Origin of the sequence: Streptomyces klenkii, from assembly GCF_003626645.1 — a bacterium.
In the GTDB taxonomy this organism is placed as follows: Bacteria; Actinomycetota; Actinomycetes; order Streptomycetales; family Streptomycetaceae; genus Streptomyces; species Streptomyces klenkii.
In genome coordinates, this window is sequence record NZ_RBAM01000001.1 from 399,719 (window position 1) to 510,538 (window position 110,820).

Sequence of the window (110,820 nt, forward strand, 5' to 3'; positions counted from 1 at the left end):
CCGACGCGCATCCGTCTGCCCCGGGCCCGGACCTGTACCTGGCCCCGCGCCGTTGGTCGACCTGCCCGGCCGGATGCCCGCGTCAGCGGGCCAGACGACCGAGCAGGGCTGCCGCCGCGGTGATGCCCGCCAGCGCCGCCAGTACCAGCACGCCGAAGTCGGTGGCCAGGTGCGCGGGGGTGCCGATGAGCAGCCCGCGCAGGGCATCCACCTCGTAGCTGAGCGGGTTCCCCTTGCTGATCACCTGGAGCCAGCCCGGCATGACGGCGACCGGGTAGAGGGCGTTGGAGGCGAAGAACAGCGGCATGGTGATGGCCTGGCCGATGCCCATCAGCCGGTCACGGGTCAGTACGATCCCGGCGATCGTCATCGACAGGCACGAGAAGAACGCCGAGCCGAGCACCACGATCACCGCCGCGGCCAGCAGGCGCAGCGGATTCCAGGTCAGGGCGACGCCCAAGAGGGCCGCGATCACCACGACGACCGCACCCTGGATCACGGCCTTGACGCCGGCGGCGAACGCCTTTCCGGTCACCAGGGCGGCCCTGGGCGTGGGGGTGACCAGCAGTTTGGTGAGGACCCCGGAGTCCCGCTCCCAAATGATCATGATGCCGTAGAAGATGGCGATGAACATCGCGGACTGAGCGATGATCCCCGGGGCCAGGAAGTCCACGTACGGGACGTTCCCCGTGGGAATGGCCTTGATCCGGCTGAACGTCTGCCCGAAGATCAGCAGCCACAGCGCGGGCTGGACGGCACGGGTGTACAGCTCGGCCCGGTCGTGGCGCAGCTTGCGCAGTTCGACCACGCACATGGCCACGACGCGTGCCGGGACGACCCGCAAGGCGTTGTGGGCGCGTGGTGGGTGGAGCAGCAGTCCGTACCGCTGCTCGGTGAGGCTGTCGCTGTCGCGTTCAGCCGACGCGGGACGCGGTGCGGCGGGTACGGCGGACATCGCCGAACTCCCCTCGCTCGTCTTCGGATCCGGCCAGTTCGCCGCCCGCGACGTGCCGGAACACGTCCTCCAGGGACGGCAGCGCGGTCTCGCCGTCGCCGGTCTCCCGGCGGTGGGCCATGAGCCCGCTCTTCAGTTCACCGGGGGTGCCCAGCGCCCGGACCTTCCCCCGGTGCAGCAGCGCCAGGCGGTCGCAGCGCTGGTCGGCTTCCTCCATGGAATGCGTCGTGACCAGCACCGTCATGCCCGTGGCGGACCGGATCTCCGTGATGCGGTCCCATACGTTGCCGCGCGCGATGGGGTCCAGGCCGATGGTCGGCTCGTCCAGCACCAGCAGCCTCGGCGCGCTGACGAGGGCCTGGGCCAGTTCGAGCAGGCGCACCATGCCGCCCGAGTACGTGGCCGCCAGCCGGTCGGCCGCACCGGCGAGCCCCACCGCCTCCAGCGCCTGCCCCACCCGTTCGCGTCGTTCGCGGTGCGAGACGTCGAAGACCCGGGCGAAGAGGTCGACGTTCTCCCGGCCCGTCAGGCCGCCGTCGGCGGACAGTTGCTGCGGTACGTAACCCAGCAGCCGTCGCACCATCATCTTCCGCCGGGCCGCGTCGCGTCCGAAGATCTCGATCACGCCCGGGGGCACGGGCAGCAGGGTGGTGATCGATCGCAGCGTCGTCGTCTTGCCCGCGCCGTTCGGCCCGAGCAGGCCGAAGACTTCGCCCGGCTCGACGCGCAGGTCGACGCCGTCGACCGCTTTTGTTCTGCCGAAGGAGTACGTAAGGCCGGTGCAGCGGACGGCCGCCACGCCGTCGGCCCTGGCGGCCGTTACGCCATCGGCCCCGGTGGTCGCCACGCCGTCGGCGGCAGTCGCCATGTCGCCGGCCTTGGGGGCCGCCGTGCCGCCGGCCCCGATGGTTCCGTCCTCCGTGCTCATGGCACCTCCTCGGTCTCGCGCAGCGTGTCCGCGAGCCTGCGCAGCGCGGGAAGCGCCGCGGCCACGGCCGCCCGGTCCTGCGCAGGGAGCGCTCCCACCCCGTCGCGGAACAGCGCCGCGCGCCGCGCTTCCCAGTCGCGCAGCCGGTCCCGGCACGCGTCCGTGGGGAACAGGGCCGCCGCGCGGCCGTCCCGGGGGTCGCTCTCCCTGCGCAGCAATCCGCCCGCAACCAGTCCGTTGACGAGGGTGCTCACCGAATTCGCGGCGAGGCACAGTTCCTTGGCGGCACCGGACACCCCGATCCCGGGCCGCGCCGAGACCACGCGCAGCAGCTCGGCCTCGGCGCCTCGCAGCCGCGGGGTCGTCATGGTTCGCCACAGTCTGCGCCGGGCGAGCCGGTGGATTCCCGCCAGGAGGCCGGCGAGCTCGTCGGCCGTATCATCCGCAACGTCGAGAACATCCGGGGCACCGGAAACATCCGGGACACTAGAAACATCCGCACCATCTGCGGTCATACCATCATTTTAACTCTGTGTCCGAGCTATCGGTAAGGCTTGGTAAGGCTTCGGGAACGGCGTCCAAGGGGCGCGCGGGAGCGCCTTCCGGCGCGGGGGCTTTGCGGCCCCGACGATCGCAGACCGGAACCAGAACCGGAACCGGATGCGGATCGTGCGTGAGGTTCACTGGGTGTGGATCGTGCGCCCGGTGACCTGGCCGGGGCGGACGCGGATCCACAGGTCGCGCTTCCCGCCGGCCCAGGGTTCCGCTCCGGGGCGGTCGGCGAGGCTCTCGACAGTGCCGGGATCCGTGATGTGTTCGGCCGTGCCGTTGATGAGGACGCTCCAGCCGCGGCTGAGGTGTTCGTCGATGTGGTCGGCTTCGAAGGCGAGCGGCTCCCCGTCGGCCGCTGCCAAGGTGTCGTCCGCCTCGGACCGGTAGACGATGCTGCGGCCGTCCACGAGGAAGTTGACCAGCAGGATCACGGGCGCGGGCCCGGAGGTCAGACCGATCCTGCCGATGCCGTGCGTGCCGAGCCGCTGCCAGCATTCGTCCTCGGCGAGGTGCGCGAGCAGAGGACTGGTTCCGGCGGGCTGCTGACCGGGCGCCGCTTCGCGCGGGCCTGCCACGAGCTCGTCGTAGGGCATGTCGAGGGCGGCGGCGACGCGCATGACGGCGGCGGGGTCGAAGTCGCCGCCGAACGTCTCCAGCTGGCTCAGATAGGGGACGGACATGCCGGCGCGGCGCGCCACTTCCTCACGGGTCAGTCCCAGCTGCTCGCGGCGTACGGCACAGCGGGTCGCCACCGTGTCCTCGCGCGGACCGGAGTCCGTGTCGGGGCCGCCGGGTCGCGGCCCGTCGTCGTGCATCGTCTCCGCCTCCGCCATTCTGCCGGCCGCCCGGTGCGGCGTGCCGCCGCCGTCGGGTCCGTAGTTCGTGAGCCGCCCTCTTGCCCAGGGGATCAGAGCGCCGGGCCGCGTGCCAGCGGTGCGCCGCCGAACGGGAACCCGGGACAGCGGCGCAACGGCGCAGCGGGCCCGCCCTCGCCCGCGTCGTACGCCCGGCGGGGCCGAGGGGTGGGCGTCAGTGAAACGCGATCTCCTCGCCGACCGACCGCTCGCGGGCCGCGGCGACGACCAGAGCCGCGGCCGCGGCGTCCTGCACCGCCACACCGACCGACTTGTACAGCGTGATCTGGTCCGGCGAGGTGCGCCCCGGCTTGCTGCCGGTGACGAGCTCGCCGAGCTCGGCGTACACGTGCCCGGCCGTGATGACGCCGTCGCGCATCGGCATCAGCAAGTCGTTGCTGCCGGCGGGGAAGGGCGCGAGCGCGGCCTGCCGCGACTCGACGCACACCAGGGCCTCGGCGACCGTGGCGTCGTCGACCTCGCGGCCGTCCGGGTTGTACCCCACCGAGATCGCGTGCACGCCGGGCGTGAGCCAGGGGCGCCGGATCACGGGTTCGAGGGCGTGGGTCGTCGCGGCGGCGATGTCGGCGCCGTCGAGCGCCTCGGCGTAGGTGGGAACCGCCTGGACGCGGGCATCCAGTACGGACGACAGCTCGTCGGCCAGCGCGGCTGCCTTCGCCGGATCCCGGCCGGCTACCCGTACCTGCCGGATCGGGCGGACCCGGCAGATGGCGCGAGCGTGCGAACGGGCCTGAACTCCGGTCCCCAGCAGCGCCAGCACCGTCGAATCGGCGCGCGCCAGCAGACGCGCCGAGAGCGCGGAGCAGGCGGCGGTACGTGCCGCGGTGATGGCCGTACCGTCCAAGAAGGCCACCGGCTCGCCGGTGTCCGGGTCGAAGACGACGATGACCGCCTGGTGGGTGGGCAGCGGCGTCCCGGCGTTGCGCGGGAACAAGGAGACCAGCTTGCTCGCGAGCGCACCCACCGACGGCACGTAGCCCGGCATGGCCGCCAGGAGGCCCTGCTGTTCGGGCACCGCGGCGGCGACGCGGTCGGGCGCCGAGGCACTGCCGGCGGAGAGATCCGCCATCGCCGGGGCCAAGGCGTCGATCAGTGCGTCCATGTCGAGCAGGGCCTCTACGTGCGAGCGTCCGAGAGCCAGCATGCGTTGCAACCTCCTGCCTAAGCGCCCGACGTGGCGCGCTGATGTGGTGTGCATGCATGTCCATCGCACGCATCTCTCAACGGATTTTGTTCGTCAGGCGATTGATGGCCCGAACTCGTAGGTGGTCAATGCCGAGACCGTGATCACGGAGGAGGATGAACATACAGACGGTTGGTAGTGCCAGCGGTTTTTCCTACGCAAGACTCGTTCTTGCCAGAGCTTTTGCTTCGCTTACTGGCTTACTTCCCCCTTCCATCTTTTGGAGAGAACCATGAGCATCCGCAACGCCGCCGCCGTGACCGCTCTCGCCGCCGCTGCCATCGGCGCCGGCGCCACCGCCGCCAGCGCCCACCAGGCCGCCGGCCACGCGGAGAACTCCCCGGGCGTGGCCGCCGGTAACGTCGTGCAGGTCACCCCTCACGTTTCCCCGAACATCGGAGGCAACGTGGTCTCCGTGGTCGGTGTCGGTAACCTCAGCCACGGCAACACCCTGATCAACAAGTAAGCCCCGGTTCCAGCCGCCGAGGGCCACAGGAGAAGCAGCACCTGTGGTAGGCCGCGCGCCCTCCGACTCCCGTCGGGCGCGCGGCCTTTTCGGTGCCGGAGCTCGAAGTCCTTTAAGCTCCCGCCGTGAACGACAGCACGCACAGCATACGAATCAGAGCGGGCGGCCTTGCCGACGCACCGGCCATTCTCGACATGCTCGACTCCGCGGTGGTCTGGATGAACGCTCGCGGTAACACCGAGCAGTGGGGCACGACCCCGTATTCGCAGCAGCCCGGCGGGGCGGCGCGGGTCGAGCGGTACCTGACCGAGAACGCCCCGTACATCGCGGAGTCGGATGGAATTCCTGTCGGCGCCTTGGTGCTGGACTCCGGCCCCAGCCCGCAGCTGCCGATCGCACCGGCCGGGGAACCCGAGCGGTACGTCCGGCTGCTGGTCTCCGACCGACGGTACGCCGGCCGGGGCATCGGAGCGGCGCTGCTGAGCCATGCCGCCGAGGAGACCCGACGGGCCGGAGCGAAGCTGATGCGGGTCGATTGCTGGGCGGGCGGCGAGGGCGAACTGGTCGCGTTCTACGAGCGCAACGGCTTCACCCCCACCGACCAATTCCTGTCCGGAACCTGGCCCGGACAGGTCCTGGCCCGGCGGGTCGCCTGACGACACGGGCAGGTAGAAGCCCCGTTCACGCCATTTCGCCGGCCACGTAGGGTGCGTATTTAGTTGTGATCAAAGGGTGGTCCGCGTGAGGTTTTTGATCCAGATCATTGAGGCGCGAAGGTGGTGGCCGGCGAGGTAGCTCGCGGGTGTCTCGTCGTACCGCCTGGCGATGCCTCGCCGGTCCTTCAGCCGGAGTTCTTCCCGCTTGGGATCACCTTCGGCCTCCTGTCCGGTCTATCCGTCGTGGCCGCCCCCTTTGACCTGGTCTTCTCCGCCTCAGCGGCGACCTTCTCCAAAGCGGTGAGGACGTCCTCGTTCAGGTGCATCCCGGTGGCGTCGTGATGGGCCCGCGCCGTGGTGGAGTCGATGCCGGCCAGGGACAGGTCCACCTCGTCCCGCTTTGCAGCTTCCGCGATCAGGCCCTCAAGCAGGGCTTCGAAGACGCCGGCGTCGTGTCACTGCCGGAAGCGGTTGTGGACGGTCGGCCAGGCGCCGAACTCCGTTGGCATCTCCCGCCACTGCCCGCCGGTCCTGAACTGCCGGATCACGCCCTTGACTTGCTGCCGCAGCCGATCGGGGTGCGGACCGCGTCGGCCGACCGGCAGATACGGACCTGTGAATTCCCCCTCCGCATCCGTCAGTTGCGCTCGCGTCACGCAGTCTGGCGTACCGGATCGAGCTCCAGCGGGAGAGGGGGTCCCGCAGGTTGATCACCGTTCGATACGTGCATGCCTAGCCGGCTTGCAGAGCGGCGAGGAGCCTGGTTCGCAGGAGCTGCGCGGCTGGGTAGTGCTGACCTCGGCGGGTGATAAGTCCGAGCCGGGCGTGTGTGGCGGCGTCGGTGAGCGGGACGGTCTGCAGACCGGTGCCTTGTGTGGAGGACGTGCTGAGGACAGCGATGCCCGCACCGCGCTCAGCGAGGCGGAGCAGGGTGACTGGAGAACTGGCGTCGATGTCCACGCGTGGGCCGAGACCGATCCTGTGGCAGGAGTCCTCGTAGGCGGCGCGGATGCCGGTGCCTGGGGAGAGGCAGAGAATCTTCTCGCCCCGTAGGTCGCCGAGGCGCAGGTCCGGCCGGTCGAGGGGGTGTCCGGCAGGGACGGCTGCGGTGATCGGCTCGTCGATGACGATGCCCGCCTCCAGGCCTGGGGCGACGCTGCCCGCGTAGCCGATCAAGGCGAGGTCGAGAGAGCCGGCAAGGACCTGGGCCTGGAGGTCGTCGGAGTAACCCTCGTGAAGGCTGACCTCGATACCGGGGTGGGTGCGGCCGAGGTCGGCGATGGTGTCGAGGAAGGCCGGGATCGAGCAGCCCATGATCATGCCGAGACGGACCCGGCCGCGGACGGCATCGGCGAACTCGGCGGCGGTGTGCTTGATGGCTTCAAGAGTGGCAAGGGCGTTCTTCGCAAGGGGGAGAACGGCTTTGCCGGCCGGGGTGAGGCGGATTTGACGGCCGGAGCGGTCAAGCAGTTGTTGGCCCAGTTCCGACTCCAGCTTGGCCACTTGGGTGCTGATGCCGGACTGGCTGACGTGCAGACGACGGGCGGCAGCGGTGAAGGTCCCCTCGTCCATGATCGCAGCGAAGTAGCGCAGCTGGTGCATCTCCATATCCAGTAATGATAGGTGCCATCTGATCCATCTGTTAGACGAATGGATCAGACGGCTGGAGGATGGAGACATGACGACGACGAGGACTGCGCGAGAGACTGCCGAGACCTACTTCACCGCCTGGGAGGCGGGCGACTTCGATACCTTGCGCGGGTTGCTGGCCGAGAATGTCGACTTCGTCGGAGCGCTGGGAACGGCGTCGGGGGCGGAGGCGGCGCTCGCCGGGCTGAAGGGGCTCGGTCAGGTGCTGAAGAAGATCGACGTGAAAGCGCGGGTAGCGGAAGGTGATGAAGTGATCACCTGGTTCGACCTGTGCACCAACGTTGCGCCACCTACCCCGACGGCGAACTGGATGCACGTGGACGACGGGAAGGTCACCCGAATCCGGGTGACCTTCGACCCCCGCGCACTGCTGGCGGGACTCGAGGCGCAGAACTGAGCGGGGAAAACCCGAGCACCACGCTGATCAAGACTCGATACGCGCCCTAGGGTTGGCGCCACACCAGTGTGTAGCGCCAGAAGAGTCGGCGGCGGAACCGAGCGCCGGGCAATGCGCGGCGGGTGTCGCGCACGACGTCCTGGAAAGTCATGGTCGCCGGCCGCGTGGGGGCGGTCATCGAGACCGGCCGTGGCGCCTCGCGGCCCTTGTTCTTGTACCAGGCTACGGCGACATTCGACGGGATCGCAGCAGCACCGAGCAGGTGGTCACCGAGAGTTCGGGCACGGGTGACACCCACGACGACCAAGGTCCCGCCGGGCGCCAGGTGGCGACGGAAACCGATGAGAGCATCGCTGAACGGCAGGTGGTGGATGGTGGCCACACAGGTGATGACGTCATACGGGCCGGGAGGCGTCTCGCTCAGCGCGTCTCCGACGGTGAAGCTGACCGCGGCATCCGGAGCAGTCAGCTCCCGCGCCCGGGCGACGATTGCGGGATCGGCGTCGATCCCCTGCACTTTTCCGGCCCGCGAGGCCAGGAGCCTGGCCAGGTCACCGCTGCCGGAGCCGACGTCCAGGGCGCTGCCGAACCGCCGGGGGAGCTGCCTCATGATCCACCGGTGGTAGTGGGCGTTGTGGTCCCAGGGGTGGGCAGCGTGGAACCGGTCGAGCGCTCGACGGATGCGAGCCCACAGCAGATCAGTCACGCCGCCATGCTGCACGGGTCTTCGCCCTGACGCAGCCCGGTTTGCATGTACTTATCGATCGCATTCCTGCTTACGCCGAGGAGTTGGTGAACGCCCACAGTGCGAGCCCGAGGCAGCTGAATGCGGCGCCCAGTGCGCATACCGCGCCCCAGCCGGCCACTGCGTAGAGGGAGGTCGCGGCGATGGCGCCGGTGGCGCTGCCGATTGAGTAGAAGACCATGTATCCGCCGATCAGCCGGCTGCCCGCGTCCGGGCGCAGCGCGTAGATCAGGGTCTGGTTGGTGACGTGGACCGCCTGCACGGCGAGGTCGAGAAGGATCACCCCGGCGAACAGGGCCCAGAGCGAGCTGCGGGTGAAGGCCAAGGGCAACCACGACGCGGCGAGCAGGGCCAGGGCGATGCCGGTGGTCCGCCGGGAGAGTCCGCGGTCGTTCAGGCGGCCCGCCACGGTCGCGGCCAGGGCGCCGGCGACACCGATCAGCCCCAGTGCCCCGATCGCGCTGTGGGACAGGAAGTACGGGGCCTCGCTGAGCGGCAGCGCGACGCTGCTCCACAGGGTGCTGAAGGCGGCGAAGATCAGCAGTCCGAACAGGGCCCGGAGCCGCAGCAGCCGTTCCCGCGCGAACAGGGTGATCGTGGAGCGCAGGAGCTGTCCGTAGCGCAGGGTTGCCGGCGGAGCGTCAGCGTCACTGCGGCGCGGCGGGAGTACTCGGTACAGGACCAGGGCGAGCAGAGCGGTGAGCGACGCCGAGGCGAGGTAGACGGAGCGCCAGCCCGCGAGGTCGGCCATGAGGCCGGATGCGGTGCGGGCGAGCAGGATTCCGATGACGACGCCACTGGTGACCAGGCCGACGACCCGTCCGCGCTCGGCCGGACGGGCCAGTGATGCCGCGAAAGCCACCAGCGTCTGTGTGACGACGGCGAGAAGCCCCGTCGCGGCCATGCCTGCGAGCAGGAGCGCCGCCGTGCGGGCGGCGGCCACCACGGCCAGCGCTACGACCAGGAGCAGCAACTGGGCCACGATGAGCCGTCTGCGGTCGACCACGTCGCCCAATGGCACGAGGAAGAAGAGCCCCAGCCCGTATCCGACATGGGTGAGGGTGACCACGCTGCCGACGAGCGCCGGGCTCATGGCGAGGTCGTGGCCCATGGTCACCAGGAGTGGCTGAGAGAAGTAGACGTTGGCCACTGCGGCCCCGCAGGCGACGGCGAACAGTAAGACGAGGCCTCGGGGCAGGAAGAACGCGGAACCTTTCTCGCATCCGTCTTCGGTCTGTCGTGTCAGAGCTTCACCTTTGCCGGGCATCAGCACTCCTCCGCGTATCTGGTTTCATCTTGCTACCAGTGGCGACGGTAACTTTCTTGGTAGCATGTTGCAACCGTTGTGAGAGTGAGGGACGCCATGGTGACCAGGACGCGCTTCGACGACAGCGAATGCCCCGTCGCCCGCTCGGTGGACGCGATCGGCGACTGGTGGTCCCTGCTGATCGTGCGGGACGCCTTCGACGGAAGCCGGCGCTTCGGGGAGTTCCAGCGCAGCCTCGGCGTGGCGAAGAACATCCTCACCGCGCGTCTGCGCACCCTGGTTGCCGGCGGCGTCCTCGAATCCGTCCCCGCCTCGGACGGCAGCGCCTACCGCGAATACGTACTGACCCCGAAAGGCGAGGCGCTCTTCCCCGTCATCGTGGCACTGCGGCAGTGGGGCGAACAGAACTTCTTCGCCCCCGGCGAGCCGCACTCAGAGCTGGTCGACCGTCGGCAGGGAAACCGCCTCCGCACGCTGGAAGTACTGTCCGCGGACGGGCGACCGCTGAACCCCGACGACACCACCGTCCACAAGGTCTCCGCCCAGTAGTCCGAGCCGGAGAGCCGGCACCCCAGTTCGAAAGTGCCCCTTGAGGCCAACGGCTCCGGCCGGGTGAAGGACGTGGCCGGTCCTCGGCCGATATGGTCCGCCCATGACCTACACGACCGACCGGATCGGCAGTGCGCTGAGAGGCGAGAACCCCACGGTCTTACGCCGTCTCACCACCTCATTCGCGGTCATCGGCGACGTCCAGTTCCTCCCCGGATACTGCGTTCTGCTCCTCGACGACCCCGATGTCGAGCACTTCACCGACCTGTCCAAGCCCCGCCGTCTCGCCTTCCTGGCCGACATGGACGTTCTCGGTGAAGCCGTCCAGCTGGCGTGCAGAAAGCTGGACTCCGGATTCCGCAAGGTCAACCTGGAAATCCTCGGCAACACCGACCGCTTCGTCCACGCCCACATCTGGCCGCGCTACGACTGGGAGCCCGCCCACCTGATTCCCCGCCCGGTGGGGGCGTATCCGCGCGGCCACTGGCATGAACCGCGGTACGCGCTCGGCAGTGAGCACAAGCAGCTTCGGGAGGCGATCACTGCCGAGCTGGACTCCCTCGTCAACTCCGATCGAACGCAGCCTCCGCCCCGCGCCGGTGGTTAGCGTCGCCGGCGGCTAGCGGCCTTCGCCGGGCGGTGTGCCGCAGCTCTGGCCGCCCGGGCCGTCGAACCGCACCGAGCTGAAGAAATCCCGGTAGGTGGGGAAGAAGTTGCCCTTGCCGGTCGGTCCGGAGGAGGTGACGGTGGTGCAGCCGCTGTAGTTCGCGTCGGACCAGAGGTGAATGGTCGAAGCGGTACGGTTCCAGTCCGACTTGGCCCTGTCGTTCATGCCGAGCGTCGTGAGGTCCGGCGTGCTCCTCGTCAGCTTGATCATGTCGCCGGTGCCGTCGAGCCCCGAGAACATGCAGTAGTAGCCGGCAGGACAGCGGTCGTACCCGCCGGCCGCCTGCGCCGTTGAGACCGGCAGCACGGCGGCGGCTGCAACGGCCACCGGCACGAGCAGTGCACGCAACTGGTTCCTCATCTATTGACGCTCCTCGATGGCTGGGGAGGGTAGGGGAGGGGAAGCGATCAAGCACGTAGGCTCTGGACTACCTCGTTCCGCCGCATGGAGCAATCCCATGGTCATCTGTCCATCCGAACGAGTTACCTATGGCCTATGCAGCCGAACCGGCAGTGTCTCCGTGCTGTTGCCCACGAAGCTCGGGTGCCGGGGCAGCTCGTGGTCGGGTACGGCGAGGGTGAGGTCCGGGTAGCGGTCGAAGAGGGCAGCCAGCGCGGTCGTCGCCTCCAGCCTGGCCAGCGCGGCGCCCAGGCAGTAGTGCGGGCCGTGCCCGAAGGAGAGATGCCGGACCGCGGGCCGGCGGGTGACGTCGAAGCGCGACGCGTCGGGGCCGTACGCGCGCTCGTCACGGCCGGCGGAGGTGTACGAGGCGAGCACCGGGGCGCCCCGGGGGATGACCGTGTCCCCGACCGCCAGGTCACGGACGGGGTAGCGGAACGGGAAGAAGCTCACCGGGCTGTCGTAGCGCAGGGTCTCCTCGACGACATCCCCCCAGTCGGCCTTGCCCGCGCGTACCAGCGCGAGCTGTTCCCGGTCCGTGCACAGTGCCCGTACGGCGTTCGTGATGAGGTTGAGCGTGGTTTCGTGCCCGGCGACGACCATGAGCAGCAGGGTGCCGACCAGTTCGCCGTCGGTGAGCCGGTCGCCGTCCTCGGCCTGCGCGGCCAGGAGGGCGCTGGTGAGGTCGTCGCCCGGGGCGGCGCGGCGGCGGGCGACGACGGTGCCGAGCACGCCGGCCATGTCGTGGTTGACGGCCAGGACGTGTTCCGGAGTGGTCGTGGTGCTGACGATCGCATGCGACAGCTCGTGCAGCCTTCCCTGAAGGTCCGGGTCGACGCCGAGCAGTTCGCTGATGACGGCCATGGGCAGGGGAAGGGCGAAGTGCTCGCGCAGGTCGACCACCCCCGCGCCGCCTGTCTCCCCGCCGAGCGCCGCCTCACCGAGCGCGTCCAGCAGCTCTGCCGTCAGCTCCTCGACGCGTGGCCGTAACCCCTCGATGCGGCGCGGAGTGAAGACCTGGGTGACCAGCCCGCGCAGCCGCCGGTGGTCGTCTCCGTCCGCGGTGGTCATGCTCTCGACGGTGGCCAACGTGGTGAGCGGCCACCCCTCGGGTACGGCACCCTCGCGCAGTGCCGTGAAGTGGCGGGCGTTCTTGGCGACGTCGGGGTGGGCGAGGAACTCCTTCAGCTCCTCGTACCGGGTGACCGCGACAGCGGCGACCTCGCCGGGCAGGACGATGGGAACGACGGCGCCCTGCGCACGCAACCGCTCGTTGGCCGCGTGCTGGCCGGCTCCTGTCGGGTCGAGCGTGTACGGGGATGGTGCTGGCGACGGCGACGGCGACGGCGATGCGTCGGATCGGTCGGGCATCTGAGGCTCCTCAGGGCACTGATGGTGGTTGATGACGATGGTCAAGGCGTTCTCAGCCCCCGCAGCCGCACCCGCCGCATCCCCCTCCGCCTCCGCATCCACCGCAACTGTGGCCTCCGTCGTGCCCACCGCTGCTCCCACATCCCCCCTGGCCAGAGGGTGTGACCCCACTGGCGTAGCCGGCGGAGGCCGCAGCCGCGGCTGCCGTGGCCGCAGTGGCCGCCGACCGCCGACTGCTGGTGGAAGCGGCGGCCCTGAATTCATTGAGGAGGGTCTGGACCTCGTCGTCCGCCATGCCGGGAACATGGCCGGTACTGCCCAGAGCAAAGGCCTTGAGCGAGGCGGTGGTTTGCGTGGCCAGTCCTACGTCGGCGGGCTGCCAGGCGGCGTCGGCGTGGTCCTGCACGGATGCGAGCCGGTCCCGGGCGCCCTTGTTGCTCCTGTGAGTGTCCGGTGCGCGGTAGCGCATTGCCGGTACGGATCCGAGCGCGAGAAGGAGGAGGAAGGCGAGCAGGGACAGCAGGCCCCCATTTCCGGTCGCCGTGGCGAGCGGTACGGTCACGACCCCGACGACGAGCGCCGCCACGAGCATCCAGCCGTGAAATGCCCGCGACTTGGCCAGCTTACGGAGCTGGTCCATCCCGACGGGCTGCGGAACAAATCCCTCACGCACCAATCGCAGCCCGATCGCACGGACCGCCTCGCTGGTGCGCACCTCGCGGGCCAGATCGCGCACAGCCATCCGGCGGGCCGGCCCGGCCGTGTCGACGATCGCGGCTTCGACGGAATTGCGCGGGGTCGGGTCCGTCACCGTGGCCGTACCGGAGCGCGAAAGGATCAACCGGCCCTCAAGGCGCATGGCGAGGAAGGCTGTCACTGCCGCGTGTGCCGCGCCGCCGTGGAGGTGGGCCGCGTCGTAGAGGGAGAGCTCGTCCCGTGCCGGGAGATCACCCGGAGCGGAAGCGCGCTTCAGGGACAGGAACGTTCCCCGCAGGTGCCATGTGCTCGCCACTACGAGTGCGGCGCAGACGAGGAAGGGTATGAGCCACATGAATTCCCCCGGATTCTCGGTCAATTAATGCCAGGTCAGTCAATGCCTCGCGTCTGTGTTCGTCAGGAACCTGCTGCGTTCTCCTTGCCACACCTCGCGGATTATTTCCAGCTCGCCTGCCAGCTCGCGGGGCGGAGGATAGTTGCCGTCCCGCTCCAGCAGTACTCCGGGAGGCGTCATCCGCCCGCACAGCTCCGCCAGCAGCTCAAGTACGGGCTGGGCGAGGGGGTGCTCATGCGTGTCGTACCACACGCCGTCGATCAGCCGGCCGCCCGCCACATGGACATAGGAGATCGCTTCCATCGGCAGCGCGGCGATCTCGGCTGCGGCGTCCGCCCCCAGATTGACCTGCCTGGTGTAAAGGTTGGCGACATCGATGAGCAGCCCTGCACCCGTCCGATCAGCCAATTCCGTAAGGAACTGCGCTTCGGACAACTCGTCCTCGGGCCACGCGAAATGAGGAGCTATGTTCTCCAGTGCAAGCGGTACGGGGAGTTCCTGCTGAGCGATCCGGACATTCTCCGTGATCACGTCGAGCGCCTCGCGGGTACGGGGTACTGGAAGCAGGTGCCCTGCCTCCAGTCCTTCGCTCCTCACAAACGCCAGGTGTTCCGTCACGAGAGGAGCGTCCAAGGCCACCGCGACCCGGGCCAGTCGCTCCAGCCGCGCCTTGTCAGGAACGTCGGCGCCGCCCAGGCCGAGCGCAACGCCATGCGGAATGACGGGGACCGCGCGCTCGCGCAGGAGCCGGATGGACGTCGGCAGATGATCCGGGCAGATGTTTTCGGCCACGACCTCGACCCATTCGACGCCCGGGAGTTGCTCCACGACGAAGTCGATCTCGTCCCGCCAGCCGATGCCCACGCCGAGTGCGGGCCAGGTCCCGGATGATTCGCCCACCATCATCCCCTTTCGCGCCCGTCCGACTGCCCCCGGATACCGCCGGCTGCCCTCGGATGCCGCCGAATGTGTCCCTGTTCTGACGGTACGCCAATGACGGCGCGGCCACCCCGGGCAGCTTCGGCCGCTGATGGGTGCCTCCGGGCCGGACCGGTCGGCTCGGAGGACACGCACACTCCCGACCCGTGATGCCGTCCTTCGGCCGGCCGAGTGGTCTCTTCGCTCGGCCGGGTTGCGCCCGTGCCCGGCCGGCTCCTCCCCGGCTGCGGCCCCGCTTTCATGGGTAGCGGTTGCCCTGCCGAGGCAGGCGCCGGTCCCGGGGCCGGGGGTCCGAGGAGGTTCGAAGGGCATGACGAATCCCGCACGCATCGATGTCCACCAGCACCTGATCCCGCCGGAGCAGCGCCGGGCGATGTCCGGCCGCGCCGCGGCCGTCGGCTGGCCCGCGCCGGTCTGGGACGTACGGAGTGCCATCGCGATGATGGACCGCCGGTCGATCGCCACCGGCCTGCTGTCGTTCGCGGCTCCGGTCGGGGCGCCCGACGACCCCGCGGGCGCCCGGGCCACGGCCCGGAGGGTCAACGAGTACACCGCGGAGCTGGTCAAGGACCGGCCCGAGCGGTTCGGGCACTTCGCCGTCCTTCCCTTGCCCGACGTGGACGGTGCGCTCGCCGAGGCCGCGTACGCCCTGGACGAGCTCAAGGCCGACGGCGTGATGGTGCTCTCCAACGCCCACGGCCGCTATCCCGGCGATCCCGCCTTCGAGCCGCTCTGGGCCGAGCTCGACGCGCGCGCCGCGGTCGTCCTTGTCCACCCCACCGGGCCACCGGGCACGGTGCTCCCGGACCTGCCCGGCCCGCTGGTGGACTTCCCGTACGACACGACCCGAGCGGCCCTGCACCTGGTCGTCAACGGGGTGCCGCGCCGCCACCCGCGCATCAGGATGATCCTGCCGCACGGGGGCGGCTTCGTGCCGTACGCCGCCCAGCGGCTCGCCTGTGCCGGGTGGCTACGGCCCGGCGTCACCCCCGAGGACGTCCTCGCCGACCTGCGGCGCTTCTACTTCGACACCGCGATCACGACCGGCCCGGCCGCCCTGCCCTCGCTCATGGCCTTCGCGGCGCCCGGGCGCGTGCTGTACGGCAGCGACTTTCCCATGGTCCCGGAGGAGTGGGGCACCGACTTCGACGCCGGGCTGGACGGCTATCCGCATTGGACGGCCGGGCAACTGCACGCCATCAACCGCGGCAACGCGGAAGGCCTCTTTCCGCGGCTTGCCTGCGGCTGATTCCGGGGCGGCGTCTCACACCGAGCGCCCATGAGGTGCTCGTTGCGAACCGCCTACCCCGCCGGAGGCTTGGCGAAGTCCGCGTAGCCCTGCCAGTCGATCACGACGCACGGCTCGTCACCGACGACCCACCCGTCATGGCCGGGCGGGCAGAGCATGCAGTCGCCGGGGCCGAACTCCTCCTCCTGCCCGTCGTCCATGACGACCTTGAGCCGGCCCGAGATGATGTAGCTCAGGTGGGCGGCCTGGCAGCTGTCGGTCCCGGCGATGGGCTTGACGTGCTGGGACCACCGCCAGCCGGGTTCGAACGTCGCCCGGCCCACCGGCCCGGCGCCCAGGTCCACCAGCTCCAGCCGCCCCTTGCCGCCCTCGAAGGGGCGTACTTCCTCCGGCGAAGCGAAGCTTTTGCGTACGAGACCGGCCATGGGACCCACTCCTCCAGCAAGTCGGCTGTCCTGAACATCTAGCCACGGGGACAGGCGTACGGCGAGCGCTGCGGGGCCGGGCGGGTGGCTCGGTGACGGGGGAGCCGGCCGACCGGCAGCCCCTCGCGAGGACGCCGCGGCGTCGCGCCGTCGCGTGGCGAGCCCCCCATCCCAAGCAGACAATGGCGGCGAGAGCGGCGACAGCGGGCAGAACAGCGCGAGCACATGGAGGCGGCGGCCATGCGGATGACCAATCTCGGCGAGGAACCGGCCGAATACGCCCGCGCCCGCGAAGAGCTGCGGCAGGCCGAGATCGAGCTCATGCGCCACCGCGAGCGCGTCGCCGACCAGCGCCGCCGGCTGCCGCAGGGCCCCGTCGTCGACGACTACGTCTTCGAGGAAGGCCCTGCCGACCTACAGGCCGGTGACACGCCCGCGACGACCGTACGGCTCAGTGAACTCTTCACCGGGCCCGGCCGCGACCTGGTCGTCTACCACTTCATGTACGGCAAGCGGCAGACCGAGGCGTGCCCCATGTGCACCATGTGGATCGACGGGTTCAACGGAGTCGCCCGCCACGTCACGCAGAACGCCGACTTCGTGATCGTCGCCGCGGCCGGACTGCCGACGCTGCGCGAGTACGGCCGAAGCCGGCAATGGACGAACCTGCGCCTCCTCAGCGCCGGCGCCGGGACGTTCAAGTACGACCTCGGCAGCGAGGACGCCGAGGGCAACCAGGACTCGACCGTATCGGTCTTCACCCGTGACGACGCCGGGTCGGTGCGCCACTTCTACTCGGCGCATCCCCGGATGTCCGACGACATCGACCAGCGGGGCATCGATCTGCTCAGCCCCGTGTGGAACATCCTCGACCTCACCACCCGCGGCCGGGGCGAGTGGTTCGCCGCGCTCGACTACTGAGGTCCATCGCCGTCATCCCCGCCCTCCTCCCGCGAAAGGAAGCCCTCCTGTGCCTGTGCCCTCCACGATCGACCACAAGGCCCGTACGTACAGCCTGACGCACGCCTACTGGCTGGCGCGGGCGTCCGACCTCGCCTACAAGGACGAGGCCACCATCGAGAAGCAGGCGCGGGACTGGGGCTTCGACCGGGTGCGGCATCACCGGACGCGGTTCACGCCGCCGTTCCCGCTGGAGGACACCCAGGCGTACACGATGGCCAGCGACGACATGGTCATCACGGCCTTCCGGGGTACGGAGCCCGCGCAGATCAAGGACTGGCTCTCCGACGCCACTACCCCGCCCTGGCCGGGACCGGCGAAGACCGGCTACGTCCACTACGGCTTCGGCGAGGCCCTGGAGTCGGTCTTCCCGGAGGTGAAGGCCACGCTCCGGGAGTTCCGCACGAACGGGCAGACCGTGTGGTTCACCGGGCACAGCCTGGGCGGCGCGCTGGCCATGCTCGCCGGCGCGCGCCTGTACCTGGAGGCCCCGAAGCTGCTGGCCGACGGCGTCTACACGTACGGCCAGCCCCGCACCTGCGACCGGCTGCTCGCCGCCGCGTGCAACAAGGGCTTCAAACAGCGCCTGTTCCGCTTCGTCAACAACAACGACATCGTGCCGCAGATGCCCCCGGAGCCCGCGTACACCCACGTCGAGACGCTGCGCTACATCGACTCCGGAGGCAAGGTCCACGAGACCATGTCGTTCCTCGGCGGCCTCACCGACAAGGCCAAGGGCCTGACCGCGGACCCGTTCGCCCCGGCCAGTGACGGCGTACGGGACCACTCGATCCGCAAGTACGTGGCGGCACTGGAGAAGAACCTCGCCTGAAATGTCAGAACATGCGCGGCTGACCGCTGGAAGCCCTGAGCCCGCCGTCCACGGGGATGTGGGCGCCGTTGACGAAACGGGCTTCGGGGCCGGCCAGGAAGGCGATGACATCGGCGACTTCGGACGGCTCGGCGGCACGCTGCATGGGGATGCGCTGACGGAACGCGGCCATCGTGTCCTCGTCCTCGAAGACGGGCGCCGCAACCGGGGTGCGCGTGAGGCTCGGGTGCACGGCGTTGACGCGTACGCCTTCGTGGCCGTGGTCGAGCGCCATGGCGTTGGTGAGGTTGACCAGTGCGCCCTTGGCGGTGTTGTACGCGGCCAGGCCCCAGTCCGCGCCGAGTCCGGACACCGAGCCGACGTTGACGATGCAGCCACCGACGCGGCGCAGGTGGGGCAGCGCGGCCCTTGAAGCGAAGAAGACACTGTCGACGTCGACTGCCAGGATGTGGCGCCACGTGGCGGTGTCGGTCTGCTCGACGGTTCCCATCGCGCCGGTGCCCGCGTTGTTGACGAGGACGTCCAGCCGGCCGTATTCCTCGGCCACCCCCGTGATCAGTGCGTTGACCGCGGACTCGTCGGAGACGTCCGCGACCCGCGTGACGATGGTCGAACCCGTGGGCGCGGCGTCGGCAGCCTGCTTGAGCCTGCCCTCGGTCCGCCCGACGATGATCACCGTGGCGCCGTCGCGCCCGAAGCGGTACGCGGTGGCGGCGCCGATACCGGACCCGCCGCCGGTGACGATGACGACCTTGCCGGCGAAGCGGTTCTCGTCCACAGCAACTCCCTTTGGGTGGGTGGTGGCGTGCCACGACATGCTCGCTCAAGGTAATCCGGCAGGGGAAGGAGGTGTTCAGATCCGTTCAGATCCGTTCAGCGCGCCGAGACGGTCAGGCGCAGGAATCGCGGCCGGTAGATGTCCGCGCGGTGGATGACGTCGGCCGGGGCGAGGCTGTTGACGTTGTACGAGAGCACGATGTCATGGCGGCCGTGTTCGAGCTCGGGATGCTCGTGGGGGTTGTAGGCGATGACGTTCCGGTTGCGGTACGTGCCTGCCGGTCCGGCTTCCGGCGCCGTATACACCGTCCGAGGCTGCGTAAAAGGGCCGCCGGGGGAGCGGGACCAGGCGATCTGCGTCTCGGCACTGAACGGCACATCCGCGCGCTGGGTCACCAGCGCGTACCAGGAGCCGTGCCGCACCACGCTGACCTCGTCCGAGGTGAACAGCGCGCCTCCGGGACCGGCCAGCCGGGCGGCGTCCGCCTCACGGCCGGACCAGACGCCGCGCGCCGTCCAGTACTGCCAGGGACGCCGCAGATCACGGCCGGTGACCCGGGCGAGCCGCAGACGGCTGCGGCCGTCGGGGGTGCGCTCGGTTCCGTAGACGTACGTATATCCGCCCTGCCGCTCCAGCCACGCGCCCCAGGCGGTGCGGGCGGAGGACGGCAGCGGCGTGACGGACGCCGGCCGGCCGTAGGTGCCGGCGCGGAACCGGGCCAGTACGTTGCCTCGCCAGACGATGTCCAGCGGGCCGCTTCCGGTTTGGGCGTAGCGAGCGTAGACGACGCTCACGCCGTGGCCGTCGGGGACGCCCGCGCGTGCCCAGTACCAGGACGCGCGGTCCGGGCCGGGCATCGGTGGTGCGGGCTGTCCGTCCTGATCCCGGCCGGTCACGGTGCGCGGGCCGTGCGCGGTCCACAGTACGAAGCTGTTGTGCAGGAAGGGGGTCGTCCCACCGTCGCCGACGGTGGGGGAGCGGGAGCCGTCGGGCCGTACCGTGCCGAGAAAGGTGTCGGAGAACAGCCACAGTTCGCCGTCCGGGGCCGGCATGGAGTACGTGCTGTCCCCGCCGGTCCAGTGCCGCGGTGAACGGTCACGGTCGGCGTACGCCCCGAAGGCCGCGGTGAGGGCGGCGGCGGGGCGTACGTCCACTACGCGTGGCGGTCCGGCGGCCGGGGCGGACCCCGACGGAAGGAATGCGCAGAGTACGGAGAGGACGGCGGCCGCGGCGTATTTCTTCAAGGCGGAGATCTGCATTTGCATCTGCATGGCGCAGGGTTCAACGAGCTGCTCGCCGCGGGAGTGACCTCAGCCGTGGATGTTTGTTACGCCGCGTTGTCCGCGCCTGCTCGTTCGTAGACGCTGATGTGGCGCCAGCTCGCGGCGGTGTACGGCTCGCCCTTCCAGCCGCCCCACCGTTCGCGCAGCCGGAGTCCGGCAATGCGTGCCATGAGGTCGAACTCGGGCGGGTGGGCCAGGCGCAGGCTGATGGGGAAGAGCCTGATACCCGCGCCGCTGATGCGGATGTGGCTCACGTCGAGGATCTGGGTCAGTGGGTCGTACTGGCCGGCATCGACATCGACGTGCTCAAGTCCGATCTGCATGGTGTCGAGGTACTGATGGCCGGGGCGTGAGGGCGCGGTGGGGATGCGGCATTCGAGGACGAACACGCCGTCGTCGGTGAGATGGCCGGCGGCGTTCTCGAAGCATCGGACCTGGTCCTCCTGGGTGAGCAGGTTGCCGATCGTGTTGAAGACCAGGTAGACCAGCCCGTAGGTGCGGTCGGTGGTGATGCGGGACATGTCGCCCATGGTCACGTCGACTTGATCACCACCGGGTTTCTCGCGCATCCGGTCGACCATGTCCTGCGACAGCTCGATCCCGTCCACCCGTACCCCGGCTCGCATGAGGGGCAGCGCGATCCGGCCGGTTCCCACAGCGAACTCCAGGGCGCTCCGCTGTCGCCCTGCGAGCCTGGCCAGGAACTCGACGGTCTCGGCCTCGTCGCCGCGTGGATCGTCGTCGTATTGCCGGGAGACCTCGTACCCGAAGCTCGCCCTGGGATCGAACCCCTTCACGTAGCGCTCCTCTCATGATCAGCCGAGGTGCTTGGTCATGCCTGACGCCTACTCGCGAGTCCGGGCCGGACCCTAGCGCCGAAGCTCCTGAAGCGCCACGCATTTAGTGATTGGCTCCGCCCCGGCACCTCCCCGCAACCAACGGCTCCATATCTATATAGAGGGGATATTTGCCACCGCATCCCTGGGGAATCGGTAGAACGACCGATGCACTGGAAAGATCTTGGAACCTACGTTGGCCGCATGCAGTCACCGAACACACCCAAGCCGATCGAGACCGGCGACACCCTTGAGACCACGCGCATCCTGGCCCGCGCTTTCGGGGACGACCCGATGATGCTGTGGCTCTTCCCTGACGAGGAAGGGCGCGAGGGCCGTCTCGCCCAGTGGTTCGACATCATGCTCACGCAAAAGTACGGCCCGCTCGGCCACTGTGAACGCACCGACGCGGCAGCAGCCTTCTGGACACCGCCCGGCACGGCCGAGCAGCACCCGGACGAGGAGACGCTGGCCCGCATCAGCGGGCTGCTGGGCCAGCACACGGCCCGGCTGGGAGAAATGCTGGAGCTGGTCGGCAAGGCGGTCCCGCAGGAACCCCACTGGTACCTGGCGGTGCTCGGCTCCGACCCGGCGGCCCAGGGCCAGGGCCACGGCGCTGCCCTGCTGCGCTCGGGCCTGGCCAAGGCGGACGCCGCCGGCCTGCCGGCCCACCTCGAATCGTCGAAGCAGGACAACATCGGCTTCTATGAGCGATTCGGGTTCACCGTGCGGGGCGAGATCCACGTACCCGGGGGCGGCCCGACGCTCTGGTCGATGTGGCGAGAGGCGCGTGGACGCCTTGACCAGCATTCATAGCGGCGCTGTCGGAGTGCTCACTCAGAGCGGGTTGAGGCGGGCCTTGAGCAGGCAGAACTCATTGCCCTCGGGGTCGGCGAGAACGTGCCACTGCTCCTCGCCGGTCTGGCCGATGTCGGCCGGGCGCGCCCCGAGCTTCAGGAGGCGTTCGAGCTCGGCGTTCTGATCGCGGTCGGTGGCGTTGACGTCGATGTGCAGCCGGGACTTCCCCGGCTGCGGCTCGTCGCTCCGGCTGAAGATGATCGTCGGCTGCGGGCCGCCGAACCCTTCGCGCGGCCCGATCTCGATGCAGTCGTCCCCTTCGCGGTCGAGCACGACGAAGTCCAGGACCTCGCACCAGAACCGCGCCAGCGCCTCGGGGTCGCGGCATTCGAGCACGAGCTCACTGATACGACATGCCATGGACGCAACCTACTCTCAGCGTGGGAACTGCCGGGGTGACGGCGCGCGGAACCCCCTTGAGGGTCCCCGCAGTGGGAACGTGAGCGAGACCGTACCGGGTGAACCGAGCGGGTGAGAAGGGATTTTCGGGGGGCCTCATACGGCCCCCCCGGCCATTCGTCAGGAGCGGTTCAGAACCGCTCCGCCCGCGTATCGCGCGGATGCGCCCAGTTCCTCTTCGATCCTGATGAGTTGGTTGTACTTCGCCGTGCGGTCGGACCGGGACAGTGAGCCGGTCTTGATCTGGCCGCAGCCCGTCGCCACGGCCAGGTCCGCGATGGTGGTGTCCTCCGTCTCGCCGGAACGGTGCGACATGACGACGGTCCAGCCGGCGCGGTGCGCAGTGGCGACGGTGGCGAGGGCTTCGGTCAGGGTGCCGATCTGGTTGACCTTGACCAGGACCGAGTTGCCGACACCGGTGCGGATGCCCTCGCGCAGCAGGTTCTCATTGGTGCAGAAGACGTCGTCGCCGGTGAGCTGGCAGCGGTCGCCGACGCGGGCGGTCAGCTCCCGCCAGCCGTCCAGGTCGTTCTCGGCCATCGGGTCCTCGATGGAGACGATCGGGTACGCGTCGATCAGCTTGGCCAGGTAGCCGGCGTGTTCGGAGGGCGTGCGGCGCACGCCCTCGCCCGCGTACACGTACGTGCCGTCGTGGAAGAACTCCGACGAGGCCGGGTCCATGACCAGGCCGATGTCCGTGCCGGGCCGGTAACCGGTGCGCTCGATGGCCGTCATGACGAAGTCGAGCGCTTCCTCGGCGGTACGGAGTGCGGGCGCGAAGCCGCCCTCGTCGCCGACGCCCGTGGCGTGCCCGGCGGACAGCAGGCCGCGACGGAGCGTGTGGAAGACCTCGGAGCCCATGCGGACGGCTTCCGCGAAGGTCTCCGCACCGATCGGAGCGATCATGAACTCCTGGAAGTCCAGCGGGTTGTCGGCGTGGGCGCCGCCGTTGACGATGTTCATCATCGGCAGCGGGAGAAGGCGGGCGTCGGCGCCGCCGAGGTAGCGGTAGAGCGGCTGATGGTGGGCCGCCGCGGCGGCCTTTGCGGCGGCGAGGGAGACGCCGAGGAGCGCGTTGGCGCCGAGCCGGGACTTGTCGGCCGTGCCGTCGAGCGCGACGAGCGCGGCGTCGAGCCCCGCCTGATCGCCGGCGTCGCGCCCGACGACCGCTGCCGCGATGTCGCCGTTGACGTGGGCGACCGCACGGTCGACGCCCTTGCCGTGCCAGCGCCCGGGGTCCCCGTCACGCAGCTCTACGGCTTCCCTCGCGCCGGTGGAGGCGCCGGAGGGGACGGCGGCGCGGCCGAGGGATCCGTCGGCGAGGCGGACATCGGCCTCGACGGTGGGGTTGCCCCGGCTGTCGAGGACCCTGCGGGCGGTGACGGACTGAATGACGGTGGACTCAACTGCCGTGGAAACCATGGGAGGTCCTTCGCGTTGATGCACGTCGCGGCCCTGCTGCGACAGCGCTGGCGCGTACCGCGACAGCAGTGACTGTACAGCAATGCTGTTCAGTCACACTGTTCAGATGTGCTGTTCAGGTGTGCTGTTCACTCATGCTGCTCAGTCGTGCTGTTCAGTTCGGCTGCGCAGGTGAGGTGCACAGCTTCGCTGGTCATCACCGGTTAAAGTGCCCTATGAACACCCCGGAACCCGCCGCCGTCGCCACCGAACTGCGTACCGCGATGGGCAAGCTCACACGGCGCGTGAAGCACGAGGACCGGATCCCGCACGGCCAGGTCGCCGTGCTCGGCACGCTCGATCGTGACGGAGCCATGACCACCAGCGACCTGGCGGCGGATCAGCGCGTACGGCCCCAGTCCATGGCCCGCGCGGTCGGGCTGCTCATGGAACAGGGGCTCGTCGTCCGCCGGGCGCATCCCACGGACGGCCGCAAGTTCCTGGTGGAGCTCTCTCCTGCGGGACAGGCCGCTCTCGAAGCGGAGCGCGGGCGCAGGGCGGGCTGGCTCGCCCAGGCCATCGAGCTCGAGCTCACCGGCGAGGAGCGTGAGGTGCTGGCGCGCAGCGCCGCCCTGATGGAGCGGCTCGCCGCGCGTTAGAGGTGTGCCCGAGAGATCCGATGGATCGGGACATCAGTGGTTCGGTGAAGGCACCGCGGCGAAGTTCTGGTAGCTGGCGAGGAGCTGCGTACAGCCCTCTTCCGTGGCGAACTGGGCGGCGTCGGCGCGTGCCTGGCCCGTGACGTGGCCGTTGTCGTTGAGGGCCGCGTCGAGGGCGCTGAGGAGTGCGTCGGGGTTGTCGGGCTGGAAGAGGTAGGCGTTGTGGCCGTGGGAGAGGATGCCGCTGATGCCTCCGCTGGAGGGGGTGACCACGGGGATTCCGGAAGCCATCGCTTCGACGACGGTGCGGCCGAAGGTCTCGTAAGGGCAGGCCGTGCAGAAGGCGTGGCAGGAGCCGTAGAGGGCGCTACGGTCAGCGCCGTGAACGAAGCCGAGGAGGTGGATCCGGGGTGAGACCGCGGCAGCCTGTTTTGCTATCCGGGCGGTGATGTCGCGGGGGCCGCCGCCGGCGATGAAGAGCGAGAGGTCTTCGTTGCCGGGCAAGGAGCTCAGCTTGCGGAAGGCCTCGATGATGAGGTCCACGCGCTTCTCGCGGGCGAGGCGGCCCAGGTAGAGCAGGCGTTTGCCACGGCCGTCGTAATGAGGCGCCAATCTGGAAAGGACTGCGGCGTCGGCGCGGCTGGCGCTGAAAGAGTCAATGTCGACGCTGTCGAAGGGGACTTGCTCGATCCGTACGTCGCTCAGCTCACGCAACGTAGCCGCGGCGTGGGGAGTCGCGCAGATGGCGGCGTCGAAATGGCGGTACACGTAACGCATGATGGGCGGGAAGAACCGGGTCCGCAGGTGACGTAGGACCGGATAGCTGCGGGCGGAATTGAAGTGGTCGCCTTGGTACTGGGCCACATAGGGCACGCCGTGCCGTCTTGCGTAAGCGTGACCCGGCATCCCCCACGAGGCGAAGAGGAAAGACCGTTCGGGGTCGGTGACGACCACCAAGTCCGGCGCGAGCTCTTCCAGCGCGGCGTCGATCTGCGCGAGTGCGGCTCGGCGCGGGACGCGCAGCATCGGATAGGGCAGCCACGGCTTGGCGGCGTAGGGAATAACTTTCAGACCGGGCATGCCGGCCCCGGCCGGGGGACCGCCGTCGGGGGTTTCGGGGACCAGCAGGCATAAACGTACGTCCTGCTGTGCGGCGAACCACCGGGCTCGCTCCATGTTTCCCAGCGAGATGCCGCTGACCTCGGGCGGAAAACTCGCGGTGATCCAGACGACGGTCATCGGGGTTGTTTCGGCACGCGGGAGCAACTGAACGACCTCTCCATCAGGCTGAGGCTCTCCACGATGCGCGGATGCGCTGATGGGCGGATGGAGAGTGTGATGTGTGGGTTTTCAGTGGAACTGTGTGGCGTAGCGTGAACGCAGCCTAGCGCCTTGTACGCAGTGGGTGGAAGGTAGCCGATGTGCCGGTGAGACGGCTGTTGGCTGCTCGCTGTTGGTTGCCCGCTGCCGGTGACGTAGGCCCATCAGTGGTGGTGGCCCTGCCGGCCGAGGGTCTCCACGGGGGTCGCGCCGGGGCGGGTCCACTGCGGCACGGGGCGGCTGGTCGGGCCCCAGGTGGCGTTCCCGTCCGCGTCCGAGCGCCAGGACCAGCACGGGCCGCGGCCCTCGGGCCGGCCCTCGGGGTTGTCCTCCCACGCCTCGCCGCGGCCGTAGGGCGTCATGTCGAGCAGGCCGAGGGAGCCGTTGACCCGCTCGTTGCCGCGGCCCGTCGTGGAGTAGGTGAGGAACGCGCGGTCGCCGTCGCGCAGGAAGCAGGTGAGGTAACCCATGGGGTCGCCGACCGGCGCGGCCACGTCGCGCACCGAGTACCAGGGCTGGGTGTAGCCCATGAACTCGACATAAGCTGCCACCTCCTCCCACCGGCCCGTGGTCAGGACGGCGAACGAGACTCCGCGGGCGTTGAGGTAGGCGGCGTCCTTCAGGTGCCAGGCCGTGGTGGTGCAGCCCTCGCACTGCCCCTGGTGCGGCGCGCCGTCGTACCACATGTGCTTGTAGACCACGAGCTCGTCGCGGCCCTGGAACAGGTCCAGGAAGGGGACCGGGCCGTCGGGTCCGACGACCTCGACCGTCCCGTCGAACTCCACCATCGGCAGCCGGCGGCGGGCCGCGGCGATCGCGTCGCCCTCGTGGGTGTAGGCCTTTTCGCGGACCAGGAGCTCGTCACGGGCGGCCTGCCAGGTGGCCAGGTCGACCACGGGCGGGCGCCCGGGCAGCGCGGTGGTCGGATCGTCCGGCGTAGGCGACATGGCGTCCTCCGTGATGTTCCGTCTCGTGCCGGGCAGCGTCGTTTCGTACAACGGCTGGCGTACCACGACTTTCGACAGCAGATTAGACGCGCGGCCCGGCCGGAACTCATTGCGACTTGGCGGTCACCCCACGATGTGCGGATCATTCCGCCATGACCTCACAGACGATCAACGCGGCGGCCGCAGGTACCTGGACGCTGGGAGACCTCGCCGTCCACCGGATCGGCTTCGGCGCGATGCGCCTGCCGCAGACCGGCGAGGCGCTCGTCCCCGACGCCGTCCCGCGCGACCGCGACGAAGCGATCGGCGTATTGCGCCGCGCGATCGAGCTCGGCGTGAACCACATCGACACCGCCGCGTTCTACTTCTCCCCGCTGCGCTCCGCCAACGAACTGATCAACCGGGCCCTGGCCCCCTACCCGGACGACCTCGTCATCGCGACCAAGGTCGGCCCGGCCCGTGGCCCGTCCGGCGAGTGGGTGACCCATGCGACGGCCGGTCAGTTGCGCGGACAGGTCGAGGAGAACCTGCGCCAGCTCGGACGCGACCACCTGGACGTGGTGAACCTGCGCATCCTCGGTACCGGTTCGCTCGCCGAGCGGTTCGGGGCGCTGGCCGAGCTGCGCGACGCCGGACTCATCCGCCACCTCGGCATCTCCAATGTCATCCCCGCACAGCTCGCCGAAGCACAGGCCATTGCTCCAGTGGTGTGCGTGCAGAACCCGTACGGGATCGGCATGCGCCCCGACCAGGACGAGCTCGTTCGTATCTGCGGCGAGCAGGGCGTCGCCTTCGTGCCGTTCTACGCGATCGCGGCCACCGGGCGCGAGGCCGGGGCGGCCGGCGGCGAGCACCCGGAGATCCTGGCCGTCGCCCGGGCACACGGAGTCGGCCCGGCCCAGGTGCGGATCGCCTGGACCCTGCACCGCGGTCCGCACGTCCTGGCCATCCCCGGCACCGGCAACCCGGACCACCTGGCGTCCAACGTCTCCGCCGGGGCCCTGCGCCTGTCGGAGGACGAGCTTGCCGCTCTCGAGTCCGTTCACCGCAGAGGTCTCTGAGCATCGGAGGACCGGGGGTACCGGGGGTACCGGGGGCATGGATCTGGGCGGTCAATGGTGGCGCTTAAGGGTGCTCTTGGCGATGCCTGCGGCCGGGGTGCGAGGGCCGGGGCAGGCCGCGCGGTTATATGACCAGGGTTGCGCGCCGAGGGGCTCCGCGCTCCCTCGGGAGCCGGGAACGGTTGGTGATCAGCCCTGAGCCCATGCGAGCGAGCGACGGAGCGAGGGAGCGAAGGAGCCATGGACGGAACACGTGAAGACCAGGGAAACGGCACGTACGACGTGGTCGTGCTGGGCGCCGGTCCGGTCGGCCAGAACGTTGCCGACCGCGCTCGCGCCGCCGGCCTCACCGTCGCCGTCGTCGAGCGGGAGCTCGTCGGCGGTGAATGCTCCTACTGGGCCTGCGTCCCCAGCAAGGCGCTGCTCCGGCCGGTCATCGCGGTCGCCGACGCCCGTCGCGTGGACGGTGCCCGGCAGGCGGTCACCGGCCGGCTCGACACCGCGGCGGTCTTCGCTCGCCGTAACTACTTCGTGTCCGGCTGGGACGACACCGGGCAGGCCGAGTGGGTCAAGTCCGTCGGCGCCGACCTCTTCCGCGGCCACGGCCGGCTCGACGGTCCCCGTCGTGTCACGGTCACCAGGGACGACGGCGCGCGGCACACCCTCACCGCCCGCCATGCAGTGGCCGTCGCCACCGGCAGCCGACCGCTGCTGCCCGGCATCGAGGGCATCGAGGAGGCCAGGCCCTGGACGAACCGTCAGGGCACCGACTCCGGCACGGTTCCCGGCCGGCTCGCCATCGTCGGCGGCGGCGGGGTCGGCATCGAGATGGCCACCCTCTGGCAGGGCCTGGGCTCCCAGGTCACCCTGATCGTGCGCCACGGCCTGATCCCCCGTATGGAACCCTTCGCGGGCGAGCTGGTCGCACGCGGCCTCACCGAGGCGGGCGCGGACGTACGGACCGGCGTGCAGGTGACCGGGCTGCGACGCCCGGACCCCGCCGGCCCCGTCACCGTCACCCTCGACGACGGCAGCGAGGTGGAGGTGGACGAAGTCATGTTCGCCACCGGCCGGACCCCCGCCACCGACGACATCGGCCTGGACAGCGTCGGCCTCGCCCCCGGCACCTGGCTGGACGTGGACACCACCTGCCTGGTCCGCGGCGTCGACGGTGCATGGCTCTACGCCCTCGGTGACGTCAACCACCGCGCTCTCCTCACCCACCAGGGCAAATACCAGGCGCGTACCGCGGGCGACGCCATCGCCGCCCGCGCCGCCGGCCGCCCCCTCGACGACGGCCCCTGGGGCGACCACGCCACCACCGCCGATCAGCACGCCGTCCCCCAGGTCTTCTTCACCGATCCCGAGGCGGCGGCCGTGGGCCTGACCTCCGAGCAGGCGGTCCGCGCCGGCCACCGGGTCAAGACCGTCGACACCGACTTCAACGCCGCCCAGGGCGCCGACCTCCACGCCGACCACTACCAGGGCCACGCCCGGATGGTCGTCGACCTGGACCGGGAGGTCCTGCTCGGGGTGACCTTCGTCGGCCCGGGGGTCAGCGAGCTCCTGCACTCGGCGACGATCGCCGTCGCCGGCGAGGTTCCGCTCAAACGGCTGCGGCACGCGGTGGCCTGCTTCCCGACCGTCAGCGAAATCTGGCTCGTGCTCCTCGCCGCCTATTTCCGGGACCGGGACCGGGACCGGGACCGGGGCTGAGGCGCTGAGCCGGCGGCCGGAGTCTCATCCGCGTTCGCGCAGGTACGCCTCCAGCTCGGCGGCCCCGGTCAGCATCGCCCGCCCGCGGGTGGACAGCCGGCCGCGCCAGTCGCGCAGGGCGGCCTCCAGCGGCTCCAGCCCGCCGGCCGCCCGCACCTGGGCGATCAGCGGGGCGATCTGCTCCAGCAGGTAGCCGCCCCGCCTGAGCTGGTGGGCCAGCCGGGCGTCCCGTACGTCGGCCTCGTCGTAGACGCGGTATCCGGTCAGCGGGTCGCGGCGCGGGCGTACCAGCCCGGCGCGCTCCCATTTGCGCAGCGTCGCGGGCCGGATGCCGAGCTTCTCCGCCAGCGGCCCGATGAACGTGCTGCCGGGCCCGGACGCCTCGATCGGCTCGGCCCCCGCACCGGGTTCGGCCCTCGCACCCGGTTCGGACGCCGTGGTCGGCCCCAGGTCGCGCAGGGAGCTCTCCACGGCCTGGAGGGTCCGGCGGTCGTCGAGGAGCTGGGCGTGGCTGACGTCGATGAGGTGGAACGCCTCATCGACCGCGCCCTCGTTCACGCCTCGCATGATCGACGTCGCCGTCGGGTGCCCGTGGCCGGGCACCAGGGCGAGGAACGCGCGAAGGGCCGCCGCGTGCAGCGGCGTATAGGTGCGGTAGCCGTGGGCGGTGCGACCGGCGGCCGGGAGGATGCCGGCCTCCTCGTAGTTCCTGACCGCCTGCGTGGACAGACCGTGCTCGCGCGCCAGATCAACCGGCCTGAGCTGCCTGCCCGTTTTAAGGTTTTGCCCCATAGCTCTGCCAATATCGCGGGAAAGTTTCAACCGAAAGTTCAACGATACCGTTGAATGCATGGCTACCGACATCAAAGACGCCGCCCATGCCGTCGACGCTGCCGGCATTATGAGGCTGCTCCCGACCCGGCCCCGGCTGCTGGCGCTGGGCGAGCCCACCCACCGCGAGGACGCTCTGCTCGACCTGCGCAACGAGCTCTTCCGGCAGCTCGTCCAGCTCGTCGAAGAGGAGGGCTACCGGACCATCGCGATCGAGATCGACTGCATGGCCGCCTTGGTGGTGGACGACTACGTCACCTCGGGCACGGGCACCCTCGACGAGGTCATGGAGTGCGGATTCAGCCACGGATGGGGCGCGTCCGCGGCCAACCGTGAGCTCGTGCGCTGGATGCGTGCCTACAACGACGGCCGGCCCGCGTCCGACCGGCTCCGCTTCGCCGGTTTCGACGGCCCGCTGGAGATCGCCGGCGCCGCGAGTCCCCGGCAGGCCCTCACCGCGCTCCACGCCTACCTCGCGGCCCGCGTGGCCGCGGACCTGCTCCCCTGCACCGCGGAAACGCTCGACCACCTGCTCGGCAGCGACGACCGGTGGACCAACCCCGCCGCGATGACGGACCCGTCCGAGTCCGTCGGGCAGTCGGCCGAGGCCGGTCAGTTGCGGCTGATCGCCGACGATCTGGTGGCGCTGCTCGACGCGCAGACGCCGCACCTGCTCGCGGCGGCCTCGCGGGAGGACTGGGACCGGGCGCGCCTGTACGGGCGCACCGCCACCGGCCTGCTGCGCTACCACCACTGGATGGCCGACACCTCACCGGCCCGCATGACGCGGCTGTGCGCGCTGCGGGATTTGATGATGGCCCACAACCTCCTTGCCATCGCCGCTCGGGGCCCGGCGTTCATCCACGCCCACAACTCCCATCTCCAGCGGGAGAAGAGCTCGATGCAGATGTGGCAGGGGCCGGTGGAGTGGTGGAGCGCTGGTGCGCTGGTGAGCGCCCGGCTCGGCGAGGACTACGCCTTCGTGTCCACGGCCGTCGGCACGATCCGGCACCAGGGCGTGGACACTCCGCCCCCGGACACCGTCGAAGGGGTCCTGTACGCGCTCCCGGAGGACCGCTGCGTCATCGACGCTCGGCGGTTGGCCGTCACCCTCGGCGATACGCGGCTCGTACGCCGCACATCCCCTTGGTTCGGCTACGCCTCGTTCGACCCGGCCCACCTGGCGGACAGTGACGGCATCGTGTTCGTCAAGGACGTCCCGCAGAGTCGCCGGAGCTGAGCTGAGCTGGGCTGGGCTGCAAGCTCGGTTCGGGCTCGCTTCCTTGCTCTGAGCTTCCCCAGCGGCTCTCACCGGCGGGCGTGGAAGATCCCCCAGGAGAGGAGGCCGTTCTCGCAGGCGTGAACCCACAGGGGCAGGTTCTTCCGCAGCCGTTCCACGTACTCCTCGCCGACGGTGCCGGTGAGTTCCTGGCCGCGCCGCTGCACCTCCTCGGTGAGGCGGGTGTAGTGCGGGAGCAGGTTCTCGCTCAGGTCGTCGAAGTGCACCTGTCCCAGCCCGAGTCCGGTGAGCTGTTCGCGGACGAAGTCCGGCGTGGCGAGGTCGGTGACGTGCAGCCGCTCGCACACCGGGCGCAGCGCGTCCTGGTGGGTGTCGCCGGCCGCCATGACGTCGGTGAGGACGAGGCCGCCACCAGGGGCGAGGACGCGTACGGCCTCCGCGAGCATGTGCGCCCGGTCGCCGCTGTGCACGAGCGCTTCCTGGGTCCAGACGACGTCGAACCGTCCGTCCGGCGCGGGGATGTCGTGGAAGGATCCGGCGACGACGTCGATGAGGGTGTCGAGACCGTGGCGGGTGTTGAGCTCGCGGTGCCGCCGGTTCTGTACGTCGCTGATGTTGAGCGCGACGATGCGGCAGCCGTAGGTCCGGGCGAGGTGGCGGGCCGCGCCGCCGTAGCCCGAGCCGAGGTCGAGAACGGTGCGGCCAGGGCCGAGGAGGTCGGCCACCCGGGCGGCCACTTGGGCGTCGGTGCGCTGGGTCGCCCGGAGGACCGGCTCGTCGGGGTGCTCGTAAATGCCGGTGTGGATGTCCTCGCCGCCCCACACGGAGGAGTAGAAGCCGTCGACGTCGGCGGAGTTGTAGTACGCACGGGCTGTGTTCGCTGCGTGCACGGTCGTGTCATCACCCATGCCGCAATCTTCTGCACCGCTCAGGGGGCGCAAACCTCAGGCACGGTCATGCCATCCGTTGTGGTGGAGCGCGGTCGAAGCCGCCGAGTGCCGTCCCCTCCCGTCCCCTCCCGACCCGTTTCGTGAACCGGACGTCGCCCCGCCGCGTCCTCCCGAGGTGACGGCGAAGCCAGGCGTGCGTCACGCGGAGGGGGCGGGTGCCGGATGTCGGGTGAAGTGGCAGGGGGCGTGCTGTGCGCCCTCGCGGGTCTGGTGTGCCTGTGGGCGGGTGTCCGCGAGTGGCGGTTGCTGAGCCGGCTGCGGCGGTACGGGGTGCACGCCGAGGGCGTGGTGGTCGGCCGGGAGCGCCTCGCGTCGGACGATCCGTGGACGCCGGTGATCGAGTACGCCGACGGGCAGGGGCTGCGTACCCGGTTCCGGCCCCAGGTGACCGGCACGGGCCTCGGGCTGGACATCGGGGCCCACGTGCCGGTCGTGTACCTGCCCGAGCGGCCTGAAACGGCCCGGTTGTTCACCAAGAGGCACCGCGCGATGGCTGTCGTCGGCCTGTTGATCGGCGGGACGGTGTTCCTCGGTGTCGCGGTCCTGATCGCCCTGACCCGTTGACCCGTTGACCCGTTGGCCTGCCCTGGCGACCGTCCTCGCCTACCGGGTCGGGTTACCGGGCCGGGCCGGCCTCCGGAGCCGCCTGAGATCAAGGAGCCGCCCGAAGCGGCAGCAACTCCCGTTCGGCGACCGACCGGAAACCGTGCGGCGGGCGGCCGGTGATGCGTTGGACCGTGTCGGTGACGCGGTTCTCGGCTCCCTCGGCGATCGCGCGGTCCATGCCCGCCAGCATGGTGGCGAACTCCAGCGGTATGGCTGCGGCCAGGCGGTCCCGCATCTGTTCGTACGACAGGGGCCGGTGGACCACGGGGCGGCCGGTGACCTCGGTGACGATCGCGGCGATGTCGTCGTAGCTGAGCGCCTGCGGGCCGGTCAGGACCAGGTCGGTGTCGGGGGAGTGGTCGTCGGTCAGGGCGTGCGCGGCGACGGCGGCGATGTCGTCGGCGTCGACGAACCCGACCCGGCCCGTCCCGGCCGCGGTCATGATGACGCCGTCCTTGCGGATGCTGTCGGCGTGGGCGTGCGCGCCGGTGAAGTTCTGCATGAACCAGGAAGGCCGCAGGACCGCCCACTCGTCGAACAGCCCGGGCAGGGCCTGGTGCACCATCCCCACCGCCGGGCCGCCCTCGGCGATGGCGGAGGAGCTGAGGAGTACGGCGCGGCGTACGCCGGCGGCGCGGGCCTGGTGGAGGAAGGGCAGCATGACCGCGGCCGGGTCGGAGTCGCCGATGGGCGGTACGAGGTAGACGCGGTCGGCGCCGGTGAGGGCGTCGCCGAAGGTGGCGGGGTCGTACCAGTCGAAGCGGACCGGTTCCGCGCCCGGGAGCGAGGCGCCCCGGCGGCCGGCGGCCCTGACGCGGTGACCGGCGGCGATCAACTGCGCGGCGGTACGGCTGCCGGTGGTTCCGGTGGCGCCGACGACGAGGATGGTGCCGGTGAGGGGCATCGGGCGCCTGAGGGTCATCGGGCGCCGCCCGTGGCGAAGCCCGTGCCGGGCGCCTGGACGGCGAGGGGGTTCCAGTAGTCGCGGTAGGACGTGAAGCGTCCGTCCTGGACGGTCACGACGGCGATGTAGGTCATGTCGAAGGAGTCGCCCGTCTTGACCATGCGGCCCACGCCGCGCATCTCGACCACGATGGTCGCCGGGTCGGTGGTCTCGTGGATCCGCAGGTCGGGGAAGTCGTGCAGGTCGATGTGGTCGGGGTAGTCGCGCATGTAGGCGGCGATCGCGGTCCTGCCCTCCAGCCGGCCGGGCCGGCCCGGGGGAGCGAAGGGGAATTCCATGACGCCGTGCTCGGCCCACAGGCCGACCCACGCGGGAATGTCCTTCTCCAGGAGCAGGCGCAGGCTGTGGCGGTACAGCTCCGGCGGTGAGGTGCTTGCGGGCATGGTGGCTCTCCGTCCCGTACGATACGGACCAGCGGTCCGCTTCTTCTTCGAAAGATACGGACCGCCGGTCCGGATTGCAACTGGAGGAAGTGAGAGGCACCGCATGCCCGACCGCAAGCCACGTAAGGACGCGGCCCGTAACCGGGAGGCCGTCTTCGCGGCAGCCGACACCCTCTTCGCCCAGTGCCGCAGCCCCGAAGACGTGACCATGGCCGACATCGCGGCAGCGGCCGGCGTCGGCAAGGGAACCCTCTTCCGCGCCTTCGGCGATCGCACCGGACTCATCCGCGCGCTGTGCGAGGCCCGGCTCGAACCGATCAGGAACGCCATCGAGGAGGGCGCGCCGCCGCTGGGGCCCGCCACCCCGCCGCTCGAACGCGTGCCGGCCCTGCTTGACGCCGTCCTGTGCTTCAAGATCGACAACCGTCATCTCGCGCTGGCTCTGGAGGGAGCCGGAGCGGGCAGCCCCTACTCGGCGGAGCACTACGAGCATTGGCACGCACTGCTCCAGGGCCTGCTGGAACAGATCCCGGACCGGGCCGAAGCCGGCAGCGGCTTCACCGCCCACGCCCTGCTGGCCGCCACCCGGGCCGACCTCGTCGCGTACCTGGCGGGGGAGAAGGACGTGCCGCGCGAGGAACTGCGGGATCAGCTGGCGAACTTCACGGCCGCGGTCCTCGGTGCGGGTCCGCGGCGGGGCCCGGCTGCCGAAGGCTGACCACGGACCGTACGCGGCGCCGGACGCCTTCCTGCGTGTCCGGGATTACCCGGGGACGGCACAGGCGACGGTGCCGGGGTCGACGCCGGTCAGGTCACAGCTCGCGTCCCACAGCCGCGCTGCTACGGAGCTGTCGGTGAGGTGGTTCCACATCGGCTCACGTCGGGGCTCGCCGCGCAGGCCGAGGACGCGCGGCCCCCACAGCTGGCCGCCGAGCACGACCGGATCGAGCACCGCCCGGACCGCGGGCCACGCCCCGGCGTGCTTGCCCTGGACGAGGAGGGCCGCAGGTGCCGCGCTCAGCCGTGCGCCGGCCGTCCGGACGTGGATCGGCGGCCGTGAGGGGGTGAGGGAGTCCAGCGCGCCGCCGGGATGGACCACCACGCTCGCCACGGTGCTGCCGGCGGCGCGCAGGCGGCGGTCGAGTTCGACGCCGAAGTACATCTGTGCCAGCTTGGAGCGTCCGTAGGTGCGCTTGGGCCGGTAGTCCATCCGGGACTGGAGGTCGTCGAGGTCGAGCCGCTCGGACTTCGCCGCGAAGCTACCCATGCTGACGACGCGGGCCGCTGGAGCAGCCGACAGCAGCGGCATCAGCCACCGGGTCAACGCAAAGTGCCCGAGGTGGTTCGTGCCGAACATCAGCTCATGACCGTCCCCGGTCTCCTCGCGCGGTGGGTCGTCAAGCGCGACGCCGGCATTGTGGACCACCGCGTCGAGGCGTTCCACCTCCAGTGATTCCGCAACCGTTCGCAGCGACGAGAGGTCGGCGAGGTCCAGCCGTACGGTACGCACCCGCGCACCAGCAATACGCGCCCGTATCGAAGCAGTGGCGTCCGCGGCCTTCGCGGGATTCCGGCTGCCGAGTATGACGGTCGCTCCGGTTGCCGACAGCTGCTCCGCGACGAAGTACCCGATGCCGGCGTTGCCGCCGGTGACCAGGAAGACGCTGCCGTCGGCGCGCGGAAGCTGTTGGACGTTCCAGGGCGGGGTGGAGGGGACGGCGGACGACATCGCGACGGGACTCCCTTGCCGGTGAAGAGGTCTGCGGCTGCTTGCCGCCAACTCGACACCCACGGTGCCAGCGACCACCGACATGCCGCCCACAGACCACCGACGGTCCTGCCGGACGCCCGACATCCCATCAACACGGCGCCGGCCCCGTCGCCGCGGCGGCATGCCGGTGAACACCACGTCGGCCACCCGGAGCGCCCAAGGCCACCGGGCCGCCCGGCGGTCTCAGTCGTACACGGAGCCGTGAATTCCTGTTTGTTCGCGGAGTGTTTCGGCCACCTCGTCCGGGTGCGTGAGGATGGTTTCGTGCGTTCCCGGAACGAGGAGCGGGATCACACCGGCTCGTGCGGCGAGTTCGGTGCCCGGCACGTTGAGAGCGCGGTCGTCTTCGGCGAGAAGGTATGTGATCGGTACGTCCGCGGCGGCGAAGTCGACGACGTCTAAGGCGTCGAGCAGGTAGCCGCCGGGGTGCGGCACCAGGAGTTCGTGGACGAGACGCTGGAGATTCTCCGGTTCGCCCTGCATGAGTGATTCGCGGAAGGCAGGGAAGTCCACACTGATGGTGCGGTCCGGGGACGCCTCGATCGTCTCCCGTATATAGCGGCTGACATCAGGGCCCATCGCCTCTGCCATGGACTCACCGTCGCGCGGGACGAACGCGCTGACGAAGGCCATGGCCCGCAAGCGACCGGCCAGTCGCCGGGCGGCGCCGGCGATCGGGATGCCGCCCCAGCTGTGGCCGACCAGCACCACATCGGTCAAGTCCCGGCGTTCGACTTCAGCGATCAGGTACGCCACCGCGTCGGCCAACCGCAGGTCGCGCGGATTGTCACCCGGAGAGAGGCCGGGCATGGTCAGTGCAACGGCGCGGTGACCCGGGCCGGCCACGCGCTGTGCCACCGGATGCCATGACCAGCCGCCGTGCCAGGCTCCGGGCACGAAGACGTAATGCATCGGTGCTCCACCCCCATCCTCCGATCCTCCGAACCGCCGCCCCGAAGTCACGGCATGACGACGATCTTCTGGCCTTCGCCGGAGGCGAATCGCTCCGTGGCCTCGGCGTAGTGCTCCAGTGGCAGGCGGTGGGTGATGAACACCGCCGGGTCGAGGATGCCGGAGGCGAAGAGGCCGGCCGCGCGTTCGTAGCTGTGGAGCACCGCCATCGAGCCGGTGATGGTGATCTCCTGGTTGTAGATGCGGTACGGCTCGATGGTGGCGGTGGCCGCGTGCTCGCTGACGCCGAATTGCAGGAACGTGCCGCCCTTGGCGACCCGGCGCAGGCCGTCCTGGATGGCGGCCGCGTTGCCGGTGGCGTCGACCACGACGTCCCAGCCCCGCGGCTGGTCCAGCTCAAGGGCCGACGAGGCCGTGCGGGTGCAGCCCAGGGCGCCGGCGGTGGCGAGCCGGGCCGGGTTGATCTCCACGACGTCCACGGAAGCGGCCCCGGTGCGCTTGGCGAGCTCGAGCATCATCAGGCCCATCGTGCCCGCACCGTAGACGAGGACTTCGGCGCCGAGGTTGCTGCCGAGCACGTCGTAGCCGCGTACGGCACAGGAGAGCGGCTCGATCAGCGGTGCGTCGTGCGTGTCGACGTGCTCGGGCAGGCGCGCGCAGTTGGCGACGGGGGCGACGGCGTACTGGGCGGCGCCGCCCGGGACGGTGACGCCGAGCGCGCCCCGGCGGTCGCAGAGGTTGCCGCGGCCGAGGCGGCAGTACCGGCATTCGTGGCAGTAGAGCGAAGGGTCGACGGCCACCCGGTCGCCGACGGCGAGCTCGGTGACGCGCGCACCAAGGGCGACGACCTCCCCGGCGAACTCGTGCCCGGGCACGACGGGCAGCCGCGATCCGCACTCCCCGCGCAGGATGTGCAGGTCGGTGCCGCAGATGCCGCACGCGGCGACGCCGACCACCACCTCGCGGGGGCCGGGGGCCGGGTCGCTCAGCGTGGTGAGGCGGATCCGGCCGGGGGCTTCGATGACGACGGCCCTCATTTCACTGCTCCTAAGGAAAGGCCCTGGACGAGCTTGTCCTGGGCGGCGAGGCCGGCGGCCAGCACCGGCAGCGAGATGACGACCGAGGCGGCGCAGAGCTGGGCGAGGAACAGGCCTTCACCGGTGACGAACCCCGTCAGGAACACCGGAGCGGTCTGCGCGGTCACCGAGGTCAGCACCCGGGCGAAGAGCAGTTCGTTCCAGCTGAGGATGCAGCAGATCAGGGCGGTCGCGGCGAGGCCGGGAGCGATGACGGGAGCGAGGACGCGGGCGAGGACCGTGGGGAGCCGGGCCCCGTCGACGCGGGCGGCCTCGACGATGGAGGCGGGGACGTCGGCGAGGAAGGACTGCGTCATCCACACGGCGACCGGCAGGTTCATTGAGGTGTGGAGGACGACGAGCAGCCAGACGTTGTCGAGCAGGCCGGTCTTCCCGGCGAACACGTACACCGGCAGCAGACCGGCCACGACCGGCATCATCTTCGTCGAGAGGAAGAAGAACAGCGCGTCCCGCCAACCCCGTACGGGGCGGACGGACAGCGCGTAGGCGGCCGGCAGGGCCAGGAGCAGGACGAGCGCCGTCGATGTCACGGCGACCGTGGTCGAGTTGATCAGCGACGGCCAGGGGCTCGGGCCTCCTCCGGCGCCGAAGAACGAGCGGTAGCCGTCCAGGCCGAGCGGCGCGGTCACCGCGGGCGGATTGGCCGCCGCGTCGGTCTCGGAGTGCAGCGCCGTGAGGATCATCCAGGCCACGGGCAGGAAGAAGACGATGCCGGCCAGCCAGGCCAGCAGCCCCAGGAACATGCGCCGGTGGCGGCCGTGGCTGCGTGCGGGTTGGGCGGCGACGGCGGTCATCCGCGAGACGCCTCCCCCCGGAGCAGGGACGAGACGACGCGCAGCGCCACGGAGGCGATGACCAGGGAGCCGAGTACGGCGAGGACTCCCGCGGCGGACGCCTGACCGTACTCGTGAGCCTGGTAGAAGATCTGATAGATGGTGTACGGGAGGTTGGCGGTGCCCAGGCTCCCCGAGGTGATCGTGAACACCGCGTCGAAGTTCTGCACGATGTGGATCGAGCCCAGCAGCGCACCCAGCTCCAGATACCGGCGCAGATGAGGCAACGTCAGATAGCGGAAGATCTGCGCCTCGCTCGCGCCGTCCAGCCGGGCGGCCTCCGTTGCCTCGTACGGCCTGGAGCGCAGCCCGGCCAGCACGATCAGCATCATGAACGGGGTCCACTGCCAGACCAGCGCGGCTCCCACCGCGATGAGCGGGGCGGCGGAGACCCAGTCCGGCTGCGGCGCGCCGCCGTCGCCGAAGAGCCGGGACGCCCAGGCGAGCACACCGTTGAGCAGGCCGTACTCCGGGTTGAGGAGCAGGTGCTTCCACAGCAGCGCCGCCGCGACGGGCACCAGGAGGAACGGAGTGATCAGCATGGTGCGCACCAGCGCCCGGCCGGGGAAACGCCGGTCCAGCAGCAGCGCCAGCGCCAGGCCCAGGACCAGGGCGGCGGCGACCACGGAGGCCGTGAGGAGCGTAGTGGTGACGACCGCCTCTCGCACCGTGCTGTCGCCGAGCACGGTGGCGTAGTTGGCCAGGCCGGTGAAGCGCCGGCTGCCGGGGTGGAAGGAGTTCCAGTCGAAGAGGGACAGCACGAGGGTCGCGAGGAACGGCAGTTGAGTGACGGCGATGACGAAGACCAGGGCGGGCAGGAGCGGGGCGCGGACGGCCCAGGTGCTCGCTCGGCGGGCACGCGTACGGGTACGGGGCCGGCGTGCGGTGCGCCGCGGCCCGTCCCCTGCGCGGGCCGCGGCGTTCACCGTGCTGGGGGCGGTCATCGGCGCCGGTACCTCTCGCCGACCCGTTCCGCCATGCTCTGCGACTTCCGCAGGGCCGTGGCGACGGACTGCCGCCCGGAGATCGCGGCACTGATCTCCCGCGACACCTTGGTGCCCAGGTCGGAGAACTCCGGGATGCCGACGAACTGGATGCCCGGGGCGGGCCGGGGCTGGGTGCCCGGACGCCCGGGGTCGGTGGAGGCGATCGAGGCGCGCGTGACGTTCCAGAAGGCCGCGGCGGCCTGCCGGTACGGCCCGCTCTCGTACGTCGAGGCACGCTTGCCGGCCGGCACGCCCGCCCAGCCCGCCTCCCGGCCCACGAGCGCCTCGTACTCCTTGCCGGACGCCCAGGCGATGAACTTCCACGCCCGGTCAGGGACCTTGGACGCCTTCTGTAGGCCCCACGCCCACGTGTAGAGCCAGCCGGAGGCGGCGGTGCGCTCGACGGGGGCGGGTGCGTAGCCGATCCTGCCCCTCACCGGGGAACCGGCGGCCTCCAGCGGCCCCGCGGCGGCCGTCGCGTCGTACCACATCGCTGCCCTGCCCTGGATGACGCCGTTGAGGCACTCGGCGTAGCCGGCCTGGGCGGCGCCCTTCTCGCCGTGCTCGCGCACCAGACGGACGTAGAACTCGGTCGCCCGCACGAACTCCGGGGAGGTCAGCCGGGCCCGCCAGTCCTTGGTGAACCACGTCCCGCCGAAGGTGTTCACGACGGTGGTGAGCGGCGCGATCAGCTCGCCCCAGCCGGGCTGGCCCCGCAGGCAGATGCCCCGCATGCCCTTGCGCGCGCCGTCGACGGCGGCGGCCAGGTCCGCGACCTGCCGCCAGGTGGGGTGCGCGGGCATGGTCAGGCCCTGCTCGGCGAAGACGTCCTTGCGGTACATCAGGAAGGACGACTCGCCGTAGAACGGTACGGCGTAGAGCTTGCCGTCGGCGGCGGTCAGCGACCGGCGCACCGGTTCGAGGAGGTCGGCCCGGTCGAAGGCGCCGTCTTCGGCCGCGTACGTGTCGAGGGGGCGCAGCCAGCCGTTGCGGGCGTAGAAGGGAACCTCGAAGTTGCTGATGGTCGCCACGTCGTACTGGCCGGTCTGGTTGGCGAAGTCCTGCCCCGCCTTGTCCCGGGTGTCGTTCTCGGGCAGTGTCGTGAAGTTCACCTCGATGCCGGTCTCCTTCGTGAAGTGGTCCGCGGTGAGCTTGCGCAGCTCGACCATCTGAGGGTTATTGACCATGAGGACGCTGACGGAGCCGGCCCGGGACGAGGCGGCTCCGCCCGCGCCGGCGCAACCTGAGAGGAGCCCGGCGACCACTGCTGATGCGATCACCGACGCCATCGCCGACGTCACTGCCGAGGCCGTCGCCGCGCGGAGGCGTACGGTCCTGGGCCCCCGGCCGGCTCCCGGTCTCCCGGCTCCCTGTCTCCCCGGGGCCGGTTCACACCCTGATGACCTGGGGGCCCATGAGGGAGTAGCGATGGGCCTCCGCCAGCGGCAGCGCCGTGTCAGTGATGATCGTTTCAAAGTCGGACACCTCCGCGAACCGGCAGAAGCTGCCGGCCCCGAACTTGGTGTGCACACCGGCGAACACCCGCCGCCGCGACACCCGGACGGCCTGCGCCTTGACCTCGCTGACCACGGGGTCGGGCGTGGTCAGCCCGTGCTCACGGGAGATGCCGTTGGCGCCGATGAACGCCAGATCGATCACGAACCCGGACAGCATGTGCGTGGCCCAGTGCCCGACGGTGGCCACGGTGCCGCCGCGGACCCGGCCGCCGAGCAGCAGCACGGTGATCGCATCTGCCTTCGCCAGCGAGGTCGCCGTCGCGAGGGACGCGGTCACCACGGTGAGGGGGCGGCCGCGCGGCAGGGCCTGGGCGATGAGCTGGGGAGTGAAGCCCTCGTCGACGAAGAGCGTCTCCGCGTCGCCCACCAGCTCCCCGGCGGCGGCCGCGATGCGCTGCTTCTCCGGGACGTACCGCGTGGTGCGGAAGTCCAGGGTGGTCTCGTAACCCGCGCTCTCGACGGGATACGCCCCGCCGTGCGTGCGCCGGACCAGCCCGTGCCGCTCCAGGACGCGCAGGTCCCGGCGGACCGTCTCCCTCGCCACGCCGAAGTCGGCGGAAAGCTTGCTGACATCCACGGAACCGGTCCGGCGGGCCAGTTCCAGGATTCCCCTGCGGCGTTCCTCCGCGTCCATGGCACGCCCCTGTCCGTCTGTGGTGGTGCCACGATGCCCGTACGGGCTTCCGAGTGTGTTCTACAAGCGCCCGGGCCTCGTGGCCATGCCCGTCACGGCACTCTTCGTGCCCGGAAGTGCCCGTTGCAGAACGTGGTTGCGGGACGTGGGTGGCGGCGCGGAGGCGTGCGAAAGGGCCCTTGCCGAGTCGCGGGGAGCGCCCGGATCCGCCTCGGCGGCGGCCCGTTTCGTGGCTGTCCCCCTCATTCCGCTTGCGCGCCGCCAGGCCCTCCGTGACGGGGATCGGGATCCGTACCCGTATCACCATGCGCTATATGGCAATCCGCACCCGTGACGTGGCCGGTCCGCACCCGTGACTTGGTGGTGAATTTGCCCTACTCGTACCGTGTCAGTGGTTTCGCTCTCTGCTCATGGCGAGCATGGCCGGTATTCGCGCGAGCGGGTCCGTGCCCAAACCAGGCGGATCGCCCGGGCTAAGTCTTGTCATTTGTTGCACGGACGTCTCTACGGGCGTCGACGGGCACTCGTGCGGGCAATCCGGCGCATCATTCGGGCGTCCCGCGTAAACCGTGTCCCGGCTCGGCTCTCTCCTTGGATCCGGCCAAAACGGCAGCCGTCGATTGACCCGCTTCGGCGCGCGGTGCCACGCTTCTTTCACATGCCATCACGCTCCTCCCAGTGTTCAACGAGGTTATATTGCCTGGCGAATCAGGAATTACCACGCTCCCCGGTCAATGCACACCGGAGACCTTCCGGGAGACTCTCGGATACTTCTGTTCCGGTATCACCGTCGTCACCGCCGTGACACCTTCGGGTCCCGTCGGCTTCACCTGCCAAGCCTTTTCCGCTCTCTCCCTGAGCCCGCCGCAGGTACTCCTCTGCCCCGGCCGGATGTCCAGGACCTGGCCGGCGATCAGATCCGTCGGCGCCTTCTGCGTCAACGTCCTCGCGGAGGATCAGACCTCCCTCGGCGACCGGTTCGCCCGGTCCGGGGCCGGCAAGTTCGACGGCGTGGCCTGGACCTACTCCCCGGGCGGTCCGCCAGTGCTCGGCGGGGCCGCCGCGTGGATCGAATGCCGGCTCCGGTCGGAGTTCCCCGGCGGGGACCACACCATCGTCAGGGCTGACGTACGCCGGCTCGGCACGACGCCCGGCAGCCGTCCCCTGGTCTATTTCCGCGGCCGGTACGCCCGGATCACCGAAACAGCCCTGCATCCGGACATCCCGGATGTGTGAACCGCCGCCAACCGCGCGGTTTTATGACCAGCTAGGAGCAGAATCAGTGGGCACCACGAACAGCAGACTCGGGTCGCTCGCCGGCCTCGACGTTTTCATCGGCGGCCCGATCCAGCACGCGATTCTTCCGAACGGGTTCGTCGGACACCTTCAGGACGCCATTTCCGCAGCCATCCGGACCGTCAGGGCGGCTGGCGGGAACGTATTCTCCGCCCATGCCGTGGAGGAGTTCGGCGCGAAGACGGACGCCTTCACACCGGACCAGGTCTCGGTCCGCGACTACCGCTGGATGCGGAAGTGCGATGTATTCGTTCCGGTTCTTCCCTTACTGCCCGACCGGACGCTGCACCGGACCGACGGCACCCACGTCGAGCTGGGCTGGGCAACGGCCATGGGACGTCCGGTCGTCCTCATCACGACACAGCCCTTCGTCGAATCGGCCAGCCACCTCCTGAAGGGACTGCACCGGATCGGTGCCGTGCACGCGATCGACTTCGACGAGTTCACCGACAGCCCCGAGCTGCTCGTCACCGCCGTCTTGGAGGCCACCCGGCAGCAACGCGAAGCCGTCGGAGCCAGGATCTCCGCCTAGCGGCCGTACACAGGAGAGACCGTACACAGGAGAGACCGCGCACAGGAGGGCCACGTGTCCGCTGCCCACGTCCTGGGCCTGAGGATCCGGAACACGGTGATCGTCGGGTCCGGGCTGCTCACCGACCAGGAGCGCAACATCCGCCGCCTGCTGGAGACCGGAGCCGGAGCGGTCGTCACCAAGACCATTCATCCCAGCCCGCCCACGGACCTGGACGAGCGGCTCACAAGGCTGCCCACCGGCATGCTCAACAGCACCACGTACTCGAAACGACCGGTCGGCCGCTGGCTGGCGGCACTGCGCTCCTTCGCCCAGGACGGCCTGCCGGTCATCGCCTCCGTGCACGCCGGATCACCCGAGGAGCTGGGCGCGCTCGCGGCGGAGGTGCAGGCCACCGGGTGCCGGGCGCTCGAACTCGGCATCTCCTGCCTGAACGAGGAGGACGGGCTCGAAGAGGACACCCCCGAGCGCGTGTACGCCTACACCGCCGCCACCCGCGCCCGCACGTCGCTGCCCTTCTCCGTGAAGCTGGCCGTCGGCGAGGGCCTGGCGGACCGGGTACGCGCCGCGGCTGCCGGCGGGGCCGACGCTGTCACGGTCAGTGACACGATCCCCGGAGCCGCGATCTCCCCGGCCACGGGCGAGCTGGAGCTGGGAGGCGTCTTCGGCTACTCCGGCCCCGGCATCAAACCACTCGTGCTGGCAGCCATCCGGCGGCTGCGGGCCCGTGGATTCGACCTCCCGGTCCTGGGCTGCGGAGGCGTGGCGTCGGGGCGCGACGTCGCCGACTACCTGGCCGTCGGCGCCGACGCCGTACAGGTCTACACCGCCCTGCACACAGACATGCACGCCACCCTGCGCCGCATCATCACCGAGTCCGCCGGGATCGCGCCCAAGGCCCTGGAGGCGACCACATGACCGCGGAAGGCAACACCATGACACCGGAGCCGGCGGAGACGGTGGCCTCGTACGACGAACTCACCAGCCCGCAGGTGAACCACTGCGTATCCGCCTGCCGCACGCTGGTCTGGCCGATCGGGGCGACGGAGCAGCACGGCCCGCACCTCCCGCTCTCCGTCGACTCCGTCCTGGCCGAGGAGTTCGCCCGCCGGATCGCCGCGGAGCTGGGCGGCCTCACCCTCCCCGTCCAGACGGTCGCGGCCCGCTCGCTGCCGCAGAGCGGAGGCGGCCCGGCCTTCCCGGGCACGCTGTACGTACGGGGCGACACGCTCGTGCGCTTCCTGCGGGACGCGTTCGCCTCGCTGCTGACGCTGCCGTTCCTCCGCCTGGTCGTGGTCAACGGACACTACGAGAACGAACCGTTCGTCTTCGAGGCCCTGGACCAGCTGCGGCAGGAGGGAGCTGCCGAAGGGAAAGAGATCTTCGCCTTCAGCTGGTGGAGCCTCGTCCAGGAGCCCTGGCTCGCCGCCGAGTTCCCCGCGTTCCCGGGCTGGCACGCCGAGCACGCGGGGCTGACGGAAACCAGCCTGATGCTCTACCTGCGCCCGGACCTGGTGAAGGACGACCGGCCCGACCACGACCACCCACCGCGCCAGGGTGTCTACCTGCACCCCGTCGACACCCGGCAGACCACCCACGACGGCGTCCTGTCGCCCACGTCGGGCTCGAACGCGGCACTGGGGGAGAAGCTGTTCCGCCACGTGACCGAGGAAGCCGCAGCAATGATCCGCGGCGGCGACGGACTGCTGTTCGCCCGCACCCGGCCGGACCGGCGCGCGGCGGCCCAGGGCCGCCCGGAGCGGAGGGAAGACACGTGACCCGCAAGTTCCACCTCGCCTTCATCTTCAACTTCACCCCCGACGACTGGCAGGGCCCCTTCGGCACCGGAGGCTCGCCCTGGGACGGGAAGTTCCACACGGAGGTCGCCCAGGCCCTGGAACGCGCCTGCTTCGACTACGTCATCGTTGAGGACAAACTGATGGTCCCCGAGAGCTACGGCGGCTCCTCCGAGGCGGCCCTCAGACAAGCCATGTCCGTGCCCAAACACGACCCCGTACCCCTGGCCGTGGCCATGGGGCTCGCCACCTCGCACCTGGGCATCGTCACCACCCTGTCCACGCTGGCCTACCCGCCGTTCATGACAGCGCGCCTCTCCTCCACGATGGACAGCATGCTGGGCGGGCGCTTCGGCTGGAACATCGTCACCAGCGCCGAGACCTTGGCGGCACAGAACTTCGGCATGAGCGAGCTGCCGGCGCGGAGCGTACGGTACGAGATGGCGGACGAATACGTGGACGTCGTCCGGCAGCTCTTCGCCTCCTGGGACAAGGACGCGGTCGTCCTGGACCGGGAGAAGGGTGTCTACGCCGATCACACCAAGGTCCGCCCGATCCACTTCAAGGGCAAGCACTTCAGCGTCCGCGGCCCCCTCAACACCGTCCCCTCGCCCCAGCACCGCCCCGCCTTCATCCAGGCAGGTGCCTCCCCCCGGGGCCGCGTCTTCGCCGCACGCAACGCCGACTCCGTCATCGCCATCGCCAACGGCGCCGAGGCCATGCGGCACTTCCGGGACGACGTACGGCGGCACGCCGAGGAGTTCGGCCGGGACCCCGACAGCGTCAAGGTCCTCTTCTGCGTGACCCCCGTCCTCGGCGAGACCGAGCAGGACGCCCGGGACAAGCAGGCCCGCATGGTGTCGTCCCCGCAGTTCATCCACGACATCCTCGCGCAGACCTCGGCGCTCACCGAGATCGACTTCGCACAGTTCGACCTCGACAAGCCCCTGCCCCACCGGCTGGAGACCAACGGCGAACAGGGGTCGCTCGACCAGTTCCAGCAGTGGGGCAGCGGACGGACCCTGCGCGAGCTGGTCGCCGACTCCGCCGGCGGCCTGGTGTCCTCGGTGGAACTGGTCGGCACGCCGGACCAAGTGGCGACGCGGATGGGCGAGGTCATGGACGAGGCCGGCGGCGACGGGTTCGTCCTCACCACCCCGTTGCTGCGCCTCAACCGCCGGTACGTCGCGGAAGTCACCGACGGACTCGTCCCCGAGCTCCAGCGCCGCGGCCTCACCCGTGCCTCCTATACGACCGGTCGCACTCTGAGGGAGAACCTCGGGGAATTCTGACGCCACCCCCCAGCGCCACCCCCCAGCGCCGCCGCCGTGCCGCACGCCCGCCCGGAAGCGCTCCTCGTCCGGGCGGGCACGGCGGGCGTGACCGCTGAGGCAGGAGACACCCCCATGACACCGCCCGTATCCATGCCACCTCCGTCGACGCCGCCCGTATCCGCGCTACGGCTGGACCCCGCGGCCCAGGACCTGCTGTTCCGGCAGGCGCACTCCACCCACGCCTTCACCGGCGAACCCGTGACCGACGAGACCGTCCGGGCCGCCTACGACCTGGTCCGGTACGGCCCCACCGCCTTCAACCAGCAGCCCCTGCGCGTGGTGCTCATCCGCTCACCGGAAGCCCGCCGGAAGCTGCTCGGGCACATGTCCCGCGGAAACCGCGAAAAGACCGCGCGAGCACCGCTGACCGCGGTGCTGGCCGGCGACCGCGACTTCCACACCGAACTCCCGGCCCAGTTCCCCGCGCGCCCGGAAGCCGCGGGTTTCTACGCCGACCCCGGCGTCCGGGAACGGTCGGCCCTGTTCAACGGCGGCCTGCAAGCCGCGTACTTCATCCTGGGCGTCCGGGCGGCAGGCCTCGCCGCCGGACCGATGTCCGGGTTCGACGCCGCCGGCATCAACAAGGAATTCTTCGCGGACAGCCCGCATTTCGTGCTGGCCGTGGTGAACATCGGCTGGCCGGCCGAGGGCGTCCGGCACTCCCGCGGCCCCCGGCTGGACTTCCAGCAGGTGTTCTCCACGGCCTGAGCGAGGGCAGCCCCGGGAGCACAGGCTACGGAGCCGGCTGCTCCGCCGCCGCGCGCACCGCCGCGTCTTCCCACTCCTTGCGCGTATCGCGGTACCACCGCCCCCACGCGTCGAGCTGAGCCGCGATGGCGTCCAGACTCCGCCCCGCCTCGGTGAGCGCGTAGTCGACGCGCGGCGGCACCTCGCGGTGCACGGTTCGCGTGACCAGCCCGTCCGCCTCCAGCTCCCGCAGCTGGCGCGTGAGCATGCGCTGGGTGATGCGCGGCAGGGCCCGCTTCAGCTCGCTGAAACGCCGGGTGCCGGCGAGGAGCTGCTTGAGGATCGCCAGCTTCCAGCGGCCGCCGAGCACCTCCATGGCGGTCTCGATGGCGCAGTAATCGGGCGTCTCCTGGATGTTGTCGCGCACGTTGACCCACCCCAACTCAGGTATACAGATTGGTACTACGGCACATTCATGACCGTACTTGTACGGTACGCCGGTAGCGGCAGATAGTGCAGTCATGTCGAAGAGCGAAGCGCCGGCGCCCACGGCCCCGTCCCGCCCCCCGGCCGAACCCGTCACGCCCGGGCGGCGCTGGGCGGTCCTGGCCGTGCTCTCCACCAGCCTGCTCCTGTGCGGCATCGACCTGACCGTGCTGCACGTGGCCGTCCCGAGCATGACCCGGGACCTGCACCCCAGTGGCGTGCAACTGCTGTGGATCGTCGACGTGTACTCGCTCACGCTCGCCTCCCTGCTCGTGACGTGCGGCACGCTGGGCGACCGCATCGGCCGCAAGCGCATGGTGCTCAGCGGCTTCGCCGTGTTCGGCCTGGCGTCCGCCGTCGCCGCGTTCTCCTCGACCACGGCCCAGCTGATCGCCGCCCGGGTCGCGCTCGGCGTCGGCGCGGCCATGATCATGGCCTCGACCGTCGCGGTGATCAGGGTCGTCTTCACCGACGACCGCGAACGGGCCGTCGCCATCGGCGTCTGGACGGCGGCGCACAGCGTCGGCGCGACGATCGGGCCGCTGGTGGGCGGCCTGGTGACCGAACGCTGGGGATGGGGAGCGGTGTTCCTCATCAACGTGCCGATCGCCCTCGTCATCTTCGCCGTCGGGGCACGGGTCATCCCGGAGTCGAAGAACCCCTCGCCCCGCCATTGGGACCTGGCTGGAGTGGCCTTGTCGGTCACCGGCCTGGCGGGTGTCGTGTACGCGCTCAAGAGGGCCGGCGAGAGCCTCACCGTGCCCTGGCCCGTCGCCGTGTCCGCCGCGGCCGGAGCGTTCCTGCTGTTCCTCTTCGTACGGCGCCAGCGACGGCTCGCCGAGCCGCTGCTGGACTTCTCCCTCTTCGCCGACCGCCGGTTCTCCACGGCCACCGTGTGCGTCATCAGCTGCTTCGGCAGCTACGTCGCCCTGCTCTTCTTCCTCACCCAGTGGCTTCAGCAGACCGGCGGGTTCTCACCGCTGCGCGCCGGGCTGGCCCTGATGCCGCTGGCCGCCGCCAACGCCGTGGGGGCCGCGACGGCCCCTTGGCTGTCCGCCCGGTGGGACAACCGGTGGTCACTCACCGGATCGCTCGCCGCGTTCGCGGCCGCGCTGCTCCTGCTGGCGCTGGTCGGTGACAGCGGCGTCTACGGCTCTCTCATCGCGACGATGCTCATCGCGGGATACGGGGCGGGTGTTGTGATGACGCTGGGCGCCGACTCCATCATGAGCGCGGCGGCCCCCGAGCGCTCCGGCGAGGCCGCCGCGATCCAGGAGACATCCTTCGAACTCGGCGCCGGCCTGGGAGTGGCCGTCCTCGGCACGGCACTGACCGCTACGTACCGCCTGAACCTGCCCTCCGCGCTCCCGGGCCTGACCCCGCACGAACGGTCCGCTGTCCAGCAGTCGTTCGCCGGAGCCGAGGACGCGGCCGACGGGCTCGGCCCGGCCGCGGCCCGGCAGGTGATGTCGGCAGCCCGGCACGCCTACGACCAGGGCTTCACGGCGGTGGCCGCCATCGCCGCCGGCGGGCTGGCCCTCACGGCGGCGCTGGCGGCTTTCGCGTTGCGGCCGACGGGCCGAAGGGCGCGGTAGCGCGCAGACCGAAAGCGTTCGTGCGTTCGCCCGGTCCGTCGATGGGCCGACTACCCGGTCCGCCACCGCCGGACCGGGTAGGCCCTGTACATGGGGATCTCCGACACAGGGCACGGCTTCCCGAAGGATCACGCCCCGCTCGGCCTGCCGCCCGTTTCCTGGACGTCCTTGTGGACGCTCTACCACCGGGCGGCGGCCGCACGCCGGGACCCCGCGCTTCTCGACGATCCCGTGGCCGTGGAGCTGGTCGACCGGTGCGCCTGGCCCCTGGAGGCGTGGTTCGGCCGGCCCCGCACGCTCGCCGTCCAATACCTGGTCCGGCGGGCGCGGCTGTACGACGCCGCGACGAAGGACTTCCTGCGGGCTCACCCCGGGGCCACGGTCATCGCCCTGGGGGAGGGCCTGGAGACGCAGTTCTGGCGCGTGGACAACGGCACGGTGCGCTGGGTCTCGGTCGACCTCCCCGGCACGGTGGCGCTCCGCCGGGCAGTGCTGCCGCACGGGCCGCGACAGCACACCGTCGCCTGTTCCGCGACCGATCCGCGGTGGACGGAACTCGCCGCGGCCGAGCCGCCCGTGCTCATCACGGCCCAGGGCCTGTTCATGTACCTGCCCCCGCCCCGCGCCGCCGCCCTCATCCGCCTTTGCGCCGACCGCTTTCCGCGCAGTGTGCTGCTCTTCGACACACTTCCCCGCTGGGCCAGCGTCCTGGGCCGTTCCGTTCTGGCCCGCGGCGGTACGTACCGCTTCCCTCTTCAGGAAGGTGCCCGCCCCCTCGCCGCCCTGTTGCTTCCCTACGCGCAGGGCCGGTGCGCCGTGGCCGTGGACCCCATCGGCCCGTACGCGCTCGGCCTTCGCGTCGTAGCCGGGCCGCTGCTCAGGGCGCAGCGTTGCCGCCTCGCCCGCCGGGTGTCGGTGCCGGCGTTCGTCAGGATGGACTTTCCTTGACGCCGAGCCGAGGCCGAGCCGAGCCGAGGCCGTTCCGGGCGGGATACGTCGTGAGGCGGCTGTCAGCACCAGCGCGTACGGGGTCGCGTCTTGCCGTCCGCTTTTGCTTTCCCGGAGTCCTTTGTCTGAGTACGAGAGCGGATAGGAACGATGGTTCGTACCGTTCAGGGTGGATGTCATGACCGACAGAACAGACACCGTCAGCAGTGGAGAGGGCAGAGGAGCTCAGATCCTGATGCTGCTCATCCTGACGGCCCTTCTCATGACACCTTGCTTGTGGGTCTGGTCGCTGGCCCTCAACGAGTACCGGCAGTCGTCTTCGTGGGGCTGGGAGATCAACCACCGCAACAAAGTCCAGTTCGAGGCGGTGTCCGGCTTCGTGTTCGGCGTGCCCTCGGCCGGGGTGTTCCTCGGGTGGGTTGTTGCGGGCTTCCGGGGCAAGCATCTGAGTACAGGGGCCGCGACCGGAGGGTGCCTGGGGGCGCTCGGCCTGGTGGTCTGCGGCGTGGTGGGTTTCTTCTGGATGCTCAGCCACGCCACGATCGATTTCTGAGCCGGGCTGGAGGTTACGGGCTGTGACCGCTCCGCATGCACCCGAACGCGCCACCCGGTAGCGTCAGGAACGCGCGTTCCGCCCACACCATTACGGCCTGGTCCCGTCAGCGGCCGCCGCCGATGCCGGCAGAGGAACGAGATCACATGCCAAAGCACAGCATCCGCGCGGTGACTGCCGCGGCCGCTCTGGCCTGCCTGGCAGCGTTCGTCCCCATACCGAGCAGCGCCTCATCAGCACCTGCCCGGACCGCCGGGCCCGGCCCGACACCCCCGGGATTCGTACCCGGCGCCTGTCCGAAGCCGCCCGAGCCCATCGAAGCGCTGAGCAAGGCACGGTGCGGTTTCCTGGAGGTCCCCGAGAACCGCACCCGCCCCGGCGGCCGGACCATCAAGCTGGCCGTGGCGATCATTCCGGCCGTTGCGGCAAAGCCGGTCGCGCAGAATCCCGCCACACAGAAACCCGCCGCAGCCCCGGTGGTGTTCATGGCGGGCGGCCCCGGTGCCGACACGTTCGACGACATTCCCTTCCTCGTCGCCTCCGGCCTGAACAAGGACCGCGACCTGATCGTCATGGCCCAGCGCGGCAATCTCTACGATCAGCCGAACCTCGCCTGCCGGAGGTCGACCGGTTCAACGCCCAGGCCGTGGGCCTGGGCTATGACGCACCGCAAGCGGAACAGCTCATGCTGAAGGCGGTGAAGGGCTGCCGGGCCCGCCTGACGGCCGACGGCGTCGACCTGAGCGCCTACAACACCACCGAGAACGCCGCCGACTTCGCCGACCTGCGCAAGGCGCTGGACATCCCCCGGTGGGACGTCTACGGGTACTCCTACGGCAGCAACCTGGCCCTCACGTACCTGCGCCTGCACCCGGAAGGAATCCGCGCGGTGGCGGTCGACTCGATCGCGCCTCCCCAGGTCGTGACCCTGCCGTGGGCCTGGGGCAGCACGGCCGAGGGAATCCACAGCATCTTCGAGGCGTGCGCGGCGCAGCCCGCCTGCAAGGACCGGTACCCGGACCTCCCCCGGATGCTGACGGAGCAGGTGCGCAAGCTGGAGGCTCACCCCCTCACGCTGAACGTCACGCCGCCGAGCGGAGGGAAGCCGGTCAAGACCGTCCTCGACGGGGGCGCGCTGCTGAACCTGATCGTCGCCTTCACCCCCCGGCCCAAGGACCTCCCGGCGGCGCTCGACGAGCTCAGCCGCGGAAACCCGGAGCGCTTCGCGCAAGCCCGCGCGGCCGGCTCGGTCCAGAAGGCCGGCGACTTCGCGCACGGCCTGACGAACTCGATAGCGTGCAGCGAGTGGGCTCCGGGGTACTCGGAATCCGACGTGCTGAAGGCGGGGCGCAAGGCCTTCCCCGGGTGGCCGGACATGGTCCTGGTCCAGGTGCCGCAGCTGCCCTTCCAGTACCCGGTGTGCCGGATGTGGAACGTACCGGACCGCGCGGTGGTCCAGCGGGTGGCCACGGTCAGCTCGGTGCCGACGCTCGTCGTCTCCGGCACGTTCGACGTGAAGACCGGGGCGAGCTGGGCGAAGGGCGTGGCCCGCAACCTGTCCCGCTCGACCTCCGTACGAGTCCCCGGCATCGGCCACTGGGTGGTCCCGCAGTCGCCTTGCGCGCAGCGCGTGCTGGCGTCGTTCTTCGCTCGCCCGACCGCTCCCGACACCTCGTGCGTGGACGGTCTCGAACCCGAACCGTTCACGATCATCCCGAGAGACCGGGGGAGCAGATGACGCTTCTGACTCTTCACCACGCGCCCCGTCATCGGCGCACCGTACGAGGACTACGGGCCACATCGGCCGGCATAGCAACCGGCCTCCTCGTCGCCGGCCTCCTCGCCACCGGCCCGCTCGCAGCGCCCGCTCAGGCACAACCCCGGACCGACACCACCACCGGCCCCGGAGCGCCGATCGGCACGGCCGCCCGCACGGTGGGCGACGCCGGTTACGAACCGGGCCCCTGCCCCAGGACGCCGGAACCGATCGAGGCGCTCAAGGGGGCCCGCTGCGGAACCCTCACCGTGCCCGAGAACCGCGCCCGGCCAACCGGTAAAACGATCAGGCTCGGTGTCGCGATCGTGCCCGCCGCGTCCGCCGCATCCGCCGCACCGAAACCCGACCCCATCGTGTGGCTCGCGGGCGGCCCCGGGGACGACGCGGTCGGAGAGGCGAAGATGGCGATCGACGGCGGCCTGAACCGCGACCGTGACGTGATCTTCATGTCCCAGCGCGGTACGTACTCGGCCGAGCCGAACGTCCTGTGCCCCAACATCGACGAGTTCAACGCCCGCGCCGTCGGCCTCGTCTACGACGCGCCGTCCACCGAGCGCCTGCACGTCGAGGCCACGAAGGCCTGCCGCGACCAGCTGACGGCCCGCGGGATCGACCTCAGCGCCTACAACGACACCGAGAGCGCCGCCGACTACGAGGCCCTGCGCACCGCGCTCGGCATCAAGCGGTGGAACCTGTACGGCATCTCCTACGGCACCCACCTGGCACTGGTTTACCTGCGCCTGCACCCCCACGGGCTCCGCTCGGTGGGCCTCGACGGCATACTGCCGCCGTCCCGGGCCGGATCGGCCATGACCTGGAGCAGCGCCCGGCAGGGCTTCGACGGCCTGTTCAAGGCCTGCGCGGACCAGCCCGCGTGCAACAAGCGCTACCCGCACCTGCCGGCCACCTTCGACAAGCTCGTCCGTGACCTCGAAGCCGAGCCGGTCACGACCACCGTCACACTCCCTGGGAGCGACAAGCCGGTGAAGGTCGTACTGGACGGCGGGGCCCTGGTGAACTGGATGACCTCCGCCACCCACGTAGCGCCCGAAGTACCCGTAGCCCTCGACGAGCTGGCACACGGCAAGCCCCAGCGGATCGCACAGCAGTGGGCCGGCGGCAAGCTCAGCCCCCAGGCCATGGGCAGGGTTGCGCACGGTCTCGTCTACGGCGTCTTCTGTAGTGAGTGGACGCCGTACGAGAGCCGGAAAGAGGCCTTGCGAGGCGGACAGGAAGCGTTCCCGTCGTTCCCCCGCTCGGTGCAGGCCCAGGCTCCCCAGCTCACCTTCCTCCACTCGGACTGCGACGTTTGGAACGTCCCCGCGGCGGCGCCCTCGATCCGGGACGTCACACGCGGCGACATCCCCACCCTCGCCCTGTCGGGCAGCTTCGACGCCCAGACCGGCGCGGACAACGGGCCGTACGTCGCCCGTACGCTGAGCAAGGCCAAGGTCGTCACGGTCCCCTACGAGCCGCACGTGGTGTTCGCCACCTCGAAGTGCGCCCAGGAGATCGCCGTCTCCTTCTTCGACGCCCCGGCCGCACCGAAGACCGCATGCCTGAACAGCCTCGAACCGCCCGAGTTCGAGATCGCTCCCTGAGCCGGCGGCCGAGCGCGTCATGCGAACGGCCCCGGGGCCGGGGCCATCAGTTGCCGGGTCGGGCCGGCTTGCGTTACGTGGCCCGCCTTGAGGATGTGGACCGTGTCGGTGTAGGCGGCCACCAGGTGGAGTTCGTGGCTGACGAGGACGAGTGCGAGACGGTGCTCGGTTCGGAGCCGGGTGAGCAGTTCCATGACTGCTGTGGCGGTGTCCGGGTCGAGGGCGGAGGTGACCTCGTCGCACAGCAGGACGTCGGGGCCGGGGGCCAGGGCGCGGGCGATGGAGACGCGCTGGCGCTGGCCTCCGGAGAGTTCGTGGGGGTACCGGCGGGCGAAGTCGGGCGGCAGGCCGACGTTGCGGAGGAGTTCGCTGACGCGGCCGGGGACGGCCTGTTTCGCCACCGCCTGGTGCAGGCGCAGGGGCCGGGCGAGGGTGGCGCCGACAGTACGGGCCGGGTTGAGGGCGCCCAAGGGGTTCTGCGGGACGAGCTGGAGGCGGCGTCGCTGTGCGCGGTCGCGTTTGCGGGCGGTGGCCGGCAGCGGGAGGCCGTCGAGCGTGAGGGTGCCGGCGTCCGGCTCCTGTAGGCCGGCCAGGACGCGTAGCAGCGTGGTCTTGCCGGAGCCCGAGGGGCCGACGATTCCCGCGGAGTCGCCGGGGGCGGCCGCGAAGTCCACTGCTGTGAGGGCCTGGTGGGCGCGTCCGCGCTGGGCGAACCTCACGTCGAGGCCGCGGGCCGCCAGGCCGGGCCCCGGGGATCGGCCGGCAGGGCGGCCGGAGTCCGGCGGGCGCGGCGCCGGGACGGCCGGCCGGGGCGCCGTGAGGGTGTTCGTGCCGAGGTCGATGACGTCGTCGGCGCAGCGGTCGACGAGTGCGGGGTCGTGGCAGGCGAGGAGGATCGTGAGCCCGCGTGTGGTGGCGAGGTGGCGCAGGAGGCCGGCGATGTCGTCGCGCAGGGCGGTGTCGAGTCCGGCGGTGGGTTCGTCGAGGAGGAGGACGTCGGGCCGGCGGGCGAGCGCCCGGGCGAGGGCGACCCTGCGCTGCTGTCCGCCGGAGAGGGCTCCGGGGCGGCGGTCGGGCAGCCCGTCGCCGGTGGGCAGGCGGCACTCGGTCAGCAGGTCTCGTACGGCGGTGGGGCAGGGTTCGGCGGCGGTCTCGGCGATGATCTGCCGGACCCGCATCCGGGGGTTGAGCGCGGATCCGGGGTCCTGGCCCACGTAGGCGACGTGGTGGCGGCGCAGCTGCCGCAGCCGCTCGGTGGAGAGGGCGAGGACGTCGTGGCCGAGGACGTCGATGCTGCCGGAGGAGACGCGGGCGCCGGTGGGGAGATCGCCGATGAGGGCGCGGAGCAGGGTGGTCTTGCCGGAGCCCGAGGGGCCGGTGAGGGCGGTGACGCGGCCGCGTCGGACGGTGAGGCTGGTCCGGTGCAGCAGGGGCGGCCCGTCGGGCAGGCGTATTTCGAGGTCGGTGACGCGCACCGCGGCCGGGGTGTCGGCCGTGGCCAGGTCGCCATCGGCCGTGGTCGGGTCATCGGTCACGGCCGGACCGTCCGTTGTGGTCGGACCGTCAGCCGTGTTCAGGTCATCGGTCGTGTTCGGGTCGTGGGTCGTGTTCAGGTCGTCGGTCATGGCCGGGCGGGCTCCTCTGCTGGGCGGGGCGTCGGCGCGGAGACGGCCGGCCGTTCGACGGGTCGACGGGCATCGGGCCTACGCCGGGAGTCACTGGGCGTCACCGGGCGTTCACCGACGCGCGGCGTGCGGCCGGGGTCAGCGCGTCGGCCGCGAGGTTGACGCTGACGGCGAGGAGCCCGATGGCGATGCTGGGGGCGACGACGGCCCAGGGGTTGAGGAGGGCGCCGGGGGCGTTCTCACGGATCATCAGGGCCCAGTCGGCGGAGGGTGGCCGGGGGCCGATCTGGAGGAAGCCGGCCATGGAGATGACGTAGACGGCGGCGACGAAGCGCAGGCCGAAGAGAGCGAGGACGGTGGACCGCAGATTGGGCAGGACCTCGCGCAGCGCCAGGTGCCACAGCCGTTCGCCGCTCGCGGCGGCCGCCTCGACGAAGCCTTGGGCGGCGACAGGCGCGGCCGCTCCGGCGACGACGCGCACCGCGTACGGGATGCCGAGCACGACGGCCGCGGCGACGACGGCGAGGCGCCCGCCGCCGGGCCAGGCCAGGGCGAGCAGCATGATGCCCAGGACGGGCGGGAGCAGGATGGCGAGGTCGGCGCTGCGTTCGACGAGCCGCCCGAGCGCGGGGCTGAGGACGGCGAAGCAGCCGAGCGCGGTGGCGAGCGCGGTGACGATGACGGCGGCGAGCAGCGCACTGCCGATCAGGGCGCTTCCGCCGTGCAGCATGCGGCTGAGCAGGTCGCGCCCGAGCTGGTCGCCGCCGAGGGCGGCGCCCGGGCCGGGTGCGGCGTAGGGCGCGGTGACGGGCCGGTCGGGGGAGTGCGGGGCGAGCAGGGGTCCGGCCAGGGCGAGCAGGGTCAGCAGCAGGTCCGGCGCCATCCGGAGGATTACGTGGCGGCGCCGGGCCCTGCGAGCACGGGCGCGGGGCGAGGCGGCGGCGGAGGCGCTCATGGGCGGGCTCCCAGGGTGCGGGCGCGGACGAGGTCGGCGCCCAGCAGGACGAGGCTGATGACGGCTCCGGTCACGGCCACGACCCCGGCGATGACGGGGGTGTCGCGGTCGGCCACGGCTCCGGCGAGCACGGAGCCGATGCCGGGGTAGTTGAAGAGGGTCTCCACGACGACCGCGCCGCCCAGCAGCATGCCGGTGGAGGTGGCGATGCCGGTGGCGACGGCGGGCCGGGCCCCGGGCAGCGCGTGGCGGAGCAGGACGCGCGCGGGGGAGAGGCCGTCGAGGCGGGCCGCGATCACATGAGGGGCGCCGGCCTGGTCGGCGAGGGCACCGCGGATGATGCGGGCGTTCCAGCCGATCTGCGGGACGGCCAGGGCCAGGACGGGCATGACGAGCATCGTCCAGGAGGCTAGTGAGCCGTCGTCGGCGGTGAGGGTGACGGCGGGCAGCAGGCCCGTCCACGAGGACAGCACCAGCAACAGGCCGACGGCGACGACGAATTCGGGCAGGGCGAGGGTGACGGTGGAGGCGAAGCCGACGATGTGGTCGACCGGCCCGCCCGGGCGTGCCGCGCCCCAGTAGCCGAGGGCGAGTGCCGCGGCGAGGGTCACGGCGAAGGCGGTGCCACCGAGGAGGAGGGTGTTGGGGAAGGGGGCGGAGAGCAGGTCGGTGACGTGTTCGCCGCGCGCGGAGGTGCCGAGGTCGCCGGCGGGCAGCGCCGTCATCCAATTCGTGAACCGTTCCCACAGCGGCCGGTCCAGGCCGAGCAGGTGACGGTGGGCGGCCGCGGCCGCGGCGCTCTCGCCCCGTTCGGCGGTGGCCGACGCCGCGTCGCCGGGCAGCAGCTCGATCGCGGCGAATACGACGGCGAGCAGCGCGCACAGCATCACGGCGCGTTCGGCGAGGACCACGCCGGCCCGGGCGGCGAGCGCCAGGGCGCGGCGCGGGGCCGGAACCGCACGGCGCGGGACGGCGGCTCCGGCCCGTGGTTCGACGGCGCCGGTCAACGCGACAGCCAGACGCTCTCGAGCTGGACCCGTCCGTAGCCGGGCAACCTGGGCAGGCCGTGGACCGTGGGGGCCGCCAGGTCGATGCCGTCGGCCATGCCCCACAGCAGGTAGCCGGACCGCTCGTGCTCGATCTGCTGGAGTTCGTGCAGGGCCTTGGCGCGTGCGCTCTTGTCGGCGGTGCCGATGGCCTTGCGGTAGGCGGCGTCGAAGTCCTTGTCGGACCAGCCGGCCTCGTTGCGCGCCGCGTCGGTGACCATGGTGTTGGAGGCGAAGAACACCACGGAGTCGTTGGTGCCCCAGTAGTTGGTGTAGAAGTCGCCCTTGAGCCAGGTCTTGTCGTAGAACGCCGCGGACTCCTGCTTGACGACCTCGACCTTGATGCCGGCTTCGCGGGCCTGGGTGGCGAACAGGGCCGCGGACTCGGCGAGTCCCGGGATGTCTTCGGTGGTGATGAGTTCGTAGGTCTTGGAGAGGTCGAAGTTCGCTTCTCCGAGGAGCTTCCTGGCCTTGCCGAGGTCGCGTTTGCGCTGGGGGATGTCCTTGGCGTAGGCGGGGTCGGCGGTGCCGAGGATGTCGTTGGCGACGGTTCCGTAGCCGGAGAGGACCTGCTTGACCATGGCCTCGCGGTCGACGACGAGTTTGACGGCCTCGCGGACCCTGGGGTCGGCGAAGGGGCTGCCCTGGGCGGTGCGCATGACGATGGGCATCGCCATGTCGTTCGGGCGGCGGATGACCTGGATGTCCTTGCGGGAGGAGGTCGTACGGGCCGCGACGGATCCGGCGTTGGAGGCGACGTCGATCTGACCACCCATCAGGGCGTTGGCCATCGCCTGGGGGCTTTCGAACATGGTCACCTCGATGGCGTCGAGGTGGACCTGCCCGCCGTGCCAGTGGTCGTTGCGCAGCAGTCTGGCGTTGCCGCTGCGGTACCGGTCGAGCTTGAACGGGCCTGTGCCCGGTGCCGTGGCCACGTCCTTGTCGGGGGTGTCCTTCTTGAGGACGAACGTCGACAGGCGGGTGAGCAGGGGGAGTTCGGCGTTGGGGTAGTCGGACACCAGGACGACGACGTCCTTGCCGTCGGCGGTGATGTTCGCCGCCTTGATGCCCGGGAGCCGGGACGCGCCGGCGGGGGTGTTGCGCAGCCGGCGCAGAGACCACACCACGTCGTCGGCTGTGACGGGGCTGCCGTCGTGGAACGTGGCGCCCTCGGCGAGGGTGAAGCGCCACGTCTTTAGGTCGTCGGACGCCTTCCAGCCGGTGGCGAGGCGGCCGACGGTGTTGTCCTTGAGGCCGGGGGCGGTGAGCGTGTCGTAGACGAGCGCGATGATCAGGTAGTCGCTCTCGTTGCCCTGATTGCCGTGCGGATCACGGGTGATGGCGGACGAACGGCCGAGAGCGCCGATGCGGAGCGTGCCGCCCTTGCGGGGTGCCCCGTCGGCGCCGCCGGCGCCATCGGCGTCCGCGGGGGAAGAGGATGTTTTCCGGCCACCTCCGCAAGCGGCGAGGAGGGTGGCAACACCTATGCCTCCACCGGTCCGGAGCACCTGACGCCTGTTTACGTTCAAGTCGTCCTCGTTCCGCAGAGTGTTCTGTTCTTAGGATTGGCTACCCTGACTTTCGTTGTGATCGCAACTGTTCGTGAGTGGTGAACCGAAAGGCGAACCGCCGTCAACCTCCGCTTATCGTGGGCCAATTGCATGAATGGGGCGAAGTGGACTACCCTTGGATAAGGTTTGCCTAACCTACATTCGGTGGTACGTTCCTCGGCGACCGCCCGAACCCCGGCCGATTCCCTGCCCCACCCCCCACGCACCGCACCCCGTCCCACGCGCTTCCCGGACGCCGGTGCGCGCCCCGCCCTGCCCTTTCGTAGTGCCCGCGTCATGTCCGGAATCCGATCCCCCGCCCTCCCCCCACGGAACGGAAGATCTCGCCATGAGCACGGGAGCCTTACCCGTCCGCCCGCTTGACGCCGCCTCAGTCCACGAGCTCCGCCGGGCCGCCGAGCGGATCCTCGCCGAATTCCGCACCTCCGCCGCGTCCCCCGCACTCCTGGAGCGAGTGGCCGGCGCGGCGAAGGCCCTCGGCCCCGCGATCCGGCATCAGTGCAGGCCCGTCGACACCGACGACGGCCTGTACGTCCTGCGCGGCCTCACGGCCGACGACGCCGAGGCCGGCCCGACGCCCGCGAGCTGGGCCACCGCAGGTGACAGCGCCGCGGTCCATGACATCGAGCTGCTGCTGCTCGCCACCGTGATGGGCAACCCCATCGCCTGGGAAGGCCAGCAGGAAGGACGGTTCGTCCACAACATCGTTCCCGCCACCGGCCACGAGCAGGAGCAGACCGGCGCCAGCAGCAGCGTCCTCCTCAGCCCCCACACCGAGGACGCCTTCCACCCCGGCCGCGCCCACCTGCTGATGCTCGGCTGCATGCGCAACCGCGACAACATCGCAACGACGGCAGCGAGCGTCCGCAAGGTGCGACTCGGCGACGCCGACATCGCTGAGCTCTGCCGACCGGTGCTGCCGATCCTCCCCGACGACGCCTACACGAAAACGCAGTGCTTTGGCGGGCCCCCACCGAGCGTCCCCACCCTGTGGCAGTCCGAAGACGGCCTCACTCTCCGCTTCGACCCCGCCTACACACCGTTGGAGCAGGCCGCCTCCGCATACCGGGCCGCCTACGCGCGGCTGGAGGCGGAACTCGCCCGCGTGTCGGTCGTGGTCAGCCTCAGCCCCGGCGAGGTCCTCGTCGTCGACAACGACCTCGTCGTCCACGGCCGCGTCCCCTTCAAGGCCCGCTACGACGGCACCGACCGGTGGCTCAAGCGCGCCTCGGTACGGGTGCCGGGGCGCCGCACCCGCCCGGCGGCCGAAGCCATCGAGCACGGCTACGGCCAGACGGCCGTGGAAGCCCATGGTGTCTGACCAGGCCACGCCGCCTGAGCAGGCCGCGCCGTCCGACCGGCTGCCTGACCTGCCCCGCCCGGCAGAGCCGGCCGCCTGACCAACCCCCGTCCAGCCCGCCCAGCAGAGGAGGCCCCGCCATGACCACACCCGCTGCCAACACCCCCGCACCCACCGCCGACTCATCGCCCCACATATCCGCCGGCGATACGACCCTGCGCCTGCTGTCCACCAGCGACCTCGCGGGCATCGACATCACCCTCACGAACGTCGTCGACACGGTCGAGAGCGCCTACCGCACCCTGGCCGCCGGCCGGTCGGACAACCCGCGCAAGCTCACCGTCAAGCCCGCCGACGGGCACTCCGTCTCGTACGCGATGCTCGGCCGCGACGGCTCCCGCGACGTCGTCGCCGTCAAGACCTCGTACAAGCACGGCCTGGACAAGGGGCGCCAGGAGCAGCACTACTACACCGCCCTCACGCTCTACGACGACGTCACCGGCCTGCCGATCGCGATGATGGACTGCGGCCGCATCGGCTCCCTGCGCACGCCCGCCGTCTCCGCCCTGCTGGCCCGCGAGTGCGCCGCCCCCGGGGCGCGCAGCGCGCTGGTGATCGGCACCGGCACCCAGGGCCGGCTGGCCCCGCCGTTCCTGCTGACCACGCTGCCCGGCCTGGACCGGCTGATGCTCTTCGGCACCCACCCCGAAGGCATCGACGCCGTACGGGCACAACTCCACGCCCACTTCCCCGACCGCAAGTTGGAGGTCGTCACCGACGTACGGGCCGCCGCGGCGGACGCCGACATCGTCCTGGCGACGGCCGGTGCCCACACCCCCGCCGCCGTCGAAGCCGACGCGCTGCGCCCCGGGGCGCTGGCGATCCTGGTCGGCCACGGCCTCGCCCCCTCCACCCTGCACCGCGCCGACCGCGTCGTGGCCACCAGTGAGGCCCAGATGAAGGTCACCGGCACCGACATGGCCGACGCCGACGGTAGCCTCCCCGCCGTCGACACCGAGTTCCCCCAGGTCCTCGCCGGCACCGCGCCCGGCCGCACGGCGCCGGAGCAGCGGATCTTCGCGTACAACAGCGGTCTGGTCGTCACCGACATCGCCCTCGGTCACCGCTTCGCCCAGCTCGCCATCGAGCAGGGCCTGGGAACGCGGGTGCCGCTGTGGCGGTGAACGACATACCTCAGGCGCTTCCCACACTCCCCGTGCACCCGGACCCCGAGACCGACGCGATCCTCGACAGCGGCCTCCTCCACGAACTGGCCCACGCCCTGGGCGGTCCCTTCCACTTCCTCCTCCCGCACCGCTTCGACGCCAACCTCGCCGCGTTCCGGACGGCGCTCGACGAAGCCGGCGTGGACGGGCACGTGTACTACGCGAAGAAGGCCAACAAGGCCGCCGCGTGGATCGAACGCTGCGCCGCCGCCGGCGCAGGAGTGGACGTCGCCGGCCTCGGTGAACTGCGCGAGACCCTCGGGCACGGAGTGCGCGGCGAGAACGTCGTGGTGACCGGCCCGGCCAAGAGCGACGAACTGCTGCGCGTGGCCGCCCTCCAGGGCGCCCTGACCGCCATCGACTCCCTCGGCGAACTCGACCGCCTTATAGCGCTCGCACTCGGCCTCGGCCTCGGCACACGCCGCCCGGCCCGGCTGCTGCTGCGCCGTCTCCCTCCGGCGCAGCCCGACAGCCGGTTCGGCATGAACGACGCCGAACTCACCGAGGCGCTGGACAGGTGCGTACGGGCCGGCGACGCCGTCCGGATGGAGGGCTTCAGCTTCCACCTGTCCGGCTACGCCACCCGGCCGCGCGCCGACCTCGCCGGACAGCTCCTCGACCGCTGCCTCAAGGCCCGCGCCCTGGGCCTGCGGGCGGACCGGATCGGCATCGGCGGCGGATTCGCCGTCGACTACGCGGCAGCCGACGACTGGCACACGTTCCTGGCCGAGCAGAAGCCTGACCACTACCACGCCCGTAAGGCCTTCCCGGCCGCCGGCTTCTACCCGTACCACTCGCCCGTCGCCGGAGCCGACGCGCTCCGCACCGTCCTGGCAACCACTCCCCAGGGCGGCCGGGACCGGCTCGGCGGCATGCTGCGCGAGACACGCACCCTCCTGCTGCTGGAACCCGGACGCGCGCTCCTCGGCCGGGCCGGTGCCTCCGTCTTCCGGGTGCAGGGTGTCAAGGACCGCGACGGGTACGCGATCCTCACCGTCGACGGTACGAGCCTGAGCCTGTCGGAGCAGTGGTTCAACAGCGAATACCTCCCGGACCCCGTGCTGGTCTCCCCGGCCGGGCGGGCCCGCGGTGACGGCGTCCACCCCGCGTGCGTGGGTGGCGCGACCTGCCTGGAGGCGGACCTGCTCACCTGGCGCAAGATCCCCTTCCCCGCCCCTCCCGCGCCCGGTGACCTGCTGGTCTACCCCAACACGGCCGGATACCAGATGGACTCCAACGAGTCCCCGTTCCACGACCTGCCGCTGCCGCCCAAGGTCGTCCTCGAAACCTCCGGCGGTCGGCGGCCGCGCTGGCGCCTCGACCGCCGGCCCGCCTGCTGACCCTGCCCGCCCCCGCCTGCCACACCACCTGTCACAGGAGCTCTCCATGAACGAGGCACTGACGCGCCCCGCCGTGGTCTCCCGCATATCCGACCTCATCGGCCACACCCCCCTGTACGAGCTGTGCCGCACCGACAGCGGCAGCCGGCTGCTCCTGAAGCTGGAGATGTACAACCCCACCGGCACCGCCAAGATCCGCATGGCGCGGCGGATGGTCCTCGACGCCGAGGCCCGTGGCGAGCTGCGCCCCGGCGGCCGCATCATCGAATCCACCTCCGGCAACACCGGCCTCGGCCTCGCCGTCATCGCCGCCGAGCGCGGCTACACCTTCACCGCCGTCGTCGACCACCACGCCTGCACCGACAAGCTGCGCGCCATGAAGGCCCTCGGCACCGAGCTCGTCTACGTCGCCGACGACGGCACCGGGGAGCTCGCCACGGCGGCCCGGGAGGAACTCGCGGAGGAGATGGCCCGCGGCCGGGACAACACCGTCTTCACCGAACAGCACAACAACCTCAGCAACGGCGTCGGCTACCACCCCGTCGCCCACGAACTCCACCAGGCCCTCCACGGCCGTGTGGACGTCCTCATCGCCGCCGTCGGCACCGGCGGAGCCCTCTGCGGCACCGCACGCGAACTGCGCAAACTCGTCCCCGGCGTGACGACCGTCGGCGTCGAACCCAAGGGCTCCATCGCCTTCGGCGGCCCCGCCCACGACTACTACCAGTCCGGCACCGGCACCCCCGAAGGGGCCACGATCGGCGCCCTCGTCGACTTCGACCTGATCGACGAGGGAGTCAAGGTCGGGGACGTCGAGGCGTTCGCCACGTGCCGCGCCGTCGCCCGCGCGGGTCTCCTCATCGGCGGCTCCGCCGGCGGCGTCGTCCACGAGGCGCTGAACCGCCTGCCGTCGCTGCCGCCGGGTGCCACCATGGTCGCCCTGATCAACGACGGCGGCGAGAAGTACATGGACACCGTCTTCAACGACGACTGGATGAGCGCCCGGAACCTGATCGATCCCGCCGTGGAGCGCGAGATTGACGAAACCCTCACCAAGCTCCGCAGGAAATGATGCCCTCCATGCCGTCCATGCCCTCCATGCCGCGCATGCGCACCGTGCCGCCCAAGCCCCCCGGGCCGTCCACGCGGGCGACCACCCTCCTCCGCGACAGCCGGGCCCTGGCCGGCCTCGCCGTCCCCCTCGTCCTCACCCAGCTCGCCCAGGTGGCCCTGACCACCACCGACACGGTGATGATGGGCCTGCTCAGCACCCGGGACCTGGCGGCCGGCGGCCTCGCCCTCGTCATCTTCAACCAGCTCCGCACCATGGGCGTCGGCCTCGTCACCTCTGTGGGCAACCGGATCGCGGCCGCCGCCGCCCGCGCCGAATCCGCGGGCGGCGACACAGCCGGTGGACGCGACGCCGTACGGGGGATCGTCCGCGCGAGCATGGCGGTGGCCACGCTCGCCGGGCTGGCCGGGGCCGCCCTCATGCTCCTCACCGGCCAGGCCCTCACCTGGCTCGGCCAGGAGGCCGCGGTCGCCGACCGCGTACAGACGACGCTGCTGGCGCTCGCCCCCGGCCTCCTGCCGTGCCTGTGGTTCCAGGCGGTCCGGCAGTTCACCGTCGGCATGCGGCGACCCCAGGCGCTCCTGCGGATCACCCTCGCGTCGGTCGCCGTCAACGCCGGTCTCGACTGGGCACTGATCCGCGGCACCTGGGGCCTGCCCGCACTGGGCCTCCCCGGCATCGGCGTAGCGACCTCCGTGGTCTACCTGCTGTCCTTCCTCGCGCTGTACGCCTCCGCGAAGAGAGACCCCGTCCTCGCCCCGCTGCTCCGCCTCAACGCGGCGAAGGCCGACCGCGCCACCGTGCGCGAGCTCGTACGGCTGGGCGTCCCGATCGCCGCGACCTACGGTTCGGAAGCCGGGTTCTTCTCCGTCACCGCCCTGATGGCCGGCTCCTTCGGGACCGCCGCACTGGCCGCCCACACCGCCGTCAACCAACTCGTCTACATCGTCTTCCAAGTCGCCGTCGGGCTCTCCCACGCCGCGTCCATCAACGTCAGCCGCGAGCTGGCCCTCGGCCGCGCCGACGCCGCCCGGCGCATCAAGAACACCGCGCTGGCCTGCGCCGCCGCTGTAATGGCCGCCGTCGCCCTCCTCTACCTCACGCTGCCCCGCCTCGTCCTGTGGCCCTTCCTCGACCCGGGCGCCGCGGGCGACGCCGAGGCCGTGTCCATCGCCACCCGGCTGCTGTTCGTCATCGCCGTCCTCCAGTTCTTCGACTGCGCCCAGAACATCGGGGTGGGACTGCTGCGCGGCCTCGACGACACCAAGAGCGGATTCCGCATCACCCTCATCGGCTACTGGCTCATCGGCCTGCCCGCCGCCTGGCTCCTCGGCTACGCCGCGGGCCTCGACACCCTCGGCATCTGGCTGGGCCTCCTGGCCGGCCTGGCCTCCACGGCGATCCTGCTCCTGCGCCGGTACGGGGCGAGCCTGCGCACTCACTCCCGGGCGGCCGCTGTCGCCGCGTAGTTCCGGCGGGAGTGAGGTGCGTCTGCGTCGCTCGGGCTACTCGGGCTGCCGCATGAAGCGTTCTCGCAGGGCCGCCAGGCCCGTCGCGTACGTGCCGTCGCCGAAGACCTGCTCGACTTGGGCGACGGCGTCGGGGGATTCCGCTTCGTACGTGCCCTGCCAGCGGACCTCCGCGCCCTCCTCGTGCGGGTGGACGGAGAGCGTCGCTTCGTAGCCGGTGATGGGGAAGGAGGGGGCCTCGACGGAGTAGCGGTACGCGTGGGACGCCGGGTCCTTGGCGAGGAGACGTTCGCGGAGGACGACCCGGCCCTCGTACGTGAAGGCCCGTACCGCGCCGGGGGTTTCGGGGTCGGCGCCGTTCTCGATGGTGGAGGGCAGGAGGTGCGGGTGCCAGTCGGGGAAGGCGCCGAAGTCACCGATGACCTGCCAGACCTCGGCGGGGACGGCGGGCACGACGACGGTGCGCAGCAGCGTACGGGGCGTAGAGGGCGTACGGGTCACCATGCCCCGTCACCCCGCAGCGTGGCGTCGGCGCCGCCGTCGACGAAGACGATCTGACCGGTGACGTGGGTGTTCGCGGGCGAGGTCAGGAAGTCGAGGAGCGGGGCGACCTGGTCGGCGGCGGCGTGGCCGTTCAGAGGCATGGGGATGGCCGAGTCGATGATCTCGCGCACGCCCGGGGTGGCGAGCATGGGCTCGGTCATGGGGGTGAGGACCGTGCCGGGGGCGATGGCGTTGAGCGGGATGCCGGCGCCCGCCCATTCCGCGGTGGGGGCGGTGCGGCGGACCCAGCGGGCGAGGGCGTTCTTGGAGGAGCCGTAGATGGCGTGGCCTTCGCCGCGCTGTATGGCTGCTTCCGCGGCGGCGGTCGCGGCGGCTTCGTCGCCGGCGAGGGCCGCGTCGGCGATGGCCGGGTCGTGGGGGTGGATCGCGGTGACCGACGAGATGACGACGGCGCGCGGGTCCGTACCGGCGGCGAGCAGGGGGCGCAGCCCCTCCAAGGTGGCCACTGCGCCGAAGTAGTTGACCTGGATGGTCTGCGGGTCGAAGAGCTGGCGGCCCGCGGAGGCGATCACGGCGTCGAGGCGGCCGCCGGTCAGCTCCCGGGCCCGGTCCACGAGCCGCGCACGCCCCTCGGGCGTGGACAGGTCCGCGTCGATGTCCGAGCCGGAGAGGTCGGCGCCGAGCACGGTGTGGCCCTGGGCGCGGAGGCGGGCGGCGGTTGCTTCGCCGATGCCGGAGGCGGCTCCGGTGACGAGGTAGGTGCGGGGCCGGGCGTGGGACATGGGCACTCCTGACTCGTATTGCTTTGACGCGTGGCGCTTTGACGCGTGTTGCTTTGACACATGTCGCTTTGGACACGTGTCGCTCGTCCGCGACCTGCGACGGTTCGATCAACATATATTTATTGGCACGATGTGCCAAGTTGCTGGTTCGTGCCGCAGTTGGCTGCCCGGCCCCGGGCCAGGCAGCATGGGCCCTTACGGACGGATGCCTGTGAGCAGGAACAAACAGGTCTCAGCAGGGATGAGGAGGGGGATGGCGGGATGGCGGCGGAACGAGGCCGGCCGTCTCTGACGGAGCGGCGGCGGCAGGAGACACGCGTCGAGATCGCGGAGACCGCGGCGGCGCTCTTCGCCGAGCACGGGTACGAGGCGACGACGGTCGAGGACATCGCCGAGGCGGCCGGCGTCTCGCTGCGCACCTTCTACCGCTACTGCTCCTCGAAGGAAGACGCGCTCACACCCCTCGTCACGTCCGGCGTCGGCCAGCTCGTCGACGCCCTGGCGGCGCAGCCGGCGGACGAGCCGCTGATCGCCGCGGTGGAGCGGGTGTTCGCGACGCCGATGTCCGGGCGGCGCCTGGCGGACCAGGAGCCCGGCCGTGCCCTCGTCCGGCTCATGGGCGACGTCCCGGCGCTCCGGTCGCGCTGGGCGGCGGCCGTGCAGGAGATGCGGGAACGGTTGCAGCCGGTGCTCGCCGCGCGGACGGGCAGACCTGCCGACAGCCTGGAGGTACGGCTGCTGGCGGGCGCTGTGCTCGACGCGTTCACCGCGGCCGTGGAGCAGTGGGCGGCGGGCGGAGACGAGCCCGAGGACCTCCTCGTCCTCACGCGCCGGGCGCTCGCGTTCCTACGGCTCGACGAGCTGTAACGGAGCGGGCGCGGCCGGATCGGGCCGGATCGGTGCCGGTGACCTCCGTCTCGACGAAGGTGCCTACCCTCGCCACGGTGTTGATGGCGAACACGGCGCCCGCTAGGACCGCGTCGCCCTCCCGCACTCGTCCCCCGAGGACTCGCCGCGCCCGACCGGCGCGCTGCGGTCGTACGGGTCGACCTTCTTGCCGGATCCATCCGCCCGGCGGTCCGTGCCGAAGGGCGGGGTGAAGTAGCCTGTGGGGGCGCCGCAGCCGCCGTTGGTCATGTCGTACTTGTACGAGACGATCGAGAACGTGCCCGGCTCGGTGATCACCTTGTCAGGGTCGTCCCAGCTCAGGACCAGCTCGCGCCGGACGATCGTGCGCACTATCTCGTCGTCGCCGCCCGCGTCCGCGCGGGTGACCGGGTAGACGAAGGTGACGTCGGCGGTCACCTGGAGCGCGCCGCGCTCGCCCTCCCGGTAGGTGAGCCCGCCCCGGGTCTTCACGACATCGCCGACCAGGTGGGTGCGGGAGGGCTGGAAGCGGCTGAAGAGGAGGAGGGGGTCGTTCTTTTCGCTCGGGGCTCGGAAAGCGGTCTTGAGAAGGTCTTGGACGTCCTTCTGGTGCGGGTTGATCAGTGCGATCGCCTTCTCGGGGCGCTCGCCCCGCAGCACCCCGCGGTCCAGGCCGGACGCGACGAGGAAGTCCCGGCTGCGGGCGAGGGCCCGCTCGACCTCGGCCGCGCTCATCCAGCCGACCGCCCCTGCCTTCGGCACGGATATCCCCTCCGCCCCGCCCGCCCAGCTCGCTGCCGGCGAGCCGCGGAACGGCTCGTCCACGGTGGGGCGTTGGGCAGCCTCTGCCGGGGACACCTGGGCCGGGTGGTTTGCCGACGGCGGGGAGTCGGCGCCGGCGAACAGGTCCACTATCCGCCCCGGCGCGAGCGCCACCACCAGCAGCACGAGCAAGGCCAGCAGCCCGACCACGTACCGGCCCGTGCGCCGCTCGGGCCGCACGGGTGTGTGGCTGCGCCGGCCCTCCGGGCCGTGGCCGGGCTCCCCGTGCAGCCGCTGTGCCACGTCGCGGGCCCGCGCCGACGGCTCCTTGGGCGCGTCGGCGGTACCCGCCACCGACTCGCGCAGAAACCGCTCCCACTCCTCGTCGGACCTGGACGAACCGTCCGGCTCCGTACCCGCGCCCATCTCCAACCCCCCGGCGATCAGTAGTCCGCGGCCCACTCCCCTGGGACGCGTCCGCATCATGACATGGAACACTGACAGTGAGGCCGGTCGGCTGCGCGGCAGCGTAAGTGCGGTGCCCGACTGACTGCTCGCGAGGTCGGGCAGGGTAGGGACTGGGACCGGAGAGTGTCAGCGACTCCTCAGCGACTCCACCAGCCCCTACCCTGCTCAAGGTTGAAATGTCAGCCTGAAAGCGGTCTCATGCCGGCCGGCGGCTGGATGATCCAGCAGTACGGGGAGTCGGGCGACATCCCGGTCCAACCGGCATCGCCGCCTCCATCAGTCCGCCCGGGACCGGATTTCGCACCTATGACCGATCGATCCGCGCCGTAATGGACTGTGGCGATTTCCGATCGTGCGACGCGGCGGGCGCGCTGCCAAGGTGACGTGTGTCACTTCCGACGGTTCGTCGGCGGTGCAGTGGACCGCGAGAGAGGAAGTCCTTCACATGGCTCCCGTTCCGGTACGCCCCGGTATCTACAAGATCCACGCCCACATTATCGGCCCCACCTCCCTGGTCACGGCGACGGAGTACGCCGTCAAGCACGGCGCGCCGGTCATCACCGACCGGCTGAACCCCCTGCCGATCGAGCAGGAGTGGCTCATCGAGCCGTTCACGCCCGAGCCGAACGCGCCGTATGTGATCCGCCTCGCCCAGCACGACACCGCGGGCCTGATCGTTCCCGAGGACAAGCTCTTCGTGAACAGCGTCAAGCGCGAGGAACTGGCGAAGTTCCACTTCGAGCGTGTCATCGGCGGGTTGAAGATCCTGACGGAGAATGAACTGGCCCTGCGCGCCGGGCACCGTGGTGCCCAGATCACGGTGGTCAAGCCCGCGCCGGAGTTCCAGGAGACCTGGACCCTGGAGTTCATCAGCCCGCCGAACGAGGACTGACGCGGAGGACTGACACGGAGGACTGACGCGTCCGAGCGCGGGGCGGCCGGGTATACCGGCCGCCCCTTCGCGCGTCCTGGTCAGGAAGGCCGGGCCACGACCCTTCGGAGGGGCAGGCCTTCGGTGGGGTTAGCCCTACCTGGAGCGGGTGGGTGACGGGATCGTTCCGGGCGGGCGCATGCGGAGATGCTGGGCCCGGCACTTACCGCTGGATTCCCAACGTTTCCCTAGGGGTTGGCTCGTGCGTGAGCAGGCATGGCAGAGTTCTCGTTCTTCCGGGCGGCAGCAGGGTGGCCGGCGCAGAGCCGTGCGGGCTGCTGCCGCGGTGGCTCTCGGCGTCATGACGATGGGTGTCCTGGCACCGCCCACGGCGTTTGCCGCCGCCGGGCCGGACATCGTCCAGCAGAGCCTGAACGCACTGGTGCACACCGACGGCGTGCCCGCCGCGCTGGCGAGCGTCAAGGATCGTGACGACCGTACTCGCACCCGTACCGGTGCGCGTACGTACACCGCAGGGACCGGCGACCTGGCCACCGGTGCGAAGGTTCCCGACGACGGGCAGGTGCGGATCGGCAGCAACACCAAGACGTTCACCGCGGTGGTCGCGCTGCAACTGGTCGGTGAGGGGAAGATCGGCCTCGATGCCTCGGTCGACACCTATCTGCCGGGCCTCGTACGAGGGGAGGGGATCGACGGAAGCCGCATCACCGTCCGTCAGCTCCTCCAGCAGACCAGCGGACTTCCCAACTACACCAAGTACGACCTTCAGCCCCGGTATTACGACCCCCACGACCTCCTCGACATTGCTCTTCAGCACAAGGCCGAATTCGCCCCCGGAGAGAAGTGGGAGTACAGCAATACGAACTACGTGCTGGCCGGCCTGATCATCCAGAAAGTCACCGGCCGCCCCCTCGCCGACGAGATAGGCCGGCGCGTCATCAAACGCATCGGGCTGCGGCACACCTACTTCCCCGCCCCCGGTGACGTGACCATTCGAGAAGCCCATCCCAAGGGCTACTACCAGGATTCGGCAGGCGCGCCTCTGCGCGACGTCACGGAAATGGACCCCTCCTGGGGCTGGGCGGCAGGTCAGATGATCTCCACCAACTCCGACCTCAACCGGTTCTTCACCGCGCTCCTGGCCGGCCGCCTCCTCCCGCCGGCGCAGCTCGCCCAGATGCGCACCACCGTCCCCGCCGGACACCCCTTCGGCTCCGGCACCCGCTACGGACTGGGGATCGTGAGCACGCCACTGTCGTGCGGCGGTGTCGCCTGGGGCCACGGCGGCAGCTTCCCGGGATTCGAGACCCGGGGCGGCGTCACCGACGACGGCCGCCGCGCCGCCTCCATCGCCGTGACCGGCCTCCCGGCGGACGCGGCAGCTGCGACGATGCATCTGGAGAGAGCCGTGGACATGGCCCTGTGCCGCTGAAATGCGGCCGGTGCCGTAGTCGTTGCCGCAGCCGGTCCCGTAGTGGCGGATAGCAGCCGTTAGCGGCCGTATGAGTAAAAGCACTCATGACGCCTCGTGTGATGCGGGAGAGGATCGGCGTATGACGATGATCAGGGCAACAAGGGTCCGACGCGGCATGCTGCCGATGACGGTACTGGCCGTGCTTGCTGTGCCGGCGGCAGGATGCGGAACACATCGGCCCGGGGACGACACGAGCGCGGGCGGGCCGCCCGCACGGACCGCGGCCGCGACGCCGAGTACGCCGGTGGACTTTCCTTGCCCCGGTGAAAGCCCTTCACCGGCGACGATGCCGAGCGCGGACTCCTCCGGCCCGGCCACGCCTCCCACTGACCACTACGCCGAGAACCACGGCTTCAGGGTTCCCCTCCCGCTGCACGGCAAGAACCGCTGTGACGGACTCGCGGCCGTCCGCCGTATCGAGACTGCGCTCGAACCGCTGCGCAAGCGTGGTGACTTCGACCCGGTGAGCACGCGCAGTGCACTCACCGGCCTCGGCTACCCTGCCGGCAAGGTGCGGTCGTACGAGAACGGCCCCACGGGGGTCGGCTTCCTCATCGAGGCCTCTCCGCTGTGCCTGGAGGGCACGATGAACAGCATGACCACGAAGGCGGACGCCTTCGCCGGCTATCCCGACCACACCGGCTGCGACGTGCCGTCCGGCGGCCACTGACCGCAGGCAGCGGGGAGGGCGGTGCTCAGCGCTCGCGGAAGCCGCCGAGGAAGCGGCGGAAGAGGCCGCCCTCCCGGGGCAGCGGGGCGGAGGGCGGGGGAGCGGTGGGGCGCTCGCGGGCGATCGGCTGGTCGTAGTCGGCCCGCGCGATGGCGTCGACGGTCTGGTCGAGGTCGAAGGTGCCGGACCCCTCGATGGAGGGTACGAACCCGACCAGGACACCGTCCCGCATGACCTGCGCTTCGAGGCCGGCGGTGTCGTCGGTGTCCCAGACGGCTTCGCGGCCGCCGTGCAGGACCACGCGGACGCCGATCTGGTAGACGCCTTCGCGAGCCAGGTGGGCGTTCACGCCGCGCTGCCGCAACGCGTCAACGACCCGAAGCGCTCGGTTCTCCTCCATGCGACCACGATAGTGCCCGGGATCGTTCCTGCTTATTTCATTTGCGCTATATGCGTGCCGCGGCTGCTTTTGAAGGCTCCCTTAAAGGCCTCCGCCTGAAGACCTCCCCTAAAGGCCTCCTCAGCCGCCAAAGACCTCTCCTCAGCCGCGGTAGGCGTTCTCCAGCTCCTGAATGTCGATTTTTCCCATGCCCATCATGGCCTGCATGACACGCTTCGCCGCGGCCCGGTCCGGGTCGCCCAGCAGCTCGATCAGCCGACGCGGAGTGATCTGCCAGGACAGCCCGAACTTGTCCTTGAGCCAGCCGCACGGGCCTTCCTCGCCGCCCTCGCTCAGCCGCTCCCAGAGACGGTCGACCTCCTCCTGGTCCGCGCAGTCGACGCTGAAGGAGACGGCCTCCGTGAAGGTGAACTGAGGTCCCCCGTTGAGAGCGACGAAGCGCTGGCCCGCGAGCTCGAATTCGACGGTCATGACGGTCCCCATCTCACCCGGGCCCGCCTCGTCGTAGTGCATCACCTCGACGACGCGCGAGTCATCGAAGACCGACACGTAGTGGGCTACGGCCTCCTCGGCCTGGTCGTCGTACCAGAGGAAGGGCTTGATCTTCTGGGCGATGTGCATGCTGACGAGTAGACCCGACCCCGCGTCGGAATGCTCGTCCATCGGGCAGGCATGTCGCTTCGGGGCGCCCCGGGCGGGCTCCGCGGCGCCCCGGGCGAGCCTAGAACGCCGAGTGAGTGAACCAGTGGGCGAGCAGGTCACGGTCGCCCAGCAGTTGGAAGGCGTCGCTCTCACGGTCCATGCGACCGTAGAGGAGCAGGAGCAGATCCGCGGCGGTTCCCCGGACCGTGGCGTCCGCCGCGCCGGGGTCGGTCCCGTCGGCCACCAGCCCGAAGCCGTCCGGGCGCAGCCGGATCAGCCAGGTGTCGTCGCCGTCCGTGCAGCTGAAGCGGATGCTGCGGTCGGGGCCGCGCAGCTCGGCGGTCTGCGGTGCGAAGAACGAGGCGAACGGCAGGTTGGTGAGGAACTCGTCGACGCCGTCCGCCGCGAGCACGCGGTCGATGTGCGGTACGAGCCCCAGCGCGAGCTCCGCGTCGGCCCGGTGCACGAGGGTCTCGAAGAGCATGCGGCGCACCCAGAACCGGGCGTGCTGGTCGAGACCCCAGGCCCACATGGGCGCGTCCAGGTCGGTGCCGGCGAACACCTCGGCGGACTCGGCGGCGCTCTCGGCCAGCCAGTCCGGGAAGTCGCCGGGCTGTTCCGGCAGGTGGAGGTCCACCTCGCGGCTCGTCGGCGGCTGCTGGATGCGCCGGCGCAGCAGGACGCTGAACCAGCGGTGCACGCTGCCGGTGTGCCGCGTGAGGTCGGCCAGGGTCCAGCCGGGGCAGGACGGCACCGGGGTGGAGAGGTCGGCTCCCTTCACTACGGTGACGAATCCGGCGGTCTCGGCGGCTACGGCAGCGCTGTGCTGGGCGGGGTTCATGTCTGAGTGTCCTTAGTGTCCTTGCGGAGCGGGCGGGGAGGGGGAAAGGGGGCCGGGGATAGGCCGTGGTCAGATCAGGGGCTTGTCGAGGACGGCCTTGGTGTGGCTGAAGGTGTCGATGGAGTATGCGCCGTGGTAGCGCCCCATGCCGCTTTCGCCCACACCGCCGAACGGCAGGTCCGGTATGGCCAGGTGGGATACGGGCAGGCCGAAGGCCAGGGCACCGGAGGAGGTCTCCTCGGTCAGCCGCTGCTTGGTCTGCGGGGAGTCCGTGAAGGCGTACAGGGCGAGCGGCTTGTCACGTTCGTTGACGAAGGCGATCGCGCTGTCGAGGTCGGGCACGCCGACCACCGGCAGGATCGGCCCGAAGATCTCTTCCCGCATGACGGGCGCCTCGGGCGAGACGTCCGCCAGCACGGTCGGGGCGAGGTAACGGTTCGTCCGGTCGTGTACGCCGCCGGTGACAACGCGGCCAACGTGCCCAACGCGGCCTTCGCCCAGGAGGCCGATCAGCCGGTCGAAGTGCCGCTCGTTGACGATCCGCCCGTACTCCTCGTCGGCTGACGGGTCTTCGCCGTACGCTTCCCGGACGGCTGTGACCAGGTGCTCTTCGAGAGCGGCGGCGGTGTCGCCGATGGCGAGCACGTAGTCCGGCGCGACGCACGTCTGACCGGCGTTGAGGAACTTGCCGCGGACGATCCGCCGGGCCGTGGCCGCCAGGTCGACGCCGGGCTCGACCAGTACGGGGCTCTTGCCGCCCAGCTCCAGGGTGACGGGCGTCAGGTTCCGCGCGGCGGCGGCCATCACGATGCGTCCGACCGTACCGTTGCCGGTGTAGAAGATGTGGTCGAAACGCTGTTCCAGCAGGGCCGTGGTCTCGGCGACGGCGCCCTCCACGACCGCGACGGCCTGCGGGTCGAGGTAGCGCGGCAGCAGCCGGGCCAGCGCCGCCGATGTCGCCGGGGCCAGCTCGCTGGGCTTGACCACCGCGGCGTTGCCCGCGGCCAGCGCACCCACCAGCGGGGTCAGCGCGAGCTGCAGCGGATAGTTCCACGGCGCGATGACCAGCACCACGCCGAGCGGGTCACGGACCACCCGCGCCTCGGCCGGCTGGAAGGCGTCCGGGACGGCGGCGGGCCGGGGCTCCAGCCACTCCGCCAGATGCGCGACGGTGTGGTCGAGCTCGTTCAGGGTGAAGCCGATCTCGGTGCGGTACGCCTCCTGCGGACCCTTGCCCAGGTCGGAGCGGAGAGCGGCCAGGAGCACGTCGGTCTGCTCGGTGAGCAGCGTGCGCAGGGCGTGCAACTGGTCGAGCCGCCAGGCGAGCGGCTTGGTGCGACCGGTGGAGAATCCGGCCTTCAGCCGGGCTACGACGGCGGCCGGATCCGGGGAGGAGGCGGTGGATGCACCGGCCGGTACGGCTGCGACCAGCGCATGGGCCAGGTCCGCCGAGGAGGCCGGGTTCTGGCCGGTGTACAGGTTGCGGTCGACGACGGTGTGCGCAGTGAACGGATCCGCAGCGACGTAGTCGGCACCCAGCTCGGTAAGGCGGTCCTGGAGCAGCCAGCGAGCCCGGTCGGCGAAGCCGGCCGCGGTCTCCTCGGCGTTGCTGAACGCGGTCATCCGGTACCCGGCGAACGGCCAGCTGCCGTCCTCACGGCGGGCGGCGAGCAGCGCGGCGGGCGCATGGCAGAGGACGGCGAGCGGCTTGCCGGAGTCGAGGGCGCGGGTGAGGAGCCCGCCGGAGACGGGGTCGGCGGCAAGATCCTCCATCGGGCCGTGGCCGCCGGGGTAGAAGACCAGGTCGTAGTCGTCCAGGTCGACGTCTTCAAGGGCGGCCGGGGCGTCGAGCTCGGGCCGGAGGGCGTCGAGAGCGGCGGCGAGGCGGTCGGCCTGCTCCTGGCCGCCGGTGGCCGCGGCGCTCAGGCTGGCCTGGTCGACCGGGGCGGGGGCCCCGCCGGGCGTCGCGATGGTGATCCGGTAGCCCGCCTCGCGGAAGATCCGGTGCGGCTCGGCGAGCTCTTCGGCCCAGAAGCCGGTCGGGTGCGAAGTGCCGTCGGCCAGGGTCCAGTGGCCGGCGCCGGTGACGACGAACAAGGCGGAAGTCATGACGGTGCTCCATGCTCCATATGGCAGGCGAGGACGTTTAAGGGTGTAGATGATTCATGTCCTCAAGTAATGCGATGAAGGTAAACCTCAATGGTTGACCATGTCAACCGACCTCTCGCCGCCGCGGGCCGCCGAAGTGGTGGGCGAGGACGGCATGGGGGTCAGAGCCTTCACCGGTGCAGTCGGTGCGGACGGTGTAGTCGGTGTGGACCGTTGCGGCTGTCAGCCGAGGGACGGCGTGGATGAGGGCGTGCTCGGCAGCCACCGCGAGGGCGTGGGCCTGGACGACGGTCAGGCAGGCGTCGACGATGATGTCCGCCTCGGCCCGCAGGGCGTGTCCGACCCAGCGCATCCGTACCTGCCCGACGCCCCGCACGCCGTCCACGCGGCGCAGAGCGTGCTCGGCGGTCTCGACCAGAGCGGGGTCGACGGAGTCCATCAGCCGCCCGTAGACCTCGCGAGCCGCATCCCGCAGGACCATGAGGACGGCAGCGGTGATGAACAGGCCGACGACCGGATCCGCGTATCGCCATCCCAAGGCCGCGCCGACGGCGCCGAGGAGGACGGCCAGCGACGCGAAGCCGTCGGTGCGGGCGTGCAGGCCGTCGGCGACCAGGGCGGCGGAGCCGATCCTCCGGCCGGTGCGGATGCGGTAGCGGGCCACCCACTCGTTGCCGGCGAAACCGGCCACGGCGGCCATCGCCACGGCCCACAGGTGGGTGACATCGCGCGGTTGCAGCAGCCGGTCGACGGCTTCGTACGCGGCCAAGGCGGAGGAGGCGGCGATCGTCAGGACGACCGCGATGCCCGCGAGGTCCTCGGCGCGTCCGTACCCGTAGGTGTAGCGGCGGTTCGCCGCCCGCCGGCCGAGCGCGAAGGCGATGCCCAGCGGTACGGCGGTGAGGGCGTCGGCCGCGTTGTGGATCGTGTCACCGAGCAGTGCCACCGACCCGGACAGGACGACGATCAGCGCTTGGAGGGCGGCCGTCGCCCCGAGGACGCCGAGGGAGAGCCACAGCGTACGCATGCCCTCGCGCGAAGACTCCAGCTCCGCGTCGGTCCTGTCCATGGCCCCGTGGCCGTGCGGCTTCATCAAGTGGGCGAGTCGGCGCCGTAGTTGCGCCCGCCGGCCCGCCGCGGGATGGGGCCGGGGTTGGTCATGCTGGGCGGCGTGGACATGGCCGTGCGCAGGGACGTTATTGCCTGCCATACGGCCCAGCTTGGCACAGGGCCGGAATCGCGGCTACAGCCCTCGTACGGCCTCTGACCAGGTGCAACGGCCTCGCAGCTACACACGAGCGGACGTGAGCGGACACGAGCGGCCCCTGGCCGGGCTGCCGGGCTGAGGAGGGGGCGCGGCCCGCCAAGGCCCCGTCCCCCCGTCGCCCTACGCGCGCGCGTCAGCCGCCGCCCGCCCGCCGTCCTGCTGGGCCGGGACGCGTCGCGCGACGCATTCGATGAGGTAGTCGCCGTTGTCCGGGTCCATGGTGACGCCGTGCGCCTCGCTGTGGAAGCCGGGGAAGCGGCGGTCGAAGGACTCCAGGGCCGTCAGGTAGCGCAGCAGGGGGCCGTCCGGGGTTCCCGTGTTCTCGCCGGGCATCAGTACGGGGATGCCGGGAGGGGTGACGGTGACCATGGCGGCGGCCACCCGCCCGGCCGCGTCGGCCAGCCGGACCCGTTCCGTACCGCCGCGGATGAGCTGCTGGTAGCACTGCTGCGGCGGGGCGACGGGTTCGGGCAGGTCCTGGAAGGCGGCGTCGAGCAGCTCGACCAGGTCGGTCTCGCGCAGATGGTCGTGCATCTCCTGGCACAGTCCGCGCAGGGTCCTGCCGGCGTAGCGCGCGCCGTGGTCGGCGACCAGCCCGGGCAGCACGCGCTCCAGCGGCGCGTCCTCGTCGTAGAGCGCCTTGAAGTCCATCAAGGCGTCCATGAGCGTTCCCCACTTGCCCTTGGTGATCCCCATGGAGAACAGGATGAGGGTGGTGTAGCTGTCGGTCTTCTCCACCACGATGCTGCGGGTGGCCAGGTAGGCGGTGAGCACGCGGGCGGGGATGCCCCAGCCGGACATCCGGCCGGTGGCGTCGATGCCCGGGCAGGTGAGGGTGACCTTGACGGGGTCGAGCAGGCAGTAGCCCTCGGTGAGGCCGGCGAAGCCGTGCCATTCGGCGCCGGGCTCCAGCTGCCAGCAGGACGGCTCGCTGCGCAGCAGTTCGGCGGGAGCGTCGGCGAAGGGCACCGGGTCGCCCGTGGCCGGGTCGGTCACCGTCGCGGGCTGCCACACGCCGAAGAACCAGTCGGGCCGGTCGCCGGCGGCCGCGATGCGCCGGCCGGTGCGGACGACGGTCTGGCGGAAGCGGACGGCCTCGGCCACCGCCTCGTCGATCAGCCAGCGGCCCTGCGGCCCGTCCATCATCGCGGCGGCCACGTCCAGGGACGCGATCATCGGGTACAGCGGCGAGGTCGTGCCGTGCATCATGAACGCCTCGTTGAACCGCTCGTGCTCCACCGGGGCCCGCGGCGCGGGCTTGACGTGCACCATCGCGCTCTGCGACAGCGCTGCCAGAAGCTTGTGAGTGGACTGCGTGGAGAACACGGTGGGCCGCTCGGGCTCCGGGAAGGTGTCCGGCCCCACCGCCATGCCGTAGCGCCCCGCGTAGAGCGGGTGGAAGCGCGCGTACGCGAACCAGGCCTCGTCGAAGTGCAGCCGGGGCGTGCTGGGCGCGAAGGCCCGGGCGACCTGGAGAGTGTCGTAGCACAGGCCGTCGTACGTCGAGTTGGTGAGGACGGCGTACTGGGCGTCGGGCGAGACGGCTCCCTGGGCGAGCGGGTTACGGGCGATCCGGTCGGCGACCGACCGCGCCTGGACCTCGCCGGGCGGGAGGGGGCCGGCGAGCCCGTAGCCGTTACGGGTGGGGATCAGGTAGACCGGCCGCGCCCCGGAGATGACGAGCCCGTGCAGGACCGACTTGTGGCAGTTGCGGTCCACCAGCGCGATCTCGTCGCGCGTGACGCTGAAGTGACCGACCATACGGTCGCACGTCGAGTCGCCGTGCAGGACGAAGTACGTGCGGTCCGCGCCGAAGATCCGGGCCGCGTTGCGCTCGGCCGCGCCGACCGGGCCGGAGTGCTCGAAGAGAGAGCCGAGCTCCTCCACCGAGATGGACAAGTCGCTGCGCAGCAGCCGTTCCCCGAAGTGGTCGTGGAAGGCCCGGCCGACCGGGGACTTGAGGAAGGCGACACCGCCGGCGTGGGCGGGGGTGTGCCAGGAGTACTCGTGCGTGTCGTCGAACCGGCGCAGCGCCTTGAAGAACGGCGGCAGCAGCCCTTCCTGGTAGCCGCGGGCGGCCCTGGCGATCCGCCCGGCGATGAACGGCGCGGTGTCCTCCAGCGGCCAGATGTAGCCGATCACGGTCTCGGCCACCCACAGCGGGAGGTGGTCGAGGTCCTCGCCCGGCGTGATCAGGAAGACCGGGAGCTCCTGGAAGCGCCGGCCGATCAGGCGCAGCACGTCCGCGCCGCCCGGTTCGCCGTCGGTCGTGTCCTCTGCCGGAAGATTCCAGTCCACCACGGCGGCGGCCAGGCCGGCCTCGGTACGCAGCACCGCCTGGGCGTCGTCGCGGCGCGAGGCCCAGCGGACTTCGTAACCCGCGGCCTCCAGCTCCTTGTGGATCCTGCGCAGTTGCTCGGTACCGGTACCCGGGCTCCCCGGAAGCTCCCGTACCGCGAACAGAATCGTCCCGTCTGCCATGTGCCCCCCTGTGTGTGTGCCATAGCGCCCCTGAGGGGTGTACGGCCGGCCGGCCGCGCGATGCGGCGGTCGCGGAGAGGTAACCGGAAGATCGCGGGACAGGGGGGTGCGCTCGGATCGAAACCACTCCGAAGGAGGAAAGAGCCGTGAGTGTCACGCAGCGGGGTCCGGTCCGCGGTTGCTTCCGGTCGGCTTCCGGCTGACCCCGCCGACGGACGACGCCCCGGCCGCCGGCCGATCCCGGCCCGGTGGCCCCGCCCTCCTCGAACCGGGTATTCGACCGCGATCCGTTGAGGCCCGAAGCGTGCCGTGTGATCCCCGCAGATCCCGCGCGGGCCGTCGAGGCGGCCGCACCTGAGCCGGCGCGGAGCTACCCGGCACGGCCTGTCCACGCGGCCGAGGCGGTCATGCTCCCGGACTGCTGGGACGTCCAGGACGACGACGTCGGCTTGGGCTTCGACTTCGGCTTCGACGCGTACGAACATTGGGGTGCGGCGTCACTCATCCTCAGCAAGATGGGCGACCTCGACGGGAATACCGCCGGCAGCCACTGGGCGGATTCACAGAGCGGCACGTCCCCCGTGTGCGGTCGCTGAGCGGTTACTGAAGGGGTTGCTGAAGGAGTTCAGCCGATTCGCTCCGCCAGCTCGACGATGATTCCTTCCGGGCCGCGGACGTAGCAGAGCCGGTAGTTGTCCTTGTAGCGCTCCAGCTCGCCGACGAGCTCCGTACCGCGGGCTCGCAGGCCGGCCACGGTGGTGTCAATGTCGTCGACGGCGAATGCGACATGGCGGATGCCCGGGGCGTTCGCCGGCGCGCTCCGGTCGCCTTCCCGGCCTGTCGGCGCGTGGTACTTCGTCAGTTCAAGTCGTCCGTGGCCGTCCGGGGTCTGCACGACCGCGAAGTCTGCCCTCACACCTTCGAGCGCTACGACGCTGTCCACCCAGCGGCCCTCGACCGCCCCCTCGCCTTGCACTTCGAGTCCGAGCTCGACGAAGAACGCAACTGCGGCCGCGAGATCATCGACGATGATGCCCACGTGGTCCATCCGTTGGATTCCCATGCGCTCGATCGTAGGGTCCGCCCGTCGAGCTGCACCGAAGCCCGCACGAAGTTCCGACAGCACTGGGGCTCTCGGTGGTAGCCCCGTCTACGAGGCTCGGCAGTACGTCGTACTCCGGAATCTGCCTATCCTGGCTGTATGGCTGAGACGCACACGTACGATATTGCAGTTGAATGGACCGGCAACCTCGGTTCAGGTACGGATAGTTATCGTTCCTTCAGTCGCGCCCATGAGGTTCTGGCGGCAGGGAAGGCGCCCATCGCCGCCTCCTCCGATCCGGCCTTTCGCGGCGATCCGGCACGCTGGAACCCGGAGGAACTGCTCGTGGCCTCTGTCGCTCAGTGCCACATGCTCTGGTACCTCCACCTTTGCGCTGTCGGCGGGGTGACCGTCGTCGACTACGAAGACCGCGCTCACGGCGTCATGACCATGGACGAGAGCGGCGGCGGAGGCCGGATCACCGAGGTCACGCTCCGGCCGGAGGTGACCGTTGCCGAGGCGTCGATGGTGGAAAAGGCTCGCGCACTGCATGGCGAAGTGCAATCGGTGTGCTTCATCGCGCGCTCGGTGAACTTCCCCATCCGGCATGAGCCGCGAATCCATGTCCAGTAAAGGCCGCTCCGTCCTCGGCCAGGCTCAGCCGCCCCCGGAAGACGACGCGGTCGTCTGCCTCGCCCAGCCAGGGTGAGTCAGACGCGGCCTGCGCGGCCCGGCCTGCGCGGTCAGGGCGAGGCGGGACCGGCGTCGCTTCGGTGAGGCAGAGGGCGCAACCGCATTGCCGACGCTGCGAACTGCCGGGGGAGCGCGCACGTCAGGGCGGCGTCAGGGATGTGGTGCGTCTCTTGCGGTCGGACGGTGGGGCTTTCTTGAATGGTGCTCGTGAACAGCTACCTGCGCCACGACGACCGGCCGCCTCATACGGCGCCGCCCGGTTCCGCGCGCTGTTCGCACGCGGTGCGCTGAGCGCACCCACTGTTCATTGACGCCACCGCGGCGCCCATCACACGGGCACCGTCGGTGCCACCTGCCACAGCGAACGACGGCTTTCGCCACCCCTGTCGCTTGTCGCCGTTGGCACTTCACGCTCGCACGGCAGCTCCGCCATACGGCGCTCGCTGCCGCTCTGTCCTTCCCGGAGTGGATTCCCATGTCTTCTGCTGTCTCGCCCGCCTCCCGAACCGTTCTGGTCACCGGTGCCACCTCCGGCATCGGCTGGGAGACCGCCCGGCTGCTCGCCGAACGGGGCGACACGGTCATCGTCCACGCCCCCGGCCAGGCGTCCGGCGACGACGCCGTCGCCCGCCTGGTCGCGGCCGGCGTCGACACCCTGCGCCTGCGCCTGGTCGTCGCCGACTTCTCCCGGCTCGACGAGGTACGGGTCATGGCCGCCCGCGTAGCCGAGGAGCACCCTGCCCTCGACGTGCTGGTCAACAACGCGGCCGTCGCCGCGCCCGAGCGGCACACCGTGACCGCCGACGGCAACGAGATCTCTTTCCAGGTCAACTTCCTGGCCGCCTACCTCCTCACCCACGAGCTCTCCGGCCCGCTCAGCGCCCGCCCCGGCAGCCGCGTCGTCAACGTCTCCTCCTCCATGCACCGCACGGCGTCCATCTCCTGGAACGACCCGCAGCGCGCCAAGCGCTACTCCCGCCTCGCCGCCTACGCCCAGTCCCAGCTCGCCCTCACCATCTTCACCCGCGAGCAGGCGCCGTGGACCTCGGTCAGCGTCCACCCCGGCGTGTGCGACACCGGCCTGCTGTCGCTGTACGCCCACGAGGGCGACTCCGCCCTACAGGGTGCCCAACGCGTCGTCCGGCTCTGCGACCCCGCCACCGCGCTCGTCCCCGGCGCCTACTACGACTGCACGGCCCTCTCCCCGGCGGCCCCCGTCGCGATGGAGGACCGTACGGTGCGCCGCCTGTGCAAACTCGCCGACCAACTGGTCGCCGCCAAGTCCGCCTGACCGGGCTCGCCACCACCGGCCGCGGCGGGGGCGCCTTCCGCAACGGGCTCCTCCTCTCCCTCGACTGCCCCCTCTTCCTCGGCAGCCGGTACGAGGACATCGCCGTCACCACCCTCCCGCAAGAACGCGGCCGAGGCCTCGCCACCGCCTGTGTCCGGGCCGGGCTCTGTGCGCCGACATCACCGCCCGCGGCCGCATCCCGTCCTGGACCTGCTCCCGCGACAACCACCCGCCGCCGCCACCTGGCCGCGAAGAGCGGGTTCCGTCCGGTCCACGAATACGTGCACTACGCGGTCGGGTCCGCGGCCCGGTGCCCCGGCAATGCCCTCTGACAACTGGGTGAACCTGCCCCGGGAAGAGGTTGGAAGCCGCGGCGCAAGGTCATCCGCAGGGTGGACGAGGCGGCCGGGACGTACGCCCGGCTGACGCCGTACCACGAGACGAAGGGGCGCGCGATGAGCTTGCAGATCGACAGCATCGACCCGGCCAGCGGCAGGCCGGGGGTCGAGGTCACTCTGACCGGAACGCTGCTCCGAACCCAGACACTGCGCTGGGGAGAGGAGGACTGGGACGAGACCTACTGGGAGGGCGCAGCGTCCGGGAACGGCACGGTCGAGATCACCTTCAAGGTGCCTCCGGGCGCGGGAACGGTCCAGGTCGTCGCCCTGAACGGCAACGAGCAGAGCAACGTGGTGGAGTTCACTTACGTGTAGGTATGCGTTACGTGTAGGTATGTGTAAGGCTCCGCCTCGCCCTCCACCGCCTGGCCGCCTCGACGCTGGCCCCGCCGCTGGTATTGAACGCGGTGGCGGCCTGGGGCGCATGACCGCGGATCAGGCCAGGTTCACGATCTGTTCGAAGAGCGGAAGTAACTGCTCGGCCTTGCGGATCCCGCCACCGACGACGACCACGACATCCCACGGCTTGCTCTGTCAGAGCGACCCGACGAGCGTGGACTAGCCGTTGCGCTTGGTGGTAGGCGGCCTCCAGGATGAGCCCTCGAGCCCTCAGCAGATGCTGGTGCTGTACTCCTTCGCCTGGACCGGCCTGGCGATCGGCTTCCTCCCGTCAAGGAAACTGATCCTGAAATACGGCGAAGAATGGCGCCGGGGCGTGAGGCGGGAGTCGTACGAGTACCCCAGGCGCTACGTCGTGGCCCCGGTCGTCACGGTCATCGTCATGTGTTTCGTGGCTTCCGCGCTCTCGACGTGACGGGGGATTGCCGCCGGCCGAGTGCCTCCGCGTGTCCTCCGAACGCTCTCCGAGTCCCTCCGAGTGCCGCGCCCAGCGGGCCGGCCGGCAACGGTGGAGAGACCGATGCGGCCGACCCGCCGGATGCGTTCAGATGCAAATGCCGGGGCTCCGTTCCGAGCTATCAGCCGGGAATCGCCCCCGCGTCGGTGACCTCCGCGTTGAGGTCACACCACACGATCGAGGTGCCACCGGAGCGGGAGCGATTGCCGAAGCGGAGGTACAGGTAGCCGTCGGGCTGATGACATACGGCGAACCCGGTGAACGTGCTGCCGTAGCACGTGATCGACGCACCATGGCCGTGCGTGCCCCTCTCGTACCGCCAGGCGTCGCAGGAGAGGGAGGGTGCGGCGGCGCCTTCGGATGCGGAGGCGGGCGCGGCGACAGTCACCGCGCCTCCACCCGCAAGGGCGAGGGATGCGCTGATGGCCGCGACACGGTAGCGGAATCTCATGTGCCCCCCTTGTAGACGTTGAGGTCGATCGATGCCGAGGGGCGACGCTACTCACGACCACGGAAGCCCGGTAGCCCCCCGAACGGACTTGGCCGGGAACCGGCCCTGTCCGGAGCGGTTTTTCGGCAGCGGGGAAATCCGGTTCGCTTCCGCCTGGCCGATGCCGTAGTGTTCACCGTACCGACGCGGGGTGGAGCAGCTCGGTAGCTCGCTGGGCTCATAACCCAGAGGTCGCAGGTTCAAATCCTGTCCCCGCTACTCACAGGTGAAGGGTCCGGCAGATTGCCGGACCCTTCACTGCGTTTTGGCCGCCCTCGGTGCTGTTCGGGATAACCGCGGCTGTGCTCCTCAAGTGCCTTGCCAATGTCGTGTCGCCGGACGAGCCGTCGATTCAGTAGATCCCTAGATCCCTGGACCGCTGTCAGTTGCCGCGGGCGCCGGAGCCATGGCGTCGGTGGCGTATCCGGGGGCTGTCGGTCCGATGTCGGTGAGGTCTGACACCTTTCGAGCTGATTCTCATCGAGCCGTTCCTCCTGCCGATTCACGGCGTCGTCGAGGCCGGTGCCGCGCTCATAGGAGAGGAAGAGCGAAAGGAATGGCGCACCGACCTGGACCCGAAGATCCAGGTCGTACGCAAGCTCACCCGCAAGTACGGCGCGCATCTGCTCGCTGCCGACGGCATGTTCGCCGAGCTCGCCGCGACGACCGGGCCGGAATACTGGGCCGCGGACGGCGTGCACCCGACGCCGGCCGGTCACGCCGCACTCGCGGCGGCCTGGCTGCGCCTGGTCGCGTGACCGGGCCTTGCGATCACCCGCGCCGGCGGTGATCGCGAGGAGCCTCGTAGGCCGGACCCGGCCGGCGCTCGCTCGACCTTCGGGTAGCTGTCAAGACCTCGACCGGGTCCTTCGGATCCCGGTCCTGCCGCACTCGGTCGCCCTCTCGCCGAGATCACCCATTCGGCTCAGCAAGTCCGGCCGAGGAGGGGAAATGGCGGCCCGGAACATCACCCAGCGTTGCCCACCGCGGAGCCGTAGCTCTACGAGCACAGGGTCAAAACCGCTGCCATAACCGCTCTCATCCGCCTCGCCCGGTTCACCACGACCGGCCATCGCACTCCGCTCACACGTCATAGCGGTTTATACCGGTATAGATGTACCCCATGGGTCATCCGGCTGCCTGTCACCTCGTGCGCTGCCGGGGCCCGGATGTGAGCGTGGCAGTACAGCGTGGAGCCGAATGCCGGAGGAGGCGATCGTCGTGGCCGAACCGATCCGGTCGGGGGAGTATCCAGGCGAGGACGTCGTCAAGCGCCGCCCCATAGCCCGAGGCGTACAACGGCTGTTTCTCAACGAGCCACGACCAGCTGCCCTTGGCCATGACGAAGAAGACTGGCCGGCACAAGGCGGCCTGACCTCCGCCCCCCGGACCGCCGTCGCGGACCGTGTCTCCGCCCGCAGCCGGAGGAATGGCATAGCCATACCCATACGGTGACCATTTAATTCCCCCCCGCACCCTCCTCCCCCCACCACGGCCTCGGAGGCACCTCATGCCCGAGCACCACTCCGGCCCGGGCCGCCCGCATCCCCCCACAGCGGCGGCCGTCCTCCTCTCTCTGCTGACCGCACTCACCCTGCTCGTCGCCCTCCCCGGAACCACCGCCGCGGTGGCCGGAAGCAACAGCCGCCCGACCCACCCCGAGCAGGACTGGATGGGCTCGACCGTCCGCGCCCACGAGGGCGGCCGTGGCCCGGCCACCAAGCGTTCCGCGCCGCCCGACCTCTCCCTTGAGGGCCCTTCGGCGAGCGCCTCGGTCAAAGGAGTGGACGTCAGCAGCCACAACGGCAACGTCTCCTGGTCCAAGCTCTGGCACAGCGGCGTCAGATTCGCCTACGCCAAGGCGACCGAGGGCACCAGCTACACCAACCCCTCCTTCGCCCACCAGTACAACGGCCCGTACGACGCGGGCATGATCCGGGGCGCGTACCACTTCGCGCTGCCGGGCAACTCCAGCGGCGCCGCACAGGCCGACCACTTCGTCGACCACGGCGGCGGCTGGACGGACGACGGCTGGACGCTGCCGGGCGTGCTCGACATGGAGTACAACCCCTACGGCAGCACCTGCTACGGGCTGAGCAAGAGCCGGATGATCGACTGGATCGAGGACTTCCTCGACGCCTACCGGGACCACACCGGGCGCGACGCGGTGATCTACACCTCGACCGCGTGGTGGAAGAAGTGCACCGGCAACTACGGCGGATTCGGCAGGTACAACCCGCTGTGGGTGCCGAGCTACGGCTCCTCCTCCGGCGAGCTCCCGAACGGCTGGGGTTTCTACACCTTCTGGCAGCACACAAGCACGGGCCCCACCGTCGGTGACCACGATCGCTTCAACGGTTCGTACAGCAGGCTCGAGGCACTCGCCTACGGCTGAGCGGGCGGCCACGGGAGAACCACTGCACCATTGTGTGCACGAGGCGGAGCCGCCGACGCTGCCGTAGCGACTCCACGGCTCCGCCCGTCATACCCATCCGGGTGTACGGCCCGGCTTACAGGAGGGCGTACGAGCTCGCCCGGTCGTTCATGGCATCCCCTACGTAAGGCGTGGAGTCGCGGTACTCCTGGTGCGTACCGGTCCGGCACGCGCCGCCGTTGAGAATGATCGACGTGCCGCCGAAGTTCCAGTGCTCGTAGAGGATGGCGGGCTCGGCGTTCAGCTTCCCTCTTGCGGAGGAGGACTCGCGGGGTTTTTCGACCAGCTGCCGGTCCCGGGCGGCGTCCTTGCCGGACAGGGGCGCGTCGGTGATCCGCCCCTCCGTGGAGGCGGCGACGGCCGCGCGGAACGTGCCGAAGCACTGGGTGGCTCCCGAATCGACGTTGACCAGGCAGGTCCTGGCCTCTGACGCGGGCTGCGGACGGGCCTGCGCGGTGGCACTCCCGGAAGCCAGGACCAGCAAGCCGGCCCCGGCGGCGATAGCGATACGTGTCACACGTGAACTCACGGGCAACTTCCGGGTTCGTGGACGGTCTGCCGACAACCGGGATACTTCCGCCGCGCCTCCGCTGGGGCCTTGGAGCCGACGGGATTCGTTCCGTACGCCTACGGGCAGTCGGAGTAGGCGAGGTGGGCCGCGCAGGACCGGCACCGGAAGAGATATGCCGTGGGCCGGTCATCCTTGGCCAGCGAGCCGAGGTACTGCTCGACCTGCTCCGACGGCCGGCCCCAGCCCATTGGGCGGCTGCATGCCTCACCGGTCGCGAAGACTCTGCCCATGTCATGTCGCGTGGCCCGGCGCCCGGCGGTGGCTCTGCGAGCCTGGCGGGCGGCCGGGGCGTGTCGGTTTTGGTGCACTGGCCGGAGAGCCGGTCTTCGTGTGCAGGTTCCTGAACCCCCTACGGACGCGGGCGGGTGTGAGTTCGTTGGGCGGGGCCGGCTTCTCCCAGGACCGACGGAGGTCGGTGGCCGGCGGACGGGCGGAACGTGCGCTTGATGTCGAAGCGGCGGAGGAAGGACTGCCGGCAGCGGCCCACGCCGTGCGTGGTGGCGTCGGTGCCCGACCACCACAGCCAGACCGCTTGTTCACACCGTCTTTGCTGGGCAGCTTCTCCGCGACCAGACGGAGGGCGGTGCCCTCGACGAGAGGCAGGGCCCCGTCGTGGTTGAGCCGGGCCGCCCGCCTGGTCAGCCTCGGGTGCAGCCGGTCCCATCCCATGCCTGCGCGGTCGCCTTCCCGTAGAGCCGGGTGCTGGTGACGGCCACGGCCTGCTCGGTGTCCCGGTCGGGGACCGCCGAAGACGAACTCGCCACCGTGCTTGGGCGGACCGCACGGTTGCTCGGGGAGACCAGCGGATGCCGGCCGCGCTCACGGAGGGGGAGGGGGGCGCTGAAGGTGGCGGGTAAAGGCTTCACGGAGGCGGGTGACCGGCATCGGGGTCCGATGAAGCGGCTTGTCAGTGGGCGGTGCGAGGATGGCGGTACGTTCCGGGAATTGACCGGGGCGAGGACGCGGGCAGGTTTCGAGTGGTCGGAGGCGGCATGGCCAAGGAATTCCAGGTGACTTACGACTGCGCCGATCCGGGCGCGCAGGCGGCGTTCTGGGCTCAGGCGCTGGGCTATCGCATCCAGCCGCCGCCCGAGGGCTTCGCTGACTGGGCGGCTGCGCTGACGGCGTGGGGCGTACCGCCTGAGCGTCACAACGACCGGTCAGCCATCACGGATCCGGACGGCAAGGGGCCGCGGGTGTTCTTCCAGAAGGTCCCGGAAGGAAAGACGGCGAAGAACCGCTTGCACCTGGATGTGCGCTCAGCACCCGGCCTGACCGGGGACGAGCGGATGGTCGCGCTGGAGGCGGAGGCCACCAGGCTGGAGGGGCTGGGAGCGAAGCGGCTGTACCGGCTCGACCCCGATGGCATGGACGAGGGGATCATCGTGATGACCGACCCGGAAGGAAACGAATTCTGCCTGGACTGAGGGCGGAGTGCCGCTCAGCAGCTTGATCACCGAACAGGGCTCCTGTTCGGTGATCAAGCGGTGGCCGGGGCATAACAGCAGCGCCTGCCCGCCACCCCGGGCGATCATGGAGGCGGACCTTCGGGCCGGAATCAGAAGGCGGGCGCCCTCGGCACACAGGGAGCCGCCGGGGCTGAGGGGTCCAGGGCCCGCTTGACCAATCCGATCGCACGCGGGCTGTACGACATGCTCAGATGGGCGGAGAAGTCGACGACGCAGCCCTCCTGCAAGGTGATGTTCTGCACCGTTGCTCCGGGGCCCGCCGTCATGAACGTGCTCTGCCAGGGGGTGGTGATCTCGTCGTACTTCGTGCCGACCACGGTGTAGTCGATCCCGGGAACGGTGTCCCCGTCGGCGTTGAGCTCCTTGATGAAGTCTGACTTCTCGTACTGCTGGATGCCCGCCTTCCCCAAGGGCTTCTCCCCGGGGCCCAGCATGTGGAGCATGTCGGCGAGAGTCTCGATGCCGCTCATGGTGGTGCCGTGGTTGGTCGCGCCGAGCTGGACGACCTTCTTGACCTTGTTCTTCGAGGGGTCGGTCGGGTTCGCGCCTCCGTCGGCCTTGAGATACCACCGGGACAGGGTCCCGCCCTGGGAGTGGCCGACAAGGTCCACCTGGCCGGAGCCGCTGGCGGCGAGCACCTTGTCCACGAAGGCGGCCAGCTCTTTGGAGGACTTCCTGATGTCTCCGTAACCCTTGACGGTGGGAGCGAGAGCCACTCCGGCGTCGTCGGTGTCGCCGTAGTCGAGGGCGTAGACGCAGTAGCCCCGGGCCTTCAACTCGGGGGACATCCGGGCCCAGTTGTTGTAGCGGTTCTCGTAGGTCCCGTGCACCAGAACGACCGGACGCGGGTGGGCGGCGCTGGGACGGCAGTTCCAGTCATTGGCGCCCGGCGGATCGATGTCGAGGTGGAGGATGGAATGGACCATAGCGGGAAGGAAATTGTCCTGCTCAGGGCCGGTCTCCGCGGCCGCGGACGTGGAGGTGGCCAAGACCGTCGCCGCGGCGGTGGCACAGACGGCGGTGACATATTTCGGTATGTGCAAGACGGCTCCTGAGAAGTGTGGGACTCGGGCCACGCGCGATGTTTCCCATGGGTGCCGACCGAAGAGGGAACCTCGGGTGACCTCCTCCGACGATCCCGCCGAATGACGCACCGTCAGACCCCGGCCCCGGTAACGCCCGAGGAGGATCCCGGACCGTCGGCCGCGTACCCCGGGTAACTTTCCGGGCCCCCAGTATGCACGCGAGGCGGGAGGTTCTGAAGGGAGGAAACACAAACCTCGAAGGGGGATAGGCGGGGCTGCCGACAAAGCCCCTCTCCGGGGTCGTGCGGCCGCGAGTGACCTCGACGCCCCCGGCACGCCCCGGAGTTGAGCCCCGCGGAGACGCCTTGGCCGTGGCCCCGCCCCTGCAAGCTCGCCGACGTCGCCAAGGCCACCGGCCGCACACCGCGCGAATGGCGGGCGGTCTCGCCGGACGGTGCCGGGGCTCGTGACGCTCTGCTGGTGGGCGGCGGCGTCATGAAGGTCATGGGTGAGGAGACCATCGCATCATCCCCCAGATGCCACCACCGGACGAAGAGCGGTGCCTGCCGGGGGTTTCGCCTTCTACCCGGCAGGTGCTCGGCAGGTCAGGTCCTTGGCCGGGAGCCTGCCCGTGGTCAGGTAGACCGTGGCGGTCTTGTCTGCGCAGGGGTTGGTGCCGTTGACGATGTGTCCCTCTCCGCCGGCGACGGTGACGATCCGGGATCCGCGCAGGGCCCGGTGCATGGCCTGGCCTCCGGCCAGGGGCGTGGCAGGGTCCCACTCGTTTTGCAGGATGAGTACAGGGACCTTGTTGGTCACTGTTGTCTGGGGTTCGCTGCCCGGTTTCCAGAAGGCGCACGGTTTGATGTTGGAGTCGAAGTCGCCGGACAGCGGATACCGGTTCTTGTCGCGGATCGCGTCGCGGCGGTACTGCTCGGGGTCGCGCGGCCACGACGTGCGGGTGTCGGCACAGAGGACAGCCCAGGCGCTCGCGGTTTCATTGTCCGGGGGAGTGTCACGGGAGGACGCCGGCGGGAGGGGGCTCGGGGCCTGCTCGGGCGTGCCGGGCGGAGCCGGCTTCTTGCCCTCGGCCGCCTTCTTCAGCCCGGCGACCCATGCGGCGGCCTTCTGAACGCGGGAGAACATGGCGCGCTGAGCGCGAATGGTGTCACCGGTGAAGAGCGTCCCACCGTAGTCGATGGGTTTGCGGTCGGCCCGGGCGATGAGGTCCCAGTACGTCTTGCGGACCGCGGCCGGGGTACGACCCAGTTCGTACGTCGTGTGTCGCCGGGCAGTCCATTCGGTCCAGCGTGTGAAGGCGGGCCCGGCCCTCTCCGCCATCGCCTGGAACATGCCTCGCCCGTACCGCGCGGGGTCGGCCGCACTGTCCAGCACGAACCGGTCGGTTCGCCGGGGGAACATCTGCGTGTAGACGGCGCCGAGGTAGGTGCCGTAGGAGAATCCCAGGTAGGAGATCTTCTTCTCTCCCAGCACGGCACGGATGACGTCCATGTCGCGAGCGGTGTTGCGGGTGGTGAGGTGGCGCAGCCTGTCACCTTCCTCGGCCTGGCACTTGACGGCCACCGTACGGGCCCACTCCACATCCTTCGCAAAGGTCCCGGTCTTGTACGGGCGCTCCAAGTCCTGTTCGTCGGCGGTCAGACTGCAGCTGACCGGCGAGCTCTGCCCGACGCCCCTGGGGTCGAACCCGGTGAGGTCGTACTGTCTCTTCACCTCCCCGGGGAGGTCCGCTCCCACGCTGACGGGCAAATCCAGGCCCGGCCCGCCGGGGCCGCCGGGGTTGAGCAGCAGAACGCCGCGACGTTCCTTCGCGCTGCTTGCCTTGAGCCGGGATATCGCGATGTCCGTCTTCTTGCCTCCGGGATCGCTGTAGTCCAGCGGCACCTTGAGTGTCGCGCACTGATAGGTGGCAGGGTTCTTCGCGTTGCAGCGCTGCCACCGTGGAGTCTGTTGCGTGTACTGCCGCAGAGGGTCCTTGGCCGCGGCGGCATCAGATAGAGAAGAGGCCGTTGCAGGTGTAAGTGCCGAAAGGGAAGCCGTCACGGCGCCGACGGATATGAGAGAGGCAATTCGTGTGTTTCGCACGGTGATGCTCATCCTTGCTGGGAGAAGTAGCCCGTCGCCCGTCGCCGGTCAATTCCCGGTGAGCTGCTGGTGGACGCACTGCTTGTACTGCTGGAAACTGTCGGGCTGGTAGCACTCCTGCGTCTTGTTGGCGTACCAGACGAAGAAGACGGCGACCAGGACGGACACCACGATCGCGATGGCCGACGTCACCACGCCGGTGAGGGCCTTGCCCCGGCCGATACCGGTCCGCTTGGCCGTCGTCAGGGCAACGATGCCCACGATCAGGCCGATGCCGCCGAACAGGCCGCCGATGAAGAAGATCGACGTGCACAAGCCGACGACCCCGAGCACCATGGCGGCCCCGGCCGGGCCGTTGGCCGATGAGGTCGATGAGACCGATGCGGTGTGATGCGGCGGCATCTCTATTCCTTGCGTGTTCATCAAACGTCCTCCGGTCAACTGTTCAGGGCACGATCCTGGCTTCCGGGGTCCCGGATGCGCATCGCGGAAAGGCGGGAGAAGGTGCTCCCTCGATCGGGGGAGGTCATCGGTGAGCTGCCCGGTCATATTGGGGCGATAATGATCAGGGGACTCCGGCCGCTGCTGCGCGGCTCCACGTATTCGGGCATGCTGTTCGCCTATTGCGGCGCGTTGGCGAGCCTTCCGCTGCTGCCTTTCGCTGTGCTGCCGACACTGGCGTTGCCATCCGCTCCCTATGGAGTGCAGGCCGTCCTGGTCCTCCTGGTCTGGGCAGTACTGATCGGCTCGGTCGGTTTTGCCCGCACCGTGCGGCGGGCACTGATCGCGTTCGCCCGCCAACTTCTGAGGGTGCCGTTGCCGGCCCCTGCCGCCGTGCCATCCGGCGCCGACCGCCGGCGGACTCCCCTCTGGTTGCTGCTGCACGTGGCGCTGGGGTGGACGGGGGCGCTGACGAGCGGCGTGCTGATCCTCATGGGGATTGCCCTCCCCGGGGACTGGCTCGGGCTCGGTGCCGAAGCCGGGCTGAGTCTGTTCGGCTGGTCGCTGCGCTCCGACGGCGTATGGCAGAGCTGGCTGGTGGCGCTCTGCTGCCTGCTGCTCGCGGCGGTCGTGTGCGTGGTGGTGACGAGCGTGCTGCGGTGGCTGGCGCCCAGGCTCCTGGGTCCTTCGTCGGCCGAGCGGCTCGCGCTGATGGCCGAGCGGGAGCAGCGCCTTGCCGAACGCAACAGGTTGGCCCATGAGTTGCACGACTCGATCGGGCACACGCTGACCGCGACCACGATCCAGGCGGCGGTCGCGGGCGAGGTACTCTCCGCCGACCCGGGGGCGGCGCGGGCCGCGCTGCGCAGCATCGAGGAGTCGGCCAGGGCCGCGCTGGAGGACCTGGACTACGTACTGGGCGTACTGCGCGAGGAGACGGTGGAGACGGCGGAGACGGCACCGACCCGGACCCTGGCTGACCTGCCCGAGCTGCTCGACCGGTTGCGGCACGCGGGCGCGGTCCTTGATGTGGAGCTGTCCGGCGAGTTGGCGCAGGTGCAGGGGACGCTCTCCCGGGCCGCGTACCGGATTCTCCAGGAAGGGCTGACGAACGCGTTGCGGCACGGGACGGGCGGCCCGATCGGGGTCCGGGTGGCGGTCACGCCGGACTGCCTTGAGCTCGGTGTGGTCAATGGGGCGGGCACGGGCGCGGGCATGCGTACGGGCGCGGGTGTCTTCCGGACGTCCGGGCACGGCCTGCCCGGCCTTGCCGAGCGCGTGCGGCTGTTGCACGGTGAGATCGAGGTCGGCCCGGACGGGCCGCGGCAGTGGCGGCTGGCGGTCCGGCTGCCGGTACGGGGCTCGGCATGACCGCCTCCGACGCGAGCTCAGCCGCCATGACGGGTGTCGGCTCCCACTCCGCCGCCACCAGCCCTGCCCGTACCCCCGTCACCCTCCTGATTGCGGACGACGATGAGGTGACCCGCAGCGGTCTGCGCACCTTGCTCGCGGCGCAGCCGGGGATCGCGGTGGTTGGAGAAGCAGCCGACGGCGTCGAGGCCGTCGAGCAGGCGCGGCGGCTGCGGCCGGACGTGGTCCTGATGGATGTGCGCATGCCGAGGTGCAACGGGATCGAGGCCACCCGGCTCCTCCTTGCCGAGCCGACCGGGGCGGCCCGGTCGGTCGGACCGCCGAAGGTCGTGGTGATCACCACCTTCGAGAACGACGGTTACGTCACTGCGGCGCTCAGCGCGGGGGCCAGCGGGTTCGTGCTCAAGCGGCTTCCGGTCCGGCAGATCGCCGAGGCGGTACGCGTGGTGGCGACGGGGGAGGCGATCCTCTTCCCGGCGGCCCTGCGCCGGATGGTCGCCGCCCGCCCGCTGGGCTCCGCAGAAGCGCTGCCGAGGGCGGAGCTGACTGGGCGGGAGGAAGAGGTGCTGCGGCTGATGGCCACCGGCCTGTCCAACCCGGAGATCGCGCAGTCGCTCATGGTGAGCCTGGAGACGGTGAAGACGCACGTCGGGAACGTGCTGACCAAGCTCGGTGCGCAGAACCGGACCCACGCGGTGGTGATCGCGTACGAATCGGGTCTGGTAGTGCCGGGGTTCACCGGCTGACGCGCAACACGGCCCGCGCGATCGGCACCGACTCGGGTACCGCCCGGTCCGAGCAGCGTCTCCAGAATGGTGGACGCGCTGCCCGCCGGTGATGAACCGCCGGGAAGACTGCCGAACAACCCCGGTCAGCCGAACCGGCGTTCCGCACCGCCCGGCGTCCCTATGTGCTCAGGCGTTGGCACCTGTCACTCTTTCAGGCGGGTTGTATCGCCACTGGGCGTAGTCCGGGATGTTGTGGGCACTTCCGGGCTAGGTGCAGATTCCGCACTGAGTACTGAGTACTGACAGCAGGGGGAGTTCTTTATGGATCAGCAGGAGTTGTACGAACCGCCGGTGATGGTGGAGGTCGGTGACTTCGCCGACCTCACGCGCGGCGAGGCCCTCGGGGCGCACTATGAGGGCGGATTCCCTCCCTATGAGTGGTATCTGGGCCCGAGCTGAGGCCGGAGCCGTCAGCCTGTGACCGGTGACGTGTGGTTCGCGGTCCTTCCGGACGGTGAGTCGGGCTCGGCCGCGGCGCGACTGCTGCGCCCCTGGGCCACTGAGGCCGTCGCTCACCATTCCGGCCGGCCGTGGTTGCTGGGCAGCTGGCCGGACGGCCATGTGACGGTGGGTGCGGCAGGGGCCCGGCGGCTGGCGGTGATCGGGCGCTGCCCGGTCACCGCCGGGGAGCTGTCCGCGCGGGCCGGCCGGGTCCGTGACCTCGCGGACGTGGAGCGGGCAGCCCAGGGCCTGACGGGCAGTTTTCATCTGCTGGCCTCGGTGGACGGCCGGGTCCGGGCCCGGGGCAGCGCATCCGGGGTGCGGCGGCTCTTCCACGCACGCGTGGGCGGGGCGGTGGTGGCCGCCGACAGAGCGGACAGACTCGCCGTGGCGGCCGCGGCCGCCACGGGGGCCGGGCCGGGCGTGGACGAGGAGCTCCTGGCTCTGCACCTCCTGGCCTCGCCCCTTCCGTATCCCTTGGACGAGCGGTGCGTGTGGCGGGGCGTCCAGGGCCTGCGCCTCCATGACTGCCTGCTGATCGAAGCAGACGGGCGGGCCCGTACACAACGGTGGTGGAGCCCTCCGGAGGCGGAACTCCCCCTGGAACAAGGGGTGCCCGCGGTGCGCGAGGCGCTGACCGCCGCGGTGCGTGCTTGCATGGCCGACGGCGGCACGGTGAGCTCGGATCTCTCAGGAGGGCTGGACTCCACCAGCCTGTGCTTCCTGGCCGCCCAGGAGCAGGACCGGAGGCAGCCGGAGAAGGCCCGGCTGGTGACCCTGCGCTGGCAGAGCCTCGACCCCGACAACGACGACAACACCTGGGCAGCACACGCCACCGCCATGCTCCCCGGCATCGAGCATGTGACACCCTCCGCCCATGAATGGCCCCTGTGGTACAGCGGCTTGACGGATCTGACCGGCACCACGGTCCCTACCGACGAACCGGGCCCCTGGGTACGCGACAGCGCCAGAATCGCGACGATGGCCCGTCTCATGACCGCCCGCGGATCGCGCCTGCACATGATGGGCGGAGGCGGCGACGAACTCTTCTCCGCGCTGCCCCCGCACCTGCACGACTACATCCGAAGCAATCCGATGGCCGCGTTCGCCCGCATCCGCACACACCGCGACTCCCAGCACTGGCCCTTGTGGCCGCTGCTGCGCCGGCTCGCCGACCGCCGGACCTTCGCCCAGTGGCTGGCCGCCTGGGCGGACAGCCTCACTGAGCCGGAGCCCCCTCCCACCGCACCAGGTCGCCGTGCCCCCTCGACGGGATGGGGCATGGACCTGCGCATGCCCTCATGGGCGACCCCCGACGCGGTGCGCGCCGCGCAGAGCCTGCTCCGCGAGGCCGCCGGGACCGCCGAGGCCCTCGCGCCCCGACGGGGACAGCACGTGGCGCTCGCCTGCGTGCAGGCCGGTGGACGCGGCGTCCGCCAGCTGGAGCATGTCTTCTCCCGCAAGGGGCTGGCCTACGCCGCGCCCTACATCGACGACAACGTTCTCGAGGCGGCGCTCGCCATCCGCGTGCCCGAACGCAGCACACCCGGCCGGTACAAACCGGTTCTCGCCGCCGCGATGGACGGAATCGTCCCCGACTCCGTCCTGTGCCGGTGCTCCAAAGGCGAATACAGCGTCGACTTCCACCACAGCCTGCGCCGCAACCGGGCCGCGCTGGTGGAGCTGTTCGACGACTCACAGCTCGCCCGCGCCGGACTGATCGACACCACGGCTATCCGCACCAGCTTGCTCGGGGTCCACCCCGACCCGAGCTCTCTGCGCTCCCTCAGCCCCGGCCTGGGCACCGAGATCTGGCTCCGTACCCGTGCCGGGAGCACCTGCCCACCGAGCCCCGCGACCACCCAAGGAGCATTGTGAGCCTCGCCCTGCGCCATAACGTCTGTGCGACGGACACCGAGGACGGCATGGTGCTGCTCGACGAGGTCACCGGCCGGTACTGGCAGCTCAACGGGACCGCGGCCCTCATCCTCCGCGCCCTGCTCGGCGGCGCCGCACCACCCGACACGGCCGGCAGGCTCCGCGAGGCCTACCCCCACCTCACCGTCGAACGCTCCCGCAGTGACACGGCCGCGTTCATCGACTCCCTGGTCGAGGCCCGGCTGGTGGTGCCCGCATGAGCCAGCCGATGGTGCCGGCAGCCCGCGATCCCCTGCCCCTGCGCCGCCGTCCCGCGGTGCTCCTGGCCACCGCCGCGGCCCGGCTGCTCGTTGCGCTCAAGCCCCACCGCATCCGCCGCGTGCTGTCGTTGCTCCGGCGCGGGGCCGCCCCCGCCACAGCGGAGCAGGCCCTCACCGCGCGCCGGGCCGTCGTCGCGGTGAGCGCGCGGTGTGCCGGAGAGGGCTGTCTGCAACGCTCCGTGGCCACCGCGCTGCTGTGCCGGATGCGCGGGACCTGGCCCGACTGGTGTACGGGAGTACGCACCGCACCATTCCGCGCCCATGCCTGGGTAGAGGTCGACGGCCTCCCGGTCGGCGAGCCACCCCTGACGGGCCACTACCACCGGATGATCGTCGTACCGAGCCTGCCCGGGAAGCAGCCCGACATCAAGATCGTTTCCTGAGCATGCATCAGCCGGCCCCGGGACGCAGGGGGCGCGGTGCCTGTACGCTCCGGGCGCCCGGGCAGGAAGTATGCGCACGACGCCGCCGGGAGACGGCTCCCCCACGCTCATCCACGAGATCCCAAAAAAATCCGGGCGGTGATGTCGAGAACCCGCGTCCGGCTCCGTCCCCGCATTGAACGCGACCACAATGGAATGGGTCGCACCAGCGCACTGAGGAGAACCACGATGGCCAAGTACTTGCTGCTCAAGCACTACCGCGGCGCCCCGGCCCCGGTCAACGACGTGCCGATGGAGAAGTGGACGCCGGAGGAGATCTCGGCCCACGTGCAGTACATGAACGACTTCGCGGCCCGGCTGGAGAAGAGCGGCGAGTTCGTCGACGGGCAGGCGCTCGCCCCCGAGGGAACGTGGGTCCGGTACGACGGCGAGGGCCGCCCGCCGGTCACCGACGGCCCGTTCGCCGAGACCAAGGACCTCATCGCCGGGTGGATGGTGATCGACGTCGACAGTTACGAGCGCGCCCTCGAACTGGCCGGAGAGCTGTCGGCCGCCCCGGGCGCAGGCGGGAAGCCGATCCACGAGTGGCTGGAGCTGCGCCCGTTCCTGGCCGAGCCGCCCACCGTCACGGACTGCACTTTCCATGGATGAGGCGCTGCTGCGCAGCCTCACCCCCGGTGTGCTCGCGATCCTCGTCCGCCGCGGCGCTGACTTCGCGGCGGCCGAGGACGCCGTGCAGGAGGCACTGCTCCAGGCGGTCCGCGTCTGGCCGGCCGACCCTCCGCGGGATGCGAAGGGCTGGCTGGTCACCGTGGCCTGGCACCGGTTCCTCGACGCGACCCGGGCGGATGCCGCCCGCCGCCGCCGTGAGGACCTCGTCGACGAGGAACCGGCACCCGGGCCCGCACCCGCGGTGGACGACACGCTCCAGCTCTACTTCCTGTGCGCCCACCCGTCACTGACCCCGGCGTCCGCGGTCGCGCTCACCCTGCGCGCCGTCGGCGGCCTCACCACTCGCCAGATCGCCGAGGCCTACCTGGTGCCGGAGGCGACCATGGCGCAGCGCATCAGCCGGGCGAAGCGCACGGTCTCCGGCGTACGGTTCGACCAGCCCGGCGACGTCGCCACCGTGCTCCGCGTCCTCTACCTGGTCTTCAACGAGGGCTACTCCGGCGACGTCGACCTCGCCGCCGAGGCCATCCGGCTCACCCGGCAGCTCGCGGCCGCCGTCGACCACCCCGAGGCGGCGGGGCTCCTCGCCCTCATGCTGCTCCACCACGCCCGGCGTGCCGCCCGGACCGCGTCCGACGGCAGCCTGGTGCCGCTCGCCGAGCAGGACCGCGGCCGGTGGGACACCGCTTTGATCGCCGAGGGCGTCGGGATCCTCCAGGCGGCCCTCGCCCGCGACCGGCTGGGCGAGTTCCAGGCCCAGGCCGCCATCGCCGCCCTCCACGCCGACGCGCCCACTGCCGAGGAGACCGACTGGGTGCAGATCGTCGAGTGGTACGACGAGCTCACGCGCCTGACCGACAACCCCGTCGTCCGGCTCAACCGCGCGGTCGCCGTCGGAGAGGCCGACGGACCGCGCGCCGGCCTGACGGCGCTCGCGGCGCTGGACGCCTCACTGCCCCGCCACGCCGCGGTGGCGGCGTACCTCCACGAGCGCGACGGCGACCTGGCGACGGCGGCCCGGCTGTACGCCGAGGCGGCCCACAAGGCCCCCAACCTCGCCGAGCGCGACCACCTGACACGCCAGGCCGCCCGTCTCAACGCCCGCCGGTGCCGCTGACGGGTCCGCGGGTCGGCGGTTGCCGCCGCAGGCCGGCTCGCCGCCCGCATCGTGGCTGAGACCGGGGACGATCACCCCGCCTCGCCTACGGCTCACTCTTCAGCGGACGCTGCCGAGGTTGCGGTCGGCGTCGGAGCCCTTGAGCATCAGGGTGGTCTCCTCTATGCGCTGGAAGCGGCCGTCGGGGGCGAGGTCGGCGAAGACGTAGACCTCCATGCTGACGGTCGAGCCGTCCTTCTTCGTGATGTGGCAGGTGTGCCGGTCGGCGTACTTGTTGCCGTCGTACAGCTCTTCGTGCACGTCGATTTCGCCGCCGGCGACGAGCGTGCGGAGGTGGGCGATGTGGTCGAGGAACTGGGTTCGGTCGGCCCACTCGCCGTCCGTGCGCTGGCGGTAGTCGGGGGTGAAGTGGCGGTCGGCGGCCTCATCCAGGGTGATCTCGTCGTTGAGGAGCAGGTCGGTGAGTGCGGCCTTGATGCCGGTGCGGGTCATGAGAGTTCCTTACGAGTGGATTCGAGTGCGAAGGGAAGCCGAGAAGGGAAGTGACGAGCCTCAGGCCGTCGCGGCGAAGGTGTCGTCGAGCCAGTCGTAGATGCGGGCGAGGGAGAGCCGCATGGCTCCGGGGTGGCAGTGGGCGCCGGCGCCTTCTTCGGCGGTGAACACCAAGAGGGTCTTGGGGCAGGTGAGGCGGTCGTAGAGCTGCCCGGGCTGGCCCTTGAAGAATTCGTCCCCGGCGGCGTCGCAGACGAGGGTGGGGCACCGGATCTGTTCGGCGATGCCGTTGTCGAGGGTGTAGTCGAGGTAGGAGGCGCTGAAGGCGCGGGGGGTGTCGACGCCCATGACGTACATGCCGTGGTTGATCGCCCAGCGTGCCGTCGCGTCCTCGGCCATGATCTGCTCAAGCGCGGCGTCGAGTTCGGGGGCGGACTCCGCGCGCAGGAACTGTTCGGCCGCCTTGCGGTCGCCGGGGATGTTGCGGACGGATATCCGGCCGAGGTCGTAGACGCCGTCGACGGCGATCAGCGCGGCGAGCCGGTGCTCGAAGGCCGCGGCCCGCGGCGCGAGGAGGCCGCCCATGCTGGAGCCGAGCAGCGCGATACGGCTGTTGTCGACCTCGGGGAGGGTTTCCGCGAAGTCCACCACGGGAGTGATGACGTTCTCCCAGTCGGGGCGGAAGACCAGGCCCTCGCGGTGCCGCGGCCCGGGCTGTCCGGGGCCGTCGAAGACCAGCACGGTGTAGCCGCGCTCCACGGCCGCGAGCGCGCCGCTGAAGTGGAGTTCCTCGGCGGTGCCGTCGAAGCCGGAGTGCATGATCAGGGTCGGCCGCGGTGTGCCGGAGTCGTCGGCGCGGTAGAGGTAGCCGGGCAGGGTGGTGTTCTCGTACGGGATGCGCACCGGCTCGATGTGCGGGCCGGTGTAAAGGGCGGCGGCGGCCCGGAAGCAGGCGACGCTGCGGTCGTAGGCGTGGTCGTGACGGGGGTCGCACGGGTTGCCGTGCAGGAAGAACTCCGCCGACCGGTAGTAGTTCGAGGCTCGCAGGAACCCGTCCCGGGCGCTGACCTTGTGCCCGGCCTCCAGGGCCTTCTCAGCCTCTGCGGACACGCGGTCGGCGGTGGCGAGCCACTCGGTGTGCCAGCTGTCGTAGTCACCCTCGGTGATGCGCTCGCTGGTCGAGACGACCTCGCCGAAGTCGGCGCCGCCGTACGCGATGTGGCTCATCGAGCGCAGGGTCTCGTACCAGAACTGGGTGTTGTTCGGGAACAGCAACTGCTTCATGTCACTCCCCTCAGAACCGCAAGCACAGATCTGTGCTTGCGCTGGAACTGTAGACCCTCCGGGCCTCGCGAAGCAAATATCTGTGCTTATGATGGATCGTGAGCCCAGAACAGCCGTCTCCGCGCATCCGTAAGAGCCCCGAGCAGGTCCGCTCGGCCGTCCACCAGGCCGTGATCGACCTGCTGTCGGACCCGGAAGGAGCCGACCTCACCATCCCCGCGATCGCGCAGCGCGCGGGCGTGAACCACACCAGCATTTACCGGCGTTGGGGCAGCCGGGAGGCGCTGCTGGCCGACGTGGTCACCACCCGCCTCGAACGCGACTGGCCGCTGAAGGACACCGGCAGCCTGCGCGGCGACCTCATCGCCTGGGCCGAGGCGGGTGTGGCGAGCATCCGCACACCCGAAGGCCGGCTCCTCATCCGCGCCGTCGCCCTGTCCATGCCCGGCAGCCACACGGCGCAGGGGGAACGCGCACAGCAGTTCCAGCGCCGGATCGCCGCCATCGAGAGCATCCGTGAGCGGGCCGCGGGCCGCGGCGAGAGCCCCCCGTCCCTGGAGCAGATCCTCGACCAGCTCATCGCGCCGCTGTATCTGAGGGCGATCTTCGGCATCGACCCGCCTGCCTCCGGCTATCCGGAACTGCTCGTGAACCGGCTGCTCGGAGGCGCGCCAGGGGCCTGACTCCGGCATCGGAATCAGGCCCCCGGATCCTTCCGTCCCCCGATCGCTCCGTCCCCCCGATCGCTCCCTGCTCAGTGCGGCAGCCGGCGGTACGCGTCGACGTAGTTGCGCAGCAGGGCCTTGTGGGTGCCGTTGGCGATTCTGATGAGTGAGGGCTGGGCCTGGATGAGGTGGCCGAGGTTCTTCTCCATGATGCTCCTGCGGAGCTCCGCCCCTCTGCCCGTGGTGACGTACTGCTCGAACGGCTCCGGGTCCATTCCGGCGAGTTGCGCCAGCCTGGTGTCGTTCGGCACGTCGAAGACGAGCTCTGACAGGCCCATCGCGTCATCGGCCTTCACCTCGTAGAGGTTGATGACGCGCTTGCGCCACTCCTCACGGCGGGCGTGGCTCTGTGTGTAGGACTGGCGGAGCGCGACAACGCGTGTGCTGAGAGATCCCGTCCCGGGCGTGGCCAGGATGGCCTTGACGAGCCTGTCGCCATCGGTGACGACGGAGCAGTCGGGGGCGAACACCCTGTTGTCCTTGTCCTCGCCTCGGGCCTTCCCGAGAGACTTCGCCAGGGCTTCTCCTTCCTGGTCGCCCGTGCCGAAGCTGACGCCGTCCTCCAGGCCGGTGAGGCCGTCGAGGAGCTTGATGAAGGTGTTGGGTTCCGGGAAGTAGACGGTCCTGGGGTCGACCTCCGCCATGGCGACGCGGACGTCCCGGTCCATCGCGGTGGCGATGTCCACCCGCGGATCGCCGCCTTCGGGGAGGCGGTAGCCGCCGCTGAAGAGGTCGGGCCAGTTCTTCTGCCGCAGCCGGTCCGCCGCGGCGTCGAACAGCGGGGTGCCCTGGGGGGTCTTGAGCGCGATCACATCGGCGTCGCCGGTGTGGAAGTAGATTCGCTTGTATCCCTCGCCGCCGGCGTGCAGCGCCTCGGCGAAGTCCCGCGCCTGATCGCTCCCGGCGATGGCCTGCCGTATGGCGCCGTAGGGGATGGTCTTCTGATCGCTGAGGCTTTTGCTGCCGTTCGGCGCGCGCCAGAGGAAGGAGAGGACCGCGACCGGGAAGCCGGGTTTCTCCCGTTTCCATGCGTCGGCAAAGTCCTTGATGATCTGCTTCTGCCGGCTGACGCGCTTCTCGCGCTCGGCGTTGCTCTCGCCGTAGGGGTAGCCCTCGTTGAGCCCGATGACGAGCGCACACCCTTGCCTCGTCGCGGTCGCCTCGTCGCGGTAGCGGCGTGCCAGGGTGAGCAGCTTCTGATGGTCGTTGACCTTGGCCGGGACCATGGCGACGAAGCCCACGTCCCCCGTAAGGGGTTCGGGGCTGCCGACCGCCTCCCCCGCGTACACGTCCGTGATCGTCTCCCAGGGCGTCTTGCCGGCGGCCGAGGTCCCGGCCCGGGCCTGGTTGACGATCGCCCGTGCCTGCTTCCGCTGCTCCTCGGGCAGGCTGTCGGGGCTCATCCATCGGGGCCGGGAGGTCTCGGCCGGTTTGCCCGGGCTGCGATGGCACGCGCGCTGCTCGACCAGCTGGCCCTGCTCCAGGCGGGCGGCGCCGATCCTGTCCCGGTGGTCCCGCACGTCGGCCGCCGCGTCCCGGTCGACGGTGCTCAGGAACGTCGCCAGGGCGTCCAGGAAAGAAGTGTTGCGCCTGTAGACGAAGCTGCTCTCGCCGGCGAAGAGACGGTGAGGGATGTCCTTGCGGGGCACGGCCAGATGGAGAATGCGTTCCACCCTCGTCAGCGCGACGTAGGCGATGCGGTGCCGGAAGCCCAGGTCGCGGGCGATGGCGACCTCGGTGACGCCGCGCACGCGCTTGCGCTGCTGCCAGGTGGACGCGGCATTGCGCAGGGCGGTGCGGCTGTCGGCGTCCCGCCGGCCCGCGCGTACGACCGCGCGGGCGTGGTGGTCGAAGGCCACCCGCTCGGCCCGTACGTCGGCAGGGGAGGGCGAGATCCGCCGGCCCTTCTTCCGCACCACCATGCCGTCAATCCACTCCAGGGCCACGTCGCTGCCGTGGGTGCGGATCTCCTCCCAGTCGATGCCGCGCAGCACGACGAGTCCTCCATCCGTCTCCGCGACCGGGAGCGGGTGGAGATACCTCAGGAACGCCTCGTTGCACGTCGCGGTGTAGAACGCCTTGCGCTCCTGGCGCGTCTCGGACTTCCCGGTCTCGCGTACGTGCACCGGGCCCGGATCCTTCATGCTGACCGCGTAGCCGGTGCCGTACCTCTCGCGGAACAGCCGCTCGGTCTCGGCCAGCGCGGCCTGCTTGATCCTGTCGCGTTCGGCCTCGTCGTGACCCGTGTCGTCCATGGTCCCGGCCAGGGCGTGCGCGGCGTGGACCAGCTCGTGCGCGAGGACCATTTCGGGAGCCGTGGCCACGTCGTCGGAGAGCAGCAGCACCCGTGGGTGGAAGGAGACGACCGAGTACGCGCCCCGGCCGTTGTAGAGCGGCCCCTTGAGCCTGGAGTTCAGCGACCACTGGGCGGGGGCGCCGTCCGTGGCCTGCGCGATGATGACGTTGATCCCCGCGAGCTCCTGCTGCGCCGGTTTGTGATCGCTCTTCCGGGAGCCGCCGTGGCGGTACAGGATCCGCGTGCTGATGCCTGCGTCCTGGTCCTCCGGCCCGCCGTAGGTGCCGTCCGGGTCGGGCAGTGGATGGGCGTGGCCCAGGAACTCGACGAGGCGCTTGCCCGCTTCGGAGGACTCGATCCGCCGGAGCAGGAAGTCGATCTCCTTTATGTAGTCCTTGGCGTTCAGTTCGAGGTCGGGCTCGGGGTTGGAGTCGGCCTCGCGTACGTCGAGCACGTCCGGGTCCGTACATACGGCGATGCCGGGCCGTATCACGGTCAGGGGCAGCGACTCGCCGCCGAGCCAGGCGATCTCGATGCGGGACTCCTTGGCCGACCGGACCGGCCGTGGCGGTATCAGGCGGGTGAGGTCGAGCCCTGTGAGGCGACGCATGACGGGGGTGTTTCCTTTCGGGGGAGCCCGCGGGGCGGGGGAGCCGGCGGGCCGGGGAAGTTCGCGGGTCGGGGGAGTCCGAGGGTCGAGAGAGTCCGCGGGTCGGAGGAATCCGAGTGTCGAGGGAGTCCGCGGGGGATTTCAGTCCGTGATGACCAGGACGGCCCGTGCCTGCCGGGCGTCGGTGGTCAGGACCAGGGAGGCGGCGACGCCGGCCGCCGTCGGCGCGGTGTACCGCAGGGAGATCTTTTCGACGGCGGGCAGCAGGGTCGGCAGTCCCGCCGTCGGCGAGCCCGTCGCGGGCAGCAGGGGAGCGAGTGCCTCCCCGAGCGTGATGCCTTCCTGGGCGGCCCAGGTCGCGGTCCAGCTCGTCGCGTCCGGATCCTTGTCCGCCACGAGGTCCAGCTCCATCAGCGACGACTCAGGGCCGCTGAGGAGGAGGGAACCGGTGGCCTCGACTTCGGACGGGCCGTCCCCCGTGTTGATCCGCGTGGTGAGGTGGGCGCGGGCCCGCAGCCCGGCGGGCAGGGGGAACTCGGCGGATCCCGCCGCGGCGAACAGCCGTCCGGACGGCGTGGGGACGACCTCGAAGCACAAGTCCCGCAACGTCAGCTCCGCCAGGGAGGCGGGCAGGCCGCTGCCCAGGGTCTGCTCGGTCCAGGCGCTGATGTCGCGCAAGGCGATGCGGTCCGCCTCCACGGTCAGTCCCCAGCCCTGGGCGGTCCTGCCGGCCTTCACGCCGATCCGGGTTCCGCCCACGACGAGGGTGCCCGCCAGGGTGACCTCAAGTGTGCGGTCCCCGCCGCCGGACACCAGCACCGTCTGGTCCTCGATCCGTACGCCCGCGACCTCCAGGGGGCTCAGGAGTTCTGCCGCGACGACGTAGGCGCCTTCCCGGAGGTCGCACAGGAACGAGACCCGCCCCATGCCGTTCTTGGCGAGGTCGGGCGCGGCGTGTTCGAAGAGTGCGCTGCCGTCGGCGAGTTCGCCGTGCGCCGTCAAGGCGGGCAGCTCGACCGTGACGGCGCTTTCCAGGCCGCCCACGGACAGATGTCCGCTCAGCTCGACCGACAGCCCTCCCCAGCCGTCCTGCCGGGCGGCGGAGTCCAGAGCGATCCGCGCCCGTACCCGGCTGAGCGTCGCGCCCGCCGGCAGCGGCCATTCGTGCGCGAGGTCGACCTCCAGCGCTCCGGTCACCCGCCCGTCCCCAGGGGCGTACGAGACGGTGACCTCGCGGAGCGCGGGCAGCGCCGAGGCGAGGAGCTCCTGCCACTCCGCGGGGAAGTGCTCGGTGACGGCGTCCGCGCCCGTGCAGCCCGGCAGGTCCGCCATGTGCCGCAAGGAGGGCAGGGAGAGCCCGTCGGGGAAGCGGGCGGACACCGTGAAGGTGCCTTCGTGCACGGAGGCGAGGAACAGCACCGGCTCGTCGAGGCCGGGCAGCTCCCAGCGGGCTCCCGCGACGACGGGCGTCCGCTCCTGCTCCGCCGCCTCCTTGTCCGTACGGGGTGTGGCGTCGAGGACGACGACGGGCGACTGCGCGCCCAGGGCCTGAAGCGGGCTCAGGTCGTACGCGGGGAAGGGCTCGGGAAGCCGCCACTTCGGGGCGTCCACGACCAGTACGCATCCCACGACCGTCCGGCCCGACGTGTCGGTCAGGAACTCCGCCACGGCCGGGCAGGGCTCCGGTCCGAGGGCGGGCACGGCGCAGTGCCCTCGCAGCGTCATGCTCTCCGCGGTGAATTCCGCGTCCGAGAAGTTCAGCCCGGGGGAGCCGAGATACGCGGAGAACGCGTCACGGACCGCGGAGTCGGCGAACTCCTCGGCCTTGAGCAGCAGACTTCCGTTCCGTGCCCTCTCGGCTATTTGTTCAACGGACAGTGGCATTGCTGAATTCCGTCCTCGATGTTTTGTCGTCACTTACGGAGCAAGGCTTTGCAATGGGGGAGTCAGGGTGCGCGCGCTGCGCCGTGCCCGGCCGCCCGGTTCACGCGGGGCAGTTCACGTGGGGAACACGTGGTTTCCCCACGCGATGGTGACCCTCGCGGCGTCGGTGTTGTTCACGTCGGCGGAGATGAGCGTGGCCCTGGCGGCGTCGAAGTAGCTGTCGCCGCCGGTACCGCCTCGGCCGCCTTGGCCGCCGGCGCCTCCACCGCCACCGCCGCCGGCACCGCCGCCGGAGAACAGGCCCAGAGCCCCACCGCCCCAGCCTCCGCCACCGCCTCCGCCACCACCGAAACCGGCTTGCCCCGCGGCTCCGTCGGCTGTCCGGGACTGCGTGCTCCCGTTAGCGCCTCCCCGGCCGCCCTCGCCACCGGAGCCACCGTCACCCCCCGAGGCGCCGGCACCGCCGGCGTTCATTCCGGACGATCCTCCGCGTCCTCCGGTACCACCTTGCCGGCCGCTTCCTTTGCTTCCGTCGCCGGTGTCGTTGCCCGCGCCGGTACCACCTTCGCCCGCGCTGGAGGTCGTTCCCGCGTCTCCGCCGCCTCCACCGGAACCGGCGTTGTACAGGCCCCACTTCCAGCCGTTGCCGCCGCGTTCGCCGCCGCTGCCGCTCTCTCCCACCGACCCCTGGCCACCCGGCCGGCCGTGGGCGACAGGACCGCTGACGGAGGTGATGTGTCCGGCGTCCCCACCGGCGCCACCACCGCCCCCCTTCCCTCCGGAGCCGCCGGAGCCGCCGTACGCGATGCCGCTGGTCGAGCCCTGGGCACCGTTGACACCGGTGTTCCCGCTGCCGCCCTGGCTGCCCGTCGCGCCCGCGTCTCCGCCGCTGCCCGCTCCCGCGATCAGCGTGTCGCCGTGGAAGACCTGCGCCGAGGCCGCTCTTGCGCCGTCGCGGGCGACGCGGACGCCGATGACGTCCCCGGGAGTGACGTAGAGCAGGGCTCGGATGTCGGCGCCCTTGCCCCCGCTCGCTCCGTCGGCATCGTTGCCCCCGGCGCCGCGGAGGTGCAGCGAGAGGATGGTGACGTGGTCCGGGACGGTGAACGTCTGTTTGTTGTCCGTGCCCACGTAGAAGAAGTCCTGGCTGTGGCCCGCCGGGTTGAGGATCCTCAGCCGGCCGTCGGCCGTGATGTTGCCGGAGGCCTTGAGGCGTCCGCCGATGGTGACTTTGCCGCTCATGCCAGCTTCCCCCGCAACGGCGTGCCCTTGGGGTCGAGGAACTGCGCGTCGGTCGTGATGTCGCCGGTCGCCTGGACGGCGCCGGTGACGTTCATGTCCTCGCCGATGGTGAGGTTGCCCGTCATGGTGACGTCCGCCTCGACGGAGAGGTTTTTCTTCGCGACCACGGCGTCGTGCACGGTGAGCGTGCCTGCTTGCCCGTGCAGGTCTCCGACCGTCAGCTGCGGGAGGACGGGCTCTTCGACGGCGACGGCCGTCGAGAGGTGGTGGGTGATCGTCTCACCGGAGCGCTTCAGCGTCACCCGGACCTGGAAGTGGGTGTCGCGGGTGAGGCCGGTGACGGGGAACTGCCACTTGTCCTGGCCGCTGAGCGGCCCCGCGTGCCGGCCGTCGAAGTAGATGTCGCAGTCGGCGTCGGACGGCGCGGTCCAGGTGAGGACGGCCTTCTGGCCCGGCGCGAGCAGAGTGACGGGGGTGGAGCCGGGGTTGCCGTTGGCGTCGGCCTCACGGACGACGAGGTCGCCGACCACGTCGGCCGTGAGGGCCTCGGCCGGCGGGTACTTGGCGAGCGGGACGGTGACCTGGTGGGTCTCCCAGGTCTCGCCGTTGTCGACGCTGACGGTCTCCCGGATGCGCAGCAGGGCCGTGCCCGCGAGGGCGTTGGCCTTGAAGTCCTTCAGGCGCAGGAGGAGCCCGTGGGTGGTGAGGGAGACGGACTCGCCGCTGACGGGGCGGACGGTGAGCGGCGTGCCGCCGGCGGTGAAGGCCGCCAGGTCGTCCTGGGGCAGGGTGAGGAGGACCCCGCTCTCGATCTCGTCGACGGTCCACTGGTCGGCCGGTTCGACGGTGGGGGCGACGCGGTGGCCCGCGGGCACGAGGTCCTGGGCGAGGTCGCCGGTGGGAAGCACGAGGAGGATCTGCTTGCACAGGACGGCCTCGGTGCCCGAGTTGGACACGACGACGTCGATGTGGGCCGGCCGGCCGGTGGCCAAGGGAGCCGGGAGGGTGGCCAGGCTGTAGGTCAGGCGGCTGGTGCCGCCGAGGTGGGTGCTCATGGTGGCGTTTCCTTGGGTGCTTGCGGGAGTTACTCGGATGCGGTGTCGGCGTCGTCGATCTCGGCGTCGGCCTGCGGGAGCGGGCTGCGGGAGGTGAGCAGGCCGGAGCGGAGTACGGGGGCCCGGTCGTCCCAGCGCGGGGTGGTGCTCGCGGCCGAGGTGGGGAAGCGGGCCCAGGTGCCGTCGGCGGCACGCTCCGCCCAGGTCCACGTCTGGTCGTCGACGGTGCGCACCGGCAGGGCGACGGCGCCCTCCTGAAGGGCGGCTGCCGGGGTGAGCAGCGGCCCGGTGCGCAGGACGGTGCGCATGCGGTTCAGCGGTCCGTCGGTGAAACGGTGGGGGATCTCCAGTGCCGTGGTGGGCAGCAGGTTCGTGGTGGCGTGCACGGGGGCGTGCGGGTCGACGAGCAAGGTCAGGTGCCGGGCGGCTCCGGCCGTGACGCGCAGGTGGGTTCCGTCACCGATGGCGGCGATGCGCGGGTGCGCGTCGGCCGGTGCGACCACGGTGCGCAGCACTCCGGGGTCGGTGTCGGCGAAGTAGCCCACCAGCCCGTCGCCGATGCGCCGTTGCTCGCCCAGGCGCACCGGCCAGGAGTAGCCGGTGAACTCCGGGCCCGGCGGTTCGTGGTCGAAGATGTGCTGCCAGCCCGGGTCGGTGGGCGGCGGTCCGTCCAGGTCCAGGTGGAGGCGGCAGCGGACGAGGGCCAGCGGGCGCCCGGCGAGCGCGGCCGAGGCGGCGCCCGCGGTGGGCACGATGTCCACCAGCGAGGTCTCCAGGAGATCCATGGCGGCGGGCAGCGGGCTGCTGTCCGTGCCGGTGCCCTGGAGCCAGGTGACGAGCGTGTGCAGGTGGGGGAAGGCGGTGCGCAGGGCGTCGAGGCCGGCGGGGACGCCACCGGGCAGCGGCGTCCACACCGCTTCCCGGGCCGGCCGGCCGATCCGGTACGCCCAGCGCAGCAGGCCGAGGGCGGTGCCGTCGGG

At 70.7% G+C, this 110,820-nt stretch carries 113 protein-coding genes, 1 tRNA gene and 3 pseudogenes (2 of these 117 only partly in view); 54 read left to right on the top strand and 63 right to left on the bottom strand.

All coding sequences use genetic code 11. The annotated features are described in order from the left end of the window. A protein-coding gene (locus D7231_RS01295) for an MFS transporter (protein ID WP_120753015.1) crosses the window boundary here: on the top strand, window positions 1–123 show its 3' end. The gene continues 1,404 nt to the left of window position 1, outside the view; only the last 123 of its 1,527 coding nucleotides appear in the window; its start codon lies off the left edge, out of view; the stop codon is at window positions 121–123. Here the strand turns inward: D7231_RS01295 and D7231_RS01300 are convergent. The 5 genes from D7231_RS01300 to D7231_RS01320 form a co-directional block, all read right to left on the bottom strand. Continuing rightward, window positions 83–955: an ABC transporter permease gene (locus tag D7231_RS01300; RefSeq protein WP_120753016.1), complete on the bottom strand. Its 873-nt coding sequence runs from the start codon at window positions 953–955 to the stop codon at window positions 83–85. The two genes, D7231_RS01295 and D7231_RS01300, sit on opposite strands and share 41 nt — an antisense overlap. Next, the gene (locus D7231_RS01305) at window positions 915–1,823 is read right to left on the bottom strand and encodes an ABC transporter ATP-binding protein (RefSeq protein ID WP_120753379.1); all 909 of its coding nucleotides are present in this window, start codon (window positions 1,821–1,823) and stop codon (window positions 915–917) included. Before D7231_RS01305 ends, D7231_RS01300 begins: the two co-directional genes overlap by 41 nt. A 56-nt stretch (window positions 1,824–1,879) precedes the next feature. Next, window positions 1,880–2,251, bottom strand: a complete 372-nt coding sequence (locus tag D7231_RS01310; protein ID WP_241999501.1) for a MarR family winged helix-turn-helix transcriptional regulator — start codon at window positions 2,249–2,251, stop codon at window positions 1,880–1,882. 312 nt (window positions 2,252–2,563) lie between these two features. After that, entirely contained in the window at window positions 2,564–3,250 is a 687-nt protein-coding gene (locus D7231_RS01315; RefSeq protein WP_120753018.1) for a pyridoxamine 5'-phosphate oxidase family protein, read from the bottom strand. Between the two features lie 214 nt (window positions 3,251–3,464). After that, window positions 3,465–4,454: an ornithine cyclodeaminase family protein gene (locus D7231_RS01320; protein WP_120753019.1), complete on the bottom strand. Its 990-nt coding sequence runs from the start codon at window positions 4,452–4,454 to the stop codon at window positions 3,465–3,467. Between the two features lie 271 nt (window positions 4,455–4,725). Here D7231_RS01320 and D7231_RS01325 point away from each other — a divergent pair, with 271 nt between their 5' ends. Both D7231_RS01325 and D7231_RS01330 read left to right on the top strand, forming a co-directional pair. Next, window positions 4,726–4,959 (top strand): chaplin family protein, encoded by a 234-nt coding sequence (locus D7231_RS01325; protein ID WP_120753020.1) that lies wholly within the window; start codon window positions 4,726–4,728, stop codon window positions 4,957–4,959. 125 nt (window positions 4,960–5,084) lie between these two features. Beyond that, window positions 5,085–5,615: a GNAT family N-acetyltransferase gene (locus tag D7231_RS01330; protein ID WP_120753021.1), complete on the top strand. Its 531-nt coding sequence runs from the start codon at window positions 5,085–5,087 to the stop codon at window positions 5,613–5,615. 185 nt (window positions 5,616–5,800) lie between these two features. Here the strand turns inward: D7231_RS01330 and D7231_RS38390 are convergent, their stop codons facing one another. From D7231_RS38390 to D7231_RS01340, 3 genes are all read right to left on the bottom strand, one after another. Beyond that, window positions 5,801–6,004, bottom strand: coding sequence for a hypothetical protein (locus D7231_RS38390; RefSeq protein WP_422396659.1), 204 nt, complete (start codon window positions 6,002–6,004; stop codon window positions 5,801–5,803). Window positions 6,005–6,070: 66 nt separating this feature from the next. After that, on the bottom strand, window positions 6,071–6,271 hold the full coding sequence (locus D7231_RS38395) for a transposase (RefSeq protein ID WP_422396661.1): 201 nt from the start codon (window positions 6,269–6,271) through the stop codon (window positions 6,071–6,073). 76 nt (window positions 6,272–6,347) lie between these two features. After that, window positions 6,348–7,223, bottom strand: coding sequence for a LysR family transcriptional regulator (locus D7231_RS01340; protein ID WP_158673698.1), 876 nt, complete (start codon window positions 7,221–7,223; stop codon window positions 6,348–6,350). A 70-nt stretch (window positions 7,224–7,293) separates the two neighbouring features. Here D7231_RS01340 and D7231_RS01345 point away from each other — a divergent pair, with 70 nt between their 5' ends. After that, complete coding sequence (locus tag D7231_RS01345; RefSeq protein ID WP_120753023.1) at window positions 7,294–7,662, top strand: nuclear transport factor 2 family protein; 369 nt, start codon at window positions 7,294–7,296, stop codon at window positions 7,660–7,662. 46 nt (window positions 7,663–7,708) lie between these two features. Here D7231_RS01345 and D7231_RS01350 read toward each other — a convergent pair whose 3' ends face one another. Both D7231_RS01350 and D7231_RS01355 read right to left on the bottom strand, forming a co-directional pair. Continuing rightward, on the bottom strand, window positions 7,709–8,368 hold the full coding sequence (locus D7231_RS01350) for a class I SAM-dependent methyltransferase (protein WP_120753380.1): 660 nt from the start codon (window positions 8,366–8,368) through the stop codon (window positions 7,709–7,711). 70 nt (window positions 8,369–8,438) lie between these two features. Next, the gene (locus D7231_RS01355; RefSeq protein ID WP_199739282.1) at window positions 8,439–9,674 is read right to left on the bottom strand and encodes an MFS transporter; all 1,236 of its coding nucleotides are present in this window, start codon (window positions 9,672–9,674) and stop codon (window positions 8,439–8,441) included. Window positions 9,675–9,770: 96 nt separating this feature from the next. Here D7231_RS01355 and D7231_RS01360 point away from each other — a divergent pair, with 96 nt between their 5' ends. Continuing rightward, window positions 9,771–10,223 (top strand): winged helix-turn-helix transcriptional regulator, encoded by a 453-nt coding sequence (locus D7231_RS01360; RefSeq protein ID WP_120753024.1) that lies wholly within the window; start codon window positions 9,771–9,773, stop codon window positions 10,221–10,223. 103 nt (window positions 10,224–10,326) lie between these two features. Further along, window positions 10,327–10,830 (top strand): HIT family protein, encoded by a 504-nt coding sequence (locus D7231_RS01365; protein WP_120753025.1) that lies wholly within the window; start codon window positions 10,327–10,329, stop codon window positions 10,828–10,830. A 12-nt stretch (window positions 10,831–10,842) separates the two neighbouring features. Here the strand turns inward: D7231_RS01365 and D7231_RS01370 are convergent, their stop codons facing one another. From D7231_RS01370 to D7231_RS01385, 4 genes and pseudogenes are all read right to left on the bottom strand, one after another. Next, window positions 10,843–11,250, bottom strand: coding sequence for a peptidase inhibitor family I36 protein (locus D7231_RS01370; RefSeq protein ID WP_120753026.1), 408 nt, complete (start codon window positions 11,248–11,250; stop codon window positions 10,843–10,845). Window positions 11,251–11,376: 126 nt separating this feature from the next. Further along, window positions 11,377–12,660, bottom strand: a complete 1,284-nt coding sequence (locus D7231_RS01375; RefSeq protein WP_120753027.1) for a cytochrome P450 family protein — start codon at window positions 12,658–12,660, stop codon at window positions 11,377–11,379. A gap of 52 nt (window positions 12,661–12,712) precedes the next feature. Continuing rightward, a complete protein-coding gene (locus D7231_RS01380; RefSeq protein ID WP_120753028.1) occupies window positions 12,713–13,711 on the bottom strand; it encodes a TIGR04222 domain-containing membrane protein in 999 nt (332 codons plus the stop codon). A 93-nt stretch (window positions 13,712–13,804) separates the two neighbouring features. After that, window positions 13,805–14,614: pseudogene (locus tag D7231_RS01385) on the bottom strand (MbnB/TglH/ChrH family RiPP precursor modification enzyme); the annotation flags it as partial. A gap of 346 nt (window positions 14,615–14,960) precedes the next feature. Here D7231_RS01385 and D7231_RS01390 point away from each other — a divergent pair. Further along, entirely contained in the window at window positions 14,961–15,899 is a 939-nt protein-coding gene (locus D7231_RS01390; RefSeq protein ID WP_120753029.1) for an amidohydrolase family protein, read from the top strand. A 53-nt stretch (window positions 15,900–15,952) separates the two neighbouring features. Here D7231_RS01390 and D7231_RS01395 read toward each other — a convergent pair whose 3' ends face one another. Beyond that, complete coding sequence (locus D7231_RS01395) at window positions 15,953–16,324, bottom strand: cupin domain-containing protein (protein WP_120753030.1); 372 nt, start codon at window positions 16,322–16,324, stop codon at window positions 15,953–15,955. A 240-nt stretch (window positions 16,325–16,564) separates the two neighbouring features. Between D7231_RS01395 and D7231_RS01400 the strand changes: the two genes are divergently transcribed. Both D7231_RS01400 and D7231_RS01405 read left to right on the top strand, forming a co-directional pair. Continuing rightward, complete coding sequence (locus D7231_RS01400) at window positions 16,565–17,245, top strand: DUF899 family protein (protein WP_120753383.1); 681 nt, start codon at window positions 16,565–16,567, stop codon at window positions 17,243–17,245. Between the two features lie 49 nt (window positions 17,246–17,294). Further along, window positions 17,295–18,116 carry a lipase family protein gene (locus D7231_RS01405; RefSeq protein ID WP_120753031.1) on the top strand — a complete coding sequence of 274 codons (822 nt, stop codon included), beginning with the start codon at window positions 17,295–17,297 and terminating at the stop codon, window positions 18,114–18,116. 4 nt (window positions 18,117–18,120) lie between these two features. On the opposite strand, the gene budC is transcribed toward D7231_RS01405, so the two are convergent. The 3 genes from budC to D7231_RS01420 all read right to left on the bottom strand — a co-directional run bounded on the left by budC (window position 18,121) and on the right by D7231_RS01420 (window position 20,974). Then, window positions 18,121–18,894 (bottom strand): meso-2,3-butanediol dehydrogenase, encoded by a 774-nt coding sequence (gene budC / locus D7231_RS01410; RefSeq protein ID WP_241999502.1) that lies wholly within the window; start codon window positions 18,892–18,894, stop codon window positions 18,121–18,123. A gap of 95 nt (window positions 18,895–18,989) precedes the next feature. Next, entirely contained in the window at window positions 18,990–20,048 is a 1,059-nt protein-coding gene (locus D7231_RS01415; RefSeq protein ID WP_147449667.1) for a DUF4185 domain-containing protein, read from the bottom strand. A gap of 173 nt (window positions 20,049–20,221) precedes the next feature. Further along, window positions 20,222–20,974 (bottom strand): class I SAM-dependent DNA methyltransferase, encoded by a 753-nt coding sequence (locus D7231_RS01420; protein ID WP_120753034.1) that lies wholly within the window; start codon window positions 20,972–20,974, stop codon window positions 20,222–20,224. A gap of 243 nt (window positions 20,975–21,217) precedes the next feature. Between D7231_RS01420 and D7231_RS01425 the strand changes: the two genes are divergently transcribed. Beyond that, window positions 21,218–21,829: a GNAT family N-acetyltransferase gene (locus tag D7231_RS01425; protein ID WP_120753035.1), complete on the top strand. Its 612-nt coding sequence runs from the start codon at window positions 21,218–21,220 to the stop codon at window positions 21,827–21,829. 21 nt (window positions 21,830–21,850) lie between these two features. Here the strand turns inward: D7231_RS01425 and D7231_RS01430 are convergent, their stop codons facing one another. Continuing rightward, the gene (locus D7231_RS01430; RefSeq protein ID WP_120753036.1) at window positions 21,851–22,231 is read right to left on the bottom strand and encodes a VOC family protein; all 381 of its coding nucleotides are present in this window, start codon (window positions 22,229–22,231) and stop codon (window positions 21,851–21,853) included. A gap of 159 nt (window positions 22,232–22,390) precedes the next feature. Beyond that, window positions 22,391–23,692 carry a phosphopyruvate hydratase gene (eno, locus tag D7231_RS01435; protein WP_120753037.1) on the bottom strand — a complete coding sequence of 434 codons (1,302 nt, stop codon included), beginning with the start codon at window positions 23,690–23,692 and terminating at the stop codon, window positions 22,391–22,393. Window positions 23,693–23,907: 215 nt separating this feature from the next. Here eno and D7231_RS01440 point away from each other — a divergent pair, with 215 nt between their 5' ends. Further along, window positions 23,908–24,330 carry a MarR family winged helix-turn-helix transcriptional regulator gene (locus tag D7231_RS01440; protein ID WP_120753038.1) on the top strand — a complete coding sequence of 141 codons (423 nt, stop codon included), beginning with the start codon at window positions 23,908–23,910 and terminating at the stop codon, window positions 24,328–24,330. A gap of 33 nt (window positions 24,331–24,363) precedes the next feature. Here D7231_RS01440 and D7231_RS01445 read toward each other — a convergent pair whose 3' ends face one another. After that, complete coding sequence (locus D7231_RS01445) at window positions 24,364–25,569, bottom strand: glycosyltransferase (RefSeq protein WP_120753039.1); 1,206 nt, start codon at window positions 25,567–25,569, stop codon at window positions 24,364–24,366. Between the two features lie 245 nt (window positions 25,570–25,814). Next, window positions 25,815–26,597, bottom strand: a complete 783-nt coding sequence (locus D7231_RS01450) for a DUF899 family protein (protein ID WP_120753040.1) — start codon at window positions 26,595–26,597, stop codon at window positions 25,815–25,817. Window positions 26,598–26,749: 152 nt separating this feature from the next. Between D7231_RS01450 and D7231_RS01455 the strand changes: the two genes are divergently transcribed. Both D7231_RS01455 and D7231_RS01460 read left to right on the top strand, forming a co-directional pair. Further along, complete coding sequence (locus D7231_RS01455; protein WP_120753041.1) at window positions 26,750–27,658, top strand: aldo/keto reductase; 909 nt, start codon at window positions 26,750–26,752, stop codon at window positions 27,656–27,658. A gap of 240 nt (window positions 27,659–27,898) precedes the next feature. Then, the gene (locus D7231_RS01460) at window positions 27,899–29,374 is read left to right on the top strand and encodes a dihydrolipoyl dehydrogenase family protein (protein WP_120753042.1); all 1,476 of its coding nucleotides are present in this window, start codon (window positions 27,899–27,901) and stop codon (window positions 29,372–29,374) included. A 24-nt stretch (window positions 29,375–29,398) separates the two neighbouring features. Here D7231_RS01460 and D7231_RS01465 read toward each other — a convergent pair whose 3' ends face one another. Then, a complete protein-coding gene (locus D7231_RS01465) occupies window positions 29,399–30,166 on the bottom strand; it encodes a TioE family transcriptional regulator (protein WP_120753043.1) in 768 nt (255 codons plus the stop codon). Window positions 30,167–30,224: 58 nt separating this feature from the next. On the opposite strand from D7231_RS01465, the gene D7231_RS01470 reads away from it, so the two are divergent. Further along, window positions 30,225–31,445 (top strand): erythromycin esterase family protein, encoded by a 1,221-nt coding sequence (locus tag D7231_RS01470; protein ID WP_120753044.1) that lies wholly within the window; start codon window positions 30,225–30,227, stop codon window positions 31,443–31,445. A 68-nt stretch (window positions 31,446–31,513) separates the two neighbouring features. On the opposite strand, the gene D7231_RS01475 is transcribed toward D7231_RS01470, so the two are convergent. Further along, window positions 31,514–32,353 carry an SAM-dependent methyltransferase gene (locus tag D7231_RS01475; RefSeq protein WP_120753045.1) on the bottom strand — a complete coding sequence of 280 codons (840 nt, stop codon included), beginning with the start codon at window positions 32,351–32,353 and terminating at the stop codon, window positions 31,514–31,516. A 204-nt stretch (window positions 32,354–32,557) separates the two neighbouring features. Here D7231_RS01475 and D7231_RS01480 point away from each other — a divergent pair, with 204 nt between their 5' ends. Continuing rightward, entirely contained in the window at window positions 32,558–32,959 is a 402-nt protein-coding gene (locus tag D7231_RS01480) for a DUF3592 domain-containing protein (RefSeq protein ID WP_120753046.1), read from the top strand. Between the two features lie 88 nt (window positions 32,960–33,047). Here the strand turns inward: D7231_RS01480 and D7231_RS01485 are convergent, their stop codons facing one another. After that, window positions 33,048–33,905: an NmrA family NAD(P)-binding protein gene (locus tag D7231_RS01485; RefSeq protein WP_120753047.1), complete on the bottom strand. Its 858-nt coding sequence runs from the start codon at window positions 33,903–33,905 to the stop codon at window positions 33,048–33,050. Between the two features lie 14 nt (window positions 33,906–33,919). Continuing rightward, window positions 33,920–34,348, bottom strand: a complete 429-nt coding sequence (locus D7231_RS01490; protein ID WP_120753048.1) for a nuclear transport factor 2 family protein — start codon at window positions 34,346–34,348, stop codon at window positions 33,920–33,922. 103 nt (window positions 34,349–34,451) lie between these two features. Between D7231_RS01490 and D7231_RS01495 the strand changes: the two genes are divergently transcribed. Continuing rightward, window positions 34,452–35,066 (top strand): TetR/AcrR family transcriptional regulator, encoded by a 615-nt coding sequence (locus tag D7231_RS01495; protein WP_120753049.1) that lies wholly within the window; start codon window positions 34,452–34,454, stop codon window positions 35,064–35,066. A 45-nt stretch (window positions 35,067–35,111) separates the two neighbouring features. On the opposite strand, the gene D7231_RS01500 is transcribed toward D7231_RS01495, so the two are convergent. The 7 genes from D7231_RS01500 to D7231_RS01530 all read right to left on the bottom strand — a co-directional run bounded on the left by D7231_RS01500 (window position 35,112) and on the right by D7231_RS01530 (window position 42,098). Beyond that, complete coding sequence (locus D7231_RS01500; protein WP_120753050.1) at window positions 35,112–36,077, bottom strand: SDR family NAD(P)-dependent oxidoreductase; 966 nt, start codon at window positions 36,075–36,077, stop codon at window positions 35,112–35,114. Between the two features lie 225 nt (window positions 36,078–36,302). Next, complete coding sequence (locus D7231_RS01505) at window positions 36,303–37,031, bottom strand: alpha/beta fold hydrolase (protein ID WP_120753051.1); 729 nt, start codon at window positions 37,029–37,031, stop codon at window positions 36,303–36,305. A gap of 47 nt (window positions 37,032–37,078) precedes the next feature. Further along, window positions 37,079–38,068 (bottom strand): zinc-dependent alcohol dehydrogenase family protein, encoded by a 990-nt coding sequence (locus D7231_RS01510; RefSeq protein WP_120753052.1) that lies wholly within the window; start codon window positions 38,066–38,068, stop codon window positions 37,079–37,081. Continuing rightward, on the bottom strand, window positions 38,065–38,922 hold the full coding sequence (locus D7231_RS01515; protein WP_120753053.1) for a carbohydrate ABC transporter permease: 858 nt from the start codon (window positions 38,920–38,922) through the stop codon (window positions 38,065–38,067). Before D7231_RS01515 ends, D7231_RS01510 begins: the two co-directional genes overlap by 4 nt. Next, entirely contained in the window at window positions 38,919–39,905 is a 987-nt protein-coding gene (locus tag D7231_RS01520) for a carbohydrate ABC transporter permease (protein ID WP_120753054.1), read from the bottom strand. The genes D7231_RS01515 and D7231_RS01520 overlap by 4 nt, the downstream gene beginning before the upstream one ends. Further along, the gene (locus D7231_RS01525; protein WP_120753384.1) at window positions 39,902–41,236 is read right to left on the bottom strand and encodes an ABC transporter substrate-binding protein; all 1,335 of its coding nucleotides are present in this window, start codon (window positions 41,234–41,236) and stop codon (window positions 39,902–39,904) included. The genes D7231_RS01520 and D7231_RS01525 overlap by 4 nt, the downstream gene beginning before the upstream one ends. A gap of 100 nt (window positions 41,237–41,336) precedes the next feature. Then, entirely contained in the window at window positions 41,337–42,098 is a 762-nt protein-coding gene (locus D7231_RS01530) for a DeoR/GlpR family DNA-binding transcription regulator (protein ID WP_120753055.1), read from the bottom strand. A 678-nt stretch (window positions 42,099–42,776) separates the two neighbouring features. Here D7231_RS01530 and D7231_RS01535 point away from each other — a divergent pair. The 6 genes from D7231_RS01535 (at window position 42,777) to D7231_RS01560 (ending at window position 47,764) form a co-directional block, all read left to right on the top strand. After that, entirely contained in the window at window positions 42,777–43,334 is a 558-nt protein-coding gene (locus D7231_RS01535) for a flavin reductase family protein (protein WP_241999503.1), read from the top strand. A 46-nt stretch (window positions 43,335–43,380) separates the two neighbouring features. Next, window positions 43,381–43,926 carry a nucleoside 2-deoxyribosyltransferase gene (locus tag D7231_RS01540; RefSeq protein ID WP_241999504.1) on the top strand — a complete coding sequence of 182 codons (546 nt, stop codon included), beginning with the start codon at window positions 43,381–43,383 and terminating at the stop codon, window positions 43,924–43,926. Window positions 43,927–43,980: 54 nt separating this feature from the next. Further along, window positions 43,981–44,844, top strand: coding sequence for a beta/alpha barrel domain-containing protein (locus tag D7231_RS01545; protein WP_241999505.1), 864 nt, complete (start codon window positions 43,981–43,983; stop codon window positions 44,842–44,844). Next, a complete protein-coding gene (locus tag D7231_RS01550) occupies window positions 44,841–45,704 on the top strand; it encodes a creatininase family protein (protein WP_241999506.1) in 864 nt (287 codons plus the stop codon). The genes D7231_RS01545 and D7231_RS01550 overlap by 4 nt, the downstream gene beginning before the upstream one ends. Further along, window positions 45,701–47,014: an NtaA/DmoA family FMN-dependent monooxygenase gene (locus D7231_RS01555; protein ID WP_120753057.1), complete on the top strand. Its 1,314-nt coding sequence runs from the start codon at window positions 45,701–45,703 to the stop codon at window positions 47,012–47,014. Before D7231_RS01550 ends, D7231_RS01555 begins: the two co-directional genes overlap by 4 nt. Window positions 47,015–47,128: 114 nt before the next feature. Continuing rightward, a complete protein-coding gene (locus D7231_RS01560; protein ID WP_241999507.1) occupies window positions 47,129–47,764 on the top strand; it encodes a malonic semialdehyde reductase in 636 nt (211 codons plus the stop codon). A 25-nt stretch (window positions 47,765–47,789) separates the two neighbouring features. Here D7231_RS01560 and D7231_RS01565 read toward each other — a convergent pair whose 3' ends face one another. Beyond that, complete coding sequence (locus D7231_RS01565; RefSeq protein ID WP_241999508.1) at window positions 47,790–48,170, bottom strand: winged helix-turn-helix transcriptional regulator; 381 nt, start codon at window positions 48,168–48,170, stop codon at window positions 47,790–47,792. 94 nt (window positions 48,171–48,264) lie between these two features. On the opposite strand from D7231_RS01565, the gene D7231_RS01570 reads away from it, so the two are divergent. From D7231_RS01570 to D7231_RS01590, 6 genes are all read left to right on the top strand, one after another. Then, window positions 48,265–49,824 carry an MFS transporter gene (locus D7231_RS01570; protein ID WP_120753060.1) on the top strand — a complete coding sequence of 520 codons (1,560 nt, stop codon included), beginning with the start codon at window positions 48,265–48,267 and terminating at the stop codon, window positions 49,822–49,824. Between the two features lie 90 nt (window positions 49,825–49,914). Beyond that, the gene (locus tag D7231_RS01575; protein WP_120753061.1) at window positions 49,915–50,772 is read left to right on the top strand and encodes a class I SAM-dependent methyltransferase; all 858 of its coding nucleotides are present in this window, start codon (window positions 49,915–49,917) and stop codon (window positions 50,770–50,772) included. Window positions 50,773–50,950: 178 nt separating this feature from the next. Beyond that, a complete protein-coding gene (locus D7231_RS01580) occupies window positions 50,951–51,325 on the top strand; it encodes a hypothetical protein (RefSeq protein ID WP_147449668.1) in 375 nt (124 codons plus the stop codon). A gap of 146 nt (window positions 51,326–51,471) precedes the next feature. Continuing rightward, complete coding sequence (locus D7231_RS37285) at window positions 51,472–52,017, top strand: hypothetical protein (protein ID WP_241999509.1); 546 nt, start codon at window positions 51,472–51,474, stop codon at window positions 52,015–52,017. After that, the gene (locus D7231_RS01585; protein WP_241999510.1) at window positions 52,011–53,063 is read left to right on the top strand and encodes an alpha/beta hydrolase; all 1,053 of its coding nucleotides are present in this window, start codon (window positions 52,011–52,013) and stop codon (window positions 53,061–53,063) included. Before D7231_RS37285 ends, D7231_RS01585 begins: the two co-directional genes overlap by 7 nt. Then, entirely contained in the window at window positions 53,060–54,703 is a 1,644-nt protein-coding gene (locus D7231_RS01590) for an alpha/beta fold hydrolase (RefSeq protein WP_120753063.1), read from the top strand. The genes D7231_RS01585 and D7231_RS01590 overlap by 4 nt, the downstream gene beginning before the upstream one ends. Before the next feature lie 17 nt (window positions 54,704–54,720). On the opposite strand, the gene D7231_RS01595 is transcribed toward D7231_RS01590, so the two are convergent. The 4 genes from D7231_RS01595 to D7231_RS01610 form a co-directional block, all read right to left on the bottom strand. Next, complete coding sequence (locus D7231_RS01595; RefSeq protein WP_120753064.1) at window positions 54,721–56,328, bottom strand: ABC transporter ATP-binding protein; 1,608 nt, start codon at window positions 56,326–56,328, stop codon at window positions 54,721–54,723. Window positions 56,329–56,428: 100 nt separating this feature from the next. Beyond that, window positions 56,429–57,283, bottom strand: coding sequence for an ABC transporter permease (locus D7231_RS01600; protein ID WP_120753065.1), 855 nt, complete (start codon window positions 57,281–57,283; stop codon window positions 56,429–56,431). After that, window positions 57,280–58,290, bottom strand: a complete 1,011-nt coding sequence (locus tag D7231_RS01605) for an ABC transporter permease (RefSeq protein ID WP_391472643.1) — start codon at window positions 58,288–58,290, stop codon at window positions 57,280–57,282. The genes D7231_RS01600 and D7231_RS01605 overlap by 4 nt, the downstream gene beginning before the upstream one ends. Continuing rightward, window positions 58,287–59,858, bottom strand: coding sequence for an ABC transporter substrate-binding protein (locus tag D7231_RS01610; protein WP_120753066.1), 1,572 nt, complete (start codon window positions 59,856–59,858; stop codon window positions 58,287–58,289). Before D7231_RS01610 ends, D7231_RS01605 begins: the two co-directional genes overlap by 4 nt. 370 nt (window positions 59,859–60,228) lie before the next feature. Here D7231_RS01610 and D7231_RS01615 point away from each other — a divergent pair, with 370 nt between their 5' ends. The 5 genes from D7231_RS01615 (at window position 60,229) to D7231_RS01635 (ending at window position 66,307) form a co-directional block, all read left to right on the top strand. After that, window positions 60,229–61,221, top strand: coding sequence for a TauD/TfdA family dioxygenase (locus D7231_RS01615; RefSeq protein ID WP_120753067.1), 993 nt, complete (start codon window positions 60,229–60,231; stop codon window positions 61,219–61,221). 119 nt (window positions 61,222–61,340) lie between these two features. Continuing rightward, window positions 61,341–62,384: an ornithine cyclodeaminase family protein gene (locus D7231_RS01620; protein ID WP_120753068.1), complete on the top strand. Its 1,044-nt coding sequence runs from the start codon at window positions 61,341–61,343 to the stop codon at window positions 62,382–62,384. Next, complete coding sequence (locus tag D7231_RS01625; protein WP_120753069.1) at window positions 62,375–63,766, top strand: type III PLP-dependent enzyme domain-containing protein; 1,392 nt, start codon at window positions 62,375–62,377, stop codon at window positions 63,764–63,766. The genes D7231_RS01620 and D7231_RS01625 overlap by 10 nt, the downstream gene beginning before the upstream one ends. Window positions 63,767–63,812: 46 nt before the next feature. Next, complete coding sequence (locus tag D7231_RS01630; RefSeq protein ID WP_120753070.1) at window positions 63,813–64,838, top strand: cysteine synthase family protein; 1,026 nt, start codon at window positions 63,813–63,815, stop codon at window positions 64,836–64,838. A gap of 35 nt (window positions 64,839–64,873) precedes the next feature. Next, the gene (locus D7231_RS01635) at window positions 64,874–66,307 is read left to right on the top strand and encodes an MATE family efflux transporter (protein ID WP_120753389.1); all 1,434 of its coding nucleotides are present in this window, start codon (window positions 64,874–64,876) and stop codon (window positions 66,305–66,307) included. 36 nt (window positions 66,308–66,343) lie between these two features. Here the strand turns inward: D7231_RS01635 and D7231_RS01640 are convergent, their stop codons facing one another. Both D7231_RS01640 and D7231_RS01645 read right to left on the bottom strand, forming a co-directional pair. Next, a complete protein-coding gene (locus tag D7231_RS01640; protein WP_120753071.1) occupies window positions 66,344–66,811 on the bottom strand; it encodes an SRPBCC family protein in 468 nt (155 codons plus the stop codon). Beyond that, the gene (locus tag D7231_RS01645) at window positions 66,805–67,593 is read right to left on the bottom strand and encodes an SDR family oxidoreductase (protein WP_120753072.1); all 789 of its coding nucleotides are present in this window, start codon (window positions 67,591–67,593) and stop codon (window positions 66,805–66,807) included. Before D7231_RS01645 ends, D7231_RS01640 begins: the two co-directional genes overlap by 7 nt. 261 nt (window positions 67,594–67,854) lie before the next feature. Between D7231_RS01645 and D7231_RS01650 the strand changes: the two genes are divergently transcribed. Beyond that, entirely contained in the window at window positions 67,855–68,460 is a 606-nt protein-coding gene (locus tag D7231_RS01650) for a TetR/AcrR family transcriptional regulator (RefSeq protein ID WP_158673699.1), read from the top strand. Window positions 68,461–68,562: 102 nt separating this feature from the next. On the opposite strand, the gene D7231_RS01655 is transcribed toward D7231_RS01650, so the two are convergent. Then, window positions 68,563–69,648 carry a hypothetical protein gene (locus D7231_RS01655; protein WP_120753074.1) on the bottom strand — a complete coding sequence of 362 codons (1,086 nt, stop codon included), beginning with the start codon at window positions 69,646–69,648 and terminating at the stop codon, window positions 68,563–68,565. Window positions 69,649–70,135: 487 nt separating this feature from the next. Here D7231_RS01655 and D7231_RS01660 point away from each other — a divergent pair, with 487 nt between their 5' ends. The 3 genes from D7231_RS01660 (at window position 70,136) to D7231_RS37290 (ending at window position 72,726) form a co-directional block, all read left to right on the top strand. Continuing rightward, window positions 70,136–70,582: a hypothetical protein gene (locus D7231_RS01660; RefSeq protein WP_120753075.1), complete on the top strand. Its 447-nt coding sequence runs from the start codon at window positions 70,136–70,138 to the stop codon at window positions 70,580–70,582. Between the two features lie 241 nt (window positions 70,583–70,823). Beyond that, entirely contained in the window at window positions 70,824–72,014 is a 1,191-nt protein-coding gene (locus D7231_RS01665) for a serine hydrolase domain-containing protein (RefSeq protein ID WP_422396665.1), read from the top strand. A 328-nt stretch (window positions 72,015–72,342) separates the two neighbouring features. Then, window positions 72,343–72,726, top strand: a complete 384-nt coding sequence (locus D7231_RS37290; RefSeq protein ID WP_120753077.1) for a hypothetical protein — start codon at window positions 72,343–72,345, stop codon at window positions 72,724–72,726. Between the two features lie 25 nt (window positions 72,727–72,751). On the opposite strand, the gene D7231_RS01675 is transcribed toward D7231_RS37290, so the two are convergent. The 7 genes and pseudogenes from D7231_RS01675 to D7231_RS01700 all read right to left on the bottom strand — a co-directional run bounded on the left by D7231_RS01675 (window position 72,752) and on the right by D7231_RS01700 (window position 80,466). Then, the gene (locus D7231_RS01675; protein ID WP_120753078.1) at window positions 72,752–73,126 is read right to left on the bottom strand and encodes a hypothetical protein; all 375 of its coding nucleotides are present in this window, start codon (window positions 73,124–73,126) and stop codon (window positions 72,752–72,754) included. Between the two features lie 141 nt (window positions 73,127–73,267). Beyond that, window positions 73,268–73,789, bottom strand: coding sequence for a VOC family protein (locus D7231_RS01680; protein ID WP_241999512.1), 522 nt, complete (start codon window positions 73,787–73,789; stop codon window positions 73,268–73,270). 58 nt (window positions 73,790–73,847) lie between these two features. Then, window positions 73,848–74,609, bottom strand: a complete 762-nt coding sequence (locus D7231_RS01685) for a maleylpyruvate isomerase family mycothiol-dependent enzyme (protein WP_120753080.1) — start codon at window positions 74,607–74,609, stop codon at window positions 73,848–73,850. Between the two features lie 69 nt (window positions 74,610–74,678). Then, window positions 74,679–76,040 (bottom strand): aldehyde dehydrogenase family protein, encoded by a 1,362-nt coding sequence (locus D7231_RS01690; RefSeq protein WP_199739299.1) that lies wholly within the window; start codon window positions 76,038–76,040, stop codon window positions 74,679–74,681. Then, window positions 76,035–76,718 (bottom strand): annotated as a pseudogene (locus D7231_RS36900) (type 1 glutamine amidotransferase domain-containing protein); the annotation flags it as partial. The gene D7231_RS01690 and the pseudogene D7231_RS36900, both read right to left, overlap by 6 nt. 103 nt (window positions 76,719–76,821) lie before the next feature. Further along, window positions 76,822–77,928 carry a cation diffusion facilitator family transporter gene (locus tag D7231_RS01695; RefSeq protein ID WP_120753081.1) on the bottom strand — a complete coding sequence of 369 codons (1,107 nt, stop codon included), beginning with the start codon at window positions 77,926–77,928 and terminating at the stop codon, window positions 76,822–76,824. A gap of 177 nt (window positions 77,929–78,105) precedes the next feature. Continuing rightward, window positions 78,106–80,466 carry an Orn/Lys/Arg family decarboxylase gene (locus D7231_RS01700; protein ID WP_120753082.1) on the bottom strand — a complete coding sequence of 787 codons (2,361 nt, stop codon included), beginning with the start codon at window positions 80,464–80,466 and terminating at the stop codon, window positions 78,106–78,108. Between the two features lie 311 nt (window positions 80,467–80,777). Here D7231_RS01700 and D7231_RS01705 point away from each other — a divergent pair, with 311 nt between their 5' ends. After that, window positions 80,778–81,062, top strand: coding sequence for a hypothetical protein (locus D7231_RS01705; protein ID WP_194962442.1), 285 nt, complete (start codon window positions 80,778–80,780; stop codon window positions 81,060–81,062). Between the two features lie 29 nt (window positions 81,063–81,091). On the opposite strand, the gene D7231_RS01710 is transcribed toward D7231_RS01705, so the two are convergent. Next, window positions 81,092–81,529 carry a VOC family protein gene (locus D7231_RS01710; protein WP_120753083.1) on the bottom strand — a complete coding sequence of 146 codons (438 nt, stop codon included), beginning with the start codon at window positions 81,527–81,529 and terminating at the stop codon, window positions 81,092–81,094. A 138-nt stretch (window positions 81,530–81,667) separates the two neighbouring features. On the opposite strand from D7231_RS01710, the gene D7231_RS01715 reads away from it, so the two are divergent. From D7231_RS01715 to D7231_RS01725, 3 genes are all read left to right on the top strand, one after another. Beyond that, entirely contained in the window at window positions 81,668–82,141 is a 474-nt protein-coding gene (locus tag D7231_RS01715; RefSeq protein WP_120753084.1) for an OsmC family protein, read from the top strand. 535 nt (window positions 82,142–82,676) lie between these two features. Continuing rightward, window positions 82,677–83,492 carry an SDR family NAD(P)-dependent oxidoreductase gene (locus tag D7231_RS01720; RefSeq protein WP_120753085.1) on the top strand — a complete coding sequence of 272 codons (816 nt, stop codon included), beginning with the start codon at window positions 82,677–82,679 and terminating at the stop codon, window positions 83,490–83,492. 392 nt (window positions 83,493–83,884) lie between these two features. Then, complete coding sequence (locus D7231_RS01725) at window positions 83,885–84,205, top strand: IPT/TIG domain-containing protein (protein ID WP_120753086.1); 321 nt, start codon at window positions 83,885–83,887, stop codon at window positions 84,203–84,205. Window positions 84,206–84,212: 7 nt separating this feature from the next. Here the strand turns inward: D7231_RS01725 and D7231_RS37295 are convergent. Then, window positions 84,213–84,415, bottom strand: a pseudogene (locus D7231_RS37295) (hypothetical protein); the annotation flags it as partial. A gap of 91 nt (window positions 84,416–84,506) precedes the next feature. Between D7231_RS37295 and D7231_RS01735 the strand changes: the two are divergent. Next, window positions 84,507–84,704: a hypothetical protein gene (locus D7231_RS01735; RefSeq protein ID WP_147449669.1), complete on the top strand. Its 198-nt coding sequence runs from the start codon at window positions 84,507–84,509 to the stop codon at window positions 84,702–84,704. 163 nt (window positions 84,705–84,867) lie between these two features. On the opposite strand, the gene D7231_RS01740 is transcribed toward D7231_RS01735, so the two are convergent. Beyond that, complete coding sequence (locus D7231_RS01740) at window positions 84,868–85,197, bottom strand: hypothetical protein (protein ID WP_147449670.1); 330 nt, start codon at window positions 85,195–85,197, stop codon at window positions 84,868–84,870. 184 nt (window positions 85,198–85,381) lie between these two features. On the opposite strand from D7231_RS01740, the gene D7231_RS01745 reads away from it, so the two are divergent. After that, window positions 85,382–85,455: transfer RNA gene (locus tag D7231_RS01745), tRNA-Met, on the top strand. Window positions 85,456–86,746: 1,291 nt separating this feature from the next. After that, window positions 86,747–87,631, top strand: a complete 885-nt coding sequence (locus tag D7231_RS01755; protein ID WP_120753089.1) for a lysozyme — start codon at window positions 86,747–86,749, stop codon at window positions 87,629–87,631. Between the two features lie 115 nt (window positions 87,632–87,746). Here D7231_RS01755 and D7231_RS01760 read toward each other — a convergent pair whose 3' ends face one another. Further along, window positions 87,747–88,187 carry an invasion associated locus B family protein gene (locus tag D7231_RS01760; RefSeq protein WP_120753090.1) on the bottom strand — a complete coding sequence of 147 codons (441 nt, stop codon included), beginning with the start codon at window positions 88,185–88,187 and terminating at the stop codon, window positions 87,747–87,749. A gap of 110 nt (window positions 88,188–88,297) precedes the next feature. After that, on the bottom strand, window positions 88,298–88,471 hold the full coding sequence (locus tag D7231_RS37300; protein WP_241999513.1) for a CbrC family protein: 174 nt from the start codon (window positions 88,469–88,471) through the stop codon (window positions 88,298–88,300). A gap of 762 nt (window positions 88,472–89,233) precedes the next feature. Here D7231_RS37300 and D7231_RS01770 point away from each other — a divergent pair. Next, window positions 89,234–89,668, top strand: a complete 435-nt coding sequence (locus D7231_RS01770; protein ID WP_120753391.1) for a VOC family protein — start codon at window positions 89,234–89,236, stop codon at window positions 89,666–89,668. A gap of 131 nt (window positions 89,669–89,799) precedes the next feature. Here D7231_RS01770 and D7231_RS01775 read toward each other — a convergent pair whose 3' ends face one another. The 3 genes from D7231_RS01775 to D7231_RS01785 form a co-directional block, all read right to left on the bottom strand. Beyond that, window positions 89,800–90,636: an esterase/lipase family protein gene (locus tag D7231_RS01775; protein ID WP_120753091.1), complete on the bottom strand. Its 837-nt coding sequence runs from the start codon at window positions 90,634–90,636 to the stop codon at window positions 89,800–89,802. A gap of 681 nt (window positions 90,637–91,317) precedes the next feature. Then, a complete protein-coding gene (locus D7231_RS01780; RefSeq protein WP_120753092.1) occupies window positions 91,318–92,853 on the bottom strand; it encodes an alpha/beta hydrolase in 1,536 nt (511 codons plus the stop codon). 36 nt (window positions 92,854–92,889) lie between these two features. Beyond that, entirely contained in the window at window positions 92,890–93,243 is a 354-nt protein-coding gene (locus D7231_RS01785; protein WP_120753093.1) for a DUF4190 domain-containing protein, read from the bottom strand. Window positions 93,244–93,318: 75 nt separating this feature from the next. On the opposite strand from D7231_RS01785, the gene D7231_RS01790 reads away from it, so the two are divergent. From D7231_RS01790 to D7231_RS01825, 8 genes are all read left to right on the top strand, one after another. Further along, entirely contained in the window at window positions 93,319–94,653 is a 1,335-nt protein-coding gene (locus D7231_RS01790) for a sensor histidine kinase (RefSeq protein WP_277875527.1), read from the top strand. A gap of 26 nt (window positions 94,654–94,679) precedes the next feature. Then, window positions 94,680–95,399, top strand: a complete 720-nt coding sequence (locus D7231_RS01795; RefSeq protein WP_120753392.1) for a response regulator transcription factor — start codon at window positions 94,680–94,682, stop codon at window positions 95,397–95,399. A 303-nt stretch (window positions 95,400–95,702) separates the two neighbouring features. Continuing rightward, a complete protein-coding gene (locus tag D7231_RS01800; RefSeq protein ID WP_120753094.1) occupies window positions 95,703–95,840 on the top strand; it encodes a lasso RiPP family leader peptide-containing protein in 138 nt (45 codons plus the stop codon). Between the two features lie 18 nt (window positions 95,841–95,858). Next, window positions 95,859–97,760, top strand: coding sequence for an asparagine synthase-related protein (locus D7231_RS01805; protein WP_120753095.1), 1,902 nt, complete (start codon window positions 95,859–95,861; stop codon window positions 97,758–97,760). Then, on the top strand, window positions 97,757–98,020 hold the full coding sequence (locus D7231_RS01810; protein WP_241999515.1) for a lasso peptide biosynthesis PqqD family chaperone: 264 nt from the start codon (window positions 97,757–97,759) through the stop codon (window positions 98,018–98,020). The genes D7231_RS01805 and D7231_RS01810 overlap by 4 nt, the downstream gene beginning before the upstream one ends. Then, window positions 98,017–98,463 carry a lasso peptide biosynthesis B2 protein gene (locus tag D7231_RS01815; RefSeq protein WP_120753096.1) on the top strand — a complete coding sequence of 149 codons (447 nt, stop codon included), beginning with the start codon at window positions 98,017–98,019 and terminating at the stop codon, window positions 98,461–98,463. The genes D7231_RS01810 and D7231_RS01815 overlap by 4 nt, the downstream gene beginning before the upstream one ends. Window positions 98,464–98,691: 228 nt before the next feature. Then, complete coding sequence (locus D7231_RS01820) at window positions 98,692–99,114, top strand: YciI family protein (RefSeq protein WP_120753097.1); 423 nt, start codon at window positions 98,692–98,694, stop codon at window positions 99,112–99,114. Then, on the top strand, window positions 99,107–100,252 hold the full coding sequence (locus D7231_RS01825) for an RNA polymerase sigma factor (RefSeq protein WP_120753098.1): 1,146 nt from the start codon (window positions 99,107–99,109) through the stop codon (window positions 100,250–100,252). The genes D7231_RS01820 and D7231_RS01825 overlap by 8 nt, the downstream gene beginning before the upstream one ends. Before the next feature lie 99 nt (window positions 100,253–100,351). Here the strand turns inward: D7231_RS01825 and D7231_RS01830 are convergent, their stop codons facing one another. Further along, window positions 100,352–100,744, bottom strand: a complete 393-nt coding sequence (locus D7231_RS01830; RefSeq protein WP_120753099.1) for a nuclear transport factor 2 family protein — start codon at window positions 100,742–100,744, stop codon at window positions 100,352–100,354. Window positions 100,745–100,804: 60 nt separating this feature from the next. Then, window positions 100,805–102,028, bottom strand: coding sequence for an alpha/beta hydrolase family protein (locus D7231_RS01835; protein WP_120753100.1), 1,224 nt, complete (start codon window positions 102,026–102,028; stop codon window positions 100,805–100,807). 98 nt (window positions 102,029–102,126) lie between these two features. On the opposite strand from D7231_RS01835, the gene D7231_RS01840 reads away from it, so the two are divergent. Then, a complete protein-coding gene (locus tag D7231_RS01840) occupies window positions 102,127–102,711 on the top strand; it encodes a TetR/AcrR family transcriptional regulator (protein ID WP_120753101.1) in 585 nt (194 codons plus the stop codon). A 71-nt stretch (window positions 102,712–102,782) separates the two neighbouring features. Here the strand turns inward: D7231_RS01840 and D7231_RS01845 are convergent, their stop codons facing one another. The 5 genes from D7231_RS01845 to D7231_RS01865 all read right to left on the bottom strand — a co-directional run. Continuing rightward, window positions 102,783–105,659 (bottom strand): M91 family zinc metallopeptidase, encoded by a 2,877-nt coding sequence (locus D7231_RS01845; protein WP_120753102.1) that lies wholly within the window; start codon window positions 105,657–105,659, stop codon window positions 102,783–102,785. Between the two features lie 141 nt (window positions 105,660–105,800). Next, window positions 105,801–107,543 (bottom strand): hypothetical protein, encoded by a 1,743-nt coding sequence (locus tag D7231_RS01850; RefSeq protein ID WP_120753103.1) that lies wholly within the window; start codon window positions 107,541–107,543, stop codon window positions 105,801–105,803. Window positions 107,544–107,657: 114 nt separating this feature from the next. After that, complete coding sequence (locus D7231_RS01855) at window positions 107,658–108,785, bottom strand: hypothetical protein (RefSeq protein WP_120753104.1); 1,128 nt, start codon at window positions 108,783–108,785, stop codon at window positions 107,658–107,660. Then, window positions 108,782–109,840 (bottom strand): hypothetical protein, encoded by a 1,059-nt coding sequence (locus D7231_RS01860; protein ID WP_120753105.1) that lies wholly within the window; start codon window positions 109,838–109,840, stop codon window positions 108,782–108,784. Before D7231_RS01860 ends, D7231_RS01855 begins: the two co-directional genes overlap by 4 nt. Before the next feature lie 29 nt (window positions 109,841–109,869). After that, window positions 109,870–110,820, bottom strand: the final stretch of a protein-coding gene (locus D7231_RS01865) for a hypothetical protein (protein WP_120753106.1). 2,532 nt of this gene lie beyond the right edge of the window; 951 of the gene's 3,483 nt are visible here — the last part of the coding sequence; its start codon lies off the right edge, out of view; the stop codon is at window positions 109,870–109,872.

Coding starts and splice junctions, on each gene's coding strand:
- D7231_RS01300 (WP_120753016.1), bottom strand. CDS start 955: ATGTCCGCCGTACCCGCCGCACCGCGTCCCGCGTCGGCTGAACGCGAC.
- D7231_RS01305 (WP_120753379.1), bottom strand. CDS start 1,823: ATGGCGACTGCCGCCGACGGCGTGGCGACCACCGGGGCCGATGGCGTA.
- D7231_RS01310 (WP_241999501.1), bottom strand. CDS start 2,251: ATGACGACCCCGCGGCTGCGAGGCGCCGAGGCCGAGCTGCTGCGCGTG.
- D7231_RS01315 (WP_120753018.1), bottom strand. CDS start 3,250: ATGCACGACGACGGGCCGCGACCCGGCGGCCCCGACACGGACTCCGGT.
- D7231_RS01320 (WP_120753019.1), bottom strand. CDS start 4,454: ATGCTGGCTCTCGGACGCTCGCACGTAGAGGCCCTGCTCGACATGGAC.
- D7231_RS01325 (WP_120753020.1), top strand. CDS start 4,726: ATGAGCATCCGCAACGCCGCCGCCGTGACCGCTCTCGCCGCCGCTGCC.
- D7231_RS01340 (WP_158673698.1), bottom strand. CDS start 7,223: ATGGAGATGCACCAGCTGCGCTACTTCGCTGCGATCATGGACGAGGGG.
- D7231_RS01345 (WP_120753023.1), top strand. CDS start 7,294: ATGACGACGACGAGGACTGCGCGAGAGACTGCCGAGACCTACTTCACC.
- D7231_RS01355 (WP_199739282.1), bottom strand. CDS start 9,674: ATGCCCGGCAAAGGTGAAGCTCTGACACGACAGACCGAAGACGGATGC.
- D7231_RS01360 (WP_120753024.1), top strand. CDS start 9,771: ATGGTGACCAGGACGCGCTTCGACGACAGCGAATGCCCCGTCGCCCGC.
- D7231_RS01365 (WP_120753025.1), top strand. CDS start 10,327: ATGACCTACACGACCGACCGGATCGGCAGTGCGCTGAGAGGCGAGAAC.
- D7231_RS01370 (WP_120753026.1), bottom strand. CDS start 11,250: ATGAGGAACCAGTTGCGTGCACTGCTCGTGCCGGTGGCCGTTGCAGCC.
- D7231_RS01375 (WP_120753027.1), bottom strand. CDS start 12,660: ATGCCCGACCGATCCGACGCATCGCCGTCGCCGTCGCCGTCGCCAGCA.
- D7231_RS01380 (WP_120753028.1), bottom strand. CDS start 13,711: ATGTGGCTCATACCCTTCCTCGTCTGCGCCGCACTCGTAGTGGCGAGC.
- D7231_RS01390 (WP_120753029.1), top strand. CDS start 14,961: ATGACGAATCCCGCACGCATCGATGTCCACCAGCACCTGATCCCGCCG.
- D7231_RS01395 (WP_120753030.1), bottom strand. CDS start 16,324: ATGGCCGGTCTCGTACGCAAAAGCTTCGCTTCGCCGGAGGAAGTACGC.
- D7231_RS01400 (WP_120753383.1), top strand. CDS start 16,565: ATGCGGATGACCAATCTCGGCGAGGAACCGGCCGAATACGCCCGCGCC.
- D7231_RS01425 (WP_120753035.1), top strand. CDS start 21,218: ATGCAGTCACCGAACACACCCAAGCCGATCGAGACCGGCGACACCCTT.
- D7231_RS01430 (WP_120753036.1), bottom strand. CDS start 22,231: ATGGCATGTCGTATCAGTGAGCTCGTGCTCGAATGCCGCGACCCCGAG.
- eno (WP_120753037.1), bottom strand. CDS start 23,692: ATGGTTTCCACGGCAGTTGAGTCCACCGTCATTCAGTCCGTCACCGCC.
- D7231_RS01440 (WP_120753038.1), top strand. CDS start 23,908: ATGAACACCCCGGAACCCGCCGCCGTCGCCACCGAACTGCGTACCGCG.
- D7231_RS01445 (WP_120753039.1), bottom strand. CDS start 25,569: ATGACCGTCGTCTGGATCACCGCGAGTTTTCCGCCCGAGGTCAGCGGC.
- D7231_RS01450 (WP_120753040.1), bottom strand. CDS start 26,597: ATGTCGCCTACGCCGGACGATCCGACCACCGCGCTGCCCGGGCGCCCG.
- D7231_RS01455 (WP_120753041.1), top strand. CDS start 26,750: ATGACCTCACAGACGATCAACGCGGCGGCCGCAGGTACCTGGACGCTG.
- D7231_RS01460 (WP_120753042.1), top strand. CDS start 27,899: ATGGACGGAACACGTGAAGACCAGGGAAACGGCACGTACGACGTGGTC.
- D7231_RS01465 (WP_120753043.1), bottom strand. CDS start 30,166: ATGGGGCAAAACCTTAAAACGGGCAGGCAGCTCAGGCCGGTTGATCTG.
- D7231_RS01470 (WP_120753044.1), top strand. CDS start 30,225: ATGGCTACCGACATCAAAGACGCCGCCCATGCCGTCGACGCTGCCGGC.
- D7231_RS01475 (WP_120753045.1), bottom strand. CDS start 32,353: ATGGGTGATGACACGACCGTGCACGCAGCGAACACAGCCCGTGCGTAC.
- D7231_RS01480 (WP_120753046.1), top strand. CDS start 32,558: ATGTCGGGTGAAGTGGCAGGGGGCGTGCTGTGCGCCCTCGCGGGTCTG.
- D7231_RS01485 (WP_120753047.1), bottom strand. CDS start 33,905: ATGCCCCTCACCGGCACCATCCTCGTCGTCGGCGCCACCGGAACCACC.
- D7231_RS01490 (WP_120753048.1), bottom strand. CDS start 34,348: ATGCCCGCAAGCACCTCACCGCCGGAGCTGTACCGCCACAGCCTGCGC.
- D7231_RS01495 (WP_120753049.1), top strand. CDS start 34,452: ATGCCCGACCGCAAGCCACGTAAGGACGCGGCCCGTAACCGGGAGGCC.
- D7231_RS01500 (WP_120753050.1), bottom strand. CDS start 36,077: ATGTCGTCCGCCGTCCCCTCCACCCCGCCCTGGAACGTCCAACAGCTT.
- D7231_RS01505 (WP_120753051.1), bottom strand. CDS start 37,031: ATGCATTACGTCTTCGTGCCCGGAGCCTGGCACGGCGGCTGGTCATGG.
- D7231_RS01510 (WP_120753052.1), bottom strand. CDS start 38,068: ATGAGGGCCGTCGTCATCGAAGCCCCCGGCCGGATCCGCCTCACCACG.
- D7231_RS01515 (WP_120753053.1), bottom strand. CDS start 38,922: ATGACCGCCGTCGCCGCCCAACCCGCACGCAGCCACGGCCGCCACCGG.
- D7231_RS01520 (WP_120753054.1), bottom strand. CDS start 39,905: ATGACCGCCCCCAGCACGGTGAACGCCGCGGCCCGCGCAGGGGACGGG.
- D7231_RS01525 (WP_120753384.1), bottom strand. CDS start 41,236: ATGGCGTCGGTGATCGCATCAGCAGTGGTCGCCGGGCTCCTCTCAGGT.
- D7231_RS01530 (WP_120753055.1), bottom strand. CDS start 42,098: ATGGACGCGGAGGAACGCCGCAGGGGAATCCTGGAACTGGCCCGCCGG.
- D7231_RS01550 (WP_241999506.1), top strand. CDS start 44,841: ATGACCGCGGAAGGCAACACCATGACACCGGAGCCGGCGGAGACGGTG.
- D7231_RS01560 (WP_241999507.1), top strand. CDS start 47,129: ATGACACCGCCCGTATCCATGCCACCTCCGTCGACGCCGCCCGTATCC.
- D7231_RS01570 (WP_120753060.1), top strand. CDS start 48,265: ATGTCGAAGAGCGAAGCGCCGGCGCCCACGGCCCCGTCCCGCCCCCCG.
- D7231_RS01575 (WP_120753061.1), top strand. CDS start 49,915: ATGGGGATCTCCGACACAGGGCACGGCTTCCCGAAGGATCACGCCCCG.
- D7231_RS01580 (WP_147449668.1), top strand. CDS start 50,951: ATGACCGACAGAACAGACACCGTCAGCAGTGGAGAGGGCAGAGGAGCT.
- D7231_RS37285 (WP_241999509.1), top strand. CDS start 51,472: ATGCCAAAGCACAGCATCCGCGCGGTGACTGCCGCGGCCGCTCTGGCC.
- D7231_RS01585 (WP_241999510.1), top strand. CDS start 52,011: ATGCTGAAGGCGGTGAAGGGCTGCCGGGCCCGCCTGACGGCCGACGGC.
- D7231_RS01590 (WP_120753063.1), top strand. CDS start 53,060: ATGACGCTTCTGACTCTTCACCACGCGCCCCGTCATCGGCGCACCGTA.
- D7231_RS01595 (WP_120753064.1), bottom strand. CDS start 56,328: ATGACCGACGACCTGAACACGACCCACGACCCGAACACGACCGATGAC.
- D7231_RS01600 (WP_120753065.1), bottom strand. CDS start 57,283: ATGAGCGCCTCCGCCGCCGCCTCGCCCCGCGCCCGTGCTCGCAGGGCC.
- D7231_RS01615 (WP_120753067.1), top strand. CDS start 60,229: ATGAGCACGGGAGCCTTACCCGTCCGCCCGCTTGACGCCGCCTCAGTC.
- D7231_RS01620 (WP_120753068.1), top strand. CDS start 61,341: ATGACCACACCCGCTGCCAACACCCCCGCACCCACCGCCGACTCATCG.
- D7231_RS01630 (WP_120753070.1), top strand. CDS start 63,813: ATGAACGAGGCACTGACGCGCCCCGCCGTGGTCTCCCGCATATCCGAC.
- D7231_RS01635 (WP_120753389.1), top strand. CDS start 64,874: ATGCGCACCGTGCCGCCCAAGCCCCCCGGGCCGTCCACGCGGGCGACC.
- D7231_RS01640 (WP_120753071.1), bottom strand. CDS start 66,811: ATGGTGACCCGTACGCCCTCTACGCCCCGTACGCTGCTGCGCACCGTC.
- D7231_RS01645 (WP_120753072.1), bottom strand. CDS start 67,593: ATGTCCCACGCCCGGCCCCGCACCTACCTCGTCACCGGAGCCGCCTCC.
- D7231_RS01650 (WP_158673699.1), top strand. CDS start 67,855: ATGGCGGCGGAACGAGGCCGGCCGTCTCTGACGGAGCGGCGGCGGCAG.
- D7231_RS01655 (WP_120753074.1), bottom strand. CDS start 69,648: ATGGGCGCGGGTACGGAGCCGGACGGTTCGTCCAGGTCCGACGAGGAG.
- D7231_RS01660 (WP_120753075.1), top strand. CDS start 70,136: ATGGCTCCCGTTCCGGTACGCCCCGGTATCTACAAGATCCACGCCCAC.
- D7231_RS37290 (WP_120753077.1), top strand. CDS start 72,343: ATGCCGAGCGCGGACTCCTCCGGCCCGGCCACGCCTCCCACTGACCAC.
- D7231_RS01675 (WP_120753078.1), bottom strand. CDS start 73,126: ATGGAGGAGAACCGAGCGCTTCGGGTCGTTGACGCGTTGCGGCAGCGC.
- D7231_RS01680 (WP_241999512.1), bottom strand. CDS start 73,789: ATGGACGAGCATTCCGACGCGGGGTCGGGTCTACTCGTCAGCATGCAC.
- D7231_RS01685 (WP_120753080.1), bottom strand. CDS start 74,609: ATGAACCCCGCCCAGCACAGCGCTGCCGTAGCCGCCGAGACCGCCGGA.
- D7231_RS01695 (WP_120753081.1), bottom strand. CDS start 77,928: ATGGCAGGCAATAACGTCCCTGCGCACGGCCATGTCCACGCCGCCCAG.
- D7231_RS01700 (WP_120753082.1), bottom strand. CDS start 80,466: ATGGCAGACGGGACGATTCTGTTCGCGGTACGGGAGCTTCCGGGGAGC.
- D7231_RS01710 (WP_120753083.1), bottom strand. CDS start 81,529: ATGGGAATCCAACGGATGGACCACGTGGGCATCATCGTCGATGATCTC.
- D7231_RS01715 (WP_120753084.1), top strand. CDS start 81,668: ATGGCTGAGACGCACACGTACGATATTGCAGTTGAATGGACCGGCAAC.
- D7231_RS01720 (WP_120753085.1), top strand. CDS start 82,677: ATGTCTTCTGCTGTCTCGCCCGCCTCCCGAACCGTTCTGGTCACCGGT.
- D7231_RS01735 (WP_147449669.1), top strand. CDS start 84,507: ATGCTGGTGCTGTACTCCTTCGCCTGGACCGGCCTGGCGATCGGCTTC.
- D7231_RS01740 (WP_147449670.1), bottom strand. CDS start 85,197: ATGAGATTCCGCTACCGTGTCGCGGCCATCAGCGCATCCCTCGCCCTT.
- D7231_RS01755 (WP_120753089.1), top strand. CDS start 86,747: ATGCCCGAGCACCACTCCGGCCCGGGCCGCCCGCATCCCCCCACAGCG.
- D7231_RS37300 (WP_241999513.1), bottom strand. CDS start 88,471: ATGGGCAGAGTCTTCGCGACCGGTGAGGCATGCAGCCGCCCAATGGGC.
- D7231_RS01770 (WP_120753391.1), top strand. CDS start 89,234: ATGGCCAAGGAATTCCAGGTGACTTACGACTGCGCCGATCCGGGCGCG.
- D7231_RS01775 (WP_120753091.1), bottom strand. CDS start 90,636: ATGGTCCATTCCATCCTCCACCTCGACATCGATCCGCCGGGCGCCAAT.
- D7231_RS01780 (WP_120753092.1), bottom strand. CDS start 92,853: ATGAGCATCACCGTGCGAAACACACGAATTGCCTCTCTCATATCCGTC.
- D7231_RS01785 (WP_120753093.1), bottom strand. CDS start 93,243: ATGCCGCCGCATCACACCGCATCGGTCTCATCGACCTCATCGGCCAAC.
- D7231_RS01790 (WP_277875527.1), top strand. CDS start 93,319: ATGCGCATCGCGGAAAGGCGGGAGAAGGTGCTCCCTCGATCGGGGGAG.
- D7231_RS01795 (WP_120753392.1), top strand. CDS start 94,680: ATGACGGGTGTCGGCTCCCACTCCGCCGCCACCAGCCCTGCCCGTACC.
- D7231_RS01800 (WP_120753094.1), top strand. CDS start 95,703: ATGGATCAGCAGGAGTTGTACGAACCGCCGGTGATGGTGGAGGTCGGT.
- D7231_RS01815 (WP_120753096.1), top strand. CDS start 98,017: ATGAGCCAGCCGATGGTGCCGGCAGCCCGCGATCCCCTGCCCCTGCGC.
- D7231_RS01820 (WP_120753097.1), top strand. CDS start 98,692: ATGGCCAAGTACTTGCTGCTCAAGCACTACCGCGGCGCCCCGGCCCCG.
- D7231_RS01825 (WP_120753098.1), top strand. CDS start 99,107: ATGGATGAGGCGCTGCTGCGCAGCCTCACCCCCGGTGTGCTCGCGATC.
- D7231_RS01830 (WP_120753099.1), bottom strand. CDS start 100,744: ATGACCCGCACCGGCATCAAGGCCGCACTCACCGACCTGCTCCTCAAC.
- D7231_RS01835 (WP_120753100.1), bottom strand. CDS start 102,028: ATGAAGCAGTTGCTGTTCCCGAACAACACCCAGTTCTGGTACGAGACC.
- D7231_RS01845 (WP_120753102.1), bottom strand. CDS start 105,659: ATGCGTCGCCTCACAGGGCTCGACCTCACCCGCCTGATACCGCCACGG.
- D7231_RS01850 (WP_120753103.1), bottom strand. CDS start 107,543: ATGCCACTGTCCGTTGAACAAATAGCCGAGAGGGCACGGAACGGAAGT.
- D7231_RS01855 (WP_120753104.1), bottom strand. CDS start 108,785: ATGAGCGGCAAAGTCACCATCGGCGGACGCCTCAAGGCCTCCGGCAAC.
- D7231_RS01860 (WP_120753105.1), bottom strand. CDS start 109,840: ATGAGCACCCACCTCGGCGGCACCAGCCGCCTGACCTACAGCCTGGCC.